The sequence below is a fragment of the Metallosphaera yellowstonensis MK1 genome (genome assembly GCF_000243315.1).
GTDB classification, from domain to species: domain Archaea; phylum Thermoproteota; class Thermoprotei_A; order Sulfolobales; family Sulfolobaceae; genus Metallosphaera; species Metallosphaera yellowstonensis.
The window spans coordinates 19,859-133,529 of sequence record NZ_JH597770.1 but is presented as its reverse complement, the minus strand read 5'-3'; the positions used below and the strand labels follow the sequence as shown (position 1 = coordinate 133,529).

The following is a 113,671-nucleotide window of genomic DNA, read 5'->3' as shown; positions in this document are numbered from 1 at the left end:
GTTGATGACTCTGGATGGAGGTACGCCACAAAGGAGTTGTCCGAGAGGGTCGGCTACTCCTTCAAGAGAGTCAGGATAACGCTCAGAGGTTCAAGGGTCGGTGTACCCGACAGACTGAACAAGGTGATCTCAATAATTCTTCGCGTAAGGGAGGGCCAGAGCCTTGAGGAGGCCATATTAGCTGAACAGTCCAATGCCGACAAATTCCTGAGGCTCCTGAGAGATACCACGTTAAATGGTGACCTTGAAGGCAACGCTAACTGGCTCAGGGCAAGTGAGAAAGTTAAGGAGAGAGTGAAGAAAATAGTCAGTCGAACTCGGCCTGGATCTTCTTCCTCCCCTCAATGAGATGCCTTGGGAAAGGAGGTCTCTGTACTTCCTCTATGAGTATTCCCTTCTTTTTGAGTTCACTTACGGCCCTTGTCAAGTCTTCAACATGGGTAGCGTATTTAACCGCGTCCCTTATTGCCGTTAAGGAGGGATCACTCGTCTTCAACCTCTCAGCACTCACCGATTCCCATCTATTATTGTTGTTGTAGATGAAAACGACGTCTTGGAAGTAACTTGGAACCACATGTTCCACCCCAGCTATGTAGTAATCCCTGTATTTGTACACGTATGCCATAAGCGTATTTAATTCCCCAGAGTTAAGAATCTTTCACATGAGAGTCGATTACGTTGTAAGGGCCATAGCTGAACTACTGAATGATGGAGAGCTTGTTTACGTGGGGCTGAACTCAGGCCCTGCCATACTTGGGGCCTTCATGGCCAGGGATTTAATGAAGAAGGACATTGATATAGTGGGGGTAGCGGAAGCCTTCAACCCTAAATCTATAACCCTTTCGCCTTCAACTGGAGATCCGTTCTTTTTGGAGGGATCACCGGTCATGATAACGGTGGACTCATTCGATTTGGCCCAGAAGGGTGAACTTGATGTGATGTTTTTAGGCCCAGCTCAAATAGACGAGGAGACAAACGTTAACTTGACCGCCATAGGAGATTACGAGAGACCCAAGGTCAAGTTACCTGGAGGTGCAGCGACGGCGTACTTGATGCCCTTAGTTAAGAAGATGATCTTATGGAACCTCAAACACTCCAAGAGGAGTTTTGTAAAGAGAGTGGACTTCGTGACTGGATCCGCCAGGCTGTCTCGAAACTCAGTTTACGTCGTCTCGGATATGGCAGTCATGAGATACGACAGGAGCGAAAGGAGGTGGAAAGTGATAGGACTCTATCCGTGGTCCACCCTTGATGAAGTTAAGGAGAGGACCGAATTCGGAGTCGAGGAGGAAAACCCTAGAGTAATCTCCATAACTGAGGAGGAAAAGAGATTTATAGAGAAATTAGATCCCTATGAGTTAAGGTCTGCACTCGAGCTCCCTTGAGTCAATTCAGAGTCTTTAGTCCGCTCCCAGTGAGGACAACTACTGGCATCTCACTGCCCCTTTTCTTCAAACCTGCTAGTGCTACCGCAGAACTGTACTCGGCCAAAATTCCCTTGGAAGCCAAATACTTCCAAGACTTCATAATCTCCTCTTCGGTTACAGTGACACAATCTCCGTGCCTTCTCAAAACGTCCACCATCTCCTTGAGTAGGAAGGGATTTGTGGAGACTAAAGCGTCAGCCAAAGAGTTCACTGCCCTAGGGGGAACGTACTTCGTCCCCTTGAGGGATGAGCATACTGGGTTAACCTGCTCTGTTTGCACAGCAACTAGAGTTGGCATCTCCTGGATCACTCCATCCTTCAACATGTGCTGAAATCCCTCGAAGACTCCGAGAAGTAACGTTCCTGCGGAGGTGGGCAGGAACACCTCCTTGGGTGTCTTCCACGAGAGGTCCCTCACGATCTCGTAGGCGAGACTTCTTATCCCGTCTCTGAACTCGGGCTGGAGTACGTGGGAGGCGTAATATAGTCCAGAGTTTTCCGCGGCTCTAGACACGTCGTCCCTGGTTCCCTCTATTTTCACTACCTCTGCACCGTATGCCTCTATTTGTTTTACCTTAGTACCTCTGGCGGTAGAGGGTACAAATATCCTCACCTTCATCCCAGCCGCAGCACCATAAGCTGAAATTGAGGCCCCTGCGTTCCCTGACGAATCTTCCGAGATCCCCTTTACTTCCATCTCTCTCAGCCACGATATCAAGGCAAAGGATCCCCTATCCTTATAGGATCCAGTGGGATTGAGGAAGTCCAACTTATACCTGATCCCCTCCAATTCTATCATTGGCGTATTTCCTTCTCCGAGGCTTATGGGCTTAGTTAAATACGGGAAGTTTTCCTTCAATTCCCTGCGAAACGGAAAGTCTACCTGTACCTTGTAAGGCCCCCCGCACCTACTACACCGGGCTTCAATTCCCTCCCTCTCCTTTCCACACCTCATGCACCTAACGGTATGTAAACCCATATATTCTAGGGAATCTTCTAAGGTATATGAGTTTAGAACCACTGTTTAAACCGAGATCTATAGCAATAGTTGGAGCTTCGAGAAATAGAGAAAAGGTCGGGAACGTAATCTTCAGGAACGTCACCTCCTCCTTCAGAGGAAAGGTATATCCCGTGAACGACAAGGCGGAAACAATTGAGGGGGTAAAGGCCTATAGGTCTCTCAGGGAAATCCAAGATCAGCCCGATCTAGCCATAATAGCAGTCCCGAGAGACTTCGTCCTAAACGTCCTCGAGGATGCTGGGGCATCAGGTGTAAAGGGAGCGATAGTCATAACCTCCGGATTCAGAGAAGTGGGAGGAGAGGGAGTAAGGCTTGAAGCTCAGTTGGTGTCTAAGGCTAAATCCCTAGGGATCAGGTTCCTGGGACCCAACACCATGGGACTCCTAACGCCAGACTACAACGGGACATTTGCGTTCGCTGACGTGAGGAGGGGAGACATAGCGTTAGTCGTACAGAGCGGAGGAATAGGGGCGTATATGCTCAACTGGGCCCAGAGGTCCAGGATTGGGATCAGCTATCTTGTCAGTCTAGGGAATCAGGCCGACGTAAAGGAGTATGAGATCATAGAGTATCTCTCGAGAGATCCAGAAACGAGGGCAATCTTCGTATATATAGAGGGAGTATCGGACGGTAAGAGTTTCCTGGAGGTTCTTCCAGAGGCCACATCTAGGAAACCAGTGGTCTTCATAAAGGGAGGGGCTACGTCCCAGAGTGCGGAGGCGGTCATGACACACACTGGTAGTCTGGCAGGGTCATACGACGTGTTTAAGACAGCCATCAGGACTGTGGGAGGCATGTTCGTCGAGAACCTCAAGGATTTTCTTAACCTCTCCAAGCTGATATCCTCGTCTGAACCAATTAGGGAAGAGGTCCTAATAATTACTAACTCTGGGGGTCACGGAGTTCTTACACTAGATGCCATAGTGAGGGCTGGTCTCTCCCAAATACAGATACCTGAGAGATTGAAAGTCCAGCTCTCCAAAATCTTACCTCCAACTAGTCTCCCCAAGAACCCCCTAGATCTATCTGGTGATGCTGGAAGGGAGAGATATCTTAACGCGCTCAAGGTAGTGGGGGACCTGGACTGCACTAAGCTAGTCGTAGTCGAGTCATTGCCTTTCCTAAGTTGTACAGAGGTAGCAAAGGCAATGTTGAGCTTCAAAGGGAAGGGAATAGTTGGAGTGCTCATGGGGTACGATGAGGATTCAGCGTCGAGAATATTGGAATCCGCTTCAATCCCAGCCTTCAACTTCCCAGAGGAGGCAGTTAGTGCCATCAAACACTTAGTGAGCAGACCAACGCCTAGGAGGAAGATAAGGGTCTCTCAACCTATCTCATCTGCCATGGAGATCGTGAAGGGAAAGAAGGTACTCAGCGACATAGATTCCCTCAAACTCATGGAACTCTATGGGATCAGAACCCCTAGGTGGGGAGTGGCACAAGATCAGGAGGATGCTCAGAGGATAGCGGATTCAATAGGTTATCCCGTAGTGATGAAGATCTCCACAGATGAGCCTGTACATAAGACCGAGTTAAAGGGAGTCTTCATGAACGTGGAGGCAAATCAAGTCAGAGAGGTTTACTCTCAGTTATCTAAGTTGAGCGGGAGGGTGATGATTCAGGAACAACTCTCGGGTCTCGAAGTGTTCGTAGGAGGGATTTTGGATCCCCTATTTGGACACACCGTACTCACGGGGCCAGGAGGTATATACGTCGAGGTGTTAAGAAACGTGAGTTATGGACTCTCTCCAGTGTACGAAGACGAAGCCTTTCAGATGTTGAAGGAGAGCAAACTTCATGACATGTTAACGGTCAGGAAGAGGGGCTACGATGAGGGTTCTCTTGTTAGAACCATCTCTACAGTATCGAGGCTGATAGTCGATCTCAACGTGGCTCAGTTGGATATAAACCCCCTCATAGTCAACGAGAGAGGTTCCTTCGCAGTGGATGTGCGCGTGGTCTTAAATAGATAATTTTTTAAACTTTAGGGTAACCCTAATTCCTATGAACTTCATTGATTATCTGTTAAACCCACCGTCTAATCTAACCCTAGCCGAGATACTTTTGGTGTCCTTCCTACTCGGTGTCATGCACGGAGCTACTCCAGACGAACACACGTGGCCCATCACTTTCAGCTACGCTGTGGGAAAGTACAGTACAAGGGGCGGAATGAAGGCCGGTTTTCTGTTCTCTCTGGGGTTCACCGCTCAAAGAGCTCTGTTAACCACCCTAGGATTCTTGGGATTAGCAGCAATATATAGCAAGTATAACCTTGATGGCCCAGTGTATATAGTGGTGGGAATAGTGATGGCCATAGCAGGTTCTTACATACTCAAGGGTAAGTACATACATCTACCCATAGATAAACTCCTGGGAAGCGAACATCATGACCCCTTAGCTGAGAGGAGGGAGCTCAGAGATCCCCCCATCAGGATGACGGTGATTCACGGCTTAATAGCCGGATTCGGCTTCGGTGCCTACGCCTCCATAATAACGTTCGTGTTGGCTCCTAGAGTACCGGGACTGATCTATGCTCCGTTGCCTGGAGCTATGTTCGGCTTAGGGACTATGACCATGCAGGTAATATTCGGGGCTCTGTTCGCCAACCTGATGCGTTTGAAGAAGTTGACAGAAGAAGACATAAGATACCTGGGCAGCAAAACCGCAGGAAGAGTTCTGTACTATGGAGGGATGATCTTCTCCTTAGTTGGTGCCTTTATACTGTTATTCCCAAGCGTAGATAACTGGGCAATATCCACGGGGCTTCAGGTCCCTAACTTAAACGCGGTTGATGTGGGTTTCCTGTTGGTAGTGTCTGTGGTTGGAATCCTGGGAGTAGGGAGCATGGTCATGAGTTACAGGGAGCTCATGGATGTGAAAAAGGAAGAAAGGAAGAGAGCGGCCGTGGAGTAGAAGTTACTCGATAAGTTTATTTCCTTTAACGGCAATTACGTTTTGACTATGAAGAGAGTTAAGGATATAATGAGTTCTCCCGTGCTTCAGGTGGAGGCCAACACAACCCTTCAAGAGACATGTAGACTCATGTTGGAGAAGGGAGTGGGAAGTGTGGTCGTGACTGACAACGGAACTCCTCGAGGAATATTCACTGACAGAGACGCAGTGAAAGCTATAGCTAGCGGAGCTTCTCCAATGGACGAAATAAGGGTAGTAGCAACGATGGGCGAGCTGGAGACCATAAACGAGGAGGCTGATATAAAACTCGCCGCAAAGGTCATGTCGGAGAGGAAGATAAGGCATCTCCCTGTGGTTAACGGAGAGGGGGAAATAGTAGGGATGGTGACAGTCACCGATTTATCCATGGAGATAAAAGATCTTTGATGTAATCTGTTTAAGCGAAAATATTTATGTAAGGATACTTTACTTGCGTAGATGAAGCTAGCCTTTCTCCATGACGATAAGGACGAACTCTCTCCACTCTGGAGAGCCTTATCCCTTCTGGCGGTGGACGGAAAAGAGGAGAGAGTAGGCCTCGAGTACGGCAGAGCTTCTTCCTTACTGGAAGCGGATGCCATAATAGGTAGAGACTTCCTGAGGGGAGAGATCTCAGTCTTGAGCCTCATATACCCCTTCGTAATCGATGGAGAGAAGATTGGTCTTGGAGACGAATTGATAAACGAGTTCTCCCTTCCGCCTCTGAAAGGCAGAATATTGGGGATCGGGCTTTGTATGCCGTGGTTCGCTACATGCATCTCCAGTTATGGAGGAGATAACGTAAGTGCTATTCATCCCCTACCTTTCAGGGACTCCTCGTTCGATGGAGTCGTAATTTATGAGCTTTTTGATCACGATTTCACTAGAGAGGCCCATAGAATCATAAAGAAGGGAGGAAAACTTCTACTAATCTTTAGGGATCAACTCTACGGAGGGGTCTCCCCAGTCATTGCCCTGAAATTTGTGGTTAAATTCTCGGTAACTTCTGTGACCTTTATGGATAAGCATTGGATCATTGAGGCCACTAGGGTAAAGTGAGGAAAAGTTTATGAGCGCAAAGTTACACTAAAAGAGTTAAGTTGCGAGAGAAATTAATGCCATTGGAGGAGGCATTAACTCTAGTACACGATGAAGATCTCATAACTGTGAGTGGGATCTCCATCCACAGGAATCCAATGTCTTTCGTGAAGGCTCTCCCCAAGTCTGGGGTGAAGAACTTGAGCTTTATCGACAGGGAACCGGGGATAGCACTGGAATATCTCCTTAGGGAAAATTTGGTAAAGAGCGTGAGGGTAGCTATGGCCACTCTGGAGTGGTTCGGAATGCTCCCTGCTTTCAGGAGCAAGGTTGAGAACGGGGAAGTGGAATTCCTTGAAGATGTCTGTGGGGCCTTCATAGCTGGGATAAGGGCTGGAGCGGCTGGGGTTCCCTTCATGCCAGTTAGGGGAATTTTAGGCAGCGACCTCGTAAGACTACATGAGAGGAAAGGTACGTGGAAAATAGGGAGGGATCCTTTCTCAGGAGAGGAAATATTGTTCGTCAAGGCTATAGTACCCGACGTTGCAATACTACACGTAAACAGGGCCGACAGGTACGGTAATTCCGAGATCGTGGGCCCCCTTTACGAGGACGAGTTCAAAGGAAAGGCGGCTAAGATGGTTATAGTCACGACGGAGGAGATAGTAGACCCTGAATATTTCTTTGGCAGGAGACCTACCCTTAATGCGGTTTATGTGGATGCTGTGGTGAGTGCACCTAGAGGGGCAGAACCAACTAGCATGTTTCCCTTATACGATGCGGACTACGAAGGCATACTTAAGTTAATAGGCCAGGGTTAGTTCTCACGTTCAAGCTTTTTATCCGCCCCTTTACCCTTCTAGTCATGAAGTTTCCCATATTAATCATCAATTTCAAGGCATATGAGAACTCGTACGGTGAGAAGGCCCTTCAACTATCAAAAAGCATCGACAAGGTGGCAAGGGAAAGCGGTATTGAAATCGTTGTGGCTGTTCCCTCGACCATGATCCACAGGATATCCAAAGAGGTGAGCATTCCAGTTTTCGCTCAACACGTTGATGCTGTTCCAGAGGGGGCTCACACTGGAGCAGTGACCCCGGAGATGATTAAGGAGGCAGGGGCTGCAGGTACTTTGGTGAATCACAGCGAGAGAAGGGTAAGGGCTGACGAGATAGATGACGTCATAAAGAGGTCCAGAAGACTTGGGTTGGAAACCATAGTTTGCGTAGACAGGTATGAACTAGTAGTACCTATTGGTCTGCTCGGACCTGATGCGATACTGGTGGAACCCCCAGAGTTGATAGGTACTGGTGTGTCAGTATCTAGGGCAAGACCAGAGGTGATAACCAATGCCGTGGAGATGGTACAGAAGGTTAAGGGTCTAAAGTTAATAGTAGGAGCAGGGATCTCGACGGGGGACGACGTTTATACGTCCATAAAGCTGGGAGCTCACGGTATAGGTGTGGCCAGTGCAGTCATGAAGTCCAAAGATCCTTCTAAAGTAGTGAGGGAGTTCGTAGAAGGGGCCAAGAGAGCCGTGTCTGAGAGGATCACTGGGACTTGAGTTCCTCCTCAAGCAGTCTAGAATATTTATCTAGAATCCTTCTGACCTCCTCTTGTGCCTGCTCGTAGAGTCTCACTATCTTAAGTAGTTTGGGATCTATCTCCGTTCCTCCAGCGTTTTTCCCACCCTTCCTCATCTCTATTCCCCCCAATTCCAAACTTATCCTCCTCACGTATTGCCAGGCGAACTTGTAGGAAACGTTCATCTGTTCAGACGCCTTAGCTATGGAACCAGAGTCTAATATGGCCCTCACCAGTTGTACTCCTCCCTTCCCTAGTACTGGCTTCCCTTCCTTGTCCTCGATCCATATCTTAAAGTTGAACTTCATAGGTCCAAACCATTGGGATAAGTTAGTTTCATGACATTTTCAATTTTTGCTCTAACGTCCTCCAGATCCTTACCCACCACGTTGACGTGCCCTACCTTTCTTCTTCTCCTAACCTCCTTTCCGTACCAGTACACCGACCCATACCTCAGTACATCCATCGGTGGGTAATGCACTCCAAGGAGGTTCACCATCCCTGAAGGGCTGAGAAGCCTTGTCTCCCCTAACTCCATTCCTGTTATGGCCCTCAAGTGGTGTTCAAACTGGGAGATCTCTGCACCATCTAAAGTGTAGTGACCAGTATTATGAACTCGAGGAGCGTACTCGTTAATCATCACTTTGCCTCTTCTGATGAAGAACTCGATTCCCATCACTCCCACGTAGTTCAGCTTCTCTGTCAGCTTCTCGGCCAGTCGTATCATCTCAGGGTTACCGTAAGGTCCGTAGTTGTAGACCAAAATTCCCTTCTCGTTGTAATTGAAGGTAGGTGGATATGCACGGAACTCGTTTCCGCTCCTGACTGCTATTATAGACGCTTCGAAGTCGTAGTTCACCAGTTCTTCAACCACGAATAGACCCCTCTCTTCCCTGAGGAATTGGTACCTATCAGGGTCTCCCCTTATGAAGTACTGGCCCCTTCCGTCGTACCCCCCCTCAGACTTCTTGACGACTCCTACATTATTGAACTCGTCCCTTAACACCCGAAGCGCCTCGTCTCCTCCTTCCACAGTGACGAACCTGGGGACAGGAAAGCCCTCCCTCTTGAGGAACTCCTTTTCTAAGTGCCTGGCCCTCTTGAGAACCACCGAGTTGAGTCTAGGGAGGAGTTTTCCTAGGTCTTCAGCAAGTTGAAGGGGTGCCTCGTCCACATGTTCGAACTCGAACGTTACTATGTCGCATTCCTCAATTACCTTTTCGTAGCTTTCCTTAAAGCATAAATCTGCAATCCTGCACGCTGGCTCTCCCTTTTCGGCATACACTAGGAAGGTTATGGGAAACTTCCTACCCTCCAGTATCATCATCCAGCCAAGTTGTCCTCCACCTAGGATGCATACCTTATAACCTGAGTTCGGTTGAAAGTACCTCACTCCTGACCTCCTCCATGAAGTTCCTCAACTTTTCCCTCAACTCTGGATGTTTTAGCGAGAGTATTCTCAGTGCAAGTAGAGCGGCATTCTTAGCTCCTCCTATTGCCACCGTGGCGACTGGCACGCCATAGGGCATTTGCACAATTGAAAGGAGCGAGTCCAACCCGTTCAGGTTTTTAGAAGGAATAGGTACTCCAATAACAGGAAGTGTGGTCAATGAGGCCACCATACCAGGCAAATGAGCAGCTCCCCCAGCCCCAGCTATTATAACCTCTATTCCTCTCCCCTCAGCCTCCTTGGCATATTTCACCATGAACTCTGGTGTTCTGTGTGCGGAGACGACCTTAGCCTCGAACTCCACCCCAAACCGTTGAAGAGTCTCTGCAGCTTCCTTCATGACCTCCCAGTCGTTCTTACTACCCATTATGATTGCCACAAGGACCATGGATCTACTTTAAAGAAGGGGTTAAAGGGGTTTATCTTCGTGGATGCTTTGTGTAACACCTCAATTTTTACCAGGGACAATGCGAAACATACTTTTAAACTGACATTAGATTTTGAATCTAAGAGAACTCACTGGGCTTAACCTGGGCTCAACGCCTAAGAAAATTGAACGGTCCCCACAAAGCACTTCGTGGGCTATGAAGGGTGAAATATCATTTTGTTGGGGGTTGGGCTTCAAAGGATTTCATCTTTTGACACCTGAGACCCCGTCCGTGAGGACGGGAAGTTAAGTATAAATGTGAATCAAAGTAAAAAAAAAAAGATTGGGACGTTCCCTGAAAGCAGAAGTTAAAGTAGCAGTACAGGGGAAGATTCTGAACCCTAACAAAGAGAAGAGACACAAACTGAACGTCGTTCTGGAGAAGTATCTAAAAGCTGTGAAGTTCTTCGCTTCCTTTAAGATCAAGGATAAGAATCTTCTCCAACAGAAAGCGTACGAGGAGGCGAGAAGAAGGTTCGGTCTGTCTTCCACTCTCACACAGACTGCCAGGGACAAGGCAGTAGAACTGGTTAAGGCTAATGAGGGAAGAGAATTTCACGTGCATAAAGTGTCCATACGAGTGAACTACCGTGCTTTCAAGCTCGTGAGGAGGGACACTAAACTAACCCCTTATTGGTTATACCTCAAGCTGGACGGTGATGGTGTGTGGTGTCCAGTACAGTTCGGAGAAAGACGAAGACAGATGATAGATGACGCCCTCTCTGACGACGGCGAGTGGTCTTTGCAACAAGTTGAACTCGTAAAGAGAGACGGAGAGTGGTACGCCCACTTCACTCTCGAAAAACCATTCAAGGATTTTGAACCACAAACACCTATAGGGATAGACCTGGGTGAAAGGAACTTAGCCACAGTAGTGGCACTAGTTGACGACAAACCGACAAAGGGCACCTTCTTCAAGGGATCTAGAATCAAGGAAGTCAGGCACAGGCACTTCAACATTAGGAGGAAACTACAGGAAAAGAGAAGGTTGGACGTGTTCAAGAGGCTGAGAGGTAGAGAGAGAAGGATCGTGAACCACGAGCTTCACGTTATCTCCAAGGAGATTGTGGAATACGCTAAACAGTTCCCTTCTCCTGTGATAGTGATGGAGAAGCTCACGGGTATTAGAGAGAACTTCAGGAGGGGTAAGAAACTCAACAGGAGGTTTCACTCCTTACCCTTCAGGAAGCTACAGAAGATGGTGGAGTACAAGGCTAAGATACAAGGAATCAAGGTGGTATACATAGACCCTAAGAATACGTCCAAGACTTGCCACAGGTGTGGGTACGTTACCCACGTTGAAGGAAGGGAATATCGCTGTCCTAAGTGCGGTCTCAAGTACAACCGTGACCTGAACGCGGCTATTAACGTAGCCCGTGCCTTAACGAGAGGTACGGGTCGGGGGTACGTAAACACCCCGAAGGGGACATGAAGGTGCGTCGTGAAGGCCACTGGAAACCCCAAAGCCCCGTCCGTGACGGTAGACCCAAAATCGTATTATGAAAAATAATTCTGGCAGTATAATATCGACTCATAGCGAATAACAGGATTTATAAGGGTATTAAGAATTCAGTTGAAGAAAGGTTTAAGGTGAGGGAGATGTGGTATTACCACGTGAGAGAGCGAGATGATAATACACCATCTCCCTCACCAAAACAACGTTCAACAAATAGGATATAAATTACTTTCCATGCTGAACTTCAAGGGAAAGAGAGGGGAAGAGGTGGCGAGAACCCTCATCTCAGCGTGTTTATGGAACGATTCAGTAGAGAACAAGTCGAGGGCGTACGGCGTGTCCCCACAGACCGTGAGGAATTACGTGGAGGAGCAGGGGGTGGAAGTTATTGAGAAACTCTTGGAACAAGTGAGGAAAATATCCTTGGAGGTACTGAAGGGAGTCAAGGAGATAGACCTCTCAATAGACTGGACAACCAAGACCTGGTACGGGAAAACGGTGGGAGGGCTCGGGAGTTCGGAGGAGGGAAACTCTTGGAACTACGCAACTGCGACGACTAAGTTTGACGGGAAAGTGCTCCTACTAGCTTTCATTACTCAAGTGAACGGGATGACTAAGGATGAGGTCGTGAAGGCCCTCGTGGAGCAAGTCGTCGCCATGGGGTTCAAGGTGAGGTTGATGACTCTCGACGCGGGCTTCTACACTGTAGACGTGCTCAACTTCGTTTCGCAGTTCAAGTACATAATTGCCGTCCCTGTTGGGGACGTGAAGGTCTACCAGGAGTTCGACGGCGAGTACGAGACGAACAGTAAGAGGCACAGGAGGGACGAGCAGGTCAAGTTCAGGCTCCTCGTGTACAGCAAGGAGAAGGTCAGGAGAAAGAAGAGGACTCTAGTTTACTTCGCTAGGGCTACGAACCTCGACCTACCGAAGGGGGAGGTGTTGGACTTGTACAACAAGGTGAGGGGTCCCATAGAGACCTCTTACCGGAACATCAAGGCTTTTCTCCCCTTCACCAGTTCCACCAAGTTCGTCTTCCGCACGTTGATCTTCGTGCTGGCCGTGGTCCTCTACTCCCTGTACACCGTGTTCAAGGGGGAGGTGAGGAGGGAGCAGTTCAGGTTACTCCTAATACTCTTGTTTTCTGATGATTTATTCTATCTAAAAGATTTTCTACTTAAATCAATAGAACCGCTTATTAATAATATAGATTTATTTTCAAGGAGGTGATTTTGGGTCTACCGGTGAGGGCGGGGTAGTTTACAAGATATCAATCCTCACCCCTTGTGCCTCACCGGAGTCACTGGGAAACCCGTTACTCCTCCGCCCCTTTAGCCGGGTAACTCACCATTCTGCCACAGTTTCAGACAAGTGGGGAAACCGTAAATCTTCAGCTCACCGCCCCACCCTTCGGGAAAGATCGTCCACAACGGGCGTGGCTTCATATTATTTCCCAAATATTTTTTGAAAAACTTTGCTACCTTTCGGAAACTGTTAACCACGGCTAGGAGTATTCATCTTGCCAGATCTTTGATCGGTTATTCATGATTAACCACTGCTGAGGGGACTTCAAAGAGAAGTCGCAGTAAAGGTGAGGGGGTCTGCAAGATAGACAGCACAGTTCATAGTTAGCGGGAAAGAGCAAAGCTGTTAATGTACTCACGTAGGGACAATCCGTATAGCCATTAGAGTCCTATCCGTCACCACTGCTTAAGGTAAGGTTGAGAGGATGGAATTAGCAGTAACTGGAAGGAAGTCCCATCCCATAGTGAGCTTCTTCCTTTACGTGTACTTGAACCTGTGTACCTTTAATTACTTAAGTTACAAAATGGTCTAGATGGGAACTAGGCCAAAGCTCACAGCCACCGAAGTGTTCTTCTTGTCCTTCGGGGGACAGTCTCCCTTCATATCCTTGGTGGCATTCGGCACCATAATGATTTCCTATGTTGGCCGAATGGCAGGTTTCGCCATGTTATTAACTACAATTCTAGTCATGGTCAATGCTCTGGTGGTTTATTCACTCTCGAGGAGGTTCAAGAAGGGCGGAGGGTACTACACCTACGCCCTACATACACTTACAGATAACTTGGGCATAACGACTGGCTGGATCTACATCTTGTATTCCATAACTTACGGGGCCACCCTGATGGAGGGAGCGGTTTACGTTCTCAATCTCCTCACTGGGATAGACTCCCTATATCTCACCTTGATAGTCACATTAGTGACTTCGTCAGTAGTTCTGTTGGGCGTGAAGATCTCCGCTAGGTATGCCGTAGTGGTCGGGGCCTTGGAGATAGTGGCCTTGATCGGTCTATCTACGTTTTTTCTTTACAGGGCAGATTTCAGGGTTTACAATCCAGTAAGTTTCTCTCCTCAATTTCCTGAGGCCATCCTCTTCGGAATAGGAATTCCATCAGGCTACTCATCGGTGGTGAGTTACCCAGAGGAGATAAAGAACGCTGTAAAGACAGTAAGTAGAGTATCTCTTCTCGTACCACTCCTCGGTGGTGGATTGGCTACCTTCTTCTTCTATTCTCTGGCCGATATGGGGGTGACCAACAACCTAGTGGGACTCCTACTTTCCAGTTTCGGTTTACCCGGTGCTGTAGCCATTTCCATGATAGCCCTAAGCGATGGAGTTTTAGGTGGAATAGCCTACGTAGTGGCTAGCTCTAGGACCCTATTTGCCATGTCTAAGAACGGTCACCTCCTGGATATCTTCACGATAACCAGGAGGGGAGAGCCGAAGGTCGCTGAGGGAGTTATCTCCGCCTTAGTTGTGCTCTCCCTCGCTCTTCTCACCCTCAAATTAGGTCCTCTATTAGCCCTAACCCTCCTAGGTGGTATCTCAGGTATGAGTAACCTCTACATCCACATGGCTGCCGCAGTGTCCTTAGCTAGGATAGGGAGGAGGAAGCCATTAAAGCATATCCATGAAATACTCTTCTCCATAGGCTCATTGATACTCTCTGGTTTCATCCTCACAGAGTCCATAAGCCAACTGGACAAGTACGTGGTATATTTCTTCCTGGCTTGGATAATCCTTGGATTTCTCTTTGCAGAAAGTCTGGAGCTAGTGAGGCAGGAGGAAGAAAAGAGGACACAGGACGCTTAATGACGAAAAATTTACAAGTTCCGTCCTCAGGGTGAAGGGGAGGTCAGATGGAGTGCGGTATAGATTTAGCAGTCAAAAGACCCACAGCGGTGGCCGTGCTTGAACACGATAAGATAGAGGTGACCTTCGTGAAGGAGGACGAGGAGATAATATTCCTCTGCAAAAACGCTAGGCTCGTGGCCATAGACGCCCCGTTAAGTTGGGGAAAAGGGTATAGAGAGGTGGATAAACTACTGATCAGGAGCGGCTTCAGGGTTTTTCCACCCTCCTTTATATCTACCCTCACAGAGAGGGCACTCCGCCTGGCTCCCAAGTTGAGGGCCATAGAGACACATCCTAGTTCTTCACTAAGATTGTTGGGGTGGGATTGGAGAAGGATATCCAAAATAAAGGATGAGGCAGACGCCGTCATATGCTCAATGACTGCGCACTTTCATCTAAGGGGTCAAACCAGGTCATTTAGGGCGGACGACGGCGAGATCGTTCTCCTTGAACCACCGGTTCCTTTCCCTAAGAGGGTGAACAACTCGTACGTGTTGACTCCCTGATTACTTCACTTTTTACTTGACGAGAGAGGTTCAGTGATTGAACTCAAGATAGGTGTTTAATATCTAATATCCTAACTCTGACAGGTGGAGGATCCCATAAGGCTATTGAAGGAGAGCGAGGCCCTGGCATATAGGCTCTACGCGAGGGAGATCAGGCGAAGTATTGGTATATTCTACCTTTTGGTAGCGAGTTACGTCCCTATAGTCTTCCTCATGGAGAAGTTTTTTGATAAGTTGCCGGTGGCTCACAACGACGTATTGGAGATATTGGCGGTAGGTTACTTTTGGTATATAATGGTTGTCACTATCGGTTTCCTCATCTTCAGGACAGCGAGGATAGAAGTGGCCGTAACTAGGTTAGCGTACCTGAAATCATTCAGGAGACCCAGGAGAAGAGGGAAGTTATTTCTCCTCATGGTCTCTATTCCCTCATTTTTAGGGGTCCTCGCTATAATTACCGGAATAGGCCTTTTGAACGTGTTGGCTAACCTGCTGATCCTTCTTTTCATTCTCAAGTGGCTGAGGAGAATGCAGAGAATCATGAAGGTGGAGGGAAGACCGATTGATGAGTACGTGGCAGCAGTTTCAGCGGTGCTCGGGATCATAGGAGGTACCTTCATAGGTTCCCTAGCACTCGCCCTCACAGCGGGTTTTGCTTTCGCAGGTCTACATTCCCTCTGGAGGAGTTGGAGGTGGGAACCTTGAGGAATATACAGGAATTCATCAGGTCACCCATATTCTCGAGCTCAGCCAGGGTTGGAATCCTCCTCTACCTGATGGGTGTGGAGAAGACCTCCTTCACGGACCTGTTAAAGGGTATCGGGCTGCCAAAGTCATCCCTTTACCTACACCTCAAGGTGCTTGAGGAGAACGGTGCCATAAGTATGAGGGAGACCCTCTTCAGGGGGAGACCCAGAACTGTGATACAGATAACTGAGGAGGGAAAGAGAATGGTAAACGAGTACTTGAACCTCTTGGAGGACTACGTGAAAAGAGGGGATCATGAATCATTTCTGTAGGCCAGGTTTTACCAACTTCCTCAGGTCGAGGATCTCATCTATCTTGGAATTGTCAATGCCTAGCTCCTTGAGAGCCTCTCTTATGGACATCCCCTTGATCAACATCTTTCCTATCTGGGAAGCCTTATCGTAGCCCACCAAGGGGGAGATGGCAGTTACGAGGGCCGGGCTACTCTCGGCGTATCTCCGCATCCTATCAACGTTGGGTACAACTCCCTTGATTACAAGTTGATTGAACTTGTTCAATCCCTCGCTTAGGAGATCCACTTGGGTCACTACGTTTTGTCCTATCAGGGGAACGCCCATGGCCAGTTCGAACTCTCCCAGGGATGATGCGAATTGGTTTGCGTGGTCTAGTCCAATAACCTGAGCCGAGATCAGCATGGAGGCCTCTACAGTGACTGGATTAGTTTTGCCCGGCATGATACTACTCCCAGCTATTTCCTCCTGTGTGGGTAGGTCTATCTCACCTATAGCTGTGAAAGGTCCTGAGAACATGAGCCTGAAGTCCTGAGCCACCCTGAACAGTTCCACGGCTACCGTCCTCATGACCCCACTCAGCGTCAGGAGGTCGGTAAGGAATCTCATACCTCTGAAGGTATGTCCAGGTTTGAAGGAGAGTCCAGTTACCTCATTGATCATCTGGATTGCTAATTCCCTGAACTTAGGGTGGGAGTTGGCCCCGGTTCCTGTGGCTGTACCTCCAAGGGGGAGTTCCTTTACGTATTCGAGAGTGGACGATAGGAGACTTATATCGTGATCGAAAGCGTCTGCATAGGCGTGGAGTTCCTGACCGAAGGTTACCGGCATGGCATCTCTAAGGTGAGTCCTTCCAGCCTTAACAACAGAGGCATACTCGTCTCCCTTGGATCTCAGCGACGTGACTATCTCTGTCAAAGCAGGACGGAGTTTTTCTACTACCTGTTTGGTTGCAGCTATCCTTATGGCTGTGGGTACGGTGTCATTGGACGACTGACCCATGTTCACGTGATCGTTTGGATGTACCCTGAGTCCCGTGAGTTGAGATGCCCTCTCGGCTATTACCTCATTCACGTTCATATTCAGTCCCGTTCCTGATCCGGTCTGGAAGACGTCTAACGTGATTAAATTGTCCAGGTTCCCTTCCATGATCTCCCTCGCTGCCTTCTCTATCCCCTCGGCCACTCTGCTATCTAAAAGCCCGAGGGATGCGTTAGCTCTTGCAGCGGCTAGCTTCACTACTCCCATAGCCCAGATTATGGACCTATGAAACTTCGTTCCAGTGTTCATAAACAGCTTCGGAGCGGTCTCGGTGTATTTCATGGTTGAGTTAATAGTTTGGGGAGTTAATTACTTTTTAACACTGGAACACTTCGTTCCACCTGATTCACCACTAAACTGGCTGAATTTCTTTTCACGTTAATAGAAATCTTTTTCTAACTGTTTATAACAAATTTTCCAATAGAGGATAAACCTCTCACACACGGATGTGGGCTATGCCCAAAAGGGTGGGAGGGATTACGGAGATGTTAGCCCCGTGCTGTTAGGCTCGAAGGAATCCCATGACCCAACTACTGTAATTTGTAGGCGGTTGAGGGTTAAGTTCCTGCACTTGATCACGATTGAAGATAAAATGAGTGAAATGAAAGTGTAGGGACAAATGGGAGTTGAACTTGAATGCATGTAGAGAACCACGGGTTACCTATCAAGGTCCATTCGCCCTCATCAATTTCTCACACTATTCTGAACTTGTGACGCCCCTTAGGGATGCGTGGAGGGACTCGTAGTGGTTGACAGGCGAGGTGAACGCGTGGTTTCTCAGGGAAAAGTACAGGCTGTGGTCTTCCCTCACCTACCTTTGGTGGTGATCTCACCTCCTGAAGGTTCTCTCGTCCCTATCTCCTAGGGAGTACTTACTACAGTCCTCCAGTACCCTATCTGCCCAAGGGTTCAGACTTGGTCACGTGATGACCACGAGGAGGGATAGGCGAGGTCTTCCCTGGTTAGTATTTTACGGGAATTTCTATGGTTCATTGGTTTTTCATAGGGATCATAATTAATATTAAAAATATCAAATTTTAGCCAGTTTATACTTTCTTATTTGCTTAAAAAATAAATTTTCAGACACGATTCATAAGAATTATACAGTGCAAAACATGATTTTCCGATAAATACTACCTGATGACTGGTCTCCTATCCATAGATACTACTTGATATACAAAAATCTTTGTGGCAACGTTATGAAGCTATTTTAGCATTTTAAGTATTTTTCCTAAAATGTCCTCTATGGGAGAAAATGGAGAATTGGAGAGACCCTCATAACACCACGTAATTGAATTATGTTTCAGTGTTCCATCTCGAGTAATAATTGTATTTATATCTATAATTCGGCCTAAAGGAACGGATATCCTCGGACTCACTTATATAGAGGAATGACAATTCCGACTCAGATAATCATGAAGAAAAAGGTAGTCCTACTGGTCCTCTCCATACTAATCCTGTCCTGGTTACCAGCTACGCTGAGTGCAACGACCACGGGAAACCTCACGATAACTTACCAACGGTTTGAGAGTCTATACTATGTGGGTGGCTTGATGGGTGAGGGAGGTGACTCTCCTACATCATTACTCATGAACAGTTCAATATACTATTATGTATCTAACGCCACATACACTTCACAATACACAGGTGAGGATGTACAAATTCAAGGATCGTCTACGCTCTACAAACTTACTGTAGGTTCTATGAGAGAGTTTCAGGGAAACGTCACTGTGTCCTTAACTCCAGACGGAAGGCTAACTGTAATGACTCAAATACCTCAGCTGATTAGACTGATAGTTAACACGTCAGGCATGACTGAACTAGTGTGGGCAGGGCTTTTGTCTGGGAACGGTACCATACAGACTTCAGCGTATGTCAATGGGACAGGAACTCTCACTTTAGTGTTCTCCAACGGCACGTCCCTGGCCAATATAAGCTTGCCACTGAAAACAGGAAGCTTCAGCTACCACGAGACTCTGACCCTGAACACGGTTTCGGCCAGGGTGATAGCCACTTTCACTAGAGATGTTGAAGTGCAACAGAATTTCCCGAGGAGGTATGAAAACGAAGATGAGCAGGTCACTTTCGGTAATACGACCTTAGCTAAGCAGGCAGGTTATAATACTACAATGGCGTACTTTAACGGTTCCCTTGTTCCTGCCCTGGTGTGGAAGGGGGAGGGAAGAGGGTTAATGCAACTCGGCATCAGGATGCTAGAGGTCACTGGAGAGAGTTACTTCCAGTTTGAGACCATTGAGTTCTTCGGAGTAAATGGATCTGCAATAGGTTACGTTCACTCAGCCTATCTAAGCAAGGAGAATAGCAGGAACGGGTTATTTTCCAGCTCTCTATCTAGTCTCGCTGCCGGAGAACTGAAGATTGTGACAGGTAGCTTCACACCGCCCAAACCTGAGGTAGAGACAGAAGTTGAAATTAAAGGAACTCCTGTGATGATAATAATAACGAACAATGCCTCTGCAGAGTCTACAGCTAACGTGAACCTATCTCATCCGGTGTTCGTACAAGAGCACGGAAAGGGTCACGGAGCTTATCTAGTGGAGGTATCAGTTAACGGCACTGCGCAATTCTTCGTGGTGACCCCAAGCGGACATGTAATCAACGTCACCGTAGTGAAACCTGAAAACGTAAGCGAGACTACGGTTAACATGAGCGGAAATCAATACCCCGCTCAGAAGATAGTTGTTAACGCCAATGGTAGTATCCTCTTCAACGTAACTCTGCTCAGGAACGAGAACGTGATGGTGTTCAAGGTGGTCAACGGAACCATGGTTCCCTTAAACTCCACGAACTATTTCGTAGTCAACGGGAGACTGGTGGTCTACGATGACCCCAGTAATGTATACTACGCAGTGTACGGGGTATCGAGCTCCTCTACAAGTTCCTCTACCACCTCGAGCACTACACCCCCATCCAGTGGTGCCTCATCTACTTCCACGAGCTCTGTCGTCTATATAGGCATTGGCATAGTGATAGTGGTGATAGTGGCGTTGGCTATATTCTTGTTAAGAAAGAGGTAAATTTTTTCTAAATTATTTTCACTCCTTCTAAGTGGGACTTTGGTTACGAACACGTCCGGGACTGGGAGCCACGGAATGACCTTGGATTTCCTTGAGATCGAGAGCGAATTTCTCAGGGACAATCCCTGGGGTGACCCCTATACTAGGAAAGTGATAGTGATCAGACCTCCGAGGGCCGAAGGAATCCCCGTCGTACTATACCTTAGTGGATACTTTTCCACCCCACTTGCACAGCTGAACGTAGACCCGCTCTCAGAGAACTTGATGGAGAGGATGGATAGACTACTAATGGAGGGAAAGGTAAAGGGCCTGGCCATAGCACTCCCAGACACGTTCACAAAGGTAGGTGGCAATCAGTACTTGGACTCAGAGGCTGTGGGATTTTACGAGAGTTTTCTCGTCAAGGAAGTGGTGCCTATACTTATGGAGAAGTATTCCACCACCGTGATGGGGGTCATGGGAAAATCCTCTGGTGGTTATGGGGCCCTTAGTCTGGGCACTAAGTACGATTTCTCAGCAATTGCCTCACACTCAGCAGACGCCTACTTTGAGTACGCCTACCTGCCCATCTTTCCTAAGGTCATTCCGTATTTAAGGAGAGTCAGCTCCGCTAAGGAGTGGGTTAGCTACTTTTGGTCTCAAAAGGATAAGAAGAGGAGGGAGCTCATGGAGGCTTTGATGATAGTTGGAATGGCCGCGTTCTACTCACCTGGCACTAAGGGTGATATCGAACTTCCCTTCGATTTAGCGACTGGTGAGATCAGGGATGAAGTATGGGCCAAGTGGCTTGAGAAGGATCCGGTCAGGTTTCTTGCCAAAAGGAGAGATAATATGTTCAAAAAGGGAATATATATCGACGTTGGTAACAACGATGAGTTTAGCCTACAGTACGGGAATAGGATCATTCACATGTTACTCAACAAAATGGGCGTAAAACACGTATTTGAGGAGTTCCAGGGAAGGCATATCAATACCTCATTCAGGTATGATCTCTCAATAGTTTTCCTGGACTCCTTCCTTCACTCCCTCAACGCATAAAACTACTGGACAAGTCCTAGCGTATCCTATTTCAACTTTATTAGAAAACGAGTAATATTCTATATATATTAATTCGGGTTTTAGTGTAGAAGAAACCTTAATAATCTTCTATCACAATATAACTATAATGGATACGCTACTCGTGACTAAAGTCATCCTCACCATAATTGGGGTAGTAACATCCGTATACGGAGCTGGGTACGTGATAATAGGTAGGATGGGGATTCCATTTCTTCCAAAGAGAGATTCCATAATAGTGGGCTCGACTCTCTTGGGCATAGCATTAGCCCTTTTTATAGTATCAACACTAGTACCATAGTATGGTGTTGGTGGAGGTCCAAGGTCAACTTTTTGATCTTTCCTCTGATGGAAGTATTAGTGAGGGGAGAGGAGTCCCATCGATCATCGTACTTAAGGATGTAAGCAAGGAAGCTCTTCAGGAGTACTCCAGGATGGGAATCAAGGTATTCCTTTGCGAAGGTGAAGTCCAGGAGTGCCTGACTAAATTGCTTAGGATTGTTTATCCAGAATGTAAAACATGCAAATTTCAGTAATTGGATTCTTCTATCTTTAATTCAACATTTCCTTTTCATGACTAGTCCAAAGTGGTAGGGCCCAGGTTCAAACTCCTTTACTATTTCGAAGTCCTTGAATATAGTCGAGTAATCCTGTCTGCTCATCCTGACTTCTAGGGGAGGACCCATCGGTGTGGGCTCCTTTTTCCAATCCACTATTATTACTTTCCCACAAGGCTTGAGAAGCCTGATAGTCTCCTTGTACGTGCTCTCTCTGTCCATGTCATGAAACGAATTTGAAAAGACGACTACGTCTACTACTCCTGATGGTATGGAGGTATTTGTTGCCGGCTCATTAAGGAACACTGTACTATCCTTAGTTGCCCTACCTTTAGCTAGAGAAAGGGCTTTCTCGTCTATGTCCACGCAATAAAGCTTGGAGGAGTACTTCTCAAGTACAGGGCAGTAATAGCCCGGTCCGCATCCCATATCCACAACAACCTCGTTCCCCGATAACAGTTCAGGGATAAACTTCTCAGGGTCTTCAATGGACTTCCGTTTAGGATCTAGGAGTCTTGCGTGGAACTCGTCCCTGAAATCGTGTTTATGCATATGTATGCTTTGCCCTCGAGGTAAAAAACCTGAATAAACGTTAATGACAAGAGAATTGCAAGCTTCTCTTCTTCCAGGGGCAAGGTGAAGTTTTTAAATTCTAAATGTTTCAAAGCATTGTGAAATAGAACGCGTGTCCGTGAGGGGATGCCAGGTAAGGGCTCCAAACCTCCCCGAGTCCCTACGAACCACGAATGGAGGGTTCTCCGTGGTGAGGGATAGGGTAACGGGCTTAAGGCCCAACCCGGATCTACCGCTGAACGAAGGGAGTGAGCTGAATCCTTTTCCATGTTAACAGAAATGTTTTTATATCCATTTATTACAATTTTTACTGATAAAGGATGATCTCTCACGCCGATGTGGGCTCTGCCCAAAAGGGTGGGAGTGATCTGGGATGTGAGCCCCGTGCCGTTGGGCTCAAAGGAGTCCCATGACCCACCTACCGTTAAGCTTAGTAGGTGGTTTAGGGCTAAGTCCCTACACTCGATCATGATTGAACATAAAATGAGTGAAATGAGAGCGTAGGGACAAACGGTAGGGCGATTCAGGACTCCATTGCGATTTCTATTTGTTTCTATAGAACGAAAGTGACTTAATTGATCCTACATCAGTAACACTAAAAGGGGACGAGCGCTAGGTCATACCATGAGATGTTTATCCAATCACGTGGTGACCGCGCTCGTCCTTGAGGTAGTTGGGGAGGACGCGCCATTAAATGAATGAGATCGAGAGGAGGGCCCTGGAGGAGGAGAGGAGGACCTCCCCCAGGTACGCCAGGTACAGGTTCCTGAGAGGGTTCAGGGTATCCCTCTGGGGAGTCGTGTACGGGCTGGAGTGGGTCACGGTGAGTTTGCCCGTGCCGTACAGGGGAGAGGGTGAGGACTGGAGTGGAGGAGTTGCTCATGGAGGAGAGGCTGGTGCTCAGGGCCCTCCTCTACTCCATGTTGGGAGGGAAGTTGAACGCCAAGCTCTGGACCCAGGAGCTGGAGGTGGGGGGACTTCAAGTACGTGATCGTGGACGGGAAGTACGTGAAGTTGAGGGGAGGGAGGAGGGGGGTCCTCTTAATCGCGTTGGGACTCACTGACCACGGTGTGAGGGCCGTGCTTGACGTGGTCCTGACCAGGGAGGAGGACGTCGTGAGCTACTGGGACCTCCTGGTGAGGCTGTGGAGGAGGTACAACCTCACCCTCGTCGTAGCTGACGGGGTGAAGGCCCTGGACGAGGCCATCTCCCGCTCCGGGATCCAGGTCGCGAGGCAGACCTGCCTGGTCCACCTCAAACGAAGCAGGAGGGTGAGGGACGCACTTGACTCCTCTCCCTGCCCCACCCGGGGCTCTCCCCTCCTCTCCTACCTCCTCGCCCCCAGGGAGCTCTGGCCCCTCCTCAGGTCCAACAACCTGGCCGAGTCCTTCAACTCCCTCCCGGAGAGTTCGGCAAGTGCCACTCCCCCTGGAGGATACTCCAGATCGCCCGGGCCATAGCCCTCAACTACAACCTCTCCACCTGTTATCTCATTCTTGTAATATTACAGGATCCCTTATTTCTTCGTGAAATGATCAAATACATTCAGTAATTCCTCAATTGAATAAGTCCAAATCAACAGAGATATTACAATTCGCAAAGGAGCCCTGAATCGCCCAAATACAAAGTGAATTGTTCCGGGTTTACCAAACTTTGGTAAACCTAATATTTTTTGTATCTACTAGTAAGTCGCTTTAAGGAGAAAGAAATGAAAACCAGAACGCCTAAAGGAAGACGATATATTGAAACTAAATACCTTCTAGTAATACTGTTAATGGTTGGGCTATTTATATATTATAGTAACTCGACGCAACAAACTTTAAGCCATGCAAATAGTAGTGTTTATAGCAATCGAGAATGGATAGTTTATGTTGGTGGCGGTACCCCCGATATGTCTGTCATGAGTATGGGATTCTTCCCTGAAATAATAACAATCGATGCTGGAGATAACATTACTTTTATAAACAATTCTAGTGAAGTTCACACGGTAACGTTTCTTAGTGGAAATCCACCAATTAATCCATTTTCTCCAGAGGCTAATATGAGAATAGGTGGAAATATATACAATGGATCTGGTATAGTTTCATCTGGCATGTTACTACCTGGTGAAAATTATACTCTAACCTTTACTACACCTGGTGTATATATTTATAGATGTATTTATCATGCAGGAATGATGGGAGTAGTAATAGTAAATCCAAAAGGAACTCCATATCCTATGACACAAGCTCAGTATAATGTAATAGGACAACTTGAAGAATCACAATCAATAGCACAAGGGGAATCATTATTTCAACAAGTAAATTTACCTGCAACTTCAGGTCCTAACGGAACTACAATATGGCATATAGACGCAGGAGTAATGACACCTGCAACCACGTTAGCAAATCTAAATTCAGTTTCAAGTGATAACGTTAGTGGGTTCGCTCAATTATCAATAATATCGCCTGGATTAATGAAAGTTGAAGTGAATTTAATAGGACTTAAACAAGGCGTTAAATATAATGTGCAAATATTTACCGGTGCTGCGGAAGCTGGAGGCAAAATGACTTATACTCTAAATCCAATAATTGGTAACTCTAACGGTACTGGATCCTCGATAACTATGTTAAAGATAGATCCCTTAGATCCTTACATCCCTACTAGCTATGATATACCCGCTGCAGGCTGGTACATAAACATAAGTAACGATAAGGGTACATTAGCTTTAGGTGATATAATAGCGCCTTCTGCAAGTTTAATGAGATTCCTTCCAACTACTTTAACAATTCATGTTGGTGATACTGTAGTGTGGACAGTAGATGCACCAGACGAAGTTCACACTATAACCTTTGTGCCTCAAGGCATGGAAATACCAGAGTTCGGAAGTCCTTTAAGTCTCATTCCAATTGGTGGAAATATATTTAATGGTTCAGGATACTATAATTCTGGTCCTCTAATACCTGGACAGTCATATAATTTAACGTTTATAACTCCAGGGATATATACTTATGTCTGCCTAATACACGATAATATGGGGATGGCAGGAACAATAATTGTTCTGCCTAAAACCTTTACAAACAATCAAAGTATATCAGTTATACTAAATCGAATGACAAATATGTCTAATCAAATTTTCCAATTAAATTCAAAAATTAATTATATGGATAATAAAATTACTCAGTTTAATTCTACTATTAATGGCTTAGAAAATTCCAATAATCTTACTATGTTAGTTCAACAAGGAATAAATAATAAGATTTCTACATTAAATACAGCAATATTGATTCTTGTAGTATTAGTTATAATATTGATATTAACAAATATTGCTCTGATATTTAGAAAAAGATTATAAAACATTTTAGGTAAATTATTTTTTATTAAGTAAATTTTTTATTAAATAGTATCTTAGTCATTTTACATTGGGTTAGTATTTAGCGGAAAATCACTTAACACTATAATTTCTCATAAATATTATTTAAAAAATTTACTCTATTTTTCAACTAAAAATTAAATATAAATAAACTAAAATTAGATATTTTTGAGGGTATTAGGTTGGGTTATTTAGAAGACTAGTTATGTTATAAGAGTAAGTAAGCAAAATAGCTGCTTAGAAGGATAGTAGGAGCAGAAAAGAAGAGAATAGCAAAGCAGTAAGAGAGTAGAGCTGCTAAGCAGAGAGTAAGCAAAGATAGAGTTTAGGAGCAGAGAAGAGAGTAAGTAGTAAGCAGTGCAGATTAAGCAAAAAGTAGAGTAAGCGGAAGAATAAGAAAAGCTAGTTAGAAAGAAGCGAAGCAAAGATAATAGTAAAGCAAAAGAAGTGTTTGTTAGGTAGACAGAAAGCAAGGCTGCTAGAGTATAAGTTAGTAAAAGCTGCTTAGTAAGAAAGGAAGCAAATTAGTAGAAAAGAAGAGAGTTTGAAGTTAAAGCAGCAGAAAAGAAGAGTATGGCAAAGTGAAAGTTAGAGAGTTTAGAAAAAGAGTTAGAGTAAGCAAAGCTGCAAAGAATAAGCAAAAGCAGAAAGCAAATTAGGGCGGGCCCTGGCCCGGGGGTATAGAAATTTGTTTAAGATTATAAGCAAAAAAAGAGGGGGTATAGAAATGAAATACGTGCAATGCCCTGGCAAATATATATATACAATAACGTAGAAATAATATACAGTAACGTAGCCTTAGTATCATTCTAGCTAGCAATAATATATTTGATTAAGCTATTCCAAACCTTGAGAGGGTTTTTAAATATTTGCTATTATTAGAGTGAGTAGAGTTGAGTGAACAAAACTCTCCTAATCAATTAAATAATAATTTAGGAGGAGAAAGAAGAGAAGAAAGTAAAGCAGAGGAAAAGAAAACCGAGAAAAAGAGAATAGTCTCTATAAAGAGTAAGGAAAAAGAAGATTTTTATGTTTTAATAATGCCAGAAAGAGTTAGATCATTAAGTGCTAAAATTGCTAATAGGATAGTTGAAATTCTGAGAGAAGAACCTATGATAAGCGAAAAAGAGATAATATTGAACAGCAGTTATGGGAATCTTAGGGAGGTAATACCAAGAAATCGGTATTAGCGAGAGGTTTTTATTTTTCGACGTCTTCCTGCTGAAAAGGTGCGGAAAGGGACAGGTCGAGTTCGCTAGGGAGAGGCTGGTCAGGGAGATCAACAGGCTGGGCGTGGTGAGGAGGAACAGGAGGAGCAGGGAGGTTAACTGGCACTAGTCCTCATGGTCATGACGGAGGGCCAGCGTGAGGACCAGGGCCGAGACGTTCGGGTTGGACTACTCAAACCTGCTGGGGGCGTTGGGAGAACTCGACGACGCGTGGAGGGGCTGGAGGTCCTGTCAGGGCTGGTGAAGGGCCAGATCGTCATCGTGGACGACACCGTGGACCACGACGCTCTGGGAGGACGTGAGCCCCTGAGAACTACTGGATCTACTGTCACGCCCACGGGAGGTTCGAGAGGGTCAAGCTCCTCACGGTCGTGATAGTGGACCTCTCCACGGGCAGGACGTTCATGGTGAGAGCTTTCCCCTACGCCGTGAGGAAGATGTTGGATTTGTGAGGGTCACCGAGTTCAAGACCAAGATCGAGATGGCCAGGGAGATGTTGGACGTGCTCAAGGAGCACTTCCGCGTGTCCAGGGTCGTCTTCGACCCCAGTACTGGTCCGAGAAGCTCGTGACGGACAACGTGGTGTCTGAGCTCAAGTCCAACCGAGCTCAGGGTCGTCCCGGGGGACCCTCGAGGAGGGACACCTCCGAGTGGGATACCCCCGGAGTCTACTACGCCGACCTGACCCTGGGAGGCCGAGCGATTACGGTGAAGTTGCTAGTCCGGGAACATAAACGTGACTCCTCCGGGACACGCGCCAGGTACCTCTACACTACCGATCTCTCGCTCAGCGAGGAGATCGAAGAGGCATGGAGGATGAGGTGGGAGATCGAGGAGCTCCACAGGGACGTCAAGGCCCTTGGACTGGAGGACTCGTCCTTCTGGAGGAGGGAGAGGCTTCAGGGCTACCTCACGATCTTCACGTGACCAACGTCGTCAGGGAGCTGGTGGGGGAGCTTAACCTGAGGAGCGTGGAGGCGTTCCTCAGGTTCTTGAACGTCATTTAGGCTGACCACCCAGGCTGATGAAAATCTTTAAGTTACGTTAAAGTCCCATAACTGCTGTACTTAACTCTTATTTTAGATAGGGAACAGCACCTATATAAATTTATTAGCTACATTTATAATTAAATATTACTTGATAAAAGTGAGTTCTAAAAAGACTATTAAAAAAGGGCTTAGACATGATATTAAAGATCGAGAGATCTTGGATATTATATCTGATGAAATAAATCTCACTATAATAACCATGTTAAGAGCTGAACCAACTTATGTCAGAAAAATCGCTCAGCAATTAGGTATGAAAGAATCTCACGTTTCTGATAGGCTTAGGAAAATGGAGAAAGCCGGACTTGTATTAAGCTCTTGGAAGAGAGTTGGCAACAAAAACGTAAAACTCTATTACCCCATGCTAGATCGCTTAGAGATAAATTTTACCCCAATGGGATTCGTTATCAGAGGTAAAGATATAGAATCGGAGATAATTATACCTCATAAACTATTAGAAAATATGATACCTATAGTAACATCTTTTATAGGAAGAAGAGCTGAATTAGAACTTATACGTTCTTGGAAAGGTCCAATAATTATCTGGGGTATGCCTGGTATTGGAAAAACTACATTAGTAGCAAAATTTATATGGGATAGTGGACTAGAAAACAAAACTTTTTGGTATAATTGCAAAGAAATAGATACTTTTCAATATTTCTTAAATAAACTAGCGACATTTCTTTTTTTAAAAGGATATAGGACCTTACCAGATTATATTATAGCTGGAGTAAAGGATTCTTCAATCCTTATCGATATAGCAGTTGGCGAGATTATTAATAATAATATACTTTTGGTTCTAGATAACTTTGATCTATGTAAAGATGACTCAATTAAATTATTGGTTAATCAATTGATTGAAAAAGGAGAAAGCTTATTTGTGATTTCGCGTAAACAGATTAAAAATCTTTATAAATCATATAGTATACATCTTCAAGGAATGAGTGAAGAGGAAGTTAAGGAATTTTTGGCTATAAAATGTAACAAATCTTTTAATAATGCTTCTACATATGTATCAAAATTGGATGGTAATCCATTAGGTCTTTATTTTTTATGCATTTCTAAAGCAACTGAAAATGAGGGATTGCTTGTAAAATCCTTTAATGAATGGTTAATAATGGAGCTTAGAAAAATGCTTACTAGTGAGCATATGAAAATCTTAGAACACTTATCTGTTTTTGACTCCCCTATAAATTTAGATTCTTTAAGGCGTTTAACTCGCATTAAAGGTCTTATAAATTATTTAAGAGAATTAGAAAATATGTCATTAATTGAGAGTTATGGTGAAAATTACTGGCTTTCGAATACTCTTAAAGATATAATCTATGACAATTCATCCTCTCAAGAAGAGCTTCATAAAAAAGCCGCTCATTACTATCTAAAACTATTGGATCCTTTTTCTAGGTTGAAGGCTGTGTATCATTTTATCAAGGCAGGAGAGGAAGAAGAAGCCTTATCTTTAGTAAAATACTTACCTAGATTAGCTAATGCAGGTTTACTGGAGAAAGTAAATGAATTATTTAAAGATGTGATAGAAGAAGAACTTTCTCCTTATGGAAGAATTAAATTTAAGTATTTTAAAGGATTATATTTGCATCTTTCTGGAAAAATTAATGAATCTCTCAGTATATTTGAGGATATGGAAGGTGTAATCAGATCAGCAAAAGATTGGGAAACTTACGCACAATTATTATATTTTCTTTGTTCATCATATATAGTAATAAATAACTATGATAAGGCTAAACAAGTATGTGAACAAGGTATGAAAATTTATGGAAAGAGAAATTCAATATGGTTTAGCAGAATGGCAACCTTAATGGCTGAAGTTTATGAAGAAATGGGACAATTGGATAACTCGTTAGATCTTCTTCAAAGAGCCCTTGATAGTATAGATGAACTAGATATAGAGAATAGAGCACCTATTCTTCATCAAATGGCTATTGTATTATATAGAAAAGGAGATCTAAAAAAGTCTAGGATACTAGCTGAAAATGCGTTAGAAATTTTTAGAAAAATGCACAATTTATTTGGTTTAGGTCATTGTGAATGGGGAATAGCTAGTATGCTTATAGAGGAAGGTGATCCGATTTTAGCAATGGAATATTACAATAAAGCTATTGAAGATTTAGCTAGATGCATGCGATTTGGCCATTTAATGGTATGCTTATCTGAGAGAAGTGTATTAAATCTTAGATTGGGAAATATAGAAAAAGCTAGGGAAGATATGGAGAAAGTTGAATCATTAATGGGAAAAAAAATCCAAGGACCTTTATTACAAGGCGTAGCATTAAGGGGGATGGGTATTTATGTAGCTGAAGTGGAAAAGAATATAGGAAAAGGTATCTCGTATTTAATGAAGAGTCTTGAATTAATAGATGATTTAGTAATAGATGAAAAGGCTCTTACTCTATGGGCTCTTGGATTACTTGAGTTAAAATCTGGTATGAAGGATCAAGGATTAGCACACCTTAAGGAAGCTGAAAAAATATTAAGAGAAGTTGGTTGGGAAACTAGAGCAATAGAGTTAAAAAAGGCTATAAATGCAGCCATAAATGATGATTTGAATAACTTATATCCTAAAACAGCTAGAAGTTATTTGTAGTTTAATGAAAAATACTAGTAGTACAAATAATTGATCTTTTTATGGTTTATAGTCTTTTTCATAATAGGTGCAAAGGGGACTAGGAAGGGTGATTCAGGGCTCCTTTGCAAATTGTAATATATCTCTCGGTTTAGACTTATTCAATGAAGGAATTACTGAATATATTTGATCATATCACGAAGAAATAAGGGTTCTTGTAATATTACAATGATGAGATAACAGGTCGAGAGGTTGTAGTTGAGGGCTATGGCCCGGGCGATCCGGTCCTCCAGGGGGAGTGGCACTTCCCGAACTCTCCAGGAGGGAGTTGAAGGACTCGGCCAGGTTGTTTGACCTGAGGAGGGGCCAGAGCTCCCTGGGGGCGAGGAGGTAGGAGGGGAGAGCCACGGGTGGGGACGGACTCGGCGAGGGAGAGGAGGAGGTCCAGCAAGACCCTCACCCTCCTGCTTCGTTTGAGGTGGACCAGGCAGGTCTGCCTCGCGACCTTGATCCCGGAGCGGGAGATGGCCGTGTCTAGGGCCTTCACCCCGTCGGCTACGACCAGGGTGAGGTTGTACCTCCTCCACAGCCTCACCAGGAGGTCCCAGTAGCTCACGACGTCCTCCTCCCCGGTCAGGACCACGTCAAGCACGGCCCTCACACCGTGGTCAGTGAGTCCCAACGCGATTAAGAGGACCCCCCTCCTCCCTCCCCTCAACTTCACGTACTTCCCGTCCACGACCACGTACTTGAAGTCCCCCCTCACCTCCAGCTCCTGGGTCCAGAGCTTGGCGTTCAACTTCCCTCCCAACACGGGCAGGAGGAGGGACCTGAGCACCACCCCCTCCTCCCTGAGCACCTCCTCCTCCACCCTCGTCCTCACCCTCTCCCCTCCCCTGTACAGCACGGGTAAGCTCACCGTGACCCACTCCAGCCCGTACACGACCCCCCGGAGGGAGACCTTGAACCCCTTCAAGAACCTGTACCTGGCGTAACCCCTCCTCCTCACCTCCTTCCCCCTGGCGTACCTGGGGGAGGTCCTCCTCTCCTCCAGGGCCCTCCTCTCCATCTCAGCCGTTTCATTTAATGGCTCGTCCTTCCCAAGTAACTCGGGGACGAGCGAGGTCACCACGTGATTGAATGAGTGTCTCATGGTATGACCTAGCGCTCGTCCCCTTTTCGTGTACTGATGTAGGATCAATTAAGTCACTTTCATTCTATAGAAACAAATGGAAATCGCAATGGAGCCCTGAATCGCCCTCATCCGGTGTGATCACATGTTTATTTCTCATTGATAATATAAACTTTAGGATTTGTGGGAGACTGCTGACAACGGCGTTAGACCACCTAAATAATCCAGCGTATTAGACCGCTCTCTGACCTACCAAAGATCTCCCAGGTAGCGAATGGGATCTCCAGTCTCCCCAACGTGACGCTCTTAATGATCTCCACCTTAAAGCCACCCTTAGTCCTGCTCAACTTCAGGATCGATCCAGCAGAGTGTGCACCGAAGAGCGATCCTTCCCTCTCCCTATCCATGAAACTAAAGATATATTTCCTGGAGCCGTCAAGCCTGAGGTATTTCACTATGTTTGAGTAGCACTTCCTGTGCTGATAGGGGTCTACAATCACAGCCTCCCCCCTTACTACCTTCAAGACTTGACTCACGTCCTCCACCTTAAAGGCCCTCCTTACGCGTATCTCTCCAGTAACTCCATAGATCCTTTGGAACCTCTCCACCATATTTGGGTCCAGTCCACCCCTTTCCCCAACCAAGACCACCTGAACTGGAGAAGAGACAGCTATGACCCTATGGTAAAAGAGTGTCAGTAACTCCCTATCCAGAGAGTAGAACTCCACTATCTTGTCTTCACTGATCAAGGAGTCGAGGAGTGGGAACCCAGTGGTCAGAGCCAAGGGTATACCACCCTCACAGTTCTACTCAGGTATTGTCTATAATACTCCAAGTCTCTACCTAGAAACCCGTTCCTGGCGTCGTAGAACCCCCTCACTCCCCTGACGTACGGTATCCCCTTGACCCACACGACGTAATCCCTAGGTTCACCTGAGACTACCCTCTCCAGGTAACCTCTCAAGAGTCTCATAACCTCGGCCCTCAGCGTCATCAACTCCTCACAGTCACTGGCAGAACTCATCAGTTTCCTTAAGTCTTCCAGGAAGTCCTTCACCAAATTAGGCATATTATCCCTTATCACTCCCTTCATCTTCACCCCGTCACTAGTCCTCCCGAAATACCTCATGGGATAGGGGTTCCCATCCCTCCTGGAGGTCAGCACTACCCAACTCATGGGCTCGGCCTTGAGTTTGAACCCGGTTCTTTCCTGGACTTCCCTGACGAAGTCGTCCACGTCTCTCCCCTTGACCATAAGTGAGTCCACTATACCGTGTATAACTTCCAGTCCCCTCTCGGAGGCTATCTCCAATGCGTTCCTGAGCGTCTTCCTGGCGAAATGGGTCACGAGTTCATAGGCTTCAATCTTCCCGAACTTGGAGTTCCTATAACCTAAGTACCCGAAAGATGCTACCAATATCCACTTCACGGCCTCGGCCCTCTCTGGGTCCACAGACTTGAGGTATTCCTTCCTGTTCACCAGCCATTCCAGAGCCTCAGGGACTATCCCTTTCTCCTTGTAACACAGGTCATGTCCTATTTCGGTAACTACGTCGTGGCAAGCGTCCACTGTCTCGGCGGATATGTTATACTTAATGATGATGGACGGATAGAGGGAGGAGAAGTCCACCTGCACCACGTCGTTAAAACAGCCCAATTTGGGGAAGAGGACGAGGCCTCCCTTGTCTACGGACCTCAACTGCTCCAGGTTCCTCTCCTTCTCTACTCTCGGAACCACATCAGGTATTATTACTCTCCTCTTGAAGGCCACCCAAGCTTCATTGGTTGTGAGTGCCTTACCTATGGTAGCTCTCATTAACTCCCTAACAGGCGTCCTGCTCACGTAAGACCACTCAATCAATCCTTTAACTGATACTGGAGCCCTCTTCTCCTCCATGTTGAGCTTGACCGATGCCCTGATCTTATGGCAAGCCCTACCCATGCATTCAGCCACATCTGCCCTCAAGCTGAGATCGTCAAGATCCCCAGTCATTTCTCTCCCGTTCAAGTTTGCCCTGAACTTATGACCTGTGGGAGAAGGGCCGAACCAATCCTCTGTCACGACTGAGGCTATGCTCAGCTCGGAGAGATCCAGCTCGTCCTTCACGATCTCCACTTCCCCCCTCCTGATGCTGACCTTCCTGAAGGGGAGCGCCCCCAACCTGAACAAGGTCTGAGAGAGAACCGTGGGGAGCTCGTTCAGCACCCTATATCGCTTGGATAAGTGGTAGTAAGCTCTTAAGTCCCTCAGCTCAAACCTGTGGAGGGTTACCTCCCTTCCGTCGAGGTACCTCCACTGCTCGCCCTCGTAATAAACTACGTCTGGATGTTGTGCTACCCTATCTGGATCCCGAGTCTCTATGTAAATGGGGAAGGTCGTCTTGACTTCCACAGTTTTAAACCCGTTGAGGATCAGAGTCGCACTTCCGGCCCCAGGCAAAATGTCAACTACGTACCCCTCCATCGCTGCAGAACCCCTCTGCAACTGCAGAGATTAAGGCCAGCATAACCAACTCCTGTGGGCTCATCATCTCGTCGTAGGAGGCGTTCTGAAAGTATCTGACCCTCTTAGACGCCTCAGTCACAGCCTGCCTAAGACACGGGAGACCTACCCTGTTGGCTATTCTACTCAACTTTTCCATCTCTGAGTCCACAGATGCGGTGAAGGAGGGTTGTGTTCTACCCATGAGTGAACCAACGAATGCACCATAAAATTTTTCCAGAGAGTTAACTGAAAGTTTTATTTAACCTAAGGGTAAAAAATTCAGGGTAGTACCAGGATCCGGGTATTATCTCATGCGCCTCGTAGCTCTCTCTTTAATTCCTCCACAGCTCTCTTTATATCCTCCATGGACGCCTCGTCTTCTATGGTGGTCAGATCCCCCAGGTTCGCTCCAGTCATGACGGCCTTTATCACTCTCCTCATTACCTTACCTGACCTAGTCTTCGGTAACTTCTCCACGAAGTGAACCTGGGGAGAAACTATGGGCCCCATCACCTTTCTGACGTGAGCTTGTATTTCCTTCCCCAACTCATGTGAAGGTGAATAGCCCTTCTTGAGCACCACGAAGGCGTGGACCTCCTCTCCCTTGACTGGATCCGGAACTCCTATCACCGCTGCTTCCGCAACTGCAGGGAAGGAAGTTATGGCAGACTCCACTTCCCCAGCTCCTATCCTGTGGGCTGCTATCTTTATGGTCTCGTCTGCCCTACCCAAGACCCAGACGTAACCGTCCTCGTCAACCATGGCGTAGTCTCCTGGGTAGTAAAGCGAACCGAACTTACTGAAGTAGGTTTTCTTGAGCCTTTCACCAGTATCGTTCCACATTCCAATCATCATGTTCGGGGGGAACGGTGGCCTCATGACCAGATAACCTCTCTCCCTGGGCTTGGCTGGGTTTCCGGAGTCGTCTAAGACCTCCACGAAGTTCCCAGGTAACGGGAATCCAGAGGCAGGACCAGACTTCATGGGCAAGTATACCACTCCTGGAATGTAACCCAAGTTAGGTGCCCCTGTCTCCGTCTGCCACCACTGATGAGACATGTAGACCTTCCCACCGCCCAATACCTCGAGCCCCCACTTCCACGGGGAGTAGTTGAGTACCTCGCCGTTAGTCACTATTATCCTCAGGGAGGAGAGATCGTGGGTCTTAACGTATTCGTCGCCATACTTCATGAAGTACCTCAGAGCTGTGGCAGAAGTACCGAAGGTCGTGGCCCTATACCTCTCTATGATTTCAGCCCACTTGTCTGGGTAAGGATAGTCTGGGGCACTCTCGTATATCACGACGGTCCGCCCCATGACCAAAGGGGAATAGGTTATGTATGAGTGTCCCACTATCCAACCTATGTCGGAGGTATTGAAGAGCACGTCATTCTCCTGGCTGAGGCCGTAACTCCAGAGGAGCATCAAGGAGGTACCTGTGAGGAAACCACCGGTGGAGTGCACTATACCCTTAGGTTTCCCAGTCGTCCCTGAGGTGTAAAGTATGAAGAGAGGATCGTTGGAGTCCATCCTCTCCGGCTCTACGTACCTGTACTTTCCCACTTCGTCGAAGTACACGTCTCTTCCCTCCTTCATATCCACCTCAGTCTTCATTCTCCTATACACAAGGACTTTCTTCACTGGGCTCCTCTCACCCAGACTCTTGAGGGCCTCGTCTACGGTCTTCTTGAGCTCCACGACCCTTCCCCTCCTCGGATAAGCGTCAGCAGTCACGATAACCTTGGCCTGAGCGTCTTCGACCCTATCTGCTATAGCCTGTGAGCCGAACCCGGCAAAGACTACGCTGTGTATAGCCCCTATCCTTGCACAGGCCAACATGGCGGCAACACCTTCTGGAATGAGGGGCATATATATGGTCACTCTATCTCCCCTCCTGACTCCGAGCTCTAGCAGGGCGTTGGCCCATCTGTTAACCTCGTAGAACATGTCCTGGTAAGTTACTATTTTCCTTTCGCCAAGCTCGCTCTCCCAAACTACGGCGGCCTTGAACTTTCTGGAGGTATTCAAATGTCTATCCACGGCATTATAAGAGGCGTTTATCTTACCCTCGAGGAACCACTTGGTCATGGGATTCTCCTGTCTCATAGTCTCTTTCCAAGGTTCGTACCAATCTAACAAATCTTGAGCTAGAGAACCCCAGAATTCACTGGGCTTCTCCTTGCTTAGCGTGAAGAGGTGTTTGAAGTACCTCATGTTGTAATCGGCCTTTTCCTCCAGTTCCTGCTGTCCCATCTTCAGAGGTTGTTCCTCGGTCATAATAAACCGCTTAAATTTACTTATACAGTATTAAAAAGGATTACCTTCCCTGACGAAGTTCGTCAAAATTTAAAGGTACGCTGTAACCCCTCAGACAACCAGATGGGATTTTCCCAGTCTGGGGAGATGGTTTGCTCTCCAGACCTGGGGAACCCTCACCCTTAGAGCTGGGAGCAGGTCAGAAACCGCAAATCCCGTGGAGTAGTGCCTTAATCCGACGTAGTTTACGCTTATGATGTCAGCTAGAACCCTCATGAAGCAGATCCATATCCACTTGGTCAATGAGATTGGCATTAAGGTTAAACATAACCTATAGACTATCTCGTATTTTTTAAAAACAACGAACGTAACACCTGCAGTTACTAGAAAGATTTTTAATTATATATCTCGCCATGAAGATTGATATGTCTGGATCTGGAGAGAAACCCCAAAGGGCAGGAGATTTAGGAGCTCAATCAGATAAGCAGTTGAGAAAGGCACTTGGCAAGTTCGAACTTTTGTACCTGTCCCTGGGAGGGATAATAGGATCTGGGTGGTTGTTCGGAGCCCTATACACCGCTGAGGACGCTGGAGGCTCGGCCATCCTCTCCTGGATAATCGCGGGGATTCTAATACTTTTCGTGGGACTGACCTATGCAGAGCTAGGTTCAGCTATTCCCAAGACAGGGGGAATAGTGAGGTATCCCCATTACACTCACGGAGGAGTGGCCGGATACATAATAACCTGGGCCTACTTCCTCTCTGCATCGTCGGTTCCCGCCATAGAGGCCACAGCCACGGTGACTTACCTCTCCACTCTAGTGCCGTCCCTCACAGTGAACGGGATTCTGACGCCCTCCGGGATATTAGTTTCCTACCTCTTCCTAGTATTCTTTTTCCTTCTGAACTACCTTGGAGTTAACATCCTAGGTAAGGTAACTCACGGCGTTGGATGGTGGAAGTTGTTAATACCTGGAGTTACCATTGTCATATTATTAGTGACGTATTTCCATCCGGCTAACCTCACTGCAGGAGGAGGCTTCTTCCCAGCAAAGGACATGGTGGCAGCTGGAGCCTCTGGGATATATGGCTTCTCTGCCGTCCTTTACGCTATTCCCACCACTGGAGTTATCTTTTCTTACTTGGGTTTCAGGCAGGCGGTAGAGTACGGAGGTGAGGGGAGGAGCCCTCAAAAGGATATACCCTTCGCTGTGATAGGATCATTGGTGATCGCCCTGTTCCTTTACACTCTCCTTCAGCTGGCTTTCATAGGAGGGATAAATTGGAGTAACCTCAGCATAAACGTCGGTAATTCCACAATGCCGGTCACGTATGGCAACTGGACTGCGTTGGGTTATACGAAACTTTCCTCAGGACCTTTCTACCAGCTATTTGAGCTTGCTGCACCTCTAGGTATACTCGCCCTCATATTCAGTGGTTGGGCCTACATACTCCTCCTCGACGCAGTGGTGTCCCCCAGCGGAACTGGGTGGATATACTTGGGCACTAGCGGGAGAACCCTGTACGGTTTCGCGTCCAATGGCTATCTACCGGGACCGTTCTTGAAGCTAGGTAAGACTAGGATACCTGTCATCTCCTTCATCGCTGCAACAATAATAGCTGCTATATTCATGTTACCTTTCCCCTCTTGGCAGTCTCTGGCGGGATTCATCAGCTCAGCCACGGTCTTCACGTACATCATGGGAGGGATAGGATTGGAGACCCTAAGGAGGACGGCGCCAGAGCTGAAGAGGACGTATAAGCTTCCTTTAGCCAAAGTGATAGCTCCCATAGCTACGTTAGCTGCAGGCCTCATAGTCTACTGGTCAGGCTTCGCAGTCCTGTTCTATGTGGTCACAGGAATATTCCTGGGCCTTGCCCTCTTCTTCGGATACTATGCGTATAAAATGATGGGGATGGGCAAGAACTTGTCAGTGGTCCTGGGAGTAGTTAACATAGCAGTGGTGCTCGCGGACGCGTTCCTCCTCTACGATTCTACCTCAGGGCTGACTGCGGCAAACAACGTAGGCTTTATGGAATACCTCTTAATCATGGTGGGCTTGGTTGCGCTGGATATAGCCCTGCTGTGGTCCGAATCTAAGACCCAGGATGCCAAGACTGAGATCAAAGCCAGCTACTGGCTACTCGCCTTCATATTCGTGATGTCGATAATATCCTACTTTGGAGGGTTCGGCCTAAACCCCGTAATACCTTTCCCAGAGGATACTATAGTTGCGGCCATAGTTACCTTGGCTGCACACTACGGAGCAGTATACAGCGGGTTCAGGACACAGGCGATAGAGGACATCCTGGAGGAAACTAGGGAGGCTCCACCCACATAATCCTTTTTTAGATTCCTCTACCATTTTCAAGCTCATGTGCACTGGAATACACGCTATACCCTCAGGACCTTGGGAGTTCCCTGAGGCTGTCTACTCCTTCGTAATATGTGATGAGAAGAACGTGATGATAGATGCCGGAGTGGCTAACTCTGTCATGGATGTGGGGTTCTTAGATAGGTTGGACTACGTGGTGGTGACACACCTCCACATAGATCACTTGGGCACTTTGGCCGAGGTCGTCCAGAGGTACAGACCGAAAGTCCTAGTGTATCAGGGCTACTCAAAGTACCTTAGAGACCCCTCAAAGGTGAATCAGGGAGGGAAGAGTGTTCTTGGAGAGGTCGCGGACATCTACGGTGAGGTCGAACCAGTGAATGGGGAGATACTGGAGGTCGGTGGAGGGGAAGTGATAGACCTTGGAGATAGGAAAATGGAGTTACTTTACACTCCTGGACACGCCAAACACCACATTTCAGTGCTCATAGACGGCATCCTCTACGCTGGTGACTCTGCTGGAGGAAGATACAACGGTTTACCTATTCCAACTACTCCACCACCCCTGAACCTCAGGGACTACGTAAATAGCCTCAGGAGGCAAATATCTTTAAGACCGAAGGCTGTGGGACTAGCCCACGGAGGATTAGTAAATCCGTCCCATATGGGGGAACATTTGGAGCAAATACTCAAGGGGAAATATAGGGTAGACGTTAACCTAGGAGGGGAAGCAGAAGTGATCCTTAAGAAACATCTTGAGGTTAACTATAGAGGTATTGAGGAGGCTCTCCTAAAAGAGAAACTAGACTGTAACGCTTCTACGTAACTACTCGTTATTTTTAATCACTTCTAAATATCGTTTTGACAAGTTGTGTTTATATAGTATCACCGAAGTAGTTTTTATTGATGATCCCCCTAACTGATGACGGGCACTGCTCACGAGGTTTGGGGAGTGATAAAAGTGTGGATGGGAGGGTAGTGGTGTTTCCCTCGACTAGCCCCAATGAGTTGAGGGTGACCCTGTGTGATCCCTTAAGAGGGGTGCCCGTGGTGGAATTAGAAGTAATTAAAGAAGGTAAGTTACGCCACGGGTAAACACTAGATGTTGAAGGGGGAGAAGGTGTCCCCATATCTCTGTATGTCCTTGTCTATCCTTCCTATCTGTTCGTCTAAGATCTCCAGTACCTCCCTAGGTGTGTCCTTCACCCTGGAGTAGAGCTCTCTTATTCTAAGATACTTGTTCTTATACTCCTTCAACCTTATGGAAAATTGTAACTCATATTGTTGTTTCATGTATTCCTTGTTCAACACTTCCTTGAATAGCCTCCTCAAATCCTCATATGTGGGAATGAGCCCCACAGCTGTCCTCAGGTGGTCAGCCCTACCCTCTAACCTCTCGGTTATCCACCTCAGCCAGACCCTCTTGTCCTCCTTGGAGTTCAAGTATCTTCCTTCCATGTCCTTAAGGAAGTAATTGGCCCCATATATCCTAGGTTGCAGCCTCAACTTTTTACCGAATTCCAGGTAGTTGCGTAGGTACTCTCCTAGTGACACTGAAATGAAGTCCAGTAATGCCATGGGATTGAACTCCATCTCGTCGAGTTTACCTACTACGGCACTTGTCCTAGCGGACTCCATGGAGGCCCCCATGGTGACAACTCCGTGGGCCCAACTGAAGGCCTCAGCTATTGGGACTACGGTGGTGTAATCCCTTACTCCGAATATCATTGCCTCTATTTCCACACCTCTCGGATCGTCTATCCTGGGATCAGCGTTCCTGAAGGACTTTAGGGGAGCAGTGAACCTGGCGTTTGGATGGGATGGGGGAATCTCTACGCCCTCAGAGTTAGTCTTACCAGGCCACCATTCTCCGGCATAATTAATCCCCTTACGAGGGACAGGTTCTTCGCTCCCCACCCAATATACTTCTCCCGACTCAGTCATGAGAACGTTAGAGAAGATAACTTCTCCAGGAGTGTGAAGCACCTCCCATATTATGGGATCGTCCCTCTTGTTTATTCCCTGAATTATCCCAAAAACTCCTATCTCAGGGTTCACGGCCCTCGCTATACCTTGGGACTCCCTAATGAAGGCTAAATCGTCACTTACCAGCTTCCCCATCATAGAGGTGCTAGTCTTACCCGAGCCTGAAGGGAAGGCAGCGGTAACGTAATGTGTTGTTTCTTTCCCCTCCAGACCCACTATGGCCATGTGCTCCGAGAGCCAACCCTCATTAACTGCCCTCCTCAGTGTCAACCTCAGAGCTAGCTTCTTGAGGCCTACGCTGTTACCAGCATATGTAGTGTTCACACTATAGACCGTCCCGCCGAAGTCTATTACTATCCTCCTCTTCTTCACGTCTCCGGTACCCTTCGAGTGGACAAACCTCAGGAATTCAACGTTACCCCCTACCTTTACAAACTCATCGTAAGCGCTTCTGTATAGGATGTTCTCACTATGGATGACATACGGGGAGTCAGTCACTTGGATCGCCAGGATCTGAAAGGGAGAGGATTTCGGACCCAGGGCATAGAATCCCACGAACATTTCCCTCCCCCTCATGGACCCCCTCAAGAGCTCCATGACCTCATTTAGACCCTCTTGCCTGGGTTTCGTGTTAACGAAGGGAATAGGCTCGGACAAGATGAAGGTATCCTCCCTCGCTCTGGCCTGATCTGAGGGTTTGTCAAAGTGTATAGTATGTCCAGGAACCCTGAGGGGGATCTCCTCTCCTGTCTCCAGAGCCCGTCTTTTAACATACTCCTGGTCCTCACGTGTGCCCTTCAAGACATAAACTGATTCGGGATCACAGTGCCCCACAACCCACGATAGAAAATCCAATACACTCTCGTTCTTTAACTCCATGAGACGTAGGAACATCTCATCGGTCAACTTTCCCTTTAGGAGATTGGGTATCTCCATATACTATAAACCACTACTCAACTATATATTCACCCAATAATTTCCTGGTTCAAACATATTAGTATGTAATCAAAGAATCATTGAAAAGTTAAAGTAAAGAATGGGCAGTATCGTGTCCAAGAGACTAAGCGAGAAGTATGGCCTCCTCACGGAGGGCGTTGTTTCCACAGGTATCAGGCTCCTTATAAATAAGGGAGTTCAGAAAGGGCGAAAAACATCGCCTCCCTGAAACGTGGACGGATGGCCCTCTTGCAAGGTTTTAAGCTTCGGAATCCCTCTTCCTTCATGGCGTTCCCTCCTAGTCAACTTCTCGTGGGTGAGGAGCGGGAGCCGACCTCTCCTGACAGCAGTTATGGGAATCTTAGGGAGGTAATACGAAGAAGTCGGTATTAGCGAGAAGTTTTTAATTTTCGACGTCGTCCCGCTGAAAAGATGTAGATGACGAACAGAAAGGGACAGGTCGAACTGGCTAAGGAGGATCTGATCAAGGCGGTCAACCAGGTCCTGGGCATAGTGAGGAGGAACGGGAGGAGCAGGAAGGTCGGGTTGGCACTCGTCTTGATGGTCCTGCTAGGTGGGAGGTCCAGCGTGAGGAATGCTGCTGAGACGTTCGGGTTGGACTACGCGAACCTGCTGGAGGCGTTGGGAGAACTCGAAGACGCGTGGAGGGACTACCTGGAGGTCCTGTCTGGGCTGGTGAAGGGTGAGGTGGCCGTAATCATAGACGACACCGTGGACCACAAGGAGTACTCCAGGGGGAGGGACGTGAGCCCCCACGGGAACTACTGGATCTACTGCCACGCCCACGGGAGGTTCGAGAGGGGCGTGCAGCTCCTCACGGTCGCCATAGTGGACCTCTCCACGGGCAGGACGTTCATGGTGGGGGCTTTCCCCTACGCCGTGAGGAAGATGTTGGATTTGGGGATGGTCAACGAGTTCAAGACCAAGATCGACTTGGCCAGGGAGATGTTGGACGTGCTCAAGGAGCGCTTCCGTGTGTCCAGGGTAGTCTTCGACTCGTGGTACTGGTCCGAGAAGCTCGTGAAAGAGAACGTGGTGTCTGAGCTCAAGTCCAACCGGAGGCTCCTCAGGGTCGAGTCGGCCCAGGGGACCCTCAAGGAGGTGGAGGGACACCTCCGAGTGGGAGACCTACCCCCCGGACTCTACTACGCCGACCTGACCCTGGGAGCCCAAGCCATTACGGTGAAGTTGCTAGTCCGGAAATATAAACGTGACTCCGGGTCACACGTGAAGTACCTCTACACGACCGACCTCTCGCTCAGCGAGGAGGAGATCGAGGAGGCCTGGAGGATGAGGTGGGAGATCGAGAAGCTCCACAGGGACGTCAAGGCCCTGGGACTGGAGGACTCCTCGTTCTGGAGGAGGGAGAGGCTCCAGGGCTACCTCGCGATCTTCACCATCATGACCAACGTCGTCAGGGAGCTGGTGGGGGAGCTTAACCTGAGGAGCGTGGAGGCGTTCCTCAGGTTCGTTGAACGTCATTTAGGCGGACCGCTGGGGCTGATGAAAATCTTTAAGTTACGTTAAAGTCCCATAACTGCTGTCCTGAGATGCCATGAAATACCATGGGTGTGGGTAGGGTTATCCGCTAAAGGGGCTGAGGGGTATGAATGGGGCAATGCCCCGGGACTCTGGTGAAGCCCAATGGCTGAGAATTGGATATAAAGTCATGAAAATCCAGTGAAGCCCAAACCCCTGGGATATCCGCGTATTTTCCGACGAGTGTCCTCAGGAGCGAACGAGTTTTACCCTCACCCTTTAAACTCCCTTTTCCAATAAGTACTGAGGATGGAACTCATAGACTTGAGTGACTTAAACGTCAACGAAAAAGTTAAGGAGGTGTTGAGAAGTAGGGGGATCGTCACACTTAATCCAGTACAATCAGAGGCGGTGAGGAAGGGACTGCTGGAGGGGAAAAGACTCCTCTTGACCTCTCCCACAGGTTCTGGAAAGACCTTGATTGCGGAACTGGGGATGATATCTCATCTTCTCAAGGGAGGAAGGAGAGCAATATACACCACACCTTTGAGGGCTCTCACCTCGGAGAAATACCACGAGTTCAAGGCGTGGGAGTCTCTCGGAATAAAGGTCGGCATGACCTCAGGAGAATACGACACTGACGACGCTTGGTTAAGGAACTACCAATTGATAGTCACTACCTACGAGAAGTTGGACTCCCTGTGGAGACATGGGCCCTCTTGGTTGTTCGAGACGGACTATTTCGTCCTTGACGAATTCCATTACATCAACGATGGCGAGAGAGGCCCTGTTGTTGAAAGTGTAGCGGTAAAGGCCAAGAGAAGGAACTTGCTGGTTCTCAGTGCCACCATAAGTAATCACTCCGAGATAGCCAAGTGGTTGGAGGCAGAGGCTGTAACAACCAATTGGAGACCGGTACCCCTGAGGGAGGGTGTTCTGGTTCCAGATAGGGGAGGTTTCGTGGTTTCCTTCGCTGACGGGAGTTCGTATAAGCTGAGGGGAAACGACGCTATCCTGGCGTTCACAAGGAAGGTCGTGGATGAAGGGGGACAAGTGCTGTTGTTTAGGAACTCCAGGAGGATGGCCGAGACCACAGCCAGGAAGGTGGCAGAGCTTGACCTGGAGGTGAAGAGGAAGGAGATCGAAGACCTTATAGCCAAACTGGAGGAGGTGGATGACGCGGGGAGCAACGAGAAGGAAGCTCTACGCGAACTCTTGGAGAGAGGTGTAGCGTTTCATCACGCTGGGCTCTCCAGGGGATTGAGGGAGGTGATAGAGGATGGATTTAGGAAAAGGATAATCAAGGTCATCACTGCCACTCCAACCCTAGCTGCTGGGGTAAACTTGCCTGCTAGGGCTGTGATCATAGGAGACATCTACAGGTTCAACAGGAAGATCCTAGGCTTTCAGGAGGAGATATCTATCATGGAGTACAAACAGATGAGCGGGAGGGCAGGAAGACCAGGATACGATAGTGAGGGCGAGGCGGTGATCGTTGTGAGGAATAGGAGGGATGCAGAGAGGGTTTTCAAAAGATATATTCTCTCCCCACCTGAACCCATTCAGTCCCGGTTGGGAAACGAGCCAGCCTTCTATTCATTCCTCCTGGGCTTGATATCTGAGGGGGAGAGCACGGTAGAGCAGATAAGGGAGTTAGCTCGACAGACCCTGCTGAGCAGGGAGTTAGTTGACAGATATCTAGATTCCGGGATCCCTTGGCTTGAGGAGAACGGCTTCATTGAACTTGATGAAAAGTTATTCCTCACCAAGTTGGGAAGAAGAGTGGCTGACCTCTATATAAATCCCTTCACTGCACAGGTAGTTAAGGACGTTCTCAGGAAGAACGAAGCCGTAGAGTGTAACCTGGCCTATCTGCACCTTTTGGCCTGGAGTCCTGATGGTCCATTCGTGGGCGTGAGCAAGGGTGAAGAAGACGAGTTAATAGAGAATGTCTCCTGTCCCCCGTTCCTTGATGAGCCGGAGGACGAGGATGACTTCTACAAATACGTTTCTGCCCTAAAGATAGCTTCCATACTCAACGACTGGATTGAGGAGATCGAAGAAGATGTAATCCTCGGTAGGTACGGTATAGGCTCAGGAGACCTCAGGAGCCTGGTGGAGACCATGGATTGGCTAACCTATTCTGCCTATAACGTGGCTCAAGTCCTGGGCTTAGAGGAACACGCCGATGTCCTCAGGAGACTTAACGCGAGAGTCGAAGACGGAGTAAAGGAGGACCTGTTGGAGATAGTTAGAGTACCTGGAGTTGGGAGGAAGAGGGGTAGAGTCCTATTCCAGAACGGTCTAACTAAACCTGAGGACCTAGTGATGAACCCTGAGAAAGTGAAGGCCCTACTTGGCGATAAGATAGGTGATAAGGTTGTCAAAGAGGCTGCAAGAGTTATTGGAGGAGTTCTTTAGGGCAAAGGACGGAGAGGAGCTCCTATTTCGAGGAGACCCAGAGTCCGTGAGGAAGCTCTCACTGGTCTTAAGGGCACTGGGCCAGAACGTAACCGTGGAGATGGGTGAAAAAGGGGAGGCTACTCTAAGATGCACCAAGAGGAGACCTTAGAGGGGGATGTTCCCGTGCTTTTTCGGGTATCTGAATTCCCGCTTGTTCTTCAACGTATCTAGAGCAGACACTATGACTTTTCTGGTGTCCTTGGGCTCTATTACGTCATCTATGAGTCCCTTCTCCGCTGCCCAGTACGGATTAGCGAAGAGTTTCTTGTACTCCGATATCCTCTCCTTAATGAAGTCATCAGGCGACTTACTGTTCTGGATCTCTCTCCTGTACAGGATCCTCACTGCTCCCTCAGGACCTGTGACCGCTATCTCTGCAGATGGCCAAGCATAAATCAAATCTGCCCCCAGACTCTTTATGCTCATGGCTATATGTGCCCCTCCGTAGGACCTCCTAATCACCACGGTTATCTTTGGCACAGTGGCCTCAGCAAAGGCGTAGAGCATCTTAGCTCCGTGTCTTATTATTCCCTTGTATTCCTGATCCGTTCCCGGCATGTAGCCTGGAGTGTCTACGAGGCTGATTAGCGGGATGTTAAAGGCGTCACAGAACCTTATGAACCTTGACGCCTTGTCTGCAGCGTCGATATCTATGGCGGCCCCCAAGTGGGCCGAGTTGTTGGCAACTATCCCTACTACGTTTCCTGCCATCCTCGCGAAGCCCACCACCATGTTCTGTGCCCAATGCCTCTGCACCTCCATAAACTCGCCGTTATCCACTACCCTGTAAATTACTTCCCTCATATCGAAGGGCTTCACGGTGTCAGTGGGTACTACAGACTCGACGTCTTTAACCTCCCTGTCTGAGGGGTCGCCAGTGTCGAGGAAAGGCGGATCCTCCATGTTATTTGAGGGAAGGTAGGATAACAGCCTTTTGGTGATGTTTATGGCGTCGTTCTCATTCTCAGCAACGAAGTGCACTACGCCAGACTTAGTGGCGTGGATTATGGCACCTCCAAGGTCTTGGAAAGATACATCTTCTCCCAGTACTACCTTAGTTATCTCCGGACCCGTGACGAACATGTAATAGGCGTCTCCCTTTATCATTATGATGAAGTCCGTGAGTGCTGGAGAATACACTGCCCCACCTGCGGCTGGACCAGCCATTATGGTTATTTGTGGTACCACACCTGAGGCCATCACGTTGGCCTTGAAGACGGCACCGTATCCCTCTAAGGCTACCGCCCCTTCCTGTATCCTGGCTCCTCCAGAGTCGTTAATTCCTATCACTGGAGCACCTACCTTGAGGGCCATCTCGTATATCCTAGTTATCTTGCTTGCGTGAGTCTCACCCAGTGTTCCGCCTATTGAAGTGAAGTCTTGGGCAAAGGCAAAGACTGTCCTTCCCTCCACCTTTCCCCATCCTGTTACCACACCGTCCCCGTAGACTCTGTTCTTATCTAGGCCAAACTCCGTGGCCTTTGTTGTGGCGAACGTCATGATTTCGTTGAACGTTCCCTCATCGAAGAGTAGTGCCAACCTCTCTCTGGCTGTGAGCTTTCCCTTACTGTGCTGGAACTTTATCCTGTCTTCTCCTCCACCCTGATAGGCCTTTGCCTTCAGAGATCTAAGCTCTTCAATCAATCTGCCCATGTCGGGCTTCTCGTATGTAGTTGCCATAATTCTTCCCGATACATGTAAAGTCTGGTCTTAAAATTTTTACTATATAAACATTAGACTAATGATAATTATAAATAAGATTTAATGGTTTTAAACTGAGACCTCAGCGTTCGCGTAGGGAGACCTCACAGATCGGTTCCCGGATTCCTCATCACAGGTGAAGAAATGTTCCAGTTCCATAGGCTTAATTTTTTTCTCACCGTGAGAGTTACTGTAACTCACCGGTGTTAGAGGCTTGCTCAGGGCTACGCTCCCTCGTCCTGAAAGATGAGCTGTTGCTAACGGTTTCGATAAGCTGTGAAGTTTATGTATTTTGAAGTTAAGCAAAGTGTAGATTTTCACTGTTTAGCCGTCCGACTCACCATTGAGGAACTCACGCAGCATATATACCCTCTTCCGCCACATATTTCTCTCTTGCTAGGTCCATTAGCTTCCTAGTGAAGAGTACAGAATAAATTACTACAATGATACTGAATATTAGGGAAAGCCACCCCACTACGGCTAGATTCCCCTGAGCATCCGCTAGGGCCAAATACTTCATGAGCCCTGTATGAACTTCAAGCGTCTTACCATCGTATATATCAGGCCAATACTCACCTATTGCTAACCCTCCCCAAGCACTATTTATGGTACTAGTCAACCCCGACACTATGTAAGGGAAGGTAGAGGGAATTACGATCTTACTCATCCTCTGCCAAAAGCTGAGGTTCAGGTTGTCCATCACCTCCCAGTACTCGTGAGGCATATTCTTTACTCCTAACCAGTAGCTGTAGAAGACGTAATAGAACGTAGAGATGAAGCCGAGTAACAAAACGTAAAACTCGTCTGTGAATGAACCGAACGCTCTCTCAACTGCCGGGTATGTGAATGCGAAGAGAAGTGGGAAGTAGGCAGGGGCGGGAAACGCGGCCAACGTTTGTATTATTGGTACGATGGCCCGTTCAGTTTTCACGTGTAAAGACAACCAGTATCCTAGAAATAATGCTATGACCAGGGAAATCACAGCAATAATTCCTACCCTAAGGTAATCTGCCCCCACTAGTATTAGGTCGTACGGCGTCGTGGAGAGGAGGTAACCCCAAGTTTGATCTGGAACCGAGCTGATCACGGTGAAGACCGAATACGATATTCCGATCAGGAAGACGAAGGCTATTATCTGACCCAGCGTCTTCAGGTGGTGACTCTTCTCCCTCTCCTCCTCAATTTCAGCCTCCTGCGCCCTACTCCTGATTGCGTACCTAGCCAGCTTAGTTACTGGAGATACGGCATTACTGAGTCTACTGGAGTACCTTATCCTGAACCTACCTCTCCTGACCGCATTGCTCGAGGCTTCGGTATCTAAGCCGTACCTCTGAACGGAGTACTGTGCAAACTCCCTGAGGAGAAGGGTCAAGACCACGACGACTGCAGCCAAAACCCCAAGCGAGTAAAACGCATAAGTGTATTCCCCAGCCGTGGTGAGATCATATATGAGACTACCTATTCCAAAGACTGAATACGTCGAGTTGCCCACACTGAACACCTCGCTCACAGTTATGTAGAACATGGCGTCGGCGAAGCTGGGGATGAGATTTGCAGCTATCCTCGGTACGGAGAACGGTATGTACAACTTCGTCATCTTCCCCCAGAAACCGAGTCTCAGGTTCTCGGAGACCTCCCTCAAGTTCTCTGGGACGGTCTTAAAGGCCTGATAGATCCCCATCCAAATGTTCCAAACAACGGCGGTGAAGACCAGAAATATTACCGCAAGTTGCGAGCCGATTGTCCCCCCAATATCTGTCACAAAGAAGATAAGTACCACGGGGAAGAAGGTGATTACAGGAACCGACTCTAGGACTTCCGAGAGCGAGATATAGATGTTCTCGAACGTCCTATTTTTCAAGGCGACGTAACCTAGGAGCCAACCGCTCAGAACGGAGAGGAGAATTGTAAAGAAGACTCTCCCAGTGGTAGCTCCCACTGCCTCCAGGGCCAGGAATAAATCAAACGTGAGCTCATCCCTCCTTGACCTTCTTTTTAACTGGAGTAAGTAACTTGTAGAGAAGGTCCAGGTACTCCTGGAACTTCTGATCCCTGGGACTTCTAGGCCTCTCCATCTCTATGGTGACCTCTCCCACCACAGTGGCTGGCCCACCGTTAAGCACGAAGACCCTGTCTGACAACTCCACTACCTCGTTCATGTTGTGGGATACTAACACAGCAGCCTTTAGGGAGGTATCCTGACTGAACAGGGTGGAGTAAATCTCCTGTCTTAACCCCTCAGCGGTCAGTTCATCCAGATGAGCGAAAGGCTCATCCATTAGTAACACATAGGGGTCAGCCGCAAGAGCCCTGGCGATGGCAACCCTCTGTCTCATTCCACCGCTCATCTGCTTGGGGTAGAACTCCTCAAACCCCTGAAGACCAACAAGCTCCAACATCTTCCTCGCTATCGAATCTTCCTCCTCCTTAGTCAAGTTTCTATACTTGAGACCGAGCTTAACATTTTCCAACGCAGTGAGCCAAGGAAAAGTAGCTATGGATTGATGTATCAGTGCAATCTTTGGGGTAGGCCTAGTGACCTTCTTTCCCAATAGGATGACTTCTCCCTCAGTGGGTTTAATGAAACCGCCCAATATCCTCAGCAGGGTAGACTTTCCCACTCCCGAGGGACCCACTATGGCTATTAGCTCGTTGTCCAAAGCCCTCAGATTGACGTGCTCAAATACCCTATACTCTGGGCCATACTGGAAGGCCAGATCCCTGCCCTCTAGGATTGTTCCATCTTACCAGCCCTCTCGAAACTCCATTGCAGTTCTTATAAGCTTTTCACCCTTCTTTCCCGCCCGTTCATCTAGATTACGCAGTGTTAACCCATAGTTTTCCTCTGTCGTCTGCGTATTTCTTAACGACTACTTTACCGTCCACAGCTAGGACTCCAGTTCCATCATGTCTTACCAGTGCGTCAAAGTATTCCCCCACAGCGCTATCTATAGGCCGTTCGGGTTTCCGTCGTGAATTCACTTTATTGAATGAATATCGTAGCAAATAAATGTAGAACTACGTAACTTTATATGAGGGACGAGATGGATTTGTCTTATAAACGGTAGAATAATACGATTCGTAAAGGAGACCCGAATCGCCCCTATCTATTCTCTTCCTTTGAGTTCTGTCCATGACGTCCCCGAAATTCACTATGAGTGATTTAGGAGAGGAAGTAGTTCAGGTCAAGATATACAGTCAACAGATAGAGCCCTATCCACGTCCCCGGAAGGAGATACTGGTAGATCCAATTCCTCTTCACTCCTTTCAGGATGAAAAGCGACCCTAGCCCAGAGACCGTATGAATCACGAAGAAGAGGGCCAATGGAGCTATCAGGGCTAGATGTAACTCAAGGGAGATCCCTCTAGTTAGGAGTCCTAGGGTCAACTCGGTGACGAAGCTTGAAGTTTGGGGACCAGCACCAAAACCCGTTAAGCCTTCCAATATGGCTAAAACTAGTAGTACGACCGAAGTCTTTCTCCTAAACTCAGGTGAATATATGGACGTCCTGGAGGTGGGATTGAAAGCTTTAGGATAACCGGCCATCATTACGCCGATCACCCAGGCCTGAGGGAACAGGGGCAAAAGCGTCACTACAAGTGACGCCAACCATACAAGTAGAGAGGTACTACTTCCTCGCAACATCAGCATACCCCAACGACTCCCAATAGCCTAATACATTCTGGGAAGTAACGTAGAGCCTAGTTACCCACTTGGCGTAGGTGTAACCCCACCACCTGGGCACTGCAAGCCTCACAGGATAACCATGAACCTGAGGCAAGGGCTTCCCGTCGGCCATGTAGGCCAGGACGGTGTCAGGTTCCATAGCCTTCCAGATAGGTAGGTCGGCCGTATACCCGTCCGCTGAGTAGCTCAAGACCTTTATGGCTGAGGGTGAAGGTTTAGCCATCTGGAGTATGTATGAGAGAGGGACGCCAGTCCAAACAACCTCCGCCCTGAGGAAGTAAGGATCAGACACGCATTGTATGGTATCCTTAACTTGTACGGAGGGCATGCTCAGAATTTCCTCATACGTGAGCTGGAGAGGGTTCTCTACCTCTCCGTCCACGGTGAGAACGTAATTACTTAGATTGACGTTAGGTGTACCTCCTATCTGTACCACGTACCACGATGAGAATGGAGTCAGTCCTTTTGGGGCGTGAAGCAGAGGAGCTAGTTGGTCAGCTCCCAATCTGCCCAATGCAAGTAAGGTAGTGGAAGAGACGAGCAGTTTGAGGAAGGTCCTCCTGTCGCTTAGAGGTTTCACATGTTGAACGGCCTATCACAGGCTTTATATACTTTTACCATAATCTCCTTTTATTAGAGAATAAAGAGAAAAATACATGGGAATATCTGTTATATTCGTTTCGAACACTATGTTTTACATATGATCCTGACCTATCAGCAGATAAGGAATTCCCTAGGGTCCATGATACTTAACTTCTCTGAGGAGAGCGTAAGGGAGAACGGGTACGACCTCAGAGTCTGTGGGGACAAATATTGGAGAATTCTTGGTGGGGCCTCCCTCCCAGAGAAGAAAAGCGAGGTGGAGGAGTTTCCTTTTGAGGAGTATGCGGATCTGGAACCAGGCAACACTTACCTCCTGGAGAGTTGTGAGGAAGTCAACATGCCGAACGACGTCATGGGGATAATGACCTTGAGGAGTACCATGGCCAGGAACGGCTTCTTGGCTCCTCCCACAGTGATAGATGCTGGATACAAGGGGAAAATAATAATCGCGTTGAGTACGCTGAGGGGAGGGAGGATAAGAAGGGGGTTCAGAGTCGTGCACCTTATTTTCGCCAAGCTTCAAGAGCCTACGTTAAAGGTTTACGAGGGCTCCTACCAAGGAGGAAAACTCATATGATGGTTAGTCAGACTGTAACTCTTTTACGTGACTACTGGTTGTTTTCAATTTTATAAATAACGTTTTGACATCGGTTATGTTAGTGAAGTATTACCCAGAAATCTCTCTTGGTGATCTCCCAACTGATGAAGGGCACTGCTCACGAGGTTTGGGGGTGATAAAAGCGGATGGGTATTGAAGTTTCCCTCGACTGGCCCAGTGATCTGGGGCGACCGTTATGATCCCTAGGTCTTGCTAAGGGATCTAGTGAAAGGGAGATCCTGGTGAACTCTCCCGCAACCATCACCATACGGTGAAGGTCGTCACTGAAGAGTAGTTTAGCTGAACTCTAAGTGAACAGTTTCATCTCCGAAACATCGCTTATGTAATTAAGTCACATCCCTTTAGTCTGGAGGCGTACAATAGGGCCCCATACTCCGGGCTAACCTCTGTCCTCCTAGTCTCGAGATTGAAACGACTTAGTACCTCTCTAAAGGAGTTTGTGTAGGTTGTGGAGGAGAACATGCCCCCTGATATGATTACCTGGTCAACGTTAACTATCCTCGCCACATAAACCGCGGCCTCGGCTAATAGCTCCGCGCCTCTCCTCAGGAGTTCCTTGGCCTTCATGTCCCCTGCCTCAGATGAGGAGTCTACTACCTTAGCTATACCAGCCACTCTCTCTACCCTGTGTCCCTTATGATAAACCCAGTAGATAATGTCGTCAAGGTCCTTCGCCCTTATGCTTCTCATAATCCTTTCGACCATGGGAGATCCTTCCTCTCTTCCTTGAAGGACTCTGGTGACGTATCGTAAGGCCTCCCTCCCAACCCAGTAGGCTGAACCTGTGTCCGACAAGAACCATCCCGCACCCTCGGCCCTGATCTTGTTGGTACCATCGTACCCCAGAACTACGCTACCCGTGCCGGAGATTGTGACGGCTCCCTTACCGCCCTTCACGTTGCCGTAGAGCACGAAGAACGAATCATTATCCATGACGACCTTACCGCCCAAATCCTTCAACGTCTCACGTAATACTATCTCGTCGTATTTGGAGTCAAGGCCAGCTATACCGAGGACAACAACGTCGGGTTTCCTGTCCCCGGAGACCTCACGGACGGCAGTAGCTATCCTACTGTAGGCCCTCCTGAGACCCACGTTATGGAAGTTAGCTCCCTTAGTCACGTATCTATTCAAGATCTTGCCCTTCCCACTCACACACTCAGCTGAGACGGAGGCTGTCTTAGTGCCTCCTGCATCTACTCCCACGAGGAGCATGTAGTCCATAATTATTCTACGAATTTAAACTTCCCACGTAGTGATTTAGAGGAGGTTGGTTACCTACGGACGTGTTCTCGGAGATCTCCGGGTTCGAGAGGAGGAGTAGAGATTACGTCACCAAACGAAGGATAGATCGCTCGATCCCCTTAAGTGAAGGGAATCCAGAGTTGGCCTGGACTATCATGATGAGTTTCCCGGAGCTCGAGGACTTCTTCCATCACCTGGATACCGCACAGCGATTGATCTCCGAGGCCTTAGGAGAGGTCGGAAGGAGAGATCCCCGTAATTCAGGTAGGTTCTGGATGGCTCTCGAAGAGTTGGGTTCGCTAGAAGAGTTCGGCCTTCATCGTGGCTAATAGTCACTTTTCGTGACTATTAATCACTCGGCCTCATCACCCCTCTTTACTCCCCATGCCGTCTACGGGAGCAGTGGCCACTCCCTTCAAGGACATGGGGAGTTTCATTGGGTGCCTTCCTCCACCTCGCGACTGCTCATCGACTTCATGGTGGCACCCTCTATTCTAATGTTAGCATAAAAGTTTATAAATTTTAATGCTTCTAACACTCTTATGAAGCAAATAGTTTTCAAATCAACTGTCTCAAGTTATGGCACCGATAAGTATGGGAATAAGAGATATGGTATAACTATCCCCTCAAAGCTCAAGGAGAAGGGGAAGGAATTATACGGTAAGGAGGTGATTGTAATTGTTATCCTACCGGATGATGAGGAGTAAGCTAATTGGTTCTAAGGAAGCAATTGAAAACTTCCAATTCGTGACTATAAATGGTAGGGTTGAGTTTGAGGACGTGGGTAAGGTAGCTAGAATTGCTTACTCTCACTCAAAGGCTGTAAAGGCTGGGATCAACTTAGCTTTAAGAGGAGTCTCCCTAAACGATGCTGTTAAGGAGTTATACAAGATCATTCCTTACGCGTTCTATGCCGAAACTGCCTATAAACAAGCCTTAGCCCTTGTCGAGAGTAACGGTAACAAGGTTGAGGTTAGAAAGAAGTGGATCGCTTGTAGGGGTTAACAAAAGCGATGAGGGCAATAGGGGAATAAAATTTCACGTTTTAGAAGACCACGTGTTAATTAAGGTTAAAGACCCTTGGGGAAAGTGGGTTCACGGGAAAGCTTATCTTGGAAAGGAGTACTTACAGCTACTTCTTGAGTTGGAAGAGTTATCTAAAAGAAAGGTGGAAGGTTATGGTGCAGTAATTTCCTTTAAGGAAAAACCAATGATTCACCTTCAAGTGCCACTCTGGTTGTACTTAAAGCACTTCTCTTCGCCAAAACCTAGCGGTTACGGTCTGGTTGCTGGTTTCGATTTAAACAGTGATGGGTTAAACGCTGTTGTAGTTAATAAGGAGGGTAAAATTATTACTTTCAAAACGTGGTGGTATTCAGATGTTACTAGACCAGGTTTTCCTAAGGATAAGGCTAAAGCTTTACGTTTGAATGCTCTTTCAGAGTCTCTCAGTTTCCTATCAAGGATTGGCGTTGATTACGTTGTATTTGAGGACTTATTCCTAGTTAAGAGGAGGAAGTTCACCACGAGTATGAGCGGTAATAGGAAGATAACGCGTTTTGCCAAGAAGCAGTTGTTAATCCACGGCGTTATTAAGGCGTTGAGGTTGGGTTTTAACGTTGTGTTAGTTAATCCTAAGGGTACTACCAATTCAGAGGAACATGATAGGATAATGAGGGAGAAGGGTTTTGACAGGCATACAGCCTCAGCTTACTTAATAGCGTTAAGGGGATTAGAAGTGATTAAAAATAACGAGTAGTTACGTAAAAATGTTACAGACAGTGATCCTGGGGTTCCTCATAACTGGGTGTTCCTCTTCACGTATCCTTTTGGATCTCAAAGCCTCACTCCTCGAAGTAGTGGAGGAAGTTGAGGGGATCTCCTCAATACTTGGAGAGGAGTTCCCAAAGGTTCGCGAGACCGTGAGACGGGTGAGACTCCTGGGAGAGGCCATCAAACTTAGGGCTGAAACTCTCTACAGGACCATTAGCCCTGAGTCCTTGTCCTCGCCTCATTGATCATGCGTTCTAACGCGTTCTCTGTGCCCTGTCTGAAGTGCTCTTGGTTCCTCGACTCCAGGGGCCTCATGTACAAGGGCATCTCCACCTCCCAGGTGGACTCAATCGTCCTTTCCCCCACCCTTACCTCGTTGAACCCCTTAAGTATGCCCCCAAGGAAGTGAAAGAGGAGTTTCCTTTCGTTTTCCCGTATTTCCAACCTCACCTTGGACGTGGAAGGGAAGGCAAACTTTACTTCCCCTTCATAAATCCCAGGTGAAATTTCCTTCACTCTCAGCTCCCTTATCCCCTTCCAGTAGTTCGGAATGGAGGTCACGTCCTTGACTACTTCCCACACTACGTCGGGGTTCTCTATCTCCTTAGATACCTTAAACCTTATCATGTCCTCCTCTTTGAATAGTAAATATTATCTTTTACTTAAATAGTTGAAAGTTACCGTCTAACTTTAGCGTAGCCGTCATCAAAAGTTACCGATAAACCAGAAAGTGTTTACCCGTGGCGTAACTTACCTTCTTTAATTGCTTCTAATTCCGCCACGGGCACCCCTCTTAAGGGATCATACACGGTCACCCTCAACTCATTGGGGCCAGTCGAGGGAAACACCACTACCCTCCCATCCACCTTCCTTGCCAAGTTGAGGGGAGCAATGGAATCCCTCTCCAAAAGAACTTCACCGCTCTCCAAGTACCTAGCGTTCACCTTCAGTACTTTTACACCCCCACCCTCGTGAGCAGAGCCCGTCATCAGGTAGGGGTTAAAAACCCTGATAACTCTCTCAACTACCTGCTTTCTCCTCTTCAACTTCTCACCGTTAAACGGGTTGATGGAGGAAGTGTAGGACTCAGAAACCTCCGCGACGTCTATCGGCTGAGTTTTCAACATCTCCACGAGTTTAACAACACTCCACTGGTGAATCCTATGCCTAAGCTTAGCAGTCTTGTTACTCTCCATCTTCTCCTTAGACCTTGAGGAGAACTTACCAACAATAACCTTAGCCTTTAAATCCCTAGCTAACTCCACGACTCTCTTAACAGTCTTCCTTAACACGTCAGTTTTCCTCTCCCTCTCCCTCAATTTCCTCAACTTCTTCTTCATTAACTCGTCCTTAGTTGAGTGCCCCTTAGTAATCTCTTCCCTCCTCAAGGAGTAATTAACCACAATCCTCCCCAACCCAGTCTCATATCTCCTCAACTCCTTGAGTTTAAAACCCTCAAAAACCGCTACCGTGACGTTATTCTCATTAACGTCAATAGAGATGTGATTGCCCTCCTTGGACTCAACCTCTCAACCTCCTTCTCAAAAGTCAACCAAACTAGGACTTTCCTACCCACTAACCTTAACTTAAGCTCTTGCGAAACCCTCCAACCTTCATGTACGTAGCGGGTAAATTGCTTGGTGAACTTGAGGGGTATCTCAACCCAACCCTTGTGAGTTAGGAGGCTGACAGAAACCTTGTTAAACCTCCAATTAACCATGTTAGGAATAGTGATCACAACCCTCTTATACTCCGGTTTATCCTTCCTCGTTAGCCCTCTCTTCCTCCTCTCTCTGAAGCTCTTAACGATCCTTCCGGCTACGACGTAGGCACCTTCAATAACCCTTGAAGGTAGGAAGGGGTACTTCTCCTTATAGTCACTGTAAAATCTCTCGTGCAACTTCTTCCTAGTAGTTGGTAAAGCCTCGGAGAGTATTACCCCAATCATTTCATTAACAAACTTCCTCTGATGTTCCTCAACCTCTCTAAGAACGCGGTACTTCCACTCGTTCAAGAAGTCACCCTCCAGTTTAACCGTCCTTTTTAAGGTTTTCAACACATTTTACCACCTTCTCACACTCTTGGCCGTAAATTCTAGGCAAATGACTTGACGATCTCTACAAAGTCCTCCATCAACTCCTGCGTGTGATCCTTATCATCTTGGAAAGCTACAATAACGTTTACTCCGTAAGCTTTGAATAACTTCACTTCGAAACCGAAACGCGTTAGCCTGTCCTTATAAGCTACAACTGCGTCAATTTGCCCCCTCTTGGCTAACTCTATTAACTTCTTTAACCCTCCCCTATCCTCTTTCAATCCGGAACCTATATCCTTCTTCTATCACACTCACTTCACCGAGAGTTTTCCTATTCTCTCAATGCGTCCAACTGCCTCTCCAAGTCGTCCTTTCGCGTTGGTGAAACCCTTGCATATCGCTACTTGTTCAACCCTTCCACCGCCGGACAACAATCTTTCAATTTCGCTGTAAGGTATTCTCCACCTACCGTTAACCTCAACAACCCTTATCTTCCCCTCCCTTACTTAATGACACCACTCCTACTCACGCCGAATATTTGAGCAACCTCACTAGGTGTTAGATACCTCTCCACAGTAATTAAAAGTAACTAGAAATATTTAAAAGTCACGTGAAAGTGCTATAGTCTTCCCTCAGGTTGTTAGAAAACTTAAAGCCTGGTCTCTATGTAGTTTTCCATGCCGTGGAGAAGCAGTCTGAGGGCTATCCTCACGTTAGGGTTATCGGTTTTGTTTTTATTCCTTATCACTTTTATAACCAGGACTACCTTTGTGCTCCCACCCCTTCTGGCAACTGCAGCTACTAAGTACAGGGATCCAGAGTGGAGATTCAGTCGTTCCATCTCGGTGATCGTCGCGTACACCGTATCGGGAGCAATAGCGGTCGGGTTAGTGGAGCTAGGAGCGTCGGGAACGGGCCTCGCGTTACTGGGAAGCCTAATGTCGTTCATCATCATATCGGCGTTGGGCGTCGATCACCCTCCCTCAATACTAGCTACCTTTCTAGGGATCCTGGAGAGGGCAGGTCCTCTCTACATCGTTCACCCAGTCCTTACGGGAGCTGTGATCGTAGAGACGATTAATTACGGAATCACTAAAGTTATTCCTGGTACTTGAGTTTCCTGGTTGCCTCACTGAGGGCCTCCTTAGTGTCCTGTGATCTCATGCTCCTGGTCAATTCCTCGGTCGTCTGTATGAGATCTGTCCTGCGGGTCTGTTCAGCTATTTCCCTTAGCCTGTCCAGGTTCTTGGTGGCCTCTACCAAATCCTTTGCCTCTAGACTTTTCACGTATCCTTGCATCGTCTTTAGGTACTCGTACTCCATCAAGATGTCCCTATTGATGGATCTTAGAAAATCCCCCTGATCTGAGGCACTTTCCACCAGGAGCTCCACAACGTTAGACCTCTCCCCAGATTCGTCCTCATAGCTCACCTTTATCGTGAAGAGTTTGCCTGTGTACTGTTTAGGGATGATGAACTCTCCGTAAATTCTCGTTGTTCCCTCTAATGCGTTTATCCTAATGGGAAACCCCTCGTAATTTAGAAGTCTTATAGCAGTTTCAGATACGCTGTCCACGACCAGGTTCTTGGCTGACACCTGAGACTTGGCGAGTTTGGGCATCCTCTCGGGTATCTCAGATGGATCCTTCACGTGATAGAAGTATCCCCTACCCCTGTCTGACAGGGCCTTGAGTATCTCCTCACTGTAATCTTCTCCTATCCCGAAGGATATTATCTCAACGTTCTCAGGAACCTCTAGGGACTGGTAAACTTGTAGACACTTCTCCAGGTTGAACTTCATTCTTATTCCCTGCATGCATCCCATGTCTGAGGGAATTCCGTCAGTAAGGAGGATAACGTAAGAGGGAAGCTGATGATCCTTGGACAGTCGGAAGGCAGTCTCAAGTGCCTTGTACAACGCGGTTCCGCTACCTACTTTAATCTTGTGAAGCTCGTCCAGATCGACACCAGAAGGCTCAGAGAATTCGTTGTGTACCTCTACGTTCTCGTTGAAGGAGACGAGAGTCACCTTAGAATCATTGGGGAGGGATTCGACCAATAGCTCCACTCCCTTTTTGGCCATCTCAAGTTTCTCACCTTTCATCGAGTAACTTCTATCCAGAAGTATAAGGTAATGGAAACGAGATTCACGAAATGTGGATCTGGGTAATAGAGTTAGCCTCATCACGGCCCGAATCTCCTGGATGAAGGATTTAGAGTGGCTAACGTCGAGACTGACGGATAGTCCCATATTAGAAAAGTGACAAACCTATACTTAAAAAGGGTAGACACGAGCCTTGACGTTTGCACGGACGTTTTAGGTCGACTCCTCTAAACCCGGGACAGGAGGACCTCGAGCATCTCCGTATTATTTTGCGATTTGCGCGTTTTATGAACGCGTCGGAGGCCATAGAGGTAGTTCATGAAGCGAGACCACTACTTCAACGTGTTCTACAGGAAACAGGATGCCCGTCTTTGTGACCTCCACACCTTGAGGGCGAGGTTTCCCCAAGTTAATGGTCACACCCCTCTTCGGTGCTACTCGGTTGTGGTCCACCACGGAGGAGAAGGGTTTCTTTGTTGTCGACACGACCAAGTTGGTGGCCTTCCTGAGGACGTTAGGTACCAGTTCAGGTCGGAGTGGAGTCTGTGTCCCTTCCCGGGTTCCCTCTCTTGAAAGCCTTGGCAGGAGACGTACGACGTTCGTCCTCCTGTTGGAGTACTTAACCTCTTGACGCCTTCCTCCGTCATCGCGGGAGAGGTCGGCTCCCGCTCCTCATCCACAGGGAGTCGACCAGAAGAGATCACCGTGGAGAGGAGAGATCCGAAGCTTGAAACCTTACAAAGTGGGCTATTCATCCCCTCAGAAGGGGCGAGGTTTTTACGTCCTCTTTGAACCCCCTTATTTATAATCTCGATCTACTCACTTTTATTGTGATATCATGGACGTTCTGATCTTCTCATCTAGCAGGGAGGCCGAGATGGAGGAACCTGTCTTCTGTGATAGGGATACAGTTAGAGTTGATGAGAGTAAGTGTAAGGGGAAGAGTTTAGGGATAGCCCCCATCGTCTCAAGGATGCTCAAGTCCCTGGGTTACAAGGTCGTTGTGGTAGACCCTTTCGCTGAAGGTGGGGAATATGAAGCTGACCAGGTTATTAGAGGGAGCACGTTTCAGGTTCCGGACGAGGTAGTCAAGGATAAGTACGTCCTAGTGGCGACCAAACACGTGTACGACACTTGGGCTCTCATGAAGGCCATACTGGGGGGAGCGAAGGAGATATCTGCCGTAATGAGCGTCAGGAGAGCCAAGGTGATCCTCAAGAGGCTTCTACAAGCGGGCATACCGAAGGATAAACTGATGAACCTGAGGATTCCTGCAGGTCTCGATCTCAATGCTGAGGATGAAGGGGAAATAGCCCTGAGCATAGTGGCTGAAATTGTGGCTGTCAACAGGGGAGGTTCGGGTATCCCCCTGAGGGACAAGAAGGAGTTGAAGAAAGTAGTGGAAGAACTTTGATCCAGTATAAAGCCATAGGTTTTGTGGAGAGGGAGGGGCCTCCCTCCAGGAATCTACCGTGTAGAGTTGTTATCCTGGAGGAATTCGTTGAGGGTCTCTTGGGGATAGAGGAGTTCTCTCACTTGATCCTCATATATCACCTTCATGAGGTGAAGGAGTGGTCGCTGTTGAAAGAGGTTAGGGGATTTAAGGTGGGAGTATTCGCCACGAGGAGCCCCAGGAGACCTAATCCAGTGGGCATCTCGGTGGTGAGGCTCTTGGGGAGAGAGGGTAACAAACTTGAAGTAGTTGGGCTTAATGCCGTCAATGGTACTCCGGTTATTGACCTCAAGCCCTATGATAGGTGGGACTCGGTACAGGAACCAAAGGTTGCTCCCTGGCATCCAGTTCAGTGAAGGAGTGGTCTCACCTTAAGCCTAATGAAAGGTGCAAGAGCCCCGTGATTCTCGTCCAAATACACCAACCTGGAGTCCCTGGATACGGCGTCAAGCGTGACCATCTCTGGGAGAGGGATGGCTATCTCCCTCACGAAAACCTCACCGGCTCCCGGTACGACTACCTTCCTGGGCCTAATCCTTATACTGTTCCTCAGGACGTGATACTCTGACGCACCTAGCACTAGGATGAAGTCCTTTGACTCCTCCATCATCTCCTGGATTTGCCAATCACCGGTCTTGAGCACTGCGTTATAGTAATCTGGTACCGGGTAGAAACCTCTTCCATTACCTGGGGACCCATACTTGGAGAATAGAGAACCAAGGTAGTCCACCACCTGGCCGTTTCCTATGAGCTCCTTTCTCCTAGTCCTGGTTCCCTCGTCGTCGAACGTGAAGAAAACGTGAGAATACTCAATAGTAGGATCATCATAGATCGTGATGTCTGGGAGTCCCCTCTCGTCTTGTCTCAACAAGGGCTTGTCGCCCTTGAGGAACGCCATCAGACCAGCTAGGATGTAGCCTGTAGCTTCCGGATCGAGGAGTGCAGTCACTCTCTCTGGGATCCAAAGGTTTGTCTTCTTGAATTCCTGATCTTGGGCGAGTAGCTCCAGGACTGACGGAATGTCTCTAGGGTCGCCGGTGAAGGCGAAGGTTCTCCCATTATTCGTGATGAAGTTCACAACTTTCTCCTCCACGCAACTTACGTCATCCCATTGTGCCTCCCGTCTCACCCTCCTAATTTCTATCCTCTGGGCTTTGACCCTCTCCAGTATCGTCTTAGCTTTCTCCCACGACATCACAGAGGGATGCCTGTGGGAAGAACAAATCTCTCTGGATTTGATGTCAACAGGCTTACTGGGCGGAAGGGAGGACCAACCTTGCTCGGTGAGATATCTACTGACTGAAGTGGATGAGGATCTAGTATACATGACCCAACTCTCAGTCCCCTCCTTAACTATCGAGTCCTCCCTGACGGTCAACAGCATTTGCATCTGGATTTATATAGGGTGATCCCAGCCTTATGAAGTGTTCTTCTCTTTGCGCCCGTTCATACGTCCTCATCTCGTACTTTATATTCACTGGTGATGCAGGTAAGACCTCAGCACTTAAGGGGTTTAGGGCTTAACTGCTGTAGGGACTCCTTAAAACTTTAGGTTAGCTTATTACTTTATGGTCTCAGCTTTACGTTTCGCGATGGAGCTCATGAAATACGGAGAGGCAGTGCACGGAGGACCTGTGGAGAGAACACTCCTGGAGATGATTGCCCAGAAGTTCCCCGAGCACAGGAGAGTCCCAGTCAATACAAAGTTCTGGGAGGTGAACTTCTCTGACGTGTTCATCAACGGGGAGAGAGTGGAACATACATTGATGCCCTACACTAAGGGTTGCGTCAAGGGTAAGCTAGGGAGAGAGATAATGAAGGTAAAGATGCCCGAACATCCATTCCTTATAAAGAGGATTGACCCAAAGGGATATGAGGGAGTCCTCTTCTTCGAGGAGGGCAAGCTGAGGAGGATAACTCTGCCTGAGGGCTTTCCGCCATCTGCCTTCGTGAGTAGAGAACCTGAAGATGACGCTTACGTGGAGGTATGCGGAGAGGGCAGACTGATCGACAGTAACTCCTTCAACGTTGAGGTTACAGTGAGGGAGGGAGACTCGTACGTGATAGTGGGAGCTCATGTCGACCACTGGCTAACTGGGTTTCACGATAACCTCCTCTCTGTGGGACTCCTCGTATCACTAGTTGAAGAACTCAACAGGATGGAGTTAAAGAGGGGGGTTAAGTTACTGTTCCTGAGCTCAGAGGAGGGTCCTAGATGTTGCACCGGATCCCAGCAATACGATGAAAGGAACCTCCATGCCTTCATTTCCGTTGATGCCATCTACCCCTCCAGGGAAGTCCTCTCTGCAACTCCTGACTTATGGTTCCTCTCCAGACAGTTTGTGACGAAGAGGGTCGAGATGCCCACGCCGTTCTCGGATCACTTCCCCTTCGTCCTCAAGGGACATCCAGGAATGGCTATTTACAACGATGATATGACCTCAGTCTACCATTCTAATCGCGACCTCCCAGTATCGGACGACGAGGCTTACGTGGAGAGACTCAGGTCATCCCTACTGAACGCAATTCGGGAGCTGAGCGAGAAGTCCAGGGAAGAACTGGACAGATTTTTCATGGAATACGCCAGGGGAGCGGGATACATTGGAGGCGAAAGACGAGGAGCTATAGTTCCTGATTACGATTCTCTATCCTCGAAGTTTAGGAGGGGAGGATAAACATGCAGGGCCTTCAAGGACTCTTTTGCACTGGATACACCTTGAGGAAGAATATGTAAACGATGAGTCATTAAAACTCTTTAACTTCGACAAATCTGAAAAATTGTACTATGAAAAAAGTAAATCTGAAAGAAATTCCTCATAACCGAAATGTGTGAACCCTCGCCCCTTCTAGGGGCAGTACTCTAGGTCTTTACTTGGTCTTTTCAGTGGGTGAGACGGCTTTTAACGAGCAGCAGTTGTGGGATTTTCCTTAGGTAGCGCCCTGTAATCAGCGTAAAATCTGATAACTGCTGTAACGAGGTTAAACGTTATGTGCCACGTGATGGTAGGTGATGATTACAACTTGTACTTCCGGTTAAAGGATCACACGGTCGTCTCACCAGTTAACCCTAACGGGTCATCGCATTCTTCACTTAGGGATAGGCCGGTTAGGTTCAAGAGGGCTACAAGGGCTGTAAACAGGAGTTTGGAGACGGTCAAGTATTCATTAGCCTTAGTCTTGTGAGAGAGAAAAGTAATTCCAGAATTTATCTCACTAATGTACACAATATCCTACTATTTCACAACTGTGCGCTCTGCATACCACCTCTACCATCTCGAAGCCGAACCTCACCAGCCTGTCCGGGTAGGCTACGGCTTTCGACACTTCGTTGTTTACTATCATCCTCAGTTGAGTAACCCCTTCCTCTTCACGTTCAACGAAGGTCCCACGTCCGTGATGACCTGCTCGTGGTCCTTAACGTTCTCCTCGAGGTACTTAACTTGCTTTGCCAACTCGTCCTTTCGCGATGACACTCCACCGTATAATACAACTTTCTCTTCCTAACAATTCTCATCAACTTTTCCACGTCATCCCTGAACCTCCACTTCCCGGTCTCTAGTACAGGTTTAATATAACCTTTCTTAACTAGCTCTGTAACTTACGGTAGGATATTCCCAGTTTTTGGCACACTTCCTTAGGTTTCAGCATCACAATTAAACTTACATATAAAGAGTATAAACTTCACGGTTTGTCTGAGACTGTTGTCAACGGCTAGGCTGTACTCTCAGGGCCAAGTGTGATTTCGCGTACCTTCTTGACGACGGAAAACCCGACTGGCGTTCCATCCCTTCTACTCCTCACTATCTTTAGAAAGAGATCGCACATCTCGCCTCCTATATTGTTACAACACTTCATCACTTCCTCGTCAGATAGCGGAATCTCTCCTCTCTCACAACACCTGTACCGCAAGTAAGATTTAACTGATCTATAGGAGTTCAGAACCGATGATACCTGATCCCCCCTGAGGAATCCCTCTATAGCAATTTTCACGAGGCTCTTGGAATAATACAACAGTCTTAAACATGTCACGTTCGTCTTATTGAACCTGAAACCCTCCAGGGAGCCACACACCAATTTGGAGTCGTAGAGCAGGTAATAGCACAGGGGTTCCCCCGCGTCACACAGAGCCTTAAGCTCCTGGTCTCTGAGCACTAAGGGTGTGACACCCAGGGAAGCTAATTCCAAGAGTAACGACTTGTCTTCTGAGAGAGCGAAAACGTTGATATCTGAGACGCCTTCCACATAGTCTGACCTAGTGTAGGATCCGAAGAAACCTATAGTTTTCGCCCTTGTACACAATCCCTTGATTTCGTTCTCTAGAGTCACTTAAAGAAGATAAGCATAACATCCTTATCTAACTTATGGCTGAACAGAACCATTACAACAGCTGAAGAAGAGACTTTTCTAACGGATTCTTTGTACTGGTTCTCAAATCCCATCCTCTCCCTAGAGAGGACCAAGACGACCTTCTTGGCACCTTTGGGAATAATGAGGGACATGAACTTGTCCGGATCACTTATCATCTTCAGGGGGACCTTCCGTGGATTAGAATCTAACTCGATGACAGAGACTATAGTCCTGACTAAGTCCTCCTCTAAACCCCACTTTTCTCCCCCATCATGAGTAGTATCCATGAGCATTGAAGACACCGGTGTCTTCTCCTCTCCCCTAGCAGGTGTCATTACGTATCGCCACTTATGTACTACTTTCGTATACCCCTCTACTATTTAACTTCTTTATTCTTAGGAATATTAACGTTACGCCCCATAGTCTGGTATTCACCTCTCTCAGACAGCAATCGGTGTGATTTCTCACTATTTTCATTATATATTGGAAATTCATAATTTTTGGCAGTAAAAAGAGATAAATTTATATTAAAGCTCAGTGAAGTTCTACGTGATCTGAGATGTCACAGATGTCTTCAAGGGCGTCCCTTGAGGAGGAGGTGTACCTGAGGGCCCTAACTGGGAGACTAGTTGGTGTCCACGAGTTCGAGGGGCTCAAAAGGATAGCCATAATTAGTTACCCAGATAGAATCTGTGAATCCATTGCCGCTGCGGCCACCGTGGCGTATTTTGAGAGGCACGGATATGGAGAAAACAAGGTGAAGATATTCGACTATTCCCCAAACATACAGGAGACCGCCAAGAAGATCGTCTCCTGGGGAGCTGAGGGAGTTTATTTAGCATTCGGTGGAGAGCAAAAGATGAGCTTGGTGAACGAAGTGTTCCTGAGATCTCTTGATGCCCTAAGAGTAGCTGGCTTTAGGGGAGTACTTCTACTTCACGTGAGGAGTTGGCTAGCCAGTAAGCAACTTTCTACTGCACTACAAGACAAGGAGCTTCTCAAATGGCTGAGGAGTTTGCCTGAGATAAGACTGTTCACAGCAGACGTGAACGCCAGGAAGTTTTACTTCAGTAAGGTTAGAATATCGGAGGACGGAAAGGTTTCGCTGGAGAGATATAGGGAAGAGAACATAACCGAGGAGCACGCGAACCTGCTTAAGATATCCCTCCCTCCACCAGATTAGAGGACGGGACAGGGAGGGAGACCAAATATCTTACGAGAGTTAGAACATAGGAGGCAAAAGCTAGTCTCCTCTACCCTATCACCAGCTACTAGTCTCCCCACGAGACTCTCTAACATATCTGAAACTACAGGATCGGACAATATCTCCTTGACTTTGGTGCTCTTCTGATGTTTTTCGTAAGAGGTAGCTGAGAGTCCCACCAACTTAGTGGCCTTCTTAACCTTAACTCCTCTCTCAACCATCCGCTGTATTAACGCGGCCCGCAAGTATGGGACTACAACAGTGAAACCTTGTTCACAAGGGGTCTCCCACTTCATAACCTTATCTTTTGTTCTAAGAAATTAGGGATTTCGTTGATAACCTATGCCTAGGCCATATTAACCCCGTTAATTTACGACCTTTAACTTTTTCATACAAGGGTTACCTCACTCCCGTACAAATGTAAACATTTTTGCACGAAAGTATATACTTCTACATTTTTCTTAACATTAATATATATACATTTTTTAATCAAGAAAGAACAGTGTAAGATAGGTGGTAAAGAAATGAGCAAAATGAACAGTAAGGTGAGGTTCCCGGATGGCAGGGAAGTGGATATTCAGGAAGTGATAGCTTTCCTATATGGCCTATCCAGGAGTGACGTAGAGGTACTGCACGTGATGATGTGCAAGGGTAGGAAGATGTCAACTGAGGACTTGGCTGAGGAATTGAAGGTAACCAAGGCTTCGATCAGCAAGTCGATAAACAACCTACTTTACAAGGGTTTGATAGGAAGAGAGAAGGTGACTGACGAGGAGAAGAGAAAGGGTAGACCGGCCTACTTATACTGGGTGGACAGGGAATCGCTATACGAAAAGGTAACAGATGACATGGAGAAGCTAACTGAGGCCGTGAAGAACCAGTTTAAAGCTCACGTTCAACTGGCAGTAGTGCCCAGCTGAAGTTTAGGATTTTCCCTGTTCCTGGACTTTACCTTGTTTCTCTTTATCTTCTTTCTTAGGTCTCTGTAGTCTTACTTTAGTAATGCTAACTAGATACTTTGTTCCCTCGTTGGAGCTACATTCAGCCTTAATGACGTTTCCCTCAGCTGTCCACTTACACTCTCCCTTCACTAAACCCCTCACGAAGTCCCTAGCATAGGCCATATGCCTATATTTTCTCTTTATCGTGAGAGCTTTGTCCTTGCCCTCGACCTTCACCTCAACTTCATATTTCACGACTTTCATGGTGGGTCAGTATTAAGAAAGGATTTAAAAGTCTTCTCCTTGAAAATTATGCATGGCAGTACCAGACATAACTAGCGGTTCCATAATATCCCTGATAGTGGCCTTTGTTTTGGGTCTGCTGGTGGGTTTCCTAATCAAGAAGATAGTTCAGGTGGGCATCATACTCCTAGCTATCGTCATAATCTTGCTTGCAATTGGAGTTATCTCTCCTCACACTGTCGAGAGTGCGTTGATGCAACTGGGGCAGACAGCAACTCAAGCTGAGAGTAAGGTGAGTGCTTATTTAAATCTCCTACCTTACAACTCGATTGTATTCATTATAGGGTTGGTAATAGGATTGGTCAAAGGATGATAGTCGTAAAGTAGCAACGTTTAAACTCCGATGAGGATTGCAGAATTATAGCAACTGAATGAAATGACGAAATTCCAAAGGCTTCTTTATAGTATAGTAGTTATTTGATTTTCCCTTAACTGACGTCTTGTTATCAAGGGAAATCTAAATAACTACTATCCTTAAACAATCCACAAGTTACTGGGCCTCAAAACTTTTTATGTAGACCTTAGATCTACCTCAGGTGAATGGAAGGCTTCTGATTTTGGTTTGTTCTCTTTCCTTCTTCCTAGCCTACTTCTCTAGGCTCGCTTGGAGCATCCTAGGTCCCCTATCCACTTTACATCCTAGCGTGGAGGAGGACAGTTACATCTTTTCGCTGTTCTTCGCTGGATATGTAGTTGTTCAGATCCCCGCAGGAGTTTTAGTGGATAGGATGAGCTTCAAGATTGTTCTTCTCCTCTCCCTTGTGGGGATAGCGATAACGTCCCTAGGATCAGGTTTAGCAGACTCTATTCGCACCGAATATCTACTCAGCATCTTCATGGGATTGTCAGCAGGATGGATATATCCCTCAACTGTGAAGGCAATCTCTGAATCCTTTTCAGGGAAGGAGCTAGCACAGGCAATGGGAGTTTACAGCTTAGCGTGGCCCCTCTCTATCATAGCCGCAGGCTATTTACTACCCCCAATAGCCACGGAGTTGAGTTGGAGGTGGGGATATTTCTTTGTGACCGCGCTCTCCGTTATGACCGTATCTCTCCTTCCTACCGTTAAGCCAACGCCCAACTTTAATAGCCCAGGGAGATTGGAAGACATCAGGGACGTCGTCCTCATCTCAGGCGGTGGATTTCTCTTCTTCACCGCCTACTGGGCCGTGGCCCTGTACTTTTACGACTACGCTCTCAGATTGACCGACGATCCTATCGTGTCCGGATTAATATATTCCCTCACGGCCCTACCTGGAATAGTGAGTACAGTGTTGTCGAGTAGACTCATAAACAGGTTAGGTCACGTGAAGTCGCTCGTAGTTACAGTTTCGAGTTATGGGCTTCTCCTCATGTTAATTCCTCTGGCAAGGGGCCCCTTATCTCTGGCTATCCTGGCTACGTTGATGGGTGGAGTAAGGTTCCTGATAACTCCTGCCCACTCTACCGCCATCGCCCGAATCGGTCGAGAGGGAGCAGGTAAGGCAACTGGTATTGCCAATACGTTCTGGCAGTTTAGTGGGGTGACCAGCTCGGTGATGGCAGGGTGGATCGTGACCAGCCTAGGATATCAGTGGTTGTGGATAATGATGGGGTTCATAAGCATAATTTCCACTTTACTTTATTCTAGGATCGGGATCACAGGGAAATGATAGTTCGAGGGAGAAGTTACATCAAGGGGGTTCAGGACTTCATAGGACTTCACTTGATATCAATCCTCAGCCCCAGGGCTTTACCGAAATCAACGGAAGCACGTTCACACCCCCTCCGCACCCTTGGCGGGATAACCCTCACCCACACCTACATACAGTCCTGGAGATCCTTTTAGACAACTTGTCGTTAGCGTCTTGGAACATTGACTGTTTGTTCGATTTCTCAACACCAATCGTAGCCACGGGATAGGGAATTGCAAAATCGTCACGAGTTGCCAGCATTACACAAAGTGAAATTGGGGAAAACCTTATATCGGATTTGAGGTTCGTTCAACGTCATGGTTCAGGTTCTGAAGTCCAAATACGACTTCAATACTACCTTATCCAAGCTCGAGAGTTCCATTCTTTCTCATAATATGAGAATAGTTTCCAGGGTTAACGCTCAAGAAAACTTGGCCAAAGCCGGTTTCAGGATAGGCGGAAATTACATCTTTGAGGTGTTCAGACCTGATTTTGCCTACAGGTTATTCCAGAAGGATTTGAGGATGGGAATAGAGCCGCCTCTTAGGATATATGTTTTTGAGAGCGGAGGAGAGGTTTACGTGGAGTACTTCAAACCCAGTGAGGTATTCTCCAAATGGGGGGAAGAGGAAATATCTAGGGAGCTCGACAAGATATTCGATGATATAGTGGGGGACGCTCTGACGTGACCTGCCCGAGATTGAAACCTATGACGTAAAAATGGAGGTTTTCTACGGGACCTTTTAAGAGACGTTTGATTTTAAGAATTTACGACGAAGAATTCTTTTTATAGGAAGATAGAATAAAACATTTGTATCTTTATCTGAGTACTGTCACATATTGATTAACAGAGTATTATTCTAAGGAGTGAACCCATGTAGAACGTGAAAGATTTTATGAAGTTGACAGCAGTTATGGGATTCTCCCTTAGGTACCGCCCTGTAATCTAGGTGAAATCTAATAACTGCTGTGAAGTTGAAAAGATCCTCAACGACGAGATGAAAGAGTCGAGAATGAGAAAATAGGTTATCGAGAGTAGTTATGGGACTTTCCTCAATTGCCACCTTGTAGTGAAGGGAAATCTAATAACTGCCGTTGTCAACTTCCGATAAACCGCGAGGTTTACGTACTCTATAGGCAAATAAAAATACAGTCACACCGGATGAGGTGGAAATATCCCGATAGGTGTGACGGCAAGTGCGTCAGGGATGTGCGGGTTTCCCAAAGGGCGGTAACACTGCGTTGAATGGGGTCATCCCGCTGGGGGGTAGGGTGAACGGGCCAGCCCTGACTCCGGTGAAGCTCAAGGCCTAGGATTGATACAAATTCATGAAAATTCGAAAAAGCCCAAACTCCGTGTTTGAGACTTCTCAGCAAGGGTAAGTCAGGGTTCATCCTTCATCGCTGGAGAGAGGTATGCGATATACATCCCGAAGAGCGTGAAAGAGAAGGCTGAGAAAATTGCCGGAAAGGAGGTGATAGTAATTGTTATCCTACCAGATGATGAGGAATAGGATTATCGGTTCCAGAGAAGCTCTCGAAAACTTCCAATTCGTTACGATAAATGGTAGAGTCTTATTTAACGAGAAAGAGAGGGTTGTTAGAATTGCTAGGGCTTACTCACAAGTAGTTAAGAGTGCTATAAAACCACTCTTTAATGGGAAGAGTATTGATGAGTTAACCAAGGAGTTTTACAACTTTTTACCGAACTACATTTACCTCGAAACTGCTTTAAAGCAAGCTAAGACAATTGTTGACGGCTTGTTGGATAGAGAGGAAGAGAATAAAATTTTTCACGCTAAGATAAGGAAATTCTGGTTTGGCAGTAGGGGGAATAAAGCTGACAAGGGTAATAGGAATGTGAAGTTCCACGTTTTTCAAGACCACGTTGAAGTTAAGGTTAAAGACCCTTGGGGTAAGTGGGTTTATGGGAAAGCATATTTTGGTAAAGAGTACTTACAGCTACTTCATGAGTTGGAGGAGTTGGTGAGTAATAAGGTGGAGGGTTATGGTGCATTAATTTCCTTTAAGGAAAAACCAATGATCCACCTCCAAATCCCACTCTGGTTATACTTGAAGCACTTCTCTTCACCGAAACCTAATGGCTACGGTTTGTTTGCCGGTTTTGATTTGAATAGTGATAGGTTGAACGTTGTAATCAACAAGGGGGGTGAAATTATTGCCATTAAGACTTTTTTGTATTCAGATGTTACTAGGCCAGGTTTTCCTAAAGGGAAAGCTATGGCTTTACGTTTGAATGCTCTTTCACAAGCCCTCAGTTTCCTATCAAGGATTGGCGTTGATTACGTTGTTTTTGAGGATTTGTTTCTAGTTAAGAGGAGGAAGTTCACCACGAGTAAGAGCGGTAATAGGAAGATAACGCGTTTCGCTAAGAAACAGTTGTTAATCCACGGCGTTATTAAGGCGTTGAGGTTGGGTTTTAACGTTGTGTTAGTTAACCCTAAGGGTACTACAAATTCAGAAGACCACGAGAAGGTGATGAGGGAGAAGGGTTTTGACAGGCATACAGCCTCAGCTTACTTAATAGCGTTAAAAGGACTAGGAATGTTAAATGATATCAAATGACATAAACTTCACAGTTTATCTGAAACTGTTGACTACGGCAATGGTCATTCACTAGACTAGGACGTTCCAGTGATCCAAGACGGTCTTAATTCTCAGAACGATCTTTCTGGCCTCGGAGGAGGGATAGTGATCCCACCTGTTTAGTTCCTCCTCGTCGGACGTGTACACTTTGCTCCAACCCACTCCATGTATATAATACGCATAGACAGGGTTCACTGATTTGACGACCTCGAGGAATTCGGTGATACCCGTTGTCCTGACCATGAAGCTTCCCCTGTCGTTCTCCTCCACCACTGGGACTCCCTCGTAGGACTCCATTCCCTCCACGGTGGGAGATGTGAAGGAGGCGTGTATCCTCAGTTTACCGTCGTATTCCAAGAGCAATGCGATGGGAGACCTATTCAGCAGCTTATCGAACACTGAGGGGGCCTCCTCGAACTCCACCTGAGAGGTATACGTGACCACTGAGTTTGGTCTCGGGAGGAGTCTCATTGAGGCCTCTGTGAACCCTCCCAGAAGGCCCTTTGAACCTAGGAAACCCTTCCACCTGAAAATTCCCACAGGAGTCACTATTCTTGCCCACTCAGTAAATTTCTCGGGTGTTCCGTAGGCTGTAGATATCGTGGAAGGTTCATTAGTGGCGAGTAAACCGCCAACGGTCCCATCGTAGAGGGTAGGGAAGAGGAGGCCCTGAGACGAGGCCTCTTCCCTGATCTTTGCCACCGGTACGCCGGCCTGAGCCCTCAGGGTGTCTCCCCTTATCTCGAAATCGGACATCCTTAGCGTAGTCACTATGATATCGGCACTCTTTCTCGCATGAGTTCCAGTACCTATTATGGCGACCTTCTTACCCTGTTCCTTAGCGTCTCTCAGGACTCTGTAAAGGTCCAGCTCACGCTCTATCTCCATAAAGGAGAGATTCCTTGTGTACACCTTATAACCCTTAGGGGCTATGGACTTTAATTGTATTACCTAACAACATGTGTGATTTTGACGCCCAGGTCGATCGACGCCACTTTTTCCCCCTTTGGGGACTCGAATTGGATCTTCTTTCTCTCGCCCTGGACCACGTATCTCGACCTTTTGCCCTTCCTCGTCTTTTCCACGCCAACCTCGACTGGGATAGAGGCGTACCAAGCTTCTCAACCTCGTCGTAGTATATCTCGAGCTGTCCTGTTTCCCGTATCGCCTCAACCTCCTCACGAACTCGATCTCGAGGCCGAAGTACTTCGGGACCAGCTAGTCCTGCTCTCCACGACGTACCTGTCCTGCCTCACTGCGACTAGTAACTTGCTCTCCTTAGTGTCCTTGTCCTTCCGGTATCTAGGTGCGCTCACGTGCCTGATGCATCGTATTCCTCCTTCAACTTCAGCAGTGAGAAGCACTACCAGGCCTCATTGTTCTTCTGCATCATGGCCTGCCCGTTGGCACTACCGAGTGCCTCCCTGTACTTCTCGTAGTAATTGCCCCACGTAGCTTCGAAGTCCACACGTCGTTGCTGGAAGAACTACTGTCTCCTCTCGTAGTTCAACTCTTCGAAGGGCCTAGAACAGTGGTTTGCTAAACTCTTTACAGCAGTTATCAGATTTTACCCTGATTACAGGGCGCTACCTAAGGAAAAATCCCACAACTGCTGCTCTTTAGTTTCATTCCCTGAAAACTTGGTAGAAGACGTACGACATTCGTCCTCTTGTTCTCACGTTCAACCTCATACACGCCCTCCTCCGGCATCACGTGAGAGGTCAGCTCCCTCTCCTCATTCACAGGAACAGCAGTTATGTGATTTCTCATTAGGTGTAGCCTTGAAGTCAAGGCAAAATCTAATAACTGCTGACAGGAAGTTGTCCAGAGGAGGACATCTCGAGCGGAGGAGAGATTTAAGTTTAAAACCCTACAAAGGGGCTATCCATCTCCGCCTCAGGGAGGCAAGGTTTTACTCCTCCTTTGAACCCCTTCTATAAAGAAATAAATATAATAAAATCCACTTGTTATGAATGAAGGTTTAGCTCATAGAGCCCAAACTCAGGTGTTGGGTTTGAGAAGAGAAATACAACTCCCTATGGTCCTATCCGTGTCTCTAGCTATCGTATGGTTTTTCGTCCCTGCGATATCGTACAAGTCGTCAGTCTACTCTTTGGATATCATGGGGTTTGGATTCTCGGTTAGCTTCCTAAACCTAAGGAACGTGATTTACTCTGCCCTTCCGCTTGCATCTCTCGGTTACGCGTTGGTTGGGGGAGCTCTACCAATAGTGTGGAGGACTAAGTACTCTCTTTACCTATCTTCCCTTTCCTTCGCCCTGTCTGGCTCTATGATGCTGACCTCTCTCATATACGTCGAAAGGTATATGCATTACGCTGGGTATTCCCTGTTGCCGAGCCCAACGGGTTACTTTTTCATCTACTCGCCAGTGGAGATCAACGTGGGACCTCCCACCTTCTTGGTGTTCACACTCTTGGGTATATCATTAATGAACTTATGGAAGGGGGCCTCATGGATGGGCAGGAGACTAACCTTATTTGAGAGGACTATCAGGGGCTTAGAGAGAGGGGATTTAAAAGGACTACTGAGGTTCCTCAAGGAGATCAACGCTCCCTTCACCATCAGGGAATGGGGAATAGAAACGGAAGGAATGGAAATAAGACCAGAGGGTAGTACAGACAAAATCAACCTTTTATTCCCGCGTGGAAAGACCCGTATAGTCATTGGGAAGAGAATGGTTATAATTAATCATGGTCACGACATTAAGGTGATAGATCATAAGCAGCTCATCAAGTACCTGTTCAACGAACTTGGTGGAAAGGAAACCAAAGTTCTCGTGGAAGAGTACGCCGAGTGAGTAAGAGTATAGAACATGTATGGATAATGTTCTATATAATCTGGATAAATTTTATATAAGATGTTGCTATAATAACAACCAGAGATATCTGTGAACTGTGAAAAGGAGTCCCAAATTCGGTAGAAAATTACTGATACCCCTTCTACTACTCATGGCTATAGTGCCCGTGGGGCTAGCAGAGGTAGTCTACTTATTCCAGGGGAGTATCACGGTGAATACCACCTCCCAGCCGTTACAATTCGTTTATGGTAAAGATGCTCCAAATGGTGCGGCCGGAAGTTACGCTCAAGTCACCTTAATTGGAGGTAATAACAAAAGCAACTACGCCTACGGCTTTAGTGCCACTGTAGACATCACTAACAGTAGCTACGACCTATTTTACCAAATAATAGGTCTAGATGTACTCGCCACACCAGCTAACATATACGTCACTAACGTCTCTTACACCGGAAGTATAGTCAATAATGCTTGGATAATAATCCAAGAAAATACCAATAGTTACGCCAGTGCTCAAGTAATACAGATAATACAGAATGGTAAAGCAGTTACGGGAACATCGACCGCGGTCACCTTATCTTCAGGTACCTACCAGGTAAGCCTGCTGATCCAACCTAACTCTGGCCCTGGGCTCACCTCTTCCTCCACTGCTTCCATAACTGTCTACTTTGGAGATAACGTGATCTCTTCAACTAGAGTGCCACTACCCCCTGGAGTGTAAAGGAGTGAAAAATGACATCGGAAAAGATAAGAATATTTTTCATTCTCCTCTTGGCACTTATCTTCTCCTCTCTTCTCCTTGTCTTGTACTCCCGAACCGTACCTCCGTCCTCGAACATATCCCCGCCCTACGTCTCTGTAATAGGGGCTAGCTTGGAGAATGGTAATATAACCATAGAGTTGGAGGCAGTTAACACTCTATCCTTCCCCATTAACGTAACCGGCGGTTACATCACCGTACTTAACACAGGACAGAACTTCACAGTACCTCACCTTTATATTGTGAACTCGACCAGATTTAATGTGTCAGCTCCTGCCTCCCCCATGGACTTTAACTTCTCCCTGGTTACTGTCCAGGGAGTTTTAAGGGGGTATCTCCAGGGTTCCCTCGTGTATATAGCTTTCTCCCAACCAACACCCTTAAATTACGTCCTCTCAATTAAGATCTTGAACATATCATATTTCTCCGGAGAGGCTAACGTTACCCTCCAGGTTTTCTCACCAGTCTCGGTCACCGTAGTTAAGGTAGTGAATCCCAGCCTCATTAGTGCGTCCCAATCCTTCTTCATTGCCTCCAATTTAGGTAATCAGACGTTCAACCTGACGATACCTCCAGGAACACATGTGATCATACTGCACTTTGATCTGCCGGACTACTCCTTCAAGGAGATACCAAAAGGTAGTTATTACCTAATAGCCGAGACTCAGTTGATCTTCCACTTCACTCCAGCGAGAGAGGAACTGGTTAGGCTGTACTACTACGGAGGGGTTCAGGCTTCATAGGATTTCATAATATTTAATATCCAGCAGTTATGGGAATCTTAGGGAGGTAATACAGGAAAGTCGGTATTGTGAGAAGTTTTTCGACGTCGTCCCGCTGAAAAGGTGCGGAAAGGGACAGATCGAGTTCGCTAGGGAGAGGCTGGTCAGGGCGGTAAACAGGCTGGGCGTGGTCAGGGGGAAGGGGAGGAGCAGGAAGGTCAACTGGCACTGATCCTCATGGTCCTGGTAGGTGGGAGGGCCAGCGTGAGGAACAGGGCCGAGACGTTCGGGTTGGACTACGCAAACCTGCTGGAGGCGTTGGGAGAACTCGACGACGCGTGGAGGGACTGGAGGTCCTGTCGGGGCTGGTGAAGGGTCAGGTCGTCATCATGGACGACACCGTGACAGCAAGGCTCCAAGGGGGACGTGAGCCCCCACGGGAACTACTGGATCTACTGCCACGCCCACGGGAGGTTCGAGAGGGCCAAGCTCCTCACGGTCGTGATAGTGGACCTCTCCACGGGCAGGACGTTCATGGTGGGAGCTTTCCCCTACGCCGTGAGGAAGATGTTGGATTTGTGAGGGTCACCGAGTTCAAGACCGAGATCGACGTGGCCAGGGAGATGTTGGACGTGCTCAAGGAGCGCTTCCGCGTGTCCAGGGTCGTCTTCGACTCGTGGTACTGGTCCGAGAAGCTCGTGACGGACAACGTGGTGTCTGAGCTCAAGTCCAACCGAGCTCAGGGTCGAGTCGGCCCAGGGGACCCTCGAGGAGGTGGAGGGACACCTCCGAGTGGGATACCCCCCGGAGTCTACTTCGCCGACCTGACCCTGGGAGGCCGAGCCATTACGGTGAAGTTGTTAGTCCGGGAACATAAACGTGACTCTGGGACACAGGCCAGGTACCTCTACACGACCGACCTCTCGCTCAGCGAGAAAGTCGAGGAGGCCTGTCGGGTGGGAGATCGAGGACATCCAAGGGACGTCAAGGCCCTGGAACTGGAGGACTCCTCGTTCTGGAGGAGGGAGAGGCTTCAGGGCTACCTCTCGATCTTCACCATCAACAACGTCGTCAGGGAGCTGGTGGGGGAGCCGAACCTGAGGAGCGTGGAGGCGTTCCTCATGTTCTTGAACGTCATTTAGGCGGACCACCTGGGCTGATGAAAATCTTTAAGTTACGTTAAAGTCCCATAACTGCTGTAAACAAAAATGAAACATCCCTATTACCATGAAAAAGGATTCAGCCCTGGTCTAACGAAGTCTTAGTAGGATGGTGGAAACCCTTGGCACTGTTGGGTCGAGAGATGGGGAATGAGGGATTTCAACCAAATTTAGTCTCATGTTATGGTATGCGGAAGAAAATTCTAAACAAAGGCTAGGGACTTTCCCCTTGAATATAGTCCATTAATCAAGGTGAAATTTAATAGATGCTACGTTCAAAAGCCTCGACATTAATCCGTTTATGCGAAGACGGTTCGGCCCAGAAAGATGAGGAGTTCCAGCTGTGCGACTGACTTCCCTAATCACCTTACAAGACGCATCGTAACTTTGGAGAGTCAGTTAACAACTGAACTGGAGACATAGAGTGTCCTCCAGGTTCTGAAGGAACCTCTTTAAAACCTGGTAGTTCTCCAGGAGTACCTCAGTACCCCTTTGCGTTATGGCTAGGATTAGATCTCCCCCCAGGACAGCCTTCTCCTCAACCAATCCGTCCTTAAGGAGCTCCTTGAGCTCCCTCTTCAGTTCCCTTTCGTCGAGTCCAGTATATTCACCTATTTCTGATACGCTCAACTCTCCCTCCAGTAGTAGGCCTAGGATCATCAGTTGTGATATCTTCATTGGTTTACTTTAAGGAGAGGTTGGATAAAAACGCAAACTAAAGGTTCAGGGGCGATTCAGGTCTCCATTGCGATTTCTATTTGTTTCTATAGAATGAAAGTGACTTAATTGATCCTACATCAGTAACACTAAAAAGGGGACGAGCGCTAGGTCATACCATGAGACACCCATTTTATCACGTGGTGACCTCGCTCGTCCCCGAGTTACTTGGGAAGGACGCGCTATTAAATGAAACGGTGGCTGAGATCGAGAGGAGGGCCCTGGAGGAGGCGGAGAGGACCTCCCCCAGGTACGCCAGGGGGAAGGAGGTGAGGAGGAGGGGTTACGCCAGGTACAGGTTCTTGAAGGGGTTCAAGGTCTCCCTCCTGGGGAGGAGGGTAGTGTACGGGGTGGAGTGGGTCACGGTGAGGTTGCCCGTGCTGTACAGGGGAGGGGAGAGGGTGAGGACGAGGGTGGAGGAGGAGCTGCTCAGGGAGGAGGGGGTGGTGCTCGAGGGCCCTCCTCCTGCTCTACTCCGTGTTGGGAGGGAAGTTGAACGCCAAGCTCTGGACCCAGGAGCTGGAGGTGAGGGGGGACTTCAAGTACGTGGTCGTGGACGGGAAGTACGTGAAGTTGAGGGGAGGGAGGAGGGGGGTCCTCTTAATCGCGTTGGGACTCACTGACCACGGTGTGAGGGCCGTGCTTGACGTGGTCCTGACCGGGGAGGAGGACGTCGTGAGCTACTGGGACCTCCTGGTGAGGCTGTGGAGGAGGTACAACCTCACCCTGGTCGTAGCCGACGGGGTGAAGGCCCTGGACGAGGCCATCTCCCGCTCCGGGATCAAGGTCGCGAGGCAGACCTGCCTGGTCCACCTCAAACGGAGGGTGGACAGGAGGGTGAGGGTCTTGCTGGACCTCCTCCTCTCCCTCGCCGAGTCCGTCCCCACCCGTGGCTCCCCCCTCCTCTCCTACCTCCTCGCCCCCAGGGAGCTCTGGCCCCTCCTCAGGTCAAACAACCTGGCCGAGTCCTTCAACTCCCTCCTGGAGAGGAGGAGGTTCGGGAAGTGCCACTCCCCCTGGAGGATACTCCAGATCGCCCGGGCCATAGCCGTCAACTACAACCTCTCGACCTGTTATCTCATCATTGTAATAATATTACAAGAACCCTTATTTCTTCGTGATATGATCAAATATATTCAGTAATTCCTTCATTGAATAAGTCTAAACCGAGAGATATATTACAATTTGCAAAGGAGCCCTGAATCACCCAGGTTCAGAGTAGGCCTCCTCCCTCTTCTCCTGAACCATAAGTAGACAGCTACTATTAGGATCACCACTGGTACCAGGAGGTATTCATTGACTACGTTCCTGGATCCAGACGCACTCATCGGAGGATGAACGTTAGTGGTATTGGTGACGCCCACGGAGGTGTTCTCCTTCGAAGTCCCCGAGCTGGTGTTTGTGGACTTGGTGGGACCGGAGGTGTTTGTGGTGTTACTCACCTGAGGCGTGGTATTGGTGACCAAATTTGGATGCACCACGGGGAGCTTTGGACTAAAACTGTTGGTGAGGAAGGCAGGATCTTCGTTGCCCACCGTTGCTAGAACAAAATTGCCTGTGTAAATCACGTTGACGTTGGTCGATGCCTCTGCGGTGTCTCCGCCGAAGGAATAGACGCTGGGAAACGGCCTCAGGGAGCCGTTGTAATAGAAGAGGGCCAGGTATGCGTTGAGCTGTTTGAACGTGGCTATAGCACCGTTTCCACCCCCTCCGAAGACCAGTTCTGCGTCGTAATAGTTTATGGACACTGGAGTTTGATATCCTGAAACGTACAGAAACGCCTTCTTGGCGGGCACCTTGACGAGTACGGAATCGAAGGTTAAGCCCTTCATCGGGTACTGTGAACCGTTCTGAATTACCATGACCCAGAACTTGAGCTGAACCCCTAACCCCTGCAGGACGCTCACGTTCACGGAGAGCTCGAGGGATAGGGGTAAGTGATACGTGTAGTTCCTAGTGATGTACGTGTAGTAGAATCCGTTCTGGAATGGTGGGTAGACAGCACCCCTTCCGGTTATCGAGTTGTTGGTAAGAGTAGCATTGACGGAGGTCACGTTAAGGACGCTGGACTGGTAGCACAGGACTGAGTCGTTCGTAAGGAATTCGGCCACGTTCTGTACCCAGTAGGTCTGATTGCCCTGACCGGTGTAGACCACGAGGGGGACGTTAAGTTGGAGGGAAGCAGAGTAAGGGGAAACGTTGAGGATTCTGGCTGAACTGTCATGAGCTAGAATGGAAGATACGTTGACCCAACCTAGTACCACAGGTGCCCTCACAGTGTAAGGAACAGGTGTGCCAGACCTGTTATAGATACCGTACGACGCGATACCCATGGGGAAGTACTCCCTGGACTGGGAGAACGGGTTCGGGTAAACTGATGAGTAGGTTACGAACCCATAGACCGGAACCGTGTAGTTAAGCAAATTTGACACCTTGACGTTATACTCCCCTGCTGGTAAGGTCAGGGTCGCATTCACGAAGTTTCCAGAACTCAGGTGGGTTCCCTTGGATAGGAAGACCGTCTGGTTTTGTAAGTTCGAGATCATTACCTCCAGGGTTGAGTTGGAGACGAAGAACACGTGGAGGTTAAAAGGGTAAGTGAGGTTCAAGGTGTAGATCTCGGAGTAAAAGGGGAATAGGGTGAAGGTAACGTTTGCAGGTTCCACGCTGTAGTTGAGGCTCACATTGACGTCCTGAAGGTAGGCGTAAGCGACCACGTAATAGGTGCCCTGAGTAGCAAGGTAAAGGAGGGTTCCCGACCTAGCCAGAGAGATTGCACCCTGATATGGGTTACTCCCGTTCAGGAACTGAGTGAACTGCCCCTGATCCATAACCATAACTGACACGTTCCCGGTGGAGTTCCAGGAGACCTCAACTATGGAGGGTTGCTTTATCGGAAGTTGTTCAAAGACGTAATGGCCAAGCGGTAGGGTGTAAGTTCCCAGAGCAACCGAGTGAAAGGTCAAAATCCAGAACACCGAGAGGGTCAGGGTCATTAGTTGGAACAGCCTTAACATCAACATAAGTTTCGGATTCTAAATATAAATTTTATATATTAGAGTGGGAGTTCAAAGGGAGCGGAAAACCTCGCCTGGATGATTCACGGATCCATTGCGAATAGCAGTTTTATGTTATCACGTAATGCAAATTCTACTTTATCACCGCTAAGTTCTCCCGAATTCACGACTAATTACTCTAAAAGGATTCAAATAAAGTGGATTTGCAATGGAAACCTGAATGGCTAACCTCGCCTCTTACGGTAGACCCAAAATCACCTCCTCGAAAATAAGTCAGAATTAAATCGAAACAATTCTAATAATTCAACAGAGGAATACACAGATAATATGTTATCTTCTCAATTAAGAGCAAGATCAGGAGGAACCTGAGTAGTAATTACTAGAGTTCCCTTGATAACAGGACGTCAGTTAAGGGAAAGTCGAATAACTACTACCTGAGTCTCACCACGCCCTTGAAGGTCACGAGGACGGAGTATAAGGGTAGGCCGGCGTGAAGGTGAGGAGCCTGAGCTCCACCAAGTGAAGTTCGTGAAGGGCAGGAAGGTCTTGATCCTCGGGAGGCCTTAGGGGGTCCTGACCACGTTGTAGAGCCTGAGGACCTCCCGGGAGAGGTAGGTGGTCCTGACCGCGTGGATCGTCTCCTTCACGGTACAGCCGTGAACTAGGGGCCTGAAGCTCACCTGATCCTCCGCCTCATATCTCTCACCTTTGATCATGAATTCCCCGTCTCACGGTAGACCTTCACGTCCCCAACAGAGACTGCGAGGACGTAGATAACTAAGAGGTGGTGAAGTACCTCGACGCCAGGTTCTACGGCGTCGAGGACCACGAGCTTGACTCCCCGGGGAGAGGACCTGTTCCACGAGCGAACTCACGACCTCAACCTCCCTCGCCCTCCTCACGTGTCTCACCACACTCATCAGGTTCCTCCCCTCACCCTGGTCATGGCCGTGGCGTAGTTCCAGGAGAGTCCCCTCTCTCAGCCCCCGAGACCCTTCACGTACTTATCCTGAACTTCACGCTCGACCAGTCCAGTGACACTCGGACCTCCTCTACTCCCCGCAGTCTCACTCTCACCTCCCTCGCCCTCCTCAGCGTCTCTTCGGCCACGACCTCCCCGCGTAGTTCCTCACGGTCTGGGACGAGATCTGGCCCGAGTGAACCTCTCAACCGAAGCGTTCAACAGTCAGGACGAGACCGGGGCCTCGGCCACCTCCCTCGCCTTCCCAGAAAGTTCAGGTAGGACTCTATCTTACCTGCAGTTCGCCGAAGTTCTCGGCGTGAGATCGATCGTATTCCCCACGTTCTGTTCATGAGTAATATGACTACTCCCTTGCATTGACCCTTTCTTACTCACAATTGAAATTGAAGATCAAATATTTTTAGAAAAGTGATCTTAAGTCTACCGTAGAGAGGCGAGGTGTTTACCCGTGGCGTAACTTACCTTCTTTAACCACTTTTAATTCCGCCACTGGCACCCCTCCTAAGGGATCATAACGGTCACCCCCAGATCATTGGGGCTGGTCGAGGGAAACTTCAATACCCATCCGACTTCTCTCTCCCATCCTCGTGAGCAATGCCCGTCATCAGTTGGGAGATCGTCAAGAGAGAATTCTTGGGTAATACTACATGAACATAACCGATGTCAAAACGATATTTATAAAATTGAAAATAACGAATTGAAAATAACGAGTAGTTACGTGAAAGAGTTACAGTCTTCCGTCCCTTTGAAGCCCCTCTTCTATAGTGTCGTGGGCAAGGTACGAGTTCATTCCACGGAATGTTAGTCCATGAAGAATATTCCATTAAATTCGTCTAAAGATAACAAAAAAGTGGAAGGTTTTTAATACCTCGTTACATTCACCTCACCCTGAATGGCTAAATCGCTGGAGAAAGTGAGGAAAGAGGAACCTAAGCGGGAGATCGGCATCCTGGACCTTGTCTTCATAAGCCTAGGTGGGCAATCTCCCTTCCTTAGCGTATTGACCTACGGTGTGGCAGTTTACCTCTATGTAGGCCAGGCAGCCTCCCTAGCCATAGTCCTAGGCACTTTACTGGTGCTCCTAAACGGGCTAGTAGTCTACAGGTTGTCGAGAAAGTTCACAAAGACTGGGGGGTATTATACTTACGCCTACTATTCTCTGTCAAAGAGGCTGGGATTTGAGACAGGGTGGCTTTACCTCCTCTACTCCACCATGTATGGTTCTGCTTACGTCCTAGGAGCTTCGTATATCCTCTCCACCATATTGGAGATACCTTCTCTGTTAATAGCACTGCCCATTCTAGGCATATCCAGCCTGTTTGCGGTTCTTGGCATAAGGCCAACAGCCAAGTACGCAATAGTTGCTAGTGTCATGGAGATCGGGATGATGTCTGCTCTGGCAGTTCTGTTCATGGGATCTACCCATTTCTACCTCTACAACCCAGTACCTTCTAACTTGAACCTCTCTTCATTGGCTTTGGGTATTCTCTTTGGTTCCAGTATTCCCACAGGCTACGGTTCCATAACCCCACTATCAGGAGAGGTAAAGAATCCAGAGAAGAGCGTACCTAAGGCCATAGTGACTGTCATACTAATGGGAGGCCTGTTGGCGGCTTTCGATATATACGGCATAACAGATCACTTGATATACTTCCATATGTCGGCTAACAATTTAGATCTGCTTCACCTCATAGAAGATAGGTTCGGGTTACTTACGTTAGCGTTTGTACTGTTCGCGGCTGCCAACGACGGGATATTGGCGACTCTGAGTTATTTGATGTCAACCTCGAGGACTATATTTGCAATGGCCAGGGGAGGATTCCTCCCTGAGTCCTTGGGAAAGCTAAACCCTGGTAGAGGGCCCGTTAACGCAGTTTTGGTATCGATCGTTGCGTTCTTTGTGATAGTCTTGGGCGGAGAACTGCTGTCTAACTTCAACGCCTTCCTCGCCTTTACGGTGGCTGGTCTGGTGTCACTTCTCTCCAACTTGTTCGTTCACCTCGCGTCAGACTTCTCACTTTTCAAGATCTCCTTGAGCAAGATGTCGAAGAGAGTGGGTTGGCTTACCCTCTCCATTGGGGCCATCCTCTTTTCATGTTTTGAACTATTTCTGTCTATATCTAAATCCTCTCCAGTAATAGTTTATTTCTTCATGGGATCCATAATTTTGGGTTTCTTGGCAGCTGAAGTCATGGAAATGAGCAAAGCTGAGGATAAGGCGGAAGATAGGGGAGGAGAGTCGACGCACAGTCAAGCTGAAGTTTAGTCTTTAAAACCTGTTTACTTTTCTCTCGTGATGATGACCGTGGGTCGGCTCCTTAATCTCAGGTAACTCCCCCTTCATGAACCTCTCAAGTGCTAGCTCCACCGGATAACCTTTTCCAAGGTAAATCTTAGCTTTGGACTCGAGGTACCTCAATCCTGGAGGACCGATTTCTGCCACTATGAAGGCCTCCGCTCCCCTCTCCAACGCAGATTTCAGCATGTGAACGCCTCTGGCGGCCATGGCGTACTTAGCTGGGTTCTCATACTCCTCAATGAGCTTGACGTCGTTCCCCACCTCATATATCCTTACGACCTCTCCTTCACCTGGACCGTCAACGACTCCGCCAGTGACTGGAACTGCTACCCTCATTTTACGACCCCACTTTCAGTAACTTCTCACCCAGAGATCGTATTCTTTCCTTCAGTCCCTCCAATTTCACCGGCTCGGTAACCTTTAGGTCCTGGAAGTACTCCACGTAGATTTCCATCTCCCTCAGCATCTCCTCAGGGGTTGAAGGTCTAGACTCCGCCACGATTCCCAGGTGTCCCCTGCCTTCCTCGGTCAGCTCATACTTTCCGTCCTCTCTCTTCCTGATGAGTCCTTCCTCGACCATTGTGGCGAGTAAGGGGTAAATGGAGCCAGGAGATGGTCTCCAAAATCCCATGCTCATGTCCTCCAGGCTTCTTATAATTTCTACCCCGTTCTTAGGTGATTCCCTTAAGGAGGCGAGGACCAGGTACCTAAGTCCTCTCCTATGTCTCCAGTGTCCAGATCCAGGATGGATCATAAAAAGAACTCTCAGAAGTAATATAAATAGCTATCGGAAAATCGAGTCGATTTTTCGTTTCGATTGTCCATGTCTAAATAAGTATTTTGCAAACGTTTATATTCGAGGGGAGGTCAATCACATTCATGAAATCGGCTACAGTAGTAGGCATAGTTGCCGTGGTCTTGATACTCTCCTCTGTGGTATATTTCATGGAAATCTCCACGGTTCATAATTCATCCCAAACTAATACCGTAAAGCCAATTGTAATCACGACACCTTCCTCCACACTGCTTCCCACAGTGGCACAGGCCGGTAGCGCTACTGGCCAGAACGGGTACGTTGTAGGAGCGTGGCTTGAGGTAAGTAATTTATCTGGGCTACTTCCCACGAACACCACTCCAGGTATGCTCGTCCAGAATTTGAGCAAGAACTTTGGAACGACCTATTTAGAAGTTCTCAGTAACAAGAACTCCACGGCGGTCTCTCTTCTCTCAACAGTAACTTCTCCCAACGCCACAGCTTACTTCAGAAAGCTTGCGTTGATCCTTGTGGCAGGTTACGACTTCAATGTGAACAAGTCTGGCGAGTTAGAGTACGTCTATGGTAATATATCGTCAACAGGATTGGCTTTGGGTTACGACGGAAAGTATCTGGTTGCAGACCTCGTCAAGGGTACTTCGAATCCAGCTCAGTCCGCTTTAAACCTCTTAATGATACAATATCAGGATGTACTGAATTCAAGGCCCCCAACTCCGTCCCCGACCTCTATCTTTCCTCAAGAACAGGGCATGAGAATGGTTAGCTGGGCCTATGTGAATTATACCGCACTCAGGGGGGTGAACTTGACCCAGTCCTTATATAACAACTTAGGGAAGCATGCTAATGATCTCAGGCACTATGCATCAGCTATGCATCAGCCCGCCATCAATTTGACCTTGGCTTATGTCGCTGTATACGCAAACTCCACCTCTCTCCTCTCAGTACAAGTCGCCGAATTCAACTCCAGTCAACAGGCTCAATCACAATATCAGAGCGCCTTAAACTTCTTCCAGTCATACGTTAACTACACAGGTCATAGTGCAATAGTCTCCACAGGCCAACTAGATGGCTCCACTTACTTCGTAGCCAACCCGAATCCGCTGAACAACAACACCTTGATACTCTACGCGGTGAGCGGAAACTATCTCGTCACTGAGTTGAATTTTGCCAAGGCGGCCAGCCAATCTCTACTGCTAAGTTACCTGGGCTCACTTCTACAATACTTATAAAAGGAGAGTTTCAATTCCACATTTTCTTTCCTTATATCTTTGGACAAGGTTAATATAAGGGACATGCAACCTTATTGTGATGAAAGTATCTCTTATCGTGATAGGTTTAGTAATAATGAGTTCAATCCCAGTCATTCAGTCGACAGCCTACGCTCAGTATTACGGTCCTCAGTTTCAGGGCATCAGTCAGGGATCACTACCTGAGAGTGCTGGGGTATGTATATCAGTGTTCATACCTCCCAAGGACATGAACTACCTTCTCCTCCTGGCCCAGGAGGTGGGCAATCATCAAATAAAACCACTGAACAGGACTCAATTGATATCCCTTTTTGGAAACGTGGAGGAGGAGGCTAACTTAGTTCATTACTTTAAGTCCAAGGGATTTCACGTAGTCTACCAGAGTCCTTTCTCACTGATGGTATTGGCTAACGCGTCTCTGGTGGAACAGGTATTCCAGACTAAACTAGGTCTATTCAACGATCAGGGGGAGATTTACTATAGGCCCCTGACTCCCCCAGTCGTTCCTCTCCAACTGGAGGGGGTGCTCATAGCCGGTCTCACTAACTTCACTCAAATCATGCCAGAAGACATAGTCCTGGGCCGTCTAGGGACTCAAGGACTAATTCCATCAACTTCTCCCACCAACTATTACGGGTTTCAGTTCTCTGCACTCTACTACACTCCCCAGGAATTACAGGGGGCCTACAACGTAACTCCCGCAGGTAAGAACGTCACGGTGGCGGTGATAGACGCCTACGGGGATCCAGAACTTGTTCAGGATCTCAAATCCTTCGATATACAGTTCCATCTTCCTCCCATCAACCTCACCATACTCCCTGTAGGAGCTTATCACCCCATCTTCGGAATCTTCTCTGGCTGGGATGCAGAGACCGCCCTCGACGTGGAGGCAGTCCACACCATGGCTCCCTACGCTCACGTGATAGCCGTTATAGCATCTAACCCAGGGGCAGCGTTGTTCAATGCGGTAGACCTCGTGGTATCAGAGGACTTAGCCCAGGTAGTGTCCATGAGTTGGGGGTTGCCCGAGAACGTAATAGGGGCCTCAGGATTTTATGCATACTTCCAAGGTATGAGTACACCGAATTACCCCTTCTTGGACTATTACTTTGCTCTAGGTGCAGCCGAAGGGATAACCTTCTTCGCCTCCTCTGGAGATACAGGTGCATATGACGGTACTACTACGACATACGGTGGAGTTAACTTTCCTGCTTCATCTCCCTTCGTAACTGCAGTTGGGGGAACGTCACTATACTTGAACGTCACAAAGGGCTCGTTAGAGAACAAGAACGCCAGTGCGAATTACGGGTTTGAAACTGCTTGGAGCGTTCTACCGCAGTACTTCTACCCCTCGGTATCCAGTGTCTCTTCTGGTGGGGGCATGAGTACGCTTTTCCCAGCACCATGGTATCAGATTAAGTACCTCCATGCGAACATGAGGGAACTACCTGACGTGGCCGCTGACGCAAACCCTTACACTGGGATGATAGTGTACGTTGAGGGGGTTCAGGAGGTCATAGGAGGTACATCCCTGGCCTCTCCCCTTTGGGCCGGAATGATAGCCGATGCTGAATCTGTCTTGGGGCATCCGTTAGGGTTGCTCAATCCCGCCCTATACTGGATCATGAACTCCTCACTTTACGATAAGGCCTTCCACCCCATATATCAGGGATTCAATGGACTATACAGTTCGAGGAATGGTTACAATATGGTCACAGGTCTCGGGTCACCGAACTACGGTTACCTCCTCGCCGCTTTCAAGGAATACGAGTCTCTAAACCAGCTGGAGGTATCGGTCTCCACATTTTCGTCAAACTCCACTTACCCTTGGTACCCATATAACGCCACAGTGAAAGTCGTAGCATACATTTCGTTAGAGAATGGTACTATAGTGGATCAAGGCAACTTCTCCGCATATATCTATACCACCTCAGGATTCTTGCGAACTGTCCCGCTGATCTTCAACGGGACTTATTGGAACGGAGAGTTCACGGTATCACCTGGCGATCCTGCCAACATTTGGAGCGTCATAGTCAATGGTACGTCCTCTGGCCTGGGTGGTGTGGGGCAGACTGACATAGATATAGGTGACTCCCTAGTCATAGTTCAACCTGTTCCCTTCCCCTTCTCCTTCCCTCTTCCTCTCAACGAACCGATTCCCATCCAGGTCCAACTGACCTCCGTAAACGGCACTCCCTTAAGTAACATGACCGTTAACGCTTACCTGATTAGGGACGGAAAGACGGTATTGAACCTGACTCTCTTACAGGTACCCCAGCAACCTGGTATCTATGAGAATCAGTTCTCACTCTTACCTGGAATGCCTCAGGGAACGTACCTACTTGTAGTGAACTCCTCTCTAGGTTCAGCGTACACATACCTCTACTTCGGCCCAGCGGTCTACGGAACCGTATACACTCCAGTGATTGACGGAATGCCTGGAGTTGCACCCGGACAGAACGTAACGTTCTTCTCAGCGACCATCAGTAGCTTCGGCCTGGGTCTCTTCTCATCAAATGTCACTGCCCTCGTGTATCATAACGGTACCTTAGTGGCGCAGGTTCCCCTAGTCCCTGCACCGGAGTCGATCCAGTATGGGGTGTTTTACCTCTTCGGACTAAAGGAGGCGAACTTCACCATCCCCAGCAATTTCACACAAGGTTTATATCAAGTGATCTATGAGGCCAGTGTAAACACATCAGTAGGCATAGAGGAAGGAAACTTCACCACCTGGTTCTACGTTCTCCCCTCTCAGCTACTCGTGTCCCTCAACGTGACTCCAGTGGTCTATGAAGGTCAACAGGTCAATGTGATGGCTAACATAAGGTATCCAAACGGTAGTGAGGTAACTCAGGGTAGTTTCACTCTCACCCTGATACCTTCAGGAACCGGATACGAGTCCCTCCTGGAGGAATTTAGTTTCGGCGTTCCTCTGCAGTACAACTCCTCCCTGAGGGAGTGGGTGGGCCACTTCCAGGTACCCTCGTACATCAACGGTAGTATGTTCAGGGGCAGTCAACCAGGGGTTATCTCTGGCCCATGGAAAGCCATAGTGGAGGGCACGTCTGCTCTGGGTTATCCAGCCTTCTATGTCACTGACCTCCAGGTCATGCCTCTGACTTTCCTGGGTAACGTGGTGTTAGAACAAGGAGACTCCGTCTATTCATCCCTGTACAACGGCTCTAGTTACTCCTTATACCAGGTTTACTCTCCGTTGATGACTGTAAAGGGGACGAACGTGAACCTATATGATTCCTCAGCTGGAACGCTCATATTAATAGACGCAAAGGCCTACGTCGTGGACTCCACACTCTCCAAGGTTATACTGGAGAACTCCACGTTGATCGTGGAGAGTTCCACGATCTCAGGAGAGGGTCCGGTCATAAATTCAGTCGGGTCTAACGTTACTCTCATCTCTACCGTAGTCAAGTCTAACAACTATGCCTTCAACGTCTCTGGTGGTGACGTCTTGCTCCAGGGAGCTACTATCACTGCCCCCAAGATAGCTATCTCGGTACCACAAATTCTCAACGTAACTTCTGTGGTAAAGCATAAGTTCGAAATCGTCAACGTAACAGTTACCCCAGGTTATACTCCAGTGGAGCTACTCCTGAACGGGATCCCACAGAACTTCACGTACTCAGAGGAGGCAGGTGTGTTGGAACTACACATCCCCTTCAATTCCAGTTCCCTCCCTTCGGGAATATACACGTATCAACTGACTCTCAAGAACGGTTTGACGTATAACCTGACCTTCCGGGTAGACAATTTATACGAGCAATTGAGCCTTCAGTCCCAAATCTTCAACCTAGAGGTTATCCTCATCTCGGTTGCATCAATCTTGGGAGCTCTCCTGGTTTACCTATTCTTCAGGGTGATGAGGAGATGACCAGGTTAACGTTAGCCTTGTTTATACTGTTCGTGTTATGTGCCTCTTCATTACCTTCACTGTCCCTTGCCTCCCCAATGTATCACCCTCGGTACTTCACCTTCAACGTCACCTCTGGCAACTTGGGAGTTGACCCGAGCTATTACTCCTTCGAGGCCTTCGGCTACCTTCCTCCCAACGAGACGCCGGTCGTGGTGAAGGTCGTACAGAACTTAGTCTTCAACGACACAGCATGGAAACCTTACTACATACACGTGACCATTCCCAAGGGTAATTATAGTTTCGTCCTGATGAACGTGAGTGTCAGGGAAGTCAACGGGACCCAGTTTGACAGACCTCTCTACATATTCGTGAACGGAGTACCTGTGTTTTGGGGATCCACCCAGGAGATATTAAATTCCACGGCCTCGGTAGACTTGACGCCTTTTGAGAACCTATTACAGGGTAACGTAACCTTCGAACCCGTGCTGGTCAACTTCTACGACGCGAAGGTGAACATAACTGGGCTCTACCTCTTGAACGTGACGTTGTTCATGTACCCAGGTCAGAAACCCTATGGGCTCCCCAACGGCTTTGTTCCATTGTTCGTCAATGGAACATTTCACTACAACTACTCCTACGTAATACTGAACCCGTCCAAGAGTTCTTACACGTCTCAGGTCTCGTTACCCAACGGAACCTTCAGGGTCTCCGCCCTACTCTATGAGGAGGGGGGAGGCTTGGATGAGTTCTGGTATTCCAACGAGCCTGCTACCAGGGACATCCTACTCTCCTATGACGGGCTGATAGCGGGCGTGGTTCCCCCATACGAGACCGTGTATACAGGTGGGATAGACTTGTTCTGGTGGAAACCCATGCCCAGCATAAATACGTTAGCCTTCCATACTCCCTATCAAGTGGACCTGACACCCTTCCTGGCCTTAGGAGACAAGGCCAATATCACCGTGTCTGTCACAAACCTCCAGACCGCTGAGCAGGTCAATCACTCTCCGGCGTTCTCCTGGGAAATCTCCGGAGTACTCCTGCTCTGGATAAATGAGTCCAATCCGCTCTTGGGAGGCCACCTCACCGTGGCCTACTCCAGGTTCCTGGACTCCTCCCCCATATTCAACGGAGGATTTTCGGGACTGCACTATCAGGAGAGCGGAAACTACCTGCTGAGGTACTCCTCCACCCTGATGTTCACCCACGGTGCCGAGACGGTCTACGTGGTTCAGCAGGGGAAGTTCTACGCATCGCAATCCTTCAATCCTATCTACCAGTTTGCCTATCTGGATGAGCAGTTCTCTGAGGTGGCTACTGAAACAGGGATGTACAACTCATCCCTAAAAATCACTGGGAATTACCCGGTCACTCTCCAAATATCGGCGTTCGCTACCCCAATAACTCCGACGAACGTCATCCCATTCAACCTGTCCTATGCACAAAACGGCTCCATAGAGCTAGGGGCCACGTACAGTTACACGTTTTCTATCAACGGCCACACCACTCAACAGTACCTGAACGAGAAAGTTAACGCCACTGGAGGGTTCTCTGGAGTCATAGAGGTCATCAACACCTACGGCGGAGCGGTATTGGTAAAGCTCCTCAGTAACAACGCCATAACCAGCAAGACCTTACAGGCTCAGTACCTGATAGACGGAGTAGGGTATAGGGAGGTTTTCCTTGCCGTAGCCAAACAGAACAGGACGGTCAACTCCACAGGTTACTATCTTAAGATCGAGAGAGCCTTTAGCCCCATGGACTTCAAAGTTGATCATCAGGAGGCATATCCTCAAAGTACTCAGGAGGTATCTCTTCCTTCTCCTCGTCTCTACTATCTCTGGCCTTTCTGGACTCGAAGTTTTTCCTATTCTTCTCTTCGATTTGAATATATTCTTTTGCTGTCTCGTTGAGAACGTAGCTCAGCCTCTGGTAGAGTAGCGCCGCTTCAGCGGTGGTGAGTTGGAATCCAATCCTATTTTTTCCATCGTCTATGACTAGGAGCAGCCTGGCCTCTTGAGGAAAACCTTTCTCGTTTAGATTAGGAGAATCCATGAGCAACTCTAAGGTCTTCGGTTTCCCCTCCTTATTGAAACGTGGAATCCTTAGGACCCTCTTCATGATCATCTATTAACTATGTCAATGAGTTTTATAAACACAGGGGGTTTTTAGTGACCCTTTCCGATTTCACATGGTCTCTTGCCTGTCGGTTCCACTCGAATAACCGATCCCTTAGACTGGGGCTGAATCCTTTTTCCCGTTAATAGAAATCTTTTTATATCTGTTTATAACGAATTTTCGTTGATAAATAATGATCTCTCACACCGATGTGGGCTATGCCCAAAAGGGTGGGAGGGATTGCAGAGATGTGAGCCCCGTGCCGTTGGGCTCAAAGGAGTCCCATGACCCACCTACCGTAAGTAGGTGGTTGAGGGCTAAGTCCCTGCACTCGATCATGAATGAACATAAAATGATTGAAATGAAAGTGTAGGGACAAACGGTCACGAGGTGATCTCGTGAAGATTGAGCGTTTTGTCCCGTCCTTTGAGGTCAAAGGCGACTTACGACCTCGTTTCTAATAGATTAACTCACCTCTAAGGTGTTAAACTCGGTCTCGTGGAGCATTATCTCCTTAAACTCAAAGCATTTAACTTGTACTTTCAGAGGGTACACAAGTTGCGTTTGATCAGGCCCGGTTTAACTTGATGACAACTTGCCCGGCTGAGGCGTGATGAGGAGGGTAATATGCTGAACTTTCAGCTTACCCGTTGAGAGGCCAGTTCATCACAGGTCATCGGAGAACTACCGCAGACATTCAGGTCACATGAAAGTCATAGACGGGGTAAACGTCACCGAGACTCACGGGCAGCAGTTATGGGAATCTTAGGGAGGTAATACCAAGAAGTTGGTATTAACGAGAAGTTTTTAATTTTTCGACGTCTTCCTGCTGAAAAGATGCTGAACGGAAAAGGACAAATCGAGTTGGCTAGGGAGAGGCTGGTCAAGGCGGTCAACCAGGTTCTGGGCGTGGTCAGGAGGAAGGGGAGGAGCAGGAAGGTCGGGTTGGCGCTAGTCCTCATGGTCCTGGTGGGTGGGAGGGCCAGCGTGAGGAACGGGGCCGAGACGTTCGGGTTGGACTACGCAAACCTGCTGGAGGCGTTGGGAGAACTCCACGACGCGTGGAGGGACTACCTGGAGGTCCTGTCGGGGCTGGTGAAGGGTCAGGTGGCCGTCATCATAGACGACACCGTGGACCACAAGGAGTACTCCAGGGGGAAGGACGTGAGCCCCCACGGGAACTACTGGATCTACTGTCACGCCCACGGGAGGTTCGAGAGGGGCGTGCAGCTCCTCACGGTCGCCATAGTGGACCTCTCCACGGGCAGGACGTTCATGGTGGGGGCCTTCCCCTACGCCGTGAGGAAGATGTTGGACTTGGGGATGGTCAACGAGTTCAAGACCAAGATCGACTTGGCCAGGGAGATGTTGGACGTGCTCAAGGAGCGCTTCCGCGTGTCCAGGGTCGTCTTCGACTCGTGGTACTGGTCCGAGAAGCTCGTGACGGACAACGTGGTGTCTGAGCTCAAGTCCAACCGAGCCCAGGGTCGAGTCGGTCCAGGGGACCCTCGAGGAGGTGGAGGGACACCTCCGAGTGGGAGACCTACCCCCCGGAGTCTACTACGCCGACCTGACCCTGGGAGGCCGAGCGATTACGGTAAAGTTGCTAGTCCGGAAATATAAACGTGACTCCGGGACACAGGCCAGGTACCTCTACACGACCGACCTCTCGCTCAGCGAGGAGGAGATCGAGGAGGCCTGGAGGATGAGGTGGGAGATCGAGGAGCTCCACAGGGACGTCAAGGCCTTGGGACTGGAGGAGTCCTCGTTCTGGAGGAGGGAGAGGCTCCAGGGCTACCTCACGATCTTCACCATCATGACCAACGTCGTCAGGGAGCTGGTGGGGGCTCTTAACCTGAGGAGCGTGGAGGCGTTCCTCAGGTTCGTTGAACGTCATTTAGGCGGACCGCCGGCTGATGAAAATCTTTAAGTTACGTTAAAGTCCCATAACTGCTGTCACGGGTTAAAGTGAGGGTAGGTGAAGTGATCCTCTGTCCCATCGATTGCTCTCTGGGAGATGTAGACCCAGTTCCCTTGATCGGACGCGAGCCTTCAGGGATCTAGTGTTGCAGTTATTAGATTTCCCTTGAAAACAGTGCAATATTTAAGGGAAAGTCCCATAACTGCTGAAAAATTTTCGCGATATAAGGGCTAGAAATGTTGAATCACACCAAATGAAGTAAACTCCACGGGGTTTGGGCTTCATAGGATTTCATAATATTTAATATCAATCCTCAGCCCCTGGGCTTCACCGGAGTCACGGGGAAACCCGTTCACACCCCTCCGCCCCTTGGAGAAGGGTCACTGTTAAATATCTATTAGAGCAGTTGAACTTGTGAGAGTGGGTCTGCTATATTACGGCGGTCAGTACAACCACCTGATACTAAAAAACGTCAAGTACCTAGGGGCAGAGATAGAGGTCGTCAGTCCGTCCAGGACGGTAGATGAGGTGAAGGGCTATGATTGTCTCATTTTCAGCGGAGGCCCTCAGTCTGTAGTGGAGGAGTTACACAAGATGGGCAACTCTCCCCAGTTCGTCAGGGAAGTACAGGTACCCAAGTTGGGGATCTGTCTCGGGCACCAACTAATAGCTCACGTGTTGGGAGGGGTGGTAGGGAGGGCCAAGACCCCAGAGTTCGGACTCGTAACCGTTGAAGTGGAGGACAACGACACGATACTTCAAGGCCTCCCCAAGAAGTTCAGGGCCTGGGAGAGCCATAACGACGAGGTTTTGACCCCACCTCCCGGTTTCAGGGTCATCGCCAGTAGTGAGACCACGAGGATTCAATCCATGGTGAACGAAGGATCTTCAATCTATACAGTTCAATTTCATCCAGAGGTTAAGCACACCGAGGACGGGATTAAAGTATTAAGCAACTTCCTCCAAATCTGTAGGAAGTGAAGAACAGCGGATCAGCTGATCTCGATGTACTGGGTGAGGAAAGATAGGATAGGCGGATCCCAGATCCCCTCAAACCTCGAAGACGTGAGGGACTGGAAGAGGAGAGGGGTGAAAAAGGTTCTAGTACTGGCAGAGGAGTGGGAGATAGAGGAAGTGTGGGGTAGCGTTGACTACTACTTCCAATTACTTAGGGAGGAAGGATTTAGGGTCTTACACCTCCCTACCCCTGATGGTTATCCTCCAACTCTAGAGGATTTCGGTAGAGCTTTACGTTGGTTGGACGAGGGTTCTAACGTAGTTCATTGTGTGGCAGGTAAGGGGAGGACTGGTACAGTGATCGCTGGGTACTTGTTGGTGAAGGAAGGTCTTAACCCAGAGGAGGCGGTTGAGGAGGTTAGAAGATATAGGCCCAACGCCGTAGACAGCGTGCAACAACTTCTCTTCCTCTACAAGTTGAGGGAACTAAACCTTGGAAAGTGATTTCCTCATCCCGTTCCTCAAGAGGATTCAAGTTTTGATTTCAGAGCAAGTTAGGTTGTCTCACCTGGGGTTGGAAAACGTGAGAACCACCTGTGGGGCAGACGTTGCTTATAGAGGGGACGTCGGTGTCGCCGTGGTAGTTTGTAAGGGGGACGAGGAAAGGGTTAGTACCGTGAAGGGTAAGGTAGGGTTCCCCTACATACCTGGATACCTGTTCATGAGGGAGGCCCCAATCATAATGAAGGCATTGGAGGGTGTAAGGTTTGACCTTCTTTTAGTTGACGGACATGGCTTAGCTCACCCCAGGAGGAGCGGAATAGCGACAGTCATGGGGGTTCTCCTCAAGGTGCCCACCATAGGGATAGCTAAGTCAAGGCTAGCTGGGGAGGTGGTGAAGGAGGGAGATAGAGAATATCTGTTACTCCAGGGTGAGAGAGTAGGTGTGAAGGTTGGGAGATATTACTATAGCCCCGGTAACTTGGTGGATCTGGACGACGTCTTGGAATTATCAGGGAAGGGCTATCCCGAAGTTTTGCGTGAGGCAGATAGGTTATCGAAGAAGTTAGCCAAGGAGTCCGATGAATAAGCCACGACACTAGCTTCTCCTCAAGGGAGGTTAAGTTAGTGAAGTAGTGGCTTATTAATTAGACCCATAATTGGGACAGCGGGGAAGCAATATTACTGAAGAGGTGTAGATACGGGCTATGCGGGCTGTTGTCATAGGCTCCGGTCACAACGGACTTTTGGCGAGTTACTACTTGAGAAAGTTGGGTCTCGAGGTAATACTCCTTGAGGCATCCCACAGAGTCGGGGGGATGACTGAGAGTTACACTGTGGGTAGGGCATTGGTTAGTAGAGCGTCGTACGTTCTGGGCCTAATGCCCCGACAGTTCATTGAGGAGTTCGATATACCTGTCATCCAGAACGACCCTTATCAAGTCATAGAGTACGAAGGGAAGCTCATTCCATTCCATAGAGATAAGGAGAGGAGGTTAAACGTGTTGGGGAAATACTTCCCTGATTTTGAGGAGTTCGAGAGAAGGGTTTGCCTAATGAAGGAGATCATGTCACTCTTCCATTTCGATGTAAATCCTCCCTCCAGGGAGAAGGTGTTAGAAGTCGCCGAGAGATACGGAGTCCCTGAGATCGTTAGGGATACGTCCAGGAGCTTCCTCTCTAAATACCTGCCTCAAGAAGTTCACAGATACTTCATCTATCCAGCCATGGAGGAATCGCCAGCCTACATGGTAGCATATTTCTACTCTCAGTGGTCGCACGTTAGGGGAGGAATGGGGAGGGTGAGTGAAGCTATAGCCTCCAAGGCCAGGTCAGCTGGAGTTCTACTCTTCACCGGCACCAAGGTGGAGGAGATAATTACGTCCAACGGGAGAGTGAAGGGAGTGAGATACCAGGACAAGGTGGTGAAGGCAGACATCGTGGTGTCGGCCATAAGTCCTGTGGCTACGTTCTCCATGACGCCAGAGCTGGCCGACGTCAAGCTGGACGTAGGCAAGTCCAGTTGGGCAAAGCACAACGTGATATTCAAGGATATGCCTAGGGTTCCTGAGGCATTGAGGCCTCACTTAGGTGGTATTATTGACTTACAGTCTGGAGAAGTGGTCATGCCTTCCGCTGTGGATCCCACTAGAGGTGCCCACGTCCTGGAGTTCATGGGAGATCCTGAGGAGATACTACAGATCTTCAAGGGGGAAGTGATATTCCATGAGGAGCTCACTCCAAGTTTTGCTGAGAGATACTATCATCTACCTGGGGGAAATCTCAACCATTTGCCCATGAGAATGCCTTACCTCTTCGACGGTAGGCCAGTGAAGGGTTGGGGTTACAGGACACCTCTTAAGGGTCTCTACATCACTGGTGCGGGAACTTTTCCTGGCGGTCAGGTGACAGGGATACCTGGATTCAATGTAGTTACTGCCGTAAAGGAGGATTTACAACGAGGAGGGTTTTTTACCTAGTGAGGATAGACTTCCCCATGGAGGAAAAGGTAAGAGAAATATTTACAAACCTTAAGATGTCCGTTTCGGTCCCGCCGCAGGCTAGGGAGTTCTTTCACATCACAGTCACTCCACCTCAGGGGGGTCCAATCCTTGACGTGATAAGGCCTACAAACCAGACTCCATTCTACATTCTGGGTATGGGTATAGGGATACATCAATATCATCAAGACAGTTTGAGGAGGATGGACACTGCCTCAAGGAAGGAGTTCGTGGATTCCATAAAGTATTATCTACTAGAGATGGGAGTTGACGTGGCCTTCCTTCCACCGAACCAGGATATACCTCAACTCATACACGTGAGTAAGCTGGTATTCATGGACGGTCTCACTCCTAACGTCCTCTTAGACGTATACTATACGGTGAGGAATGCAGGGACGTACGTGATCATGAGATTCGTTGACGAGTTTGGAGCAACTCTTGGAAGGGTAGCTGACACCAAGTACATCTGAGGGATCATCGTGGATACAGTGTCCATATTCAAAGCACTGGGCTTGAACGTGACAGAAGCGAAAAGTAGCGAATATTTGCACTTAACGGTCTCTCCTCCTCAAGGCGGTCCAACCCTTGATGTGGTTAAACCTGAGAGAGACTCCAAGTTTTACGTACTCGGAATGGCAATTTCAGTTCACCAGTTTCATCAACAACAATTGAGATTTCTCAAGGAAGAGGACAGGAGGAGATTCCTCTCCAAGCTCCGGTATGCTCTCCTGAAGATGGGAGTTGACATGGCCTTCACTCCTCCCAACGAGGAGATACCTCAGGTTATATTCGTCTCCAGGGTAGTCTATGAGGAGGAGTCAACGCCTAACGATTTACTTCACGCCATGTATAAGGTAAGGAATGCGGGGACGATAGCGATCTTCATGTTCGCGGACAGGTTCGGAACACCCCAGTTGGGTAGCACTTTCATGTGACAAAAAGGATGACAAGCCTCGCCCCTGGAAGGGGCGAGATAAAGTTTTTGAAAGCGGAAACCCATTCCACCTTGAGATGCCTTCCTCTGGTAAACTCCCTGGAGATGAGGGGCGGGGGCCGATTCCCCCGCGATGCCAGAGGATGGCGTCTACGACGTCGAGTGTAAGAACACGAGGACGAACGTCGTAAGTCTCCTCCCCAACGGCGTCGAGGTCGAGAGACGGCCGAGGGATGTAGTTCACTGTCCATTAGGACATAAGCTTCATTCAGACCTGAACGGTGCCCTGAACATACTCAGGAAGGCCGCAAACTTAGTGGTTTCAACGGTGAGGAAACCTCTCTCCTTCCTGGTGGAACACAACCGAGTAGCACCGTAAAGTGGTGTAACCCTTAACTCGGAGAAACCTCGCCCTCAGGGCGGGAGGAGGTCAGTCCACTACGTAAGCTTCCCTGTACGCCCCCTTATGAAGAACAGGGAGAGAGTAGTGCAGGTTGTGAGGATAACCGATATCAGCCCAGGGTACACTAAACCTGCGAAGAGATCCTGCAACGCCAAGAGGACGACGAGACTGGAGTAAAATAGTATTGCACTCACATTTACTGTTAATCTCCCTGTCCCTTTCCAGGATAAGAAGATCAGTAAAGACACTATGTACCATCCAACGAAGTTGGAGAGAGGTACCCCGAAGTACTGTCCTGGTGTGATCCAGTGCCAATCGAACCTGGAGAACAGAGGATCCACCGTGATGTCGATTAGTACCATGAGCCATGACGAGATGAAGGCTTGCTCGACCGCGATAAAGGAGAAGTAACATAAGGTAGCCCAAAGGAGAGGGATGAGAACAGGGACTCCCAATACTTGAGGCCCGGCATTGGGTGTATAATAGTACCTCCCGAAGGGGAAGCCTGTGTGTACTCCCAGGAATTCAAACAGGAAGCCTAACCCACCTCCCGAGGCCAGAAACTTCAGGGCCTTAACCCCGAACGATAAGGTCGAGTGAAAGAGATAAACCATGATGAGAACCAACACCGGTATCCCGTCACTGAATGGAGGCAAAGGGTTTAATTGAGGAATCGTAGCTAAAAATAGGTAGACGAGATATAGGTACGCCGTTATCCATTTTAGTTCGAGACCCCTCAATTCCCTCATTGAATTTCCTGAATCCATGATTAAAATAGATTTGTTTTGGTTATCTGTATTGATGGGTTGAAGGTCAAAGTAGCGAAAACTTCATCATTTATAAGGAATGGAGATTGAACGATGGAAAGTACCGGTCATTGTAGAGCTCAGAAGTTTTACTAAACTATCGTTAAAATTGTATAGAAAGTATTATTTACTCTTTCCATACTCAACATACTGTGGCCAGAGAAATCAGGATTGCCTTCATCACTGACCTTCATGGAATTAAAACCGTATTTAAGAAGGCAATCCAGAAGGTGAGATCCATTGAACCGGATTTCTTGATAATAGGGGGAGACCTCCTGGGGAGACCCTTACTTCTCGACAAGGTAGGGGACTCCTATTACTTTAAGGGCGAGGAAGTGGATCCCACAGAACTACTGGGTCTCTCGAGTGAAATGGGCTTTTACATAGGCGTTAAGGGGAGGGACGATGAATTGGAATTGCTGAGAAGGGAGGGAGAAAAGCAGTTGAACGAGTGGTTGGAGGAGAGTAAGGGGCTCAATTGCTACTGGTCTGTGGGCCACTCCGACCCTCCCTTCGTGGAGGACTTCTTCACTCAAAGGGGTATGACCCCGCAGGGGAACGTGATCATGACTTCTAATTACGTAAGTGGGATGACCTTGGTTAGCTTAGGCCTGACCAATAACTTCACCCCCGAGGATGGTAAGAACTACAGGGAAGCACCTGACTACCTGATATACAATAAGGGGAAGGAGCTGTTGGAGAAAGCTGAACCCCCCGTTGTGATAAACTTTCATGTTCCGCCACTTGACACTAACCTAGATAAGTTCAACAAGAGGCACGTGGGTTCCAAGGCGGTTAGAGATCTCCTGAGGGAGTTCAAACCCGTGCTATCACTACACGGGCACGTCCATGGCTCCGCTGCAGTTGATGTAGTAGGGGGAGTGACAGCCGTGAATGCAAGCCCGTCAGAGGACATGAAGTTCAAGTTAGCCCTCATAACCATATCAAGGGAAGTCAAGGGTATAGTCCCAATCTTCAAGGTAAACGATGTTAAGTTCCTGAAGATATGACCGGACCTGAAGTTTGCGGTCGTCTCAGCTCTCCCGAGCTTTTAGCCATATGATCGTATCAGCGCAATGTCTGGATGTGACCGTAACCCTGAAGGGCGTCGGTGTTCCCTAGCTGAAGGACATCCTCGCTCGAAGCTATCAGGAGGAGAACACGTAACAGGTAACCACTTCATTTGGGTACTGAAACCGATTCGAGAAAGCCTTATTTATCGATCATTCGTAACTTCACCTCATGACCGAAAAGGGCTTAAGAGAACATTATGACGTTATAACGGGAAGGTCCAAGTACATAGACGACCTGGAACTTCCAGGCACTGTCTACTTAGGAGTGGTCAGGTCTCAATACGCCAAGGCTAGAATAACCTCCTTGACTGAGCCAAGTAGGGCCCTCCTCTTCCTCACTTGGAAGGACGTAGGAATCTACATGCCGGTCAGACCGGATCCAAGGAGTAAGAACGTTGTTAAGATGCCAGTGGTCAGTGATGGGAAGGTCAACTTCGTGGGACAGCCTGTGGCCGCAGTAGTCGTGGAGGACAGGTACGAACTTGAGGACGTACTGGAGGAGGTCTCAGTGGACTATCAGCAGGAGAGACCTGTGAGTTCCATAGAGGAGTCGCTGAGGGGGAAAGATAAGGTGCACGAGGGAGGCAACGTGGCCATAGAGTTGAACCTCTCTGGGGGAGACCTGGACCAAGTGAGAAACGCTGAGGTGGTAGTAGAGAGGGAGTTACTCCAGGAGAGGATAGTACAGCACCCTATGGAACCCAAGGGTGTAATGGCCTATTATAAGGATGGTGTCTTGAACATGGTCGGATCCTTCCAGTCCTCCTTTAGGATAAGGGCAGATCTCCAGGAAGCCTTAGGTCTCTCACCCGAGAGGATAGTCGTGAGATCTGCTCCAAATGTGGGAGGAGGTTTCGGAAACAAGGTTCCGGCATATCCAGAGTACATCTTGGCTGCGCTAGCTTCCATGAAGCTTGGTAGACCTGTGAAGTGGATTGAGACCAGGAGGGAACACCTCGTTAACGCAACCCAGGGGAGGGGCGTCTACTCCAGGTTGAAGTTGTACGGAAGAAAGGACGGGACCCTGCTAGGGATAGAGGGAGATGTGGTTGTAGACTTAGGGGCATATGCCTTCACCATAAACACCACCACGCCTGCGTTCATAGCTTCTCTCCTTAACGGTCCCTACAAGTTGAGGTTCTCCAGGCTAAGGGCCTTGGGAGTCTACACCAATAGGCCACCCACTGGACCCTACAGGGGAGCTGGAAGACCGGAGGCTGCGCTCATGCTGGAGACCTTAGTGGAGGATTTCTCTGACCAAATAGGGATGGACCCCGTTGAGGTCAGGAAGAGGAACTTTCTTGATGGTGACTTCAAGACCCCCCTGGGTATATACATAGATAGGGCAGGGTACAGGGAGATGTTCGAGAGGGCAGAAAAAATGTACAGGGAGATGAAGTCGAGACATAAGGGTAAGGCCGTATCGTTCGTCGCCTTCACTGAGGTGGTCAGGAGTTCTCCTGGGGAGGGAGCAAAGGTCAGGATAGGTAGGGGTGAGGTTTATGTAGCAGTGGGGAGTGGACCCCACGGTCAGGCCCACCGCTCAACGTTCGCCCTCCTAGCTTCAGAGATTTTAGGTGTACCTCCGGAGAAGGTTAGAGTCGAGGTCAACGACACTTCCTTAATAAAGGAGGGAATAGGGAGCTTCGGGAGCAGGTCAGCTGCAGCTGGCGGAAGTGCAGTAATCGAAGCAGCTAAGGCAGTGCTTGAGAAAATCAGAACCAGAGGACTCACGGTAGAGCAGGCCTTAAGTTCTGGGGAGATCTTCGAGGCAGAGGTCTTCTCTAAGACTCCAGATCTCTACACTCCTGGAATACACTTGGCTGTCCTGGACCTAGATAAGGATACAGGTATCTCCAGGGTGGTGGAGTACTGGGCCATAGACGATGTTGGCAGGGCCATAATACCCTCTGAGGTAGAGGGGCAGATCATAGGAGGGAGCTTGCAGGGCATCTCACAGGTAATCTTTGAGGTCGCTCCATACGATAGTGAGGCTAACCCTCTATTCAGTTCCATATCTGACAATGGAGTTCCGACTGCAGTCGAAGCGGTCAGGAAGGTGAGTACAGAATACGTCGAGACGCCATCGCCTGTCATGAGTGGGGCAAGGGGGGTAGGAGAGGCGGGAACTACCGGTGCCTTGCCTGCGACCTTCATAGCTCTGGAGAAGGCAATAGGAAGGAAACTCAGAGGAACCCCGGTACTCCATTACGAGTTATCTAGTTGAGGGCTGAATCCTTTTCATGTTAACATAAATGTTTTTATATTAGTTTATTATGTCTTTATTGATAAAAGATGAACTCTCACTCGATGTGGGCTCTCCCAAAAGGGTGGGAGTGATAGCAGAGATGTGAGCCCCGTGCCGTTGGGCTCTAAGGAGTCCCGTGACCCACCTACCTTGAAGTGGGGTAGGTGGCTGAGGGCTGAGCCCCTGCACTCGATCATGGTGGCTTTTCGTCCCCGCCTCAGGGAGGCGAGTCCCCCCTCGAACCCCCATTTCTAAAATGTTACCGTCAGCAGCAGTTGTGGGATTTTTCCTTAGGTAGCGCCCTGTAATCAAGGTAAAATCCGATAACTGCTGCGTCAGAAAAAGATTCCTCCCTAAAGCTTCCTCTTTATTCTCTCCATTCTTACCTCTTCCTCCAGACTTTTGCCGAAGTTTTCGAACCACCTTTGCATGAAGAATATGCCAGAAACTCTCTCCATCCAGCCTTCGTACTCAAACCTTAGGGCCACCTTCCCCGGCAGGAGTCTTATTGTAAGTCTGCCTTCACCTTCCCCACCCCCTGCACCTAGGTGAAACGCATAAATTATTTCAGTTCCCTTAAGAACATTACCGTGCATGTTAAACTTCATCCCCATGAATCTCCCTCTAGCATCGAATGACGTCCCACTTTTGGTCACTTGTTTAATCGGTGGGAACAACCTAGGAAGGACAAAGTCGGGATCAGACAGAATGGTAGACAAGGAGTTTGAGTCATGCGACGTGTCGAACTCTACTGATTTGATCATTATAGACCCCTAAAAGTATAATTATTAACATACCCTTATATTTCTTTCATGTGAGATACCTTTGACTCTTCCATTATGATGAGTTGTTATAAACTTCGCGACGCGAATATCTTTAATTTATAAGTCAAGATTGCAAGTAGCTCGGAGCCCTGAATGGCCCTAGACCGCTAACCACGACCATATATTTAACTCATCATTTTAACTTTACTCGAGAATCACTCTCATGCCACCTACATTCACTTCGGAAGATATACTGAAGGAAGTAAGAAAGGATGTACTTAAGGTGTTCGGCAGAACTGTAGAGGCCAGGGTAAAGGTCGCTCCTCTAAATCCCTCAATACTGGGCTTCGTGAGGGCAGGGGAAGACTTAATTTATGTGAACTCAGTTCCCCTCAGTCAAGTGGAACAAGAATATTTGAGTCAGTACCTATATGTGGTCATACTACACGAATATCTCCATATGTTGGGCATAGCAGATGAGAGAGAGGTCAGGAGGATGACCTTAGACTTAGTTAATGAAAAGTTTGGAGAGAGGAGCTTTGCATACAAAATGGCATCAGAATTGGCAGATCGGCGTGACATATACCTCAGGGAATCTTGGAGGAGAGGTAGGCCTCAAACCTATATGTGACCGCCTCGAACGCAAATCTACATGATATATTGACATGAGCCGAGTTCTAACTCAGAAAACCCCTAGTTACTAAGTCAAAGCTCTTTAATTGTCAGCACTCATTGGGCTTTGCCCTTGACTTTAAGGTTACACTCAACGCAGAAACTCATAACCGCACATATACCCTTAACCAGCAGTTGTGGGATTTTTCCTTAGGTGTAACCTTGAAGTCAAGGCGAAATCTAATAACTGCTGCCCTTAACTTTAACGTTGTGGGGGCGGAAGACCTAGCCTCTTCGCGGCGCTGATAGATAGCCCCCATACTTAGATGCTCACTTGGAATTCAATTTCCCATCGACAGTTGCAGACGGAGTTGAGTGTCGCCTGGAGGCCTGAGCCGGAGTCGATGACGTATGCCTCTGCCGACCGGACTGCCTCTACTCGGCCAACTTCCTGAGACGAGGAACTGGAGCCGATCTCTCCCGCGACGCTTGAGGAGGGTGTCTACGAGGTCGAGTTTTGGTTCACTGCCCCCAGACTCAGACCACGCTCCTTCCTGAACGGAAGTCTAAACATGCTCAGGAAGCCCATCAACGTGGCAGTTTCAACGATGAGTAGACCGCTCTCCTTCCTGGTGGAACACAACCGAGTAGCACCGTAAAGTGGTGTAACCCTTAACTCGGGGAAACCTCGCCCTCAAGGTATGAGGAGGTCAGCTATAATCCTGCCTAGATCAAGGAGTGTTAATGAGTAAACTACCCCGCCCTCACGGACGGGGCTTTGGGGTTTCCAGTGGCCTTCACGACGCACCTTCATCTCCCCTTCGGGGTGTTTACGTACCCCCGACCCGTACCTCTCGTTAAGGCACGGGCTACGTTAATAGATGCGTTCAGGTCACGGTTGTACTTGAGACCGCACTTAGGACAGCGATATTCCCTTCCTTCAACGTGGGTAACGTACCCACACCTGTGGCAAGTCTTGGACGTATTCTTAGGGTCTATGTATACCACCTTGATTCCTTGTATCTTAGCCTTGTACTCCACCATCTTCTGCAGTTTCCTGAAGGGTAAGGAGTGAAACCTCCTGTTGAGTTCCTTACCCCTCCTGAAGTTCTCCCTGATACCCGTGAGCTTCTCCATCACTATCACAGGAGAGGGGAACTGTTTAGCGTATTCCACAATCTTCTTGGCGATAACGTGAAGCTCGTGGTTTACGATCCTTCTCTCTCTACCTCTCAGCCTCTTGAACACGTCCAACCTTCTCTTTTCTTGCAATTTCCTCCTGATGTTGAAGTGCCTGTGCCTGACTTCCTTGAGTCTAGATCCCTTGAAGAAGGTGCCCTTTGTCGGTTTGTCGTCAACTAGTGCTATTACTGTGGCTAAGTTCCTTTCACCCAGGTCTATCCCTATAGGTGTTTGTGGTTCAAAATCCTTGAATGGTTTTTCAAGAGTGAAGTAGGCGTACCACTCTCCGTCTCTCTTTACGAGTTCAACCTGTTGCAAGGACCACTCGCCGTCGTCAGAGAGGGCGTCAACTATCATCTGTCTTTGCCTTTCCCCCAACTGTACTGGATACCACACACCATCACCGTCCAGCTTGAGGTACAACCAATAAGGTGTTAACTTAGTGTCCCTCCTCACGAGCTTGAAAGCACGGTAGTTCACTCGCATTGATACTTCATGCACGTGAAACTCTCTTCCCTCATTAGCCTTAACCAGTTCTACTGCTTTGTCCCTAGCAGTCTGTGTGAGAGTGGAAGATAGACCGAACCTTCTTCTCGCCTCCTCGTACGCTTTCTGTTGGAGAAGTTCCTTATCCTTGATCTTAAAGGAAGCGAAGAACTTCACAGCTTTTAGGTACTTCTCCAGAACGACGTTCAGTTTATGCCTCTTCTCTTTGTTAGGGTTCAGAATCTTACCCTGTACTGCTACTTTAACTTCTGCTTTCAGGGAACGTCCCAATCTTTTTTTACCTTGATTCACATTTATACTTAGCTCCCCGTCCTTACGGACGGGGTCTCTAGTGCGAAAAGATGAAAGTTTAGTCTCGGTTTTGCCGAAAACGGGCGATTCAGGACTCCTTTGCGAATTGTAATATCTCTGTTGATTTGGACTTATTCAATGGAGGTATTACTGAATATATTTGATCATTTCATGAAGAAATAAGGGTTCCTATATTATTACAAGAATGAGATAACAGGGCGAGAGGTTGTAGTTGAGGGCTATGGCCCGGGCGATCCTCCAGGGGGAGTGGCACTTCCCGAACTCTCCAGGAGGGAGTTGAAGGGCTGGTCGGGTTGTTCGAGGAGGAGGGGCCTCCCTGGGGGCAAAGAGGTAGGAGACCCCCGGGTGGGGACGGCAAGGGAGAGGAGGAGGTCCAGCGCGTCCCTCACCCTCCTGCTTCGTTTGAGGTGGACCAGGCAGGTCTGCCTCGCGACCTGGATCCCGGAGCGGGAGATGGCCTCCTCCACGGCCTTCACCCCGTCAGCTACAACGAGGGTGAGGTTGTACCTCCTCCATAGCCTCACCAGGAGGTCCCAGTAGCTCACGACGTCCTCTTCCCCGGTCAGGACCACGTCCAGCACGGCCCTCACACCGTCCTCCGTGAGTCCCAACGCGATCGGGAGCACCCCCTTCCTTCCCCCCCTCAACTTCACGTACTTCCCGTCCACGATCACGTACTTGAAGTCCCCCCTCACCTCCAGCTCCTGGGTTTAGAGCTCGGCGTTCCCAACATGGAGTAGAGGAGGGCCCTGAGCACCAGCCTCTCCTCCCTGAGCAACTCCTCCACTCCAGTCCTCACCCTCGCCCCTCCCCTGTACGGCACGGGCAACCTCACCGTGATCCACTCCAGCCCTTACACGACCCCCCGGAGGGATACCCTGAACCCCCTCAGGAACCTGTACCTGGCGTAACTCCTCCTCTCCTCCTCCAGGGCCCTCCTCTCTATCTCATTCATTTAATGGCGCGACCTCCCCAACTACCTCAAGGAGGAGCGCGGTCACCACGTGATTGGAAACCTCACGGTATGACCTAGCGCTCGTCCCCTTTTCATGTACTGATGTAGGATCAATTAAGTCACTTTCATTCTATAGAAACAAATAGAAATCGCAATGGAGCCCTGAATCGCCCCCGAAAACTCCCAACCGCCGTAGAGCTTAAACGGATGCCACGATTCTCAATAATTATTACATCCTGCAACTTAAACACTTAATAATCCACGAGACTTCAAAACTATAGAGGAAACCCAGATGGTAAAGATTAAGTGTCCTAAATGTGGCGAAATAAATCCAGATATATTAACAAACTGTAGGAAATGCGGAGCTACCCTACCTTCTAGATTCGGAGCATTTCAGGTAAAGATCTGTCCAAAGTGTTCCAGGACAAATCCCGCAGGAAGAACTACTTGCGTCTACTGTGGTTCTCAGCTCATATAATGCGTTGAAATAAAGGCTATGTAACAAAGATTTTCTCTCCAATCTTTACCTGATATAGGTTGAAGGACGAAAACTCTCTGGCGGGAATGGACGACCTCTTTTGAGCCTCTATAAAGAGAGGCTCAGGTATACATTTCATACACTCTGAAAGAGGTGCTAATTGGATTTCTATCAATCCGACCTATAATATGGTATTGCTCAAGGATGTTGAATGTGAAAGGAGTGGAGTAATCTATTTAGAGCTACGGATGACGAAAGTTAACTGTTTTAATATTACATAGGTAATTCAATAAAGTTCCCTAAGAAAGGCTTATAGGAAACTAGAATAGTTTTTATACGTATGCCGTTAAAGAAGGAGTTAAGTTATCTCAATCTGATTATCCTGGGAATAGCAGGAGCGGTAGGTACGGGAGCCCTGTTCAGTACAGCCGGTATGGCCTCATCTGCTGGACCAGGAGCGGTCATAGCTTGGGTACTAGGCGGGATATTTTATCTCTTCATAGGTCTCACCTACAGCGAGATGAGCATGAATATTCCTGAAGCTGGAGGTCCCTCGAGGTATAGCGTTTACTCCCATGGAAGGGCAACCAACCTCCTCAATGCCATGGCCGACCTCGTGTGGTATCTTTTCATACCCCCGATAGAGGCCTTGGCGGTGGTCGAGGGCCTGAGTTACTTCTACCCCTCCCTTCTAACCCCCAGTGGAACTCCTACTATCCAAGGGGCTATCCTTGGGGTAATCCTCCTGTTACTCTTCGTCCCCTTCAACTACTTTGGCGTGGGATTTTTCGGTAAGTCAACCACCTCCATAGGGATCGGGAAGCTCGCCCTCTATGTGGCCCTAGCTCTAGGGGTCATGGCCCTCTACTTCTCAGCGAGGAACTTTTCGGCCTACGGAGGAATCGCTCCTTTCGGCTTCGCAGGGATATTTTCAGCCATCCCTCTCGCCATGTTTGCCTTCGGAGGTATAAGAGTCATACCAGATTACGCTGAGGAAACGAAGGTCAGACATAAGTTAGCTGCGGCCATCATTGTAACCGTAATAGGCCAAACTCTAATATACGTACTCTTCTCTATAGCTTTCGTCGGAGGTATAAACTGGTCGGCGGTCTCATTGTCTCCAGGTAACTGGACTGCAGTGACCAACGCTTTACCAGGTAATCCCTTCGTCGACCTGTCTCAAAGTAACAGGGCATTACTAATCTTGGCGCTAATAGTCGCAATTATTGGTCCATTCGTTACAGGTTACATCTATTTGGGTGCAGGAACTAGAGTACTCTTCGCCATGGGAAGGACTGGCTTAGTGAGTAAGTTGATGAAGGAACTACACTCTACCTACTCCATACCTGTTTGGGCGTTAGTGGTCTTCGGCGTCGTGGGGGCTATCCTGACCTTCCTGACGGCACCTATACCCACGATATACAGCCTCATCAGTGACGCTGTAGTGGCAGGTTACCTCGGGTTCGCTGTCAATCCAGTCGTCATGATATCCATGAGAAAACAGTTCAAGTATAGGCTACCGGGCGGCCCTATCATAGCGGTGTTAGCCTTCGTCTTCTCCTCTTTGATAGCCTTCTGGAGTGGATGGCCGTCCGTGCCTTACTCTGTAGTAGTTATAGCATTAGGTTCAGCGGTATTTGGTGTACTGTATAGAGTTAAGCAGAACTTGTTTAACTCGTTGTGGTATATGGTCTACATGTTGTTCATTACTCTCATGACTTACATAGGGTCTGATGGAGCGCTCTCACTCTTGAATTTCTACCTCGCCACAGCATTGGTTGCCATCGTTTCTGCTGCTGTGTTCTTCCCGTGGGGCGTCAAATCTTCCCTCAAGAACATCGTGGTTCCCTCTGAGGAGGAAATAGAGAGGTCTTAAAGAGGTCATGAGTATATAATTAGAATAAGGCAAGTTATACATAGTTATTATTTAATAGCTTTATCTTAACGGGGGTTAAGTGAGGGGTTAGGGGGCGGAAGACCCCCACCGTGGGGATGGATAGGCCCCCTAATAAGGGTTAACGAGGAACTATGTTGAAGCCCACCGTAGGGTTACGTTTCGGGGCATACATAGATCAACAAACGTTTAGAGCGTTAGAGGCCCGGTTGGAGTTAGCCTCAAGTTCACAACACCCTGCGTTGGGCAGATATGTATTTCTACCAAAGGGATGGGAAGGGTTTAACTCTCACGGAACTTAGGCAACTAGCACTGGACCTGAGGAAGCAGGACGTCCAATGTCAGTCAATGTACTCCCAGGTAGTCCACTGTCTTTACAAGTGGGTCTTCACGTGCTTCGTCTACACGTCCCCGGCCTCTACCTCCTCTTCTCCGTGACGGGGCGAGGGGACCTTCAACGAGCTCAGGAAGTACCTCCAGAAGGGAGGTGAGCGACGACTACAACCCGCACTTCTCCTTGAGGTACTACATCTTCACCTCACCCGTCAACCCTGACGAGTCCCTAAGTAGGTCTGTCATGTTCAAGGGGGACCGCCAAGAACGTCAACTTTAGCACGGAGATGTTGAAGTACTTCATAGCCCTAGTCCTATGGGAGAGAGGACCAGTTCAGGAATTTGTAACTAAATAGCTACACTATGATTCTTCATTAGAATTTTTCCAACATGAATTTTTAAACGTCAGAAGCCATCAGACCTCAGATGAACGATGGTCTACAGCCAGGAAGTTAGTCTGGACGTCTCCAAATCCAAGATCCTCTATGTACTAGGTGATCCTTTCTCCTTTACGGGCATAGTGGGCCATATAAACATTCTTCAAGTCTTTGATAAAGAACAGGCAAGATATGTTACCCCAGAGTCGCTCAGGGAACCCATGAATGATTTCTTAGTCCTCTACGTTTTCGGGACGCCAGATACCAAGCTAAGCATTATGAAAGGATATATGGATGGCCCTAAACCTATCCCCGGTGGAATCAGTTACTCTGGAAGAACGGAAGACGACAAGATGGAATGGAAAATGGAGTTTTACATTACAGAGGGAGACGATACCTCTAGACTTAGAACCTCAATTGAGTTCACGTATAAGAGTGGTGCTCTAGATAAACTATTGGGAAGGAGTCCGTTCCAGCTGGCAGAACACATATTGACTGGCCATGTCCTACCTTATTTTAAGTTCTACCAGAGGGGAAGTTCAGTGAAAATGCCTGATACTTTATCTTGGGAGGAAAAGGAAAGAATAGAAGATGAATTACCAGTGCTTGCTACCAAGATAAGGGACTCGATTTCCAAAATAGATAACGGAGCCGTGATCATAGTCGGGAAAAACTTGAGGGCAATAATCTCAGTAAGAGACAAGAAACCATTAAACATGAAGATGATAAAGGGAAATCAAGTGATTAGCGGGAACGAGGTTCTGGCCAGGCTGATACTTGAGCAGGGGAGAGGTATATTATTGGCTTACAACGTGGACACTGATGAGTTATTGAATATAGTGGCTGAAAAGGCCTTGAGAGAGGTCTCTACTACAATTGCCCAGAAGCTCTAAACCTCGACTGTTAGTTTTTGTAGATCTTTTAACTATCAAAGACACAGTTATAGGTGGCTCCGCCTTAATCGAGAAAATGTAAGTAACGTGACTTAAATAACTCTCATGGAGTGTTCACATGCAGTCACGATATTCGATAACGCGTACTGATATTATATAATCGACTCTTGAATGGCTTTTACCTCCAGGTAGGCCAGGTTTAGAGACATGACCTCCTTGGAGAGGCGTGGTGCTTCATGACCGGGACCAGATCCGTGTTGTACTCCAGCGTGGCCGAGCTCCAGGTAACGACCCCGTTCAGCCGACCGGGCGAGGTTCGACCTCAGCACGAGTTGAAGCTTCCGTTTGTCCCTACACTTTCATTTCATTTTGTCTTCAATCACGATCGAGTGTAGGGACTTAGCCCTCAACCACCTACTTACGGTAGGTGGGTCATGGGACTCCTTCGAGCCCAACGGCACGGGGCTCACATCTCCAGCCCTTTTCCTCAAGTTATAGAGGGCAACTACGTCCCTATGCCACCTCTCTTTCCCACCCTCACAAACACCAACCCTCGGGGCATCGCCCCCATCGGGTCGGTAAATGATCTTCGTCCCGTGGACTGGACAAGTTGAAGAAGTGTGAGACGGGTTAACCAAGATCACGGGGACACCGAACTCCCCAGCCTTCTCCAAGATGGCACTCTTCATCGAGGAAAACGCTGAACGACAAATCCTCAACCTGAGCTGTTTATCCCTCACATCCTTAACCATGTGTTCCGGAGTATTTCTGGGTAAATCCTCCAGGACAACGGCACTCCTACTCTTAAAAGCTTCAACAACAACGAGCTTAGCTAGCTTCCTCCTAACATCAGCCTTCTTGTCTTTTTCCCTCAACCTCTTTAACTTCCTCTTAACTTCTCTGTCCTTAGTAGACTTACCAGTACTTATCCCCTTCTTTCTATACTCATAGCCCAGTGTAATCCTCTCAGTGTTAGTCTCTAAAAGGATCGGTTTTCCATCAACCAATACAGAGACCGAGTTCTCGTTGAGGTCAACTGGGATGAAACCCTTAGGTTCGTAAGGTTTAACGTCCCTCTTAAAAAGAAGAGCTCTACCACGTTACCTTTCGTCAGTCTAAACCTAGCCCCACTGGCAATGGACCAACCCTTGTTATAATACCTCCAGAGGATCTTAGGGAAGGTTGGGGAAATGAGAACCCTCCCCCTCTTCGTGGAAATTGAGATTTTATCAAGGTTGAACCTCCACAAGTGATCGTCTAGGTGGACAGTAACTCTCCTCACAGACGGTTTGTCGGTGTAAGCCCTACCTCTCTTCTTCAACTTTTGAAAGCTGTCCAACCTCTCGCTAGCGTCCTCACAAGCGGTGTAAACGTAGTGTGAGGGTAACTTGTGCTTCTCCCTCTCAGCCTTGTAAATCCCAGCCTTGACCCTGGTGAAGGAGGTGGTCTTATTTACGAGTCCATAATTTATTGCCTCCTCCAGGACCTCTCTGTACTCCTCCTCGACCTCCTTGAGCGCTGAATACGTGTTGTGATCAACCTCAACCCTTAACTTCACTGTCCTCTCCACTCAACTCACCCATGAGCTCTTTTACACCCTGAACTAGGACTGTCTTCTTGTGACTCCTCATTCCGTAAATTTCCCCAGCGAATGACTTAATGATTGAGATTAGGTCCTCAACTAGTTCTTTCGTATCCTCAGGTTCTTCTCCCAAAACGACCTCAATCCTAACTCCCGTTGTCGAGAAGAACTCCTCAAGGTATTCAAACCCGAATCGTGTAAGTCTGTCCTTGTAGGTTATTAATACGACGTCAACACTCCTTCCCTCAACCAGTTTGAATAGCCTTAACAGCCCTTTCCTTTGTGTGTTCAACCCGCTTGCAATATCTTTTATCACTTCTACCACTTTGTAACCCTTTGCCGTTGCGTAGTTCGTTAGGTAGTTCACTTGCCTCTCCAAATCTTCTCTCTGATCAGCCGAGGATACCCTAGCGTAAATTACTGCCCTCGTCTCTTCCCTCCCCTGCAAGTACTTTTTAATCTCACTATAAGGTATCCTATACTTCCCACCCTCAGTTCTCACCACCCTTATCTTCCCCTCCCTGATCCACCTTAACAAGGTTGAGTATGAAATGCTGAGCAGTTGGCAAGCCTCCTTAGGTCTCAGTAGTCTCTCCAC

At 48.1% G+C, this 113,671-nt stretch carries 112 protein-coding genes and 15 pseudogenes (1 of these 127 only partly in view); 79 read left to right on the top strand and 48 right to left on the bottom strand.

The window, feature by feature from the left end; translation table 11 throughout:
* Positions 1–348: the end of a tRNA (adenine(9)-N1)-methyltransferase Trm10 gene (gene trm10 / locus METMK1DRAFT_RS11365; RefSeq protein ID WP_009074281.1), read on the top strand. The gene continues 555 nt to the left of window position 1, outside the view; only the last 348 of its 903 coding nucleotides appear in the window; its start codon lies off the left edge, out of view; its stop codon occupies positions 346–348.
* On the opposite strand, the gene METMK1DRAFT_RS11360 is transcribed toward trm10, so the two are convergent.
* Positions 308–625: a hypothetical protein gene (locus tag METMK1DRAFT_RS11360; RefSeq protein ID WP_009074279.1), complete on the bottom strand. Its 318-nt coding sequence runs from the start codon at positions 623–625 to the stop codon at positions 308–310. The two genes, trm10 and METMK1DRAFT_RS11360, sit on opposite strands and share 41 nt — an antisense overlap.
* Before the next feature lie 37 nt (positions 626–662).
* Here METMK1DRAFT_RS11360 and METMK1DRAFT_RS11355 point away from each other — a divergent pair, with 37 nt between their 5' ends.
* The gene (locus tag METMK1DRAFT_RS11355; protein ID WP_009074277.1) at positions 663–1,385 is read left to right on the top strand and encodes a CoA-transferase subunit beta; all 723 of its coding nucleotides are present in this window, start codon (positions 663–665) and stop codon (positions 1,383–1,385) included.
* Position 1,386: 1 nt separating this feature from the next.
* Here the strand turns inward: METMK1DRAFT_RS11355 and METMK1DRAFT_RS11350 are convergent, their stop codons facing one another.
* Positions 1,387–2,406: a pyridoxal-phosphate dependent enzyme gene (locus METMK1DRAFT_RS11350; protein ID WP_009074275.1), complete on the bottom strand. Its 1,020-nt coding sequence runs from the start codon at positions 2,404–2,406 to the stop codon at positions 1,387–1,389.
* Between the two features lie 26 nt (positions 2,407–2,432).
* Between METMK1DRAFT_RS11350 and METMK1DRAFT_RS11345 the strand changes: the two genes are divergently transcribed.
* Genes METMK1DRAFT_RS11345 through tpiA form a run of 6 tightly spaced genes read left to right on the top strand, consistent with a single transcriptional unit; the run spans position 2,433 to position 7,981 of the window.
* Entirely contained in the window at positions 2,433–4,421 is a 1,989-nt protein-coding gene (locus METMK1DRAFT_RS11345) for an acetate--CoA ligase family protein (protein ID WP_009074273.1), read from the top strand.
* 31 nt (positions 4,422–4,452) lie between these two features.
* Positions 4,453–5,361 (top strand): hypothetical protein, encoded by a 909-nt coding sequence (locus tag METMK1DRAFT_RS11340; protein ID WP_009074271.1) that lies wholly within the window; start codon positions 4,453–4,455, stop codon positions 5,359–5,361.
* A gap of 48 nt (positions 5,362–5,409) precedes the next feature.
* Positions 5,410–5,787 carry a CBS domain-containing protein gene (locus METMK1DRAFT_RS11335; protein ID WP_009074269.1) on the top strand — a complete coding sequence of 126 codons (378 nt, stop codon included), beginning with the start codon at positions 5,410–5,412 and terminating at the stop codon, positions 5,785–5,787.
* Between the two features lie 51 nt (positions 5,788–5,838).
* Positions 5,839–6,438 carry a methyltransferase domain-containing protein gene (locus tag METMK1DRAFT_RS11330; RefSeq protein ID WP_009074267.1) on the top strand — a complete coding sequence of 200 codons (600 nt, stop codon included), beginning with the start codon at positions 5,839–5,841 and terminating at the stop codon, positions 6,436–6,438.
* Between the two features lie 56 nt (positions 6,439–6,494).
* Complete coding sequence (locus tag METMK1DRAFT_RS11325) at positions 6,495–7,238, top strand: CoA transferase subunit A (RefSeq protein WP_009074265.1); 744 nt, start codon at positions 6,495–6,497, stop codon at positions 7,236–7,238.
* Between the two features lie 44 nt (positions 7,239–7,282).
* On the top strand, positions 7,283–7,981 hold the full coding sequence (tpiA, locus tag METMK1DRAFT_RS11320) for a triose-phosphate isomerase (protein WP_009074263.1): 699 nt from the start codon (positions 7,283–7,285) through the stop codon (positions 7,979–7,981).
* Here the strand turns inward: tpiA and METMK1DRAFT_RS11315 are convergent.
* From METMK1DRAFT_RS11315 to purE, 3 genes are read right to left on the bottom strand one after another with little or no spacing between them, the layout of a single operon-like run.
* Positions 7,968–8,309, bottom strand: a complete 342-nt coding sequence (locus METMK1DRAFT_RS11315) for a winged helix-turn-helix domain-containing protein (protein ID WP_009074261.1) — start codon at positions 8,307–8,309, stop codon at positions 7,968–7,970. The genes tpiA and METMK1DRAFT_RS11315 overlap by 14 nt on opposite strands.
* Positions 8,306–9,394: a 5-(carboxyamino)imidazole ribonucleotide synthase gene (locus tag METMK1DRAFT_RS11310; RefSeq protein ID WP_048087980.1), complete on the bottom strand. Its 1,089-nt coding sequence runs from the start codon at positions 9,392–9,394 to the stop codon at positions 8,306–8,308. Before METMK1DRAFT_RS11310 ends, METMK1DRAFT_RS11315 begins: the two co-directional genes overlap by 4 nt.
* A complete protein-coding gene (purE, locus tag METMK1DRAFT_RS11305) occupies positions 9,363–9,839 on the bottom strand; it encodes a 5-(carboxyamino)imidazole ribonucleotide mutase (RefSeq protein ID WP_009074257.1) in 477 nt (158 codons plus the stop codon). The genes METMK1DRAFT_RS11310 and purE overlap by 32 nt, the downstream gene beginning before the upstream one ends.
* Before the next feature lie 322 nt (positions 9,840–10,161).
* On the opposite strand from purE, the gene METMK1DRAFT_RS11300 reads away from it, so the two are divergent.
* From METMK1DRAFT_RS11300 to METMK1DRAFT_RS11275, 6 genes are all read left to right on the top strand, one after another.
* On the top strand, positions 10,162–11,310 hold the full coding sequence (locus METMK1DRAFT_RS11300; RefSeq protein WP_009074255.1) for an RNA-guided endonuclease InsQ/TnpB family protein: 1,149 nt from the start codon (positions 10,162–10,164) through the stop codon (positions 11,308–11,310).
* 195 nt (positions 11,311–11,505) lie between these two features.
* Positions 11,506–12,564 (top strand): ISH3 family transposase, encoded by a 1,059-nt coding sequence (locus tag METMK1DRAFT_RS11295; protein WP_009074253.1) that lies wholly within the window; start codon positions 11,506–11,508, stop codon positions 12,562–12,564.
* 607 nt (positions 12,565–13,171) lie between these two features.
* The gene (locus METMK1DRAFT_RS11290; protein WP_009074250.1) at positions 13,172–14,449 is read left to right on the top strand and encodes an APC family permease; all 1,278 of its coding nucleotides are present in this window, start codon (positions 13,172–13,174) and stop codon (positions 14,447–14,449) included.
* A gap of 47 nt (positions 14,450–14,496) precedes the next feature.
* Positions 14,497–14,997, top strand: coding sequence for a DUF429 domain-containing protein (locus METMK1DRAFT_RS11285; protein ID WP_009074247.1), 501 nt, complete (start codon positions 14,497–14,499; stop codon positions 14,995–14,997).
* A gap of 84 nt (positions 14,998–15,081) precedes the next feature.
* Positions 15,082–15,702, top strand: coding sequence for a hypothetical protein (locus METMK1DRAFT_RS11280; protein ID WP_009074244.1), 621 nt, complete (start codon positions 15,082–15,084; stop codon positions 15,700–15,702).
* Positions 15,699–16,016, top strand: a complete 318-nt coding sequence (locus METMK1DRAFT_RS11275; protein ID WP_009074242.1) for a transcriptional regulator — start codon at positions 15,699–15,701, stop codon at positions 16,014–16,016. Before METMK1DRAFT_RS11280 ends, METMK1DRAFT_RS11275 begins: the two co-directional genes overlap by 4 nt.
* Here METMK1DRAFT_RS11275 and METMK1DRAFT_RS11270 read toward each other — a convergent pair.
* Positions 16,005–17,318, bottom strand: a complete 1,314-nt coding sequence (locus tag METMK1DRAFT_RS11270; RefSeq protein ID WP_009074240.1) for a class II fumarate hydratase — start codon at positions 17,316–17,318, stop codon at positions 16,005–16,007. The two genes, METMK1DRAFT_RS11275 and METMK1DRAFT_RS11270, sit on opposite strands and share 12 nt — an antisense overlap.
* Positions 17,319–17,463: 145 nt before the next feature.
* Between METMK1DRAFT_RS11270 and METMK1DRAFT_RS19215 the strand changes: the two genes are divergently transcribed.
* From METMK1DRAFT_RS19215 to METMK1DRAFT_RS11250, 5 genes are all read left to right on the top strand, one after another.
* A complete protein-coding gene (locus tag METMK1DRAFT_RS19215; RefSeq protein WP_082230050.1) occupies positions 17,464–17,649 on the top strand; it encodes a hypothetical protein in 186 nt (61 codons plus the stop codon).
* 802 nt (positions 17,650–18,451) lie between these two features.
* Positions 18,452–20,074: a hypothetical protein gene (locus METMK1DRAFT_RS11265; protein ID WP_245544635.1), complete on the top strand. Its 1,623-nt coding sequence runs from the start codon at positions 18,452–18,454 to the stop codon at positions 20,072–20,074.
* 75 nt (positions 20,075–20,149) lie between these two features.
* On the top strand, positions 20,150–21,112 hold the full coding sequence (locus METMK1DRAFT_RS11260; RefSeq protein ID WP_048088077.1) for an alpha/beta hydrolase-fold protein: 963 nt from the start codon (positions 20,150–20,152) through the stop codon (positions 21,110–21,112).
* A gap of 127 nt (positions 21,113–21,239) precedes the next feature.
* Positions 21,240–21,431 carry a hypothetical protein gene (locus METMK1DRAFT_RS11255; protein WP_009074233.1) on the top strand — a complete coding sequence of 64 codons (192 nt, stop codon included), beginning with the start codon at positions 21,240–21,242 and terminating at the stop codon, positions 21,429–21,431.
* A 1-nt stretch (position 21,432) separates the two neighbouring features.
* Positions 21,433–21,666 carry a hypothetical protein gene (locus tag METMK1DRAFT_RS11250; protein ID WP_009074231.1) on the top strand — a complete coding sequence of 78 codons (234 nt, stop codon included), beginning with the start codon at positions 21,433–21,435 and terminating at the stop codon, positions 21,664–21,666.
* 21 nt (positions 21,667–21,687) lie between these two features.
* On the opposite strand, the gene METMK1DRAFT_RS11245 is transcribed toward METMK1DRAFT_RS11250, so the two are convergent.
* Positions 21,688–22,239: a class I SAM-dependent methyltransferase gene (locus METMK1DRAFT_RS11245; protein ID WP_009074221.1), complete on the bottom strand. Its 552-nt coding sequence runs from the start codon at positions 22,237–22,239 to the stop codon at positions 21,688–21,690.
* A 357-nt stretch (positions 22,240–22,596) separates the two neighbouring features.
* On the opposite strand from METMK1DRAFT_RS11245, the gene METMK1DRAFT_RS18300 reads away from it, so the two are divergent.
* The 9 genes and pseudogenes from METMK1DRAFT_RS18300 (at position 22,597) to METMK1DRAFT_RS11215 (ending at position 30,490) form a co-directional block, all read left to right on the top strand.
* Positions 22,597–22,764 (top strand): hypothetical protein, encoded by a 168-nt coding sequence (locus METMK1DRAFT_RS18300; RefSeq protein WP_009074214.1) that lies wholly within the window; start codon positions 22,597–22,599, stop codon positions 22,762–22,764.
* A gap of 120 nt (positions 22,765–22,884) precedes the next feature.
* Positions 22,885–23,813 (top strand): annotated as a pseudogene (locus METMK1DRAFT_RS11235) (transposase).
* 156 nt (positions 23,814–23,969) lie between these two features.
* On the top strand, positions 23,970–25,595 hold the full coding sequence (locus METMK1DRAFT_RS11230) for a cupredoxin domain-containing protein (RefSeq protein WP_172634142.1): 1,626 nt from the start codon (positions 23,970–23,972) through the stop codon (positions 25,593–25,595).
* A 911-nt stretch (positions 25,596–26,506) separates the two neighbouring features.
* Positions 26,507–26,803 carry a hypothetical protein gene (locus METMK1DRAFT_RS11225; protein WP_009074206.1) on the top strand — a complete coding sequence of 99 codons (297 nt, stop codon included), beginning with the start codon at positions 26,507–26,509 and terminating at the stop codon, positions 26,801–26,803.
* A gap of 249 nt (positions 26,804–27,052) precedes the next feature.
* Positions 27,053–27,217 (top strand): hypothetical protein, encoded by a 165-nt coding sequence (locus tag METMK1DRAFT_RS20155; RefSeq protein ID WP_425357385.1) that lies wholly within the window; start codon positions 27,053–27,055, stop codon positions 27,215–27,217.
* Positions 27,214–27,294 carry a hypothetical protein gene (locus METMK1DRAFT_RS20150; RefSeq protein WP_425357386.1) on the top strand — a complete coding sequence of 27 codons (81 nt, stop codon included), beginning with the start codon at positions 27,214–27,216 and terminating at the stop codon, positions 27,292–27,294. Before METMK1DRAFT_RS20155 ends, METMK1DRAFT_RS20150 begins: the two co-directional genes overlap by 4 nt.
* The gene (locus METMK1DRAFT_RS20145) at positions 27,291–27,413 is read left to right on the top strand and encodes a hypothetical protein (RefSeq protein ID WP_425357384.1); all 123 of its coding nucleotides are present in this window, start codon (positions 27,291–27,293) and stop codon (positions 27,411–27,413) included. The genes METMK1DRAFT_RS20150 and METMK1DRAFT_RS20145 overlap by 4 nt, the downstream gene beginning before the upstream one ends.
* Entirely contained in the window at positions 27,410–27,769 is a 360-nt protein-coding gene (locus tag METMK1DRAFT_RS20140) for a hypothetical protein (protein WP_425357383.1), read from the top strand. Before METMK1DRAFT_RS20145 ends, METMK1DRAFT_RS20140 begins: the two co-directional genes overlap by 4 nt.
* Before the next feature lie 219 nt (positions 27,770–27,988).
* Positions 27,989–30,490, top strand: a complete 2,502-nt coding sequence (locus METMK1DRAFT_RS11215) for a tetratricopeptide repeat protein (RefSeq protein ID WP_048087978.1) — start codon at positions 27,989–27,991, stop codon at positions 30,488–30,490.
* Between the two features lie 152 nt (positions 30,491–30,642).
* On the opposite strand, the pseudogene METMK1DRAFT_RS15740 reads toward METMK1DRAFT_RS11215, so the two are convergent.
* From METMK1DRAFT_RS15740 to METMK1DRAFT_RS11185, 6 genes and pseudogenes are all read right to left on the bottom strand, one after another.
* Positions 30,643–31,622: pseudogene (locus METMK1DRAFT_RS15740) on the bottom strand (transposase).
* Positions 31,623–31,816: 194 nt separating this feature from the next.
* A complete protein-coding gene (locus tag METMK1DRAFT_RS11205) occupies positions 31,817–32,386 on the bottom strand; it encodes a hypothetical protein (RefSeq protein WP_009074199.1) in 570 nt (189 codons plus the stop codon).
* The gene (locus METMK1DRAFT_RS11200) at positions 32,377–34,065 is read right to left on the bottom strand and encodes a DNA polymerase domain-containing protein (RefSeq protein WP_009074197.1); all 1,689 of its coding nucleotides are present in this window, start codon (positions 34,063–34,065) and stop codon (positions 32,377–32,379) included. The genes METMK1DRAFT_RS11205 and METMK1DRAFT_RS11200 overlap by 10 nt, the downstream gene beginning before the upstream one ends.
* Entirely contained in the window at positions 34,046–34,288 is a 243-nt protein-coding gene (locus METMK1DRAFT_RS11195) for a hypothetical protein (RefSeq protein ID WP_009074195.1), read from the bottom strand. The genes METMK1DRAFT_RS11200 and METMK1DRAFT_RS11195 overlap by 20 nt, the downstream gene beginning before the upstream one ends.
* Positions 34,289–34,395: 107 nt before the next feature.
* Positions 34,396–36,363, bottom strand: coding sequence for an acetate--CoA ligase (gene acs / locus METMK1DRAFT_RS11190; RefSeq protein WP_009074191.1), 1,968 nt, complete (start codon positions 36,361–36,363; stop codon positions 34,396–34,398).
* Positions 36,364–36,453: 90 nt separating this feature from the next.
* Entirely contained in the window at positions 36,454–36,657 is a 204-nt protein-coding gene (locus METMK1DRAFT_RS11185) for a hypothetical protein (RefSeq protein WP_009074187.1), read from the bottom strand.
* 98 nt (positions 36,658–36,755) lie between these two features.
* On the opposite strand from METMK1DRAFT_RS11185, the gene METMK1DRAFT_RS11180 reads away from it, so the two are divergent.
* From METMK1DRAFT_RS11180 to METMK1DRAFT_RS11170, 3 genes are all read left to right on the top strand, one after another.
* Entirely contained in the window at positions 36,756–38,684 is a 1,929-nt protein-coding gene (locus METMK1DRAFT_RS11180; protein ID WP_009074185.1) for an APC family permease, read from the top strand.
* A gap of 34 nt (positions 38,685–38,718) precedes the next feature.
* Positions 38,719–39,504 carry an MBL fold metallo-hydrolase gene (locus tag METMK1DRAFT_RS11175; RefSeq protein WP_009074183.1) on the top strand — a complete coding sequence of 262 codons (786 nt, stop codon included), beginning with the start codon at positions 38,719–38,721 and terminating at the stop codon, positions 39,502–39,504.
* Between the two features lie 80 nt (positions 39,505–39,584).
* Positions 39,585–39,773, top strand: a complete 189-nt coding sequence (locus tag METMK1DRAFT_RS11170; protein ID WP_009074180.1) for a hypothetical protein — start codon at positions 39,585–39,587, stop codon at positions 39,771–39,773.
* A gap of 3 nt (positions 39,774–39,776) precedes the next feature.
* Here the strand turns inward: METMK1DRAFT_RS11170 and METMK1DRAFT_RS11165 are convergent, their stop codons facing one another.
* Positions 39,777–41,600: a phosphoenolpyruvate carboxykinase (GTP) gene (locus METMK1DRAFT_RS11165; protein ID WP_009074178.1), complete on the bottom strand. Its 1,824-nt coding sequence runs from the start codon at positions 41,598–41,600 to the stop codon at positions 39,777–39,779.
* A 438-nt stretch (positions 41,601–42,038) separates the two neighbouring features.
* Between METMK1DRAFT_RS11165 and METMK1DRAFT_RS11160 the strand changes: the two genes are divergently transcribed.
* From METMK1DRAFT_RS11160 to METMK1DRAFT_RS11150, 3 genes are all read left to right on the top strand, one after another.
* Positions 42,039–43,148 carry a transposase gene (locus METMK1DRAFT_RS11160; RefSeq protein ID WP_009074176.1) on the top strand — a complete coding sequence of 370 codons (1,110 nt, stop codon included), beginning with the start codon at positions 42,039–42,041 and terminating at the stop codon, positions 43,146–43,148.
* Positions 43,149–43,409: 261 nt separating this feature from the next.
* On the top strand, positions 43,410–45,521 hold the full coding sequence (hel308, locus tag METMK1DRAFT_RS11155; protein ID WP_009074174.1) for an ATP-dependent DNA helicase Hel308: 2,112 nt from the start codon (positions 43,410–43,412) through the stop codon (positions 45,519–45,521).
* On the top strand, positions 45,481–45,672 hold the full coding sequence (locus METMK1DRAFT_RS11150) for a hypothetical protein (protein WP_009074172.1): 192 nt from the start codon (positions 45,481–45,483) through the stop codon (positions 45,670–45,672). The genes hel308 and METMK1DRAFT_RS11150 overlap by 41 nt, the downstream gene beginning before the upstream one ends.
* Here METMK1DRAFT_RS11150 and METMK1DRAFT_RS11145 read toward each other — a convergent pair.
* The 6 genes from METMK1DRAFT_RS11145 to METMK1DRAFT_RS11125 form a co-directional block, all read right to left on the bottom strand.
* Positions 45,669–47,243, bottom strand: coding sequence for an acyl-CoA carboxylase subunit beta (locus METMK1DRAFT_RS11145; RefSeq protein WP_009074170.1), 1,575 nt, complete (start codon positions 47,241–47,243; stop codon positions 45,669–45,671). The genes METMK1DRAFT_RS11150 and METMK1DRAFT_RS11145 overlap by 4 nt on opposite strands.
* 373 nt (positions 47,244–47,616) lie before the next feature.
* Entirely contained in the window at positions 47,617–49,203 is a 1,587-nt protein-coding gene (locus METMK1DRAFT_RS11140) for an ABC transporter permease subunit (protein WP_009074167.1), read from the bottom strand.
* A gap of 34 nt (positions 49,204–49,237) precedes the next feature.
* Entirely contained in the window at positions 49,238–49,933 is a 696-nt protein-coding gene (locus METMK1DRAFT_RS11135; protein WP_048087975.1) for an ABC transporter ATP-binding protein, read from the bottom strand.
* 148 nt (positions 49,934–50,081) lie between these two features.
* Positions 50,082–50,204 carry a hypothetical protein gene (locus tag METMK1DRAFT_RS19570; protein WP_281034118.1) on the bottom strand — a complete coding sequence of 41 codons (123 nt, stop codon included), beginning with the start codon at positions 50,202–50,204 and terminating at the stop codon, positions 50,082–50,084.
* A gap of 223 nt (positions 50,205–50,427) precedes the next feature.
* On the bottom strand, positions 50,428–50,916 hold the full coding sequence (locus METMK1DRAFT_RS11130) for a hypothetical protein (RefSeq protein WP_009074162.1): 489 nt from the start codon (positions 50,914–50,916) through the stop codon (positions 50,428–50,430).
* Entirely contained in the window at positions 50,894–51,532 is a 639-nt protein-coding gene (locus METMK1DRAFT_RS11125) for a molybdopterin-dependent oxidoreductase (RefSeq protein WP_009074160.1), read from the bottom strand. Before METMK1DRAFT_RS11125 ends, METMK1DRAFT_RS11130 begins: the two co-directional genes overlap by 23 nt.
* Positions 51,533–51,652: 120 nt before the next feature.
* Here METMK1DRAFT_RS11125 and METMK1DRAFT_RS11120 point away from each other — a divergent pair, with 120 nt between their 5' ends.
* Complete coding sequence (locus tag METMK1DRAFT_RS11120; RefSeq protein WP_009074158.1) at positions 51,653–52,132, top strand: dCTP deaminase; 480 nt, start codon at positions 51,653–51,655, stop codon at positions 52,130–52,132.
* 360 nt (positions 52,133–52,492) lie between these two features.
* Here METMK1DRAFT_RS11120 and METMK1DRAFT_RS11115 read toward each other — a convergent pair whose 3' ends face one another.
* Positions 52,493–53,398 (bottom strand): BadF/BadG/BcrA/BcrD ATPase family protein, encoded by a 906-nt coding sequence (locus METMK1DRAFT_RS11115; protein ID WP_009074156.1) that lies wholly within the window; start codon positions 53,396–53,398, stop codon positions 52,493–52,495.
* 62 nt (positions 53,399–53,460) lie between these two features.
* Between METMK1DRAFT_RS11115 and METMK1DRAFT_RS11110 the strand changes: the two genes are divergently transcribed.
* From METMK1DRAFT_RS11110 to METMK1DRAFT_RS11100, 4 genes and pseudogenes are all read left to right on the top strand, one after another.
* Entirely contained in the window at positions 53,461–53,748 is a 288-nt protein-coding gene (locus METMK1DRAFT_RS11110; protein WP_009074154.1) for a hypothetical protein, read from the top strand.
* 213 nt (positions 53,749–53,961) lie between these two features.
* Complete coding sequence (locus tag METMK1DRAFT_RS18295; RefSeq protein WP_009071800.1) at positions 53,962–54,126, top strand: hypothetical protein; 165 nt, start codon at positions 53,962–53,964, stop codon at positions 54,124–54,126.
* Positions 54,116–55,178 (top strand): annotated as a pseudogene (locus METMK1DRAFT_RS11105) (hypothetical protein). Before METMK1DRAFT_RS18295 ends, METMK1DRAFT_RS11105 begins: the two are co-directional and overlap by 11 nt.
* Before the next feature lie 10 nt (positions 55,179–55,188).
* The gene (locus tag METMK1DRAFT_RS11100) at positions 55,189–55,437 is read left to right on the top strand and encodes a hypothetical protein (RefSeq protein ID WP_009074150.1); all 249 of its coding nucleotides are present in this window, start codon (positions 55,189–55,191) and stop codon (positions 55,435–55,437) included.
* Here the strand turns inward: METMK1DRAFT_RS11100 and METMK1DRAFT_RS11095 are convergent.
* The 3 genes and pseudogenes from METMK1DRAFT_RS11095 to METMK1DRAFT_RS11080 form a co-directional block, all read right to left on the bottom strand.
* The gene (locus METMK1DRAFT_RS11095) at positions 55,406–55,819 is read right to left on the bottom strand and encodes an SRPBCC family protein (RefSeq protein WP_009074149.1); all 414 of its coding nucleotides are present in this window, start codon (positions 55,817–55,819) and stop codon (positions 55,406–55,408) included. The genes METMK1DRAFT_RS11100 and METMK1DRAFT_RS11095 overlap by 32 nt on opposite strands.
* Before the next feature lie 107 nt (positions 55,820–55,926).
* Positions 55,927–57,251, bottom strand: a pseudogene (locus tag METMK1DRAFT_RS19740) (IS200/IS605 family accessory protein TnpB-related protein).
* Positions 57,223–57,801, bottom strand: a pseudogene (locus METMK1DRAFT_RS11080) (IS607 family transposase). Before METMK1DRAFT_RS11080 ends, METMK1DRAFT_RS19740 begins: the two co-directional pseudogenes overlap by 29 nt.
* A gap of 103 nt (positions 57,802–57,904) precedes the next feature.
* On the opposite strand from METMK1DRAFT_RS11080, the gene METMK1DRAFT_RS11075 reads away from it, so the two are divergent.
* Positions 57,905–58,342, top strand: coding sequence for an HPP family protein (locus METMK1DRAFT_RS11075; protein WP_009074145.1), 438 nt, complete (start codon positions 57,905–57,907; stop codon positions 58,340–58,342).
* Here the strand turns inward: METMK1DRAFT_RS11075 and METMK1DRAFT_RS11070 are convergent.
* Positions 58,326–59,411 (bottom strand): VWA domain-containing protein, encoded by a 1,086-nt coding sequence (locus METMK1DRAFT_RS11070; RefSeq protein ID WP_281034125.1) that lies wholly within the window; start codon positions 59,409–59,411, stop codon positions 58,326–58,328. The genes METMK1DRAFT_RS11075 and METMK1DRAFT_RS11070 overlap by 17 nt on opposite strands.
* A gap of 204 nt (positions 59,412–59,615) precedes the next feature.
* Positions 59,616–59,816 carry a hypothetical protein gene (locus tag METMK1DRAFT_RS17860; protein ID WP_155812433.1) on the bottom strand — a complete coding sequence of 67 codons (201 nt, stop codon included), beginning with the start codon at positions 59,814–59,816 and terminating at the stop codon, positions 59,616–59,618.
* Between the two features lie 352 nt (positions 59,817–60,168).
* On the opposite strand from METMK1DRAFT_RS17860, the gene METMK1DRAFT_RS11060 reads away from it, so the two are divergent.
* Entirely contained in the window at positions 60,169–60,744 is a 576-nt protein-coding gene (locus METMK1DRAFT_RS11060) for an XdhC family protein (RefSeq protein ID WP_009074142.1), read from the top strand.
* Positions 60,741–61,139, top strand: a complete 399-nt coding sequence (tsaA, locus tag METMK1DRAFT_RS11055) for a tRNA (N6-threonylcarbamoyladenosine(37)-N6)-methyltransferase TrmO (protein ID WP_009074140.1) — start codon at positions 60,741–60,743, stop codon at positions 61,137–61,139. The genes METMK1DRAFT_RS11060 and tsaA overlap by 4 nt, the downstream gene beginning before the upstream one ends.
* On the opposite strand, the gene METMK1DRAFT_RS11050 is transcribed toward tsaA, so the two are convergent.
* The gene (locus tag METMK1DRAFT_RS11050) at positions 61,133–62,167 is read right to left on the bottom strand and encodes a metallopeptidase TldD-related protein (protein ID WP_009074138.1); all 1,035 of its coding nucleotides are present in this window, start codon (positions 62,165–62,167) and stop codon (positions 61,133–61,135) included. The genes tsaA and METMK1DRAFT_RS11050 overlap by 7 nt on opposite strands.
* 184 nt (positions 62,168–62,351) lie before the next feature.
* On the opposite strand from METMK1DRAFT_RS11050, the gene METMK1DRAFT_RS11045 reads away from it, so the two are divergent.
* Positions 62,352–63,458, top strand: a complete 1,107-nt coding sequence (locus METMK1DRAFT_RS11045; protein ID WP_009074136.1) for a M28 family peptidase — start codon at positions 62,352–62,354, stop codon at positions 63,456–63,458.
* A 294-nt stretch (positions 63,459–63,752) separates the two neighbouring features.
* A pseudogene (locus tag METMK1DRAFT_RS11040) lies at positions 63,753–63,966 on the top strand (IS1 family transposase); the annotation flags it as partial.
* A 48-nt stretch (positions 63,967–64,014) separates the two neighbouring features.
* On the opposite strand, the pseudogene METMK1DRAFT_RS11035 reads toward METMK1DRAFT_RS11040, so the two are convergent.
* From METMK1DRAFT_RS11035 to METMK1DRAFT_RS11025, 3 genes and pseudogenes are all read right to left on the bottom strand, one after another.
* A pseudogene (locus METMK1DRAFT_RS11035) lies at positions 64,015–64,431 on the bottom strand (helix-turn-helix domain-containing protein); the annotation flags it as partial.
* Between the two features lie 63 nt (positions 64,432–64,494).
* Positions 64,495–65,109 (bottom strand): hypothetical protein, encoded by a 615-nt coding sequence (locus METMK1DRAFT_RS11030; protein WP_009074131.1) that lies wholly within the window; start codon positions 65,107–65,109, stop codon positions 64,495–64,497.
* A complete protein-coding gene (locus METMK1DRAFT_RS11025; RefSeq protein WP_009074130.1) occupies positions 65,106–65,465 on the bottom strand; it encodes a DUF4898 domain-containing protein in 360 nt (119 codons plus the stop codon). Before METMK1DRAFT_RS11025 ends, METMK1DRAFT_RS11030 begins: the two co-directional genes overlap by 4 nt.
* A 233-nt stretch (positions 65,466–65,698) precedes the next feature.
* Between METMK1DRAFT_RS11025 and METMK1DRAFT_RS11020 the strand changes: the two genes are divergently transcribed.
* Entirely contained in the window at positions 65,699–66,313 is a 615-nt protein-coding gene (locus METMK1DRAFT_RS11020) for a hypothetical protein (protein WP_216586106.1), read from the top strand.
* Here the strand turns inward: METMK1DRAFT_RS11020 and METMK1DRAFT_RS11015 are convergent.
* Positions 66,310–66,630, bottom strand: coding sequence for a transcriptional regulator (locus METMK1DRAFT_RS11015; protein WP_009074125.1), 321 nt, complete (start codon positions 66,628–66,630; stop codon positions 66,310–66,312). The two genes, METMK1DRAFT_RS11020 and METMK1DRAFT_RS11015, sit on opposite strands and share 4 nt — an antisense overlap.
* A gap of 237 nt (positions 66,631–66,867) precedes the next feature.
* Between METMK1DRAFT_RS11015 and lrs14 the strand changes: the two genes are divergently transcribed.
* Positions 66,868–67,254: an Lrs14 family HTH-type transcriptional regulator gene (lrs14, locus tag METMK1DRAFT_RS11010; protein ID WP_048088070.1), complete on the top strand. Its 387-nt coding sequence runs from the start codon at positions 66,868–66,870 to the stop codon at positions 67,252–67,254.
* Positions 67,255–67,257: 3 nt separating this feature from the next.
* Here lrs14 and METMK1DRAFT_RS11005 read toward each other — a convergent pair whose 3' ends face one another.
* The gene (locus METMK1DRAFT_RS11005) at positions 67,258–67,539 is read right to left on the bottom strand and encodes a hypothetical protein (RefSeq protein WP_009074121.1); all 282 of its coding nucleotides are present in this window, start codon (positions 67,537–67,539) and stop codon (positions 67,258–67,260) included.
* A gap of 52 nt (positions 67,540–67,591) precedes the next feature.
* On the opposite strand from METMK1DRAFT_RS11005, the gene METMK1DRAFT_RS11000 reads away from it, so the two are divergent.
* The 4 genes from METMK1DRAFT_RS11000 to METMK1DRAFT_RS10980 all read left to right on the top strand — a co-directional run bounded on the left by METMK1DRAFT_RS11000 (position 67,592) and on the right by METMK1DRAFT_RS10980 (position 71,837).
* Entirely contained in the window at positions 67,592–67,891 is a 300-nt protein-coding gene (locus METMK1DRAFT_RS11000; RefSeq protein WP_009074119.1) for a hypothetical protein, read from the top strand.
* Positions 67,892–68,114: 223 nt separating this feature from the next.
* On the top strand, positions 68,115–69,230 hold the full coding sequence (locus METMK1DRAFT_RS10995; RefSeq protein ID WP_009074117.1) for an MFS transporter: 1,116 nt from the start codon (positions 68,115–68,117) through the stop codon (positions 69,228–69,230).
* A gap of 338 nt (positions 69,231–69,568) precedes the next feature.
* Positions 69,569–69,940 carry a DUF302 domain-containing protein gene (locus METMK1DRAFT_RS10985; protein WP_009074109.1) on the top strand — a complete coding sequence of 124 codons (372 nt, stop codon included), beginning with the start codon at positions 69,569–69,571 and terminating at the stop codon, positions 69,938–69,940.
* Positions 69,941–70,751: 811 nt separating this feature from the next.
* A complete protein-coding gene (locus METMK1DRAFT_RS10980) occupies positions 70,752–71,837 on the top strand; it encodes a hypothetical protein (protein WP_009074107.1) in 1,086 nt (361 codons plus the stop codon).
* Between the two features lie 51 nt (positions 71,838–71,888).
* Here METMK1DRAFT_RS10980 and METMK1DRAFT_RS10975 read toward each other — a convergent pair whose 3' ends face one another.
* The 3 genes from METMK1DRAFT_RS10975 to METMK1DRAFT_RS17850 form a co-directional block, all read right to left on the bottom strand.
* Positions 71,889–72,746, bottom strand: coding sequence for an FAD-binding oxidoreductase (locus METMK1DRAFT_RS10975; protein ID WP_009074105.1), 858 nt, complete (start codon positions 72,744–72,746; stop codon positions 71,889–71,891).
* A 59-nt stretch (positions 72,747–72,805) separates the two neighbouring features.
* Positions 72,806–72,943 carry a hypothetical protein gene (locus METMK1DRAFT_RS17855; RefSeq protein WP_155812432.1) on the bottom strand — a complete coding sequence of 46 codons (138 nt, stop codon included), beginning with the start codon at positions 72,941–72,943 and terminating at the stop codon, positions 72,806–72,808.
* Positions 72,944–73,036: 93 nt separating this feature from the next.
* On the bottom strand, positions 73,037–73,174 hold the full coding sequence (locus METMK1DRAFT_RS17850; protein WP_155812431.1) for a hypothetical protein: 138 nt from the start codon (positions 73,172–73,174) through the stop codon (positions 73,037–73,039).
* Between METMK1DRAFT_RS17850 and METMK1DRAFT_RS19565 the strand changes: the two genes are divergently transcribed.
* The 5 genes and pseudogenes from METMK1DRAFT_RS19565 to METMK1DRAFT_RS16695 all read left to right on the top strand — a co-directional run bounded on the left by METMK1DRAFT_RS19565 (position 73,175) and on the right by METMK1DRAFT_RS16695 (position 77,338).
* The gene (locus tag METMK1DRAFT_RS19565) at positions 73,175–73,297 is read left to right on the top strand and encodes a hypothetical protein (protein ID WP_281034117.1); all 123 of its coding nucleotides are present in this window, start codon (positions 73,175–73,177) and stop codon (positions 73,295–73,297) included.
* A 575-nt stretch (positions 73,298–73,872) separates the two neighbouring features.
* On the top strand, positions 73,873–74,676 hold the full coding sequence (locus METMK1DRAFT_RS10965; protein ID WP_155812430.1) for a hypothetical protein: 804 nt from the start codon (positions 73,873–73,875) through the stop codon (positions 74,674–74,676).
* A 97-nt stretch (positions 74,677–74,773) separates the two neighbouring features.
* Complete coding sequence (locus METMK1DRAFT_RS10960) at positions 74,774–75,394, top strand: hypothetical protein (RefSeq protein ID WP_009074097.1); 621 nt, start codon at positions 74,774–74,776, stop codon at positions 75,392–75,394.
* Between the two features lie 11 nt (positions 75,395–75,405).
* Entirely contained in the window at positions 75,406–76,176 is a 771-nt protein-coding gene (locus tag METMK1DRAFT_RS10955) for a hypothetical protein (protein WP_009074095.1), read from the top strand.
* A 94-nt stretch (positions 76,177–76,270) separates the two neighbouring features.
* A pseudogene (locus METMK1DRAFT_RS16695) lies at positions 76,271–77,338 on the top strand (IS701 family transposase).
* 376 nt (positions 77,339–77,714) lie between these two features.
* Here the strand turns inward: METMK1DRAFT_RS16695 and METMK1DRAFT_RS10940 are convergent.
* Positions 77,715–77,993, bottom strand: coding sequence for a MarR family transcriptional regulator (locus METMK1DRAFT_RS10940; RefSeq protein WP_009074088.1), 279 nt, complete (start codon positions 77,991–77,993; stop codon positions 77,715–77,717).
* Positions 77,994–78,151: 158 nt separating this feature from the next.
* Between METMK1DRAFT_RS10940 and METMK1DRAFT_RS10935 the strand changes: the two are divergent.
* Positions 78,152–79,175, top strand: a pseudogene (locus METMK1DRAFT_RS10935) (transposase).
* A gap of 35 nt (positions 79,176–79,210) precedes the next feature.
* Here METMK1DRAFT_RS10935 and METMK1DRAFT_RS10930 read toward each other — a convergent pair.
* On the bottom strand, positions 79,211–81,049 hold the full coding sequence (locus METMK1DRAFT_RS10930) for a thermopsin family protease (protein WP_009074082.1): 1,839 nt from the start codon (positions 81,047–81,049) through the stop codon (positions 79,211–79,213).
* A 563-nt stretch (positions 81,050–81,612) separates the two neighbouring features.
* Positions 81,613–81,765, bottom strand: coding sequence for a hypothetical protein (locus METMK1DRAFT_RS17840; RefSeq protein WP_009074080.1), 153 nt, complete (start codon positions 81,763–81,765; stop codon positions 81,613–81,615).
* Positions 81,766–81,882: 117 nt separating this feature from the next.
* Between METMK1DRAFT_RS17840 and METMK1DRAFT_RS19560 the strand changes: the two genes are divergently transcribed.
* The gene (locus METMK1DRAFT_RS19560; RefSeq protein WP_281034116.1) at positions 81,883–82,008 is read left to right on the top strand and encodes a hypothetical protein; all 126 of its coding nucleotides are present in this window, start codon (positions 81,883–81,885) and stop codon (positions 82,006–82,008) included.
* A 465-nt stretch (positions 82,009–82,473) separates the two neighbouring features.
* Here the strand turns inward: METMK1DRAFT_RS19560 and METMK1DRAFT_RS19200 are convergent.
* Positions 82,474–82,673: pseudogene (locus METMK1DRAFT_RS19200) on the bottom strand (hypothetical protein).
* 250 nt (positions 82,674–82,923) lie between these two features.
* Between METMK1DRAFT_RS19200 and METMK1DRAFT_RS10925 the strand changes: the two are divergent.
* Entirely contained in the window at positions 82,924–84,297 is a 1,374-nt protein-coding gene (locus METMK1DRAFT_RS10925) for an APC family permease (protein WP_009074078.1), read from the top strand.
* 3 nt (positions 84,298–84,300) lie between these two features.
* Here the strand turns inward: METMK1DRAFT_RS10925 and METMK1DRAFT_RS10920 are convergent, their stop codons facing one another.
* Positions 84,301–84,666, bottom strand: a complete 366-nt coding sequence (locus METMK1DRAFT_RS10920; RefSeq protein WP_009074076.1) for a NifB/NifX family molybdenum-iron cluster-binding protein — start codon at positions 84,664–84,666, stop codon at positions 84,301–84,303.
* 1 nt (position 84,667) lies between these two features.
* Positions 84,668–85,084: a PadR family transcriptional regulator gene (locus METMK1DRAFT_RS10915; protein WP_009074074.1), complete on the bottom strand. Its 417-nt coding sequence runs from the start codon at positions 85,082–85,084 to the stop codon at positions 84,668–84,670.
* A 125-nt stretch (positions 85,085–85,209) separates the two neighbouring features.
* Here METMK1DRAFT_RS10915 and METMK1DRAFT_RS10910 point away from each other — a divergent pair, with 125 nt between their 5' ends.
* The 12 genes and pseudogenes from METMK1DRAFT_RS10910 to METMK1DRAFT_RS10855 all read left to right on the top strand — a co-directional run bounded on the left by METMK1DRAFT_RS10910 (position 85,210) and on the right by METMK1DRAFT_RS10855 (position 99,033).
* Complete coding sequence (locus tag METMK1DRAFT_RS10910) at positions 85,210–86,334, top strand: hypothetical protein (protein WP_009074072.1); 1,125 nt, start codon at positions 85,210–85,212, stop codon at positions 86,332–86,334.
* Positions 86,335–86,413: 79 nt separating this feature from the next.
* On the top strand, positions 86,414–90,241 hold the full coding sequence (locus tag METMK1DRAFT_RS10905; RefSeq protein ID WP_009074070.1) for a protease pro-enzyme activation domain-containing protein: 3,828 nt from the start codon (positions 86,414–86,416) through the stop codon (positions 90,239–90,241).
* Positions 90,238–92,136 (top strand): peptide-N4-asparagine amidase, encoded by a 1,899-nt coding sequence (locus METMK1DRAFT_RS10900; RefSeq protein ID WP_009074068.1) that lies wholly within the window; start codon positions 90,238–90,240, stop codon positions 92,134–92,136. Before METMK1DRAFT_RS10905 ends, METMK1DRAFT_RS10900 begins: the two co-directional genes overlap by 4 nt.
* 398 nt (positions 92,137–92,534) lie before the next feature.
* A complete protein-coding gene (locus tag METMK1DRAFT_RS10895; RefSeq protein WP_009074063.1) occupies positions 92,535–92,714 on the top strand; it encodes a hypothetical protein in 180 nt (59 codons plus the stop codon).
* A 467-nt stretch (positions 92,715–93,181) separates the two neighbouring features.
* A pseudogene (locus METMK1DRAFT_RS10890) lies at positions 93,182–94,281 on the top strand (transposase).
* Between the two features lie 395 nt (positions 94,282–94,676).
* Complete coding sequence (locus METMK1DRAFT_RS10885) at positions 94,677–95,243, top strand: GMP synthase subunit A (protein WP_009074057.1); 567 nt, start codon at positions 94,677–94,679, stop codon at positions 95,241–95,243.
* Positions 95,244–95,267: 24 nt separating this feature from the next.
* A complete protein-coding gene (locus METMK1DRAFT_RS10880; protein ID WP_009074056.1) occupies positions 95,268–95,723 on the top strand; it encodes a protein-tyrosine phosphatase family protein in 456 nt (151 codons plus the stop codon).
* A complete protein-coding gene (locus tag METMK1DRAFT_RS10875) occupies positions 95,713–96,309 on the top strand; it encodes an endonuclease V (protein ID WP_009074054.1) in 597 nt (198 codons plus the stop codon). The genes METMK1DRAFT_RS10880 and METMK1DRAFT_RS10875 overlap by 11 nt, the downstream gene beginning before the upstream one ends.
* Positions 96,310–96,427: 118 nt before the next feature.
* Positions 96,428–97,699 (top strand): phytoene desaturase family protein, encoded by a 1,272-nt coding sequence (locus tag METMK1DRAFT_RS10870; protein ID WP_009074052.1) that lies wholly within the window; start codon positions 96,428–96,430, stop codon positions 97,697–97,699.
* Positions 97,699–98,190: a DUF2299 domain-containing protein gene (locus tag METMK1DRAFT_RS10865; RefSeq protein WP_009074049.1), complete on the top strand. Its 492-nt coding sequence runs from the start codon at positions 97,699–97,701 to the stop codon at positions 98,188–98,190. The genes METMK1DRAFT_RS10870 and METMK1DRAFT_RS10865 overlap by 1 nt, the downstream gene beginning before the upstream one ends.
* Before the next feature lie 9 nt (positions 98,191–98,199).
* Entirely contained in the window at positions 98,200–98,655 is a 456-nt protein-coding gene (locus METMK1DRAFT_RS10860) for a DUF2299 domain-containing protein (RefSeq protein WP_155812427.1), read from the top strand.
* 132 nt (positions 98,656–98,787) lie between these two features.
* Positions 98,788–99,033, top strand: a complete 246-nt coding sequence (locus METMK1DRAFT_RS10855) for a hypothetical protein (RefSeq protein ID WP_009074044.1) — start codon at positions 98,788–98,790, stop codon at positions 99,031–99,033.
* A gap of 59 nt (positions 99,034–99,092) precedes the next feature.
* Here METMK1DRAFT_RS10855 and METMK1DRAFT_RS10850 read toward each other — a convergent pair whose 3' ends face one another.
* Positions 99,093–99,806, bottom strand: coding sequence for a carotenoid biosynthesis protein (locus METMK1DRAFT_RS10850; RefSeq protein ID WP_009074042.1), 714 nt, complete (start codon positions 99,804–99,806; stop codon positions 99,093–99,095).
* Between the two features lie 209 nt (positions 99,807–100,015).
* Here METMK1DRAFT_RS10850 and METMK1DRAFT_RS10845 point away from each other — a divergent pair, with 209 nt between their 5' ends.
* The 3 genes and pseudogenes from METMK1DRAFT_RS10845 to METMK1DRAFT_RS19195 form a co-directional block, all read left to right on the top strand.
* A complete protein-coding gene (locus tag METMK1DRAFT_RS10845) occupies positions 100,016–100,873 on the top strand; it encodes a metallophosphoesterase family protein (protein WP_009074040.1) in 858 nt (285 codons plus the stop codon).
* A gap of 232 nt (positions 100,874–101,105) precedes the next feature.
* Entirely contained in the window at positions 101,106–103,163 is a 2,058-nt protein-coding gene (locus METMK1DRAFT_RS10840; protein ID WP_009074038.1) for a xanthine dehydrogenase family protein molybdopterin-binding subunit, read from the top strand.
* Positions 103,164–103,241: 78 nt separating this feature from the next.
* Positions 103,242–103,439, top strand: a pseudogene (locus METMK1DRAFT_RS19195) (hypothetical protein); the annotation flags it as partial.
* A 98-nt stretch (positions 103,440–103,537) separates the two neighbouring features.
* Here the strand turns inward: METMK1DRAFT_RS19195 and METMK1DRAFT_RS10835 are convergent.
* The gene (locus METMK1DRAFT_RS10835; RefSeq protein ID WP_009074036.1) at positions 103,538–103,948 is read right to left on the bottom strand and encodes a DUF3211 domain-containing protein; all 411 of its coding nucleotides are present in this window, start codon (positions 103,946–103,948) and stop codon (positions 103,538–103,540) included.
* Between the two features lie 223 nt (positions 103,949–104,171).
* Here METMK1DRAFT_RS10835 and METMK1DRAFT_RS10830 point away from each other — a divergent pair, with 223 nt between their 5' ends.
* On the top strand, positions 104,172–104,579 hold the full coding sequence (locus METMK1DRAFT_RS10830) for a hypothetical protein (protein WP_009074034.1): 408 nt from the start codon (positions 104,172–104,174) through the stop codon (positions 104,577–104,579).
* Between the two features lie 483 nt (positions 104,580–105,062).
* On the opposite strand, the gene METMK1DRAFT_RS17830 is transcribed toward METMK1DRAFT_RS10830, so the two are convergent.
* The 3 genes and pseudogenes from METMK1DRAFT_RS17830 to METMK1DRAFT_RS10820 form a co-directional block, all read right to left on the bottom strand.
* Complete coding sequence (locus METMK1DRAFT_RS17830) at positions 105,063–105,203, bottom strand: hypothetical protein (RefSeq protein ID WP_155812426.1); 141 nt, start codon at positions 105,201–105,203, stop codon at positions 105,063–105,065.
* 167 nt (positions 105,204–105,370) lie between these two features.
* Positions 105,371–106,519 (bottom strand): RNA-guided endonuclease InsQ/TnpB family protein, encoded by a 1,149-nt coding sequence (locus METMK1DRAFT_RS10825; protein WP_009074032.1) that lies wholly within the window; start codon positions 106,517–106,519, stop codon positions 105,371–105,373.
* Positions 106,520–106,729: 210 nt separating this feature from the next.
* Positions 106,730–107,631, bottom strand: a pseudogene (locus METMK1DRAFT_RS10820) (transposase).
* A gap of 177 nt (positions 107,632–107,808) precedes the next feature.
* Here METMK1DRAFT_RS10820 and METMK1DRAFT_RS20135 point away from each other — a divergent pair.
* The 5 genes and pseudogenes from METMK1DRAFT_RS20135 to METMK1DRAFT_RS10805 all read left to right on the top strand — a co-directional run bounded on the left by METMK1DRAFT_RS20135 (position 107,809) and on the right by METMK1DRAFT_RS10805 (position 111,491).
* Entirely contained in the window at positions 107,809–107,994 is a 186-nt protein-coding gene (locus METMK1DRAFT_RS20135; RefSeq protein WP_082230046.1) for a double zinc ribbon domain-containing protein, read from the top strand.
* A gap of 340 nt (positions 107,995–108,334) precedes the next feature.
* A complete protein-coding gene (locus METMK1DRAFT_RS10815; RefSeq protein WP_009074026.1) occupies positions 108,335–109,870 on the top strand; it encodes an APC family permease in 1,536 nt (511 codons plus the stop codon).
* A 152-nt stretch (positions 109,871–110,022) separates the two neighbouring features.
* Positions 110,023–110,254, top strand: a pseudogene (locus tag METMK1DRAFT_RS18290) (hypothetical protein); the annotation flags it as partial.
* A gap of 121 nt (positions 110,255–110,375) precedes the next feature.
* On the top strand, positions 110,376–110,501 hold the full coding sequence (locus METMK1DRAFT_RS19555) for a hypothetical protein (RefSeq protein ID WP_281034064.1): 126 nt from the start codon (positions 110,376–110,378) through the stop codon (positions 110,499–110,501).
* A gap of 153 nt (positions 110,502–110,654) precedes the next feature.
* On the top strand, positions 110,655–111,491 hold the full coding sequence (locus METMK1DRAFT_RS10805; RefSeq protein ID WP_009074022.1) for a hypothetical protein: 837 nt from the start codon (positions 110,655–110,657) through the stop codon (positions 111,489–111,491).
* Between the two features lie 359 nt (positions 111,492–111,850).
* Here the strand turns inward: METMK1DRAFT_RS10805 and METMK1DRAFT_RS10800 are convergent.
* A pseudogene (locus tag METMK1DRAFT_RS10800) lies at positions 111,851–113,049 on the bottom strand (RNA-guided endonuclease InsQ/TnpB family protein).
* Positions 113,033–113,671, bottom strand: a 639-nt coding sequence (locus METMK1DRAFT_RS10795) for an IS607 family transposase (protein WP_245544632.1), incomplete at its 5' end; no start/stop codon positions are given. The pseudogene METMK1DRAFT_RS10800 and the gene METMK1DRAFT_RS10795, both read right to left, overlap by 17 nt.

What these genes read in the sequence shown, in the direction of transcription:
- METMK1DRAFT_RS11255 (WP_009074233.1), top strand. Translation starts at nt 21,240, where the DNA reads ATGGATACGCTACTCGTGACTAAAGTCATCCTCACCATAATTGGGGTA.
- METMK1DRAFT_RS10985 (WP_009074109.1), top strand. Translation starts at nt 69,569, where the DNA reads ATGGTTCAGGTTCTGAAGTCCAAATACGACTTCAATACTACCTTATCC.
- purE (WP_009074257.1), bottom strand. Translation starts at nt 9,839, where the DNA reads ATGGTCCTTGTGGCAATCATAATGGGTAGTAAGAACGACTGGGAGGTC.
- METMK1DRAFT_RS11325 (WP_009074265.1), top strand. Translation starts at nt 6,495, where the DNA reads ATGCCATTGGAGGAGGCATTAACTCTAGTACACGATGAAGATCTCATA.
- METMK1DRAFT_RS11005 (WP_009074121.1), bottom strand. Translation starts at nt 67,539, where the DNA reads ATGAAAGTCGTGAAATATGAAGTTGAGGTGAAGGTCGAGGGCAAGGAC.
- METMK1DRAFT_RS10855 (WP_009074044.1), top strand. Translation starts at nt 98,788, where the DNA reads ATGCCAGAGGATGGCGTCTACGACGTCGAGTGTAAGAACACGAGGACG.
- METMK1DRAFT_RS11160 (WP_009074176.1), top strand. Translation starts at nt 42,039, where the DNA reads ATGACGAACAGAAAGGGACAGGTCGAACTGGCTAAGGAGGATCTGATC.
- METMK1DRAFT_RS11020 (WP_216586106.1), top strand. Translation starts at nt 65,699, where the DNA reads ATGTCTTCAAGGGCGTCCCTTGAGGAGGAGGTGTACCTGAGGGCCCTA.
- METMK1DRAFT_RS10955 (WP_009074095.1), top strand. Translation starts at nt 75,406, where the DNA reads ATGACATCGGAAAAGATAAGAATATTTTTCATTCTCCTCTTGGCACTT.
- METMK1DRAFT_RS11195 (WP_009074195.1), bottom strand. Translation starts at nt 34,288, where the DNA reads ATGGGTAGAACACAACCCTCCTTCACCGCATCTGTGGACTCAGAGATG.
- METMK1DRAFT_RS11265 (WP_245544635.1), top strand. Translation starts at nt 18,452, where the DNA reads ATGAAGAAAAAGGTAGTCCTACTGGTCCTCTCCATACTAATCCTGTCC.
- METMK1DRAFT_RS11185 (WP_009074187.1), bottom strand. Translation starts at nt 36,657, where the DNA reads ATGCCAATCTCATTGACCAAGTGGATATGGATCTGCTTCATGAGGGTT.
- METMK1DRAFT_RS10905 (WP_009074070.1), top strand. Translation starts at nt 86,414, where the DNA reads ATGAAAGTATCTCTTATCGTGATAGGTTTAGTAATAATGAGTTCAATC.
- METMK1DRAFT_RS10805 (WP_009074022.1), top strand. Translation starts at nt 110,655, where the DNA reads ATGGTCTACAGCCAGGAAGTTAGTCTGGACGTCTCCAAATCCAAGATC.
- METMK1DRAFT_RS10920 (WP_009074076.1), bottom strand. Translation starts at nt 84,666, where the DNA reads ATGAGGGTAGCAGTTCCAGTCACTGGCGGAGTCGTTGACGGTCCAGGT.
- METMK1DRAFT_RS11075 (WP_009074145.1), top strand. Translation starts at nt 57,905, where the DNA reads ATGCCGTGGAGAAGCAGTCTGAGGGCTATCCTCACGTTAGGGTTATCG.
- METMK1DRAFT_RS11295 (WP_009074253.1), top strand. Translation starts at nt 11,506, where the DNA reads ATGATAATACACCATCTCCCTCACCAAAACAACGTTCAACAAATAGGA.
- METMK1DRAFT_RS18300 (WP_009074214.1), top strand. Translation starts at nt 22,597, where the DNA reads ATGTGGGCTCTGCCCAAAAGGGTGGGAGTGATCTGGGATGTGAGCCCC.
- METMK1DRAFT_RS11285 (WP_009074247.1), top strand. Translation starts at nt 14,497, where the DNA reads ATGGAGTGCGGTATAGATTTAGCAGTCAAAAGACCCACAGCGGTGGCC.
- METMK1DRAFT_RS11350 (WP_009074275.1), bottom strand. Translation starts at nt 2,406, where the DNA reads ATGGGTTTACATACCGTTAGGTGCATGAGGTGTGGAAAGGAGAGGGAG.
- METMK1DRAFT_RS10880 (WP_009074056.1), top strand. Translation starts at nt 95,268, where the DNA reads ATGTACTGGGTGAGGAAAGATAGGATAGGCGGATCCCAGATCCCCTCA.
- METMK1DRAFT_RS10900 (WP_009074068.1), top strand. Translation starts at nt 90,238, where the DNA reads ATGACCAGGTTAACGTTAGCCTTGTTTATACTGTTCGTGTTATGTGCC.
- METMK1DRAFT_RS10850 (WP_009074042.1), bottom strand. Translation starts at nt 99,806, where the DNA reads ATGAGGGAATTGAGGGGTCTCGAACTAAAATGGATAACGGCGTACCTA.
- METMK1DRAFT_RS11260 (WP_048088077.1), top strand. Translation starts at nt 20,150, where the DNA reads ATGACCTTGGATTTCCTTGAGATCGAGAGCGAATTTCTCAGGGACAAT.
- METMK1DRAFT_RS18295 (WP_009071800.1), top strand. Translation starts at nt 53,962, where the DNA reads ATGAAGCAAATAGTTTTCAAATCAACTGTCTCAAGTTATGGCACCGAT.
- METMK1DRAFT_RS10915 (WP_009074074.1), bottom strand. Translation starts at nt 85,084, where the DNA reads ATGATCCATCCTGGATCTGGACACTGGAGACATAGGAGAGGACTTAGG.
- acs (WP_009074191.1), bottom strand. Translation starts at nt 36,363, where the DNA reads ATGACCGAGGAACAACCTCTGAAGATGGGACAGCAGGAACTGGAGGAA.
- METMK1DRAFT_RS11025 (WP_009074130.1), bottom strand. Translation starts at nt 65,465, where the DNA reads ATGACACCTGCTAGGGGAGAGGAGAAGACACCGGTGTCTTCAATGCTC.
- METMK1DRAFT_RS10815 (WP_009074026.1), top strand. Translation starts at nt 108,335, where the DNA reads ATGCCGTTAAAGAAGGAGTTAAGTTATCTCAATCTGATTATCCTGGGA.
- METMK1DRAFT_RS11360 (WP_009074279.1), bottom strand. Translation starts at nt 625, where the DNA reads ATGGCATACGTGTACAAATACAGGGATTACTACATAGCTGGGGTGGAA.
- METMK1DRAFT_RS11170 (WP_009074180.1), top strand. Translation starts at nt 39,585, where the DNA reads ATGATCCCCCTAACTGATGACGGGCACTGCTCACGAGGTTTGGGGAGT.
- METMK1DRAFT_RS11315 (WP_009074261.1), bottom strand. Translation starts at nt 8,309, where the DNA reads ATGAAGTTCAACTTTAAGATATGGATCGAGGACAAGGAAGGGAAGCCA.
- METMK1DRAFT_RS11165 (WP_009074178.1), bottom strand. Translation starts at nt 41,600, where the DNA reads ATGGAGATACCCAATCTCCTAAAGGGAAAGTTGACCGATGAGATGTTC.
- METMK1DRAFT_RS11330 (WP_009074267.1), top strand. Translation starts at nt 5,839, where the DNA reads ATGAAGCTAGCCTTTCTCCATGACGATAAGGACGAACTCTCTCCACTC.
- METMK1DRAFT_RS11175 (WP_009074183.1), top strand. Translation starts at nt 38,719, where the DNA reads ATGTGCACTGGAATACACGCTATACCCTCAGGACCTTGGGAGTTCCCT.
- METMK1DRAFT_RS20135 (WP_082230046.1), top strand. Translation starts at nt 107,809, where the DNA reads ATGGTAAAGATTAAGTGTCCTAAATGTGGCGAAATAAATCCAGATATA.
- METMK1DRAFT_RS11245 (WP_009074221.1), bottom strand. Translation starts at nt 22,239, where the DNA reads ATGCATAAACACGATTTCAGGGACGAGTTCCACGCAAGACTCCTAGAT.
- METMK1DRAFT_RS11335 (WP_009074269.1), top strand. Translation starts at nt 5,410, where the DNA reads ATGAAGAGAGTTAAGGATATAATGAGTTCTCCCGTGCTTCAGGTGGAG.
- tpiA (WP_009074263.1), top strand. Translation starts at nt 7,283, where the DNA reads ATGAAGTTTCCCATATTAATCATCAATTTCAAGGCATATGAGAACTCG.
- METMK1DRAFT_RS11345 (WP_009074273.1), top strand. Translation starts at nt 2,433, where the DNA reads ATGAGTTTAGAACCACTGTTTAAACCGAGATCTATAGCAATAGTTGGA.
- METMK1DRAFT_RS10835 (WP_009074036.1), bottom strand. Translation starts at nt 103,948, where the DNA reads ATGATCAAATCAGTAGAGTTCGACACGTCGCATGACTCAAACTCCTTG.
- METMK1DRAFT_RS17840 (WP_009074080.1), bottom strand. Translation starts at nt 81,765, where the DNA reads ATGATCAAAGGTGAGAGATATGAGGCGGAGGATCAGGTGAGCTTCAGG.
- lrs14 (WP_048088070.1), top strand. Translation starts at nt 66,868, where the DNA reads ATGAACAGTAAGGTGAGGTTCCCGGATGGCAGGGAAGTGGATATTCAG.
- METMK1DRAFT_RS11230 (WP_172634142.1), top strand. Translation starts at nt 23,970, where the DNA reads ATGAAAACCAGAACGCCTAAAGGAAGACGATATATTGAAACTAAATAC.
- METMK1DRAFT_RS10940 (WP_009074088.1), bottom strand. Translation starts at nt 77,993, where the DNA reads ATGAAGATATCACAACTGATGATCCTAGGCCTACTACTGGAGGGAGAG.
- METMK1DRAFT_RS11290 (WP_009074250.1), top strand. Translation starts at nt 13,172, where the DNA reads ATGGGAACTAGGCCAAAGCTCACAGCCACCGAAGTGTTCTTCTTGTCC.
- METMK1DRAFT_RS11070 (WP_281034125.1), bottom strand. Translation starts at nt 59,411, where the DNA reads ATGAGGCTAACTCTATTACCCAGATCCACATTTCGTGAATCTCGTTTC.
- METMK1DRAFT_RS11115 (WP_009074156.1), bottom strand. Translation starts at nt 53,398, where the DNA reads ATGGACTACATGCTCCTCGTGGGAGTAGATGCAGGAGGCACTAAGACA.
- METMK1DRAFT_RS10910 (WP_009074072.1), top strand. Translation starts at nt 85,210, where the DNA reads ATGAAATCGGCTACAGTAGTAGGCATAGTTGCCGTGGTCTTGATACTC.
- METMK1DRAFT_RS11060 (WP_009074142.1), top strand. Translation starts at nt 60,169, where the DNA reads ATGGACGTTCTGATCTTCTCATCTAGCAGGGAGGCCGAGATGGAGGAA.
- METMK1DRAFT_RS11180 (WP_009074185.1), top strand. Translation starts at nt 36,756, where the DNA reads ATGAAGATTGATATGTCTGGATCTGGAGAGAAACCCCAAAGGGCAGGA.
- METMK1DRAFT_RS10980 (WP_009074107.1), top strand. Translation starts at nt 70,752, where the DNA reads ATGATGAGGAATAGGATTATCGGTTCCAGAGAAGCTCTCGAAAACTTC.
- METMK1DRAFT_RS11270 (WP_009074240.1), bottom strand. Translation starts at nt 17,318, where the DNA reads ATGAAATACACCGAGACCGCTCCGAAGCTGTTTATGAACACTGGAACG.
- METMK1DRAFT_RS10925 (WP_009074078.1), top strand. Translation starts at nt 82,924, where the DNA reads ATGGCTAAATCGCTGGAGAAAGTGAGGAAAGAGGAACCTAAGCGGGAG.
- METMK1DRAFT_RS10895 (WP_009074063.1), top strand. Translation starts at nt 92,535, where the DNA reads ATGATCTCTCACACCGATGTGGGCTATGCCCAAAAGGGTGGGAGGGAT.
- METMK1DRAFT_RS11355 (WP_009074277.1), top strand. Translation starts at nt 663, where the DNA reads ATGAGAGTCGATTACGTTGTAAGGGCCATAGCTGAACTACTGAATGAT.
- METMK1DRAFT_RS10930 (WP_009074082.1), bottom strand. Translation starts at nt 81,049, where the DNA reads ATGTTAAGGCTGTTCCAACTAATGACCCTGACCCTCTCGGTGTTCTGG.
- METMK1DRAFT_RS11000 (WP_009074119.1), top strand. Translation starts at nt 67,592, where the DNA reads ATGGCAGTACCAGACATAACTAGCGGTTCCATAATATCCCTGATAGTG.
- METMK1DRAFT_RS11050 (WP_009074138.1), bottom strand. Translation starts at nt 62,167, where the DNA reads ATGCTGTTGACCGTCAGGGAGGACTCGATAGTTAAGGAGGGGACTGAG.
- METMK1DRAFT_RS10870 (WP_009074052.1), top strand. Translation starts at nt 96,428, where the DNA reads ATGCGGGCTGTTGTCATAGGCTCCGGTCACAACGGACTTTTGGCGAGT.
- hel308 (WP_009074174.1), top strand. Translation starts at nt 43,410, where the DNA reads ATGGAACTCATAGACTTGAGTGACTTAAACGTCAACGAAAAAGTTAAG.
- METMK1DRAFT_RS10830 (WP_009074034.1), top strand. Translation starts at nt 104,172, where the DNA reads ATGCCACCTACATTCACTTCGGAAGATATACTGAAGGAAGTAAGAAAG.
- METMK1DRAFT_RS11200 (WP_009074197.1), bottom strand. Translation starts at nt 34,065, where the DNA reads ATGGAGGGGTACGTAGTTGACATTTTGCCTGGGGCCGGAAGTGCGACT.
- METMK1DRAFT_RS11250 (WP_009074231.1), top strand. Translation starts at nt 21,433, where the DNA reads ATGGTGTTGGTGGAGGTCCAAGGTCAACTTTTTGATCTTTCCTCTGAT.
- METMK1DRAFT_RS10975 (WP_009074105.1), bottom strand. Translation starts at nt 72,746, where the DNA reads ATGGAGATAGAGCGTGAGCTGGACCTTTACAGAGTCCTGAGAGACGCT.
- METMK1DRAFT_RS11095 (WP_009074149.1), bottom strand. Translation starts at nt 55,819, where the DNA reads ATGATAAGGTTTAAGGTATCTAAGGAGATAGAGAACCCCGACGTAGTG.
- METMK1DRAFT_RS11045 (WP_009074136.1), top strand. Translation starts at nt 62,352, where the DNA reads ATGGTCTCAGCTTTACGTTTCGCGATGGAGCTCATGAAATACGGAGAG.
- METMK1DRAFT_RS11120 (WP_009074158.1), top strand. Translation starts at nt 51,653, where the DNA reads ATGATCCTGACCTATCAGCAGATAAGGAATTCCCTAGGGTCCATGATA.
- METMK1DRAFT_RS11015 (WP_009074125.1), bottom strand. Translation starts at nt 66,630, where the DNA reads ATGAAGTGGGAGACCCCTTGTGAACAAGGTTTCACTGTTGTAGTCCCA.
- METMK1DRAFT_RS11145 (WP_009074170.1), bottom strand. Translation starts at nt 47,243, where the DNA reads ATGGCAACTACATACGAGAAGCCCGACATGGGCAGATTGATTGAAGAG.
- METMK1DRAFT_RS11340 (WP_009074271.1), top strand. Translation starts at nt 4,453, where the DNA reads ATGAACTTCATTGATTATCTGTTAAACCCACCGTCTAATCTAACCCTA.
- METMK1DRAFT_RS10840 (WP_009074038.1), top strand. Translation starts at nt 101,106, where the DNA reads ATGACCGAAAAGGGCTTAAGAGAACATTATGACGTTATAACGGGAAGG.
- METMK1DRAFT_RS11130 (WP_009074162.1), bottom strand. Translation starts at nt 50,916, where the DNA reads ATGCTGATGTTGCGAGGAAGTAGTACCTCTCTACTTGTATGGTTGGCG.
- METMK1DRAFT_RS11100 (WP_009074150.1), top strand. Translation starts at nt 55,189, where the DNA reads ATGTTACAGACAGTGATCCTGGGGTTCCTCATAACTGGGTGTTCCTCT.